Genomic DNA, 115343 nt, shown 5'->3' on the forward strand with positions numbered 1-115343 from the left:
TTTCCTGCTCAGGCACGCGCTCTACTTCATCATACTCGCGTTGCAGTTCGGCAGCATAGTGCTCGGCCTCCGTGCGGCCGGCTAAAAATCCCCCTAAACCCATAGCTATAGATCCTGCTACAATTTCGGCAATACCTGCTGTTATAACAATGCCTGACGAGTTTATCGCCCCGCTTAGTCCGGCAGCAAGGGCAAATGGTACCGTTAAGCCGTCGGACATGCCGATAACAATATCGCGGATGGTATCAGAGCTTTTTAGGTGCTGTTCGGGATGCATGATTAAATGTACAGCCATAACTTGTACTATCCACGCAAAAAGTACAATTTATTATCGGTCTGAATAGAGGGGGTTGATTGGGGCTTAAGTATCTAATATCTTACAAACCGAAATAGCCCTTTTGTTAACTAAAGGGCTATTTTTGTTTAACCTAATATATTTATATCCGTGCGTAAAATTTATTCCACTATCCTGTTTATTTTGGCAGCCGGCAGCATTGCCAGTGCGCAAAAAAAAGCCAATAACGTAAAAGCCGACACAACCAGTTTAAGTACGGTAACAGTAAAGGGTTATCTTTCAGATCAGCCCATGTTAAGTGTGCCAGCCTCGGTAAGTGTGATATCACCGGCGCAATTAAAGTTACAGCCCGATAACTCACTGGTATCAGTAATAAATACTGTTCCGGGTGTGCGTATGGAAGAGCGGTCGCCGGGCAGTTACCGGCTGTCTGTAAGAGGGAGTTTATTGCGGTCGCCGTTCGGCATACGCGATGTTAAAATTTATTTCGACGAGCTGCCGTTAACCGATGCAGGCGGCAATACCTATTTAAACGTTATCGATTTTAACAGCATACAAGGTATCGAGGTATTAAAAGGCCCCGATGGCAGTTTATTTGGCGCAAATTCGGGTGGGGTAGTTTTAATTAACCCGGTTAACCGTAATGATAATACCAACTTTATTACTGCAGGTTTTACAGGCGGCTCTTACGGATTGGCGCACGAAAACGTGGGTTTGCAACAGGTAAGCAACAACAACCAGTTCAATTTTAGCCAGGCTTACGAAACCTATCATGGCTATCGCGTACACAGCGATATGTACCGTCATTATTTCCAGGCAAGCGATAAGATCACTTATGGCGGCGTTAATTCGCTGAAGATATTAAGCTTTTATTCGGACCTTAAATATGAAACGCCTGGAGGCCTGACCCTGGCGCAATTAGCGATAGACCCAAGAGCTGCACGTCCATCAACCCCGGTAGTGCCGGGTGCTTTGGTGCAAAATGCCGGTATAGAAAATAAAATGACCTACGGCGGCGCGGTAAATGAGTGGCATATCACCCCTAACATCCGCAATGTATTTGCGGTGTACGGCGCTTATGTAAACTTTACCAATCCGTTCATTACCAATTACGAGCAGCGTTATGAGCGTACTTATGGCATGCGTACTTACTTTGAGTTTACCGGGACGCCTAAAAAGGATTTTAAATGGAAAGCTAACGTGGGCATGGAATGGGCGCAAACCAACGCCGACAATAACGATTACGGCAACCGCGCCGGCATACGCGACACCGCCCAAAATTTAGACAAGGTTAACACCGGCCAGCATTTCTTTTTCGCGCGGTATGAAGAAACTTTATATGACCGCCTGCATGTGGAGGCCGCGGCCAGTTTAAATTTTTATGGTTATAATTTTAAGAATGTTTACCCACGTAACCAAACGGCATTTACCAAACAAACATTTTCGCCCCAGGTAATGCCAAGGTTGGCGTTGTCTTACCAGGTTACCGGTAATTTTGTTTGGAGAGTATCTGCAAGCCGGGGGTATTCAACGCCAACATCGGCAGAAATCCGTCCATCGAACAATATCATCAACACCAGTTTAGGCGCGCAATATGGCTGGAGCTATGAAACAGGTTTCCGCTTGCGCAATAGTGATGAAACGATGTTGTTGGATGTATCGGCCTTTTATTTCCACTTAAACAATGCCATTGTACGCAGGCTTACTGCCGCGTCTACAGAATACTATACCAACTCAGGCGATATTAAACAGCCGGGCATAGAGCTTTATTTTACTGACTGGGTCATAAAACCAACCAACCAGGGCTTTATCCGTGGCTTACAAATAAGCGAATCATTAACCATCAGCAAATTTACTTTTGGCGATTACCGCGATGCCACTACCGGCTATGCAGGTAATGAGCTAACCGGTGTGCCGCGTAATGTAAGCGTTGCCAGTTTGCAGGTAAAGTTCCCGCAGTCATTATACCTGTACACCCAATACAATGCAACCGCACGCATCCCTTTAAATGAAGCCAATACCTTTTATGCGCCTAAATACAATTTAGTGCAGGCTAAAGCGGGCTGGCAACATCAATTGAGCAGTAAATCGCGATTAGAAATTTATGCGGGAGTTGATAACCTGCTTAACGAACAATATAATTTAGGCGCCGATCTTGATGCTGTAGGAAACCGTTTTTATAACCCATCGGCATTAAGAAATTACTATGCCGGCTTTAACGTGAAATTTTAATTTGGTTAGCAATAAGAGCACTCTTTTCTAAAACAGAACGCTCTTATTGCCGGGTCATTTTTTATACTGAAAAGTAAACGTGAGATCTTCGTGGTTATTATGGATGTGGAAAAAAAATTATTACACACTAAACTTTATCCACCCCTGCCCCTCATGCCCAAAAATAAATTGTTTGGGATAAATGATCTCGGACAGTAACTCTATTGAGTCAACAAAATTATCGGCCTCAGCATTATTAAAATATTGGCCGGCGTCGGCAATATAAAAACGATTGTTTTTTATGGCTTTCAAATCAGCAAAGCCGGGTAGTTGCAATAACTGGTCAATCTCAGTCATGCTTTGGGCAATGGTGTTGTTGCCGGGCATCAGCACAATTATATCCGGGTTAAGCTGCAGCATGGTTTCGGCAGTACCGCCGATGGCTGTGCCGCCGGCTATACTTAGGAGTTCGATTAAGTTATCATCGGCCAGTATAAGCGGATCTAAATTTATTATGCAGGCTACGGTTGGTTTTTGCTCTATAAACTTTAGTTTATGATGGATGATGTCAATGCGTTCCTGTTGTTCTTCTGTTAATTCCATGTGCGGGCACAAATTTAATAATATTAAAATAACACTAACTGCATATATTTACCGCGATGATACTGCTAACCTTTTTCCTGGGCGTTATAGCTAACTTTATCGGCTATATCCCGCCCGGAAACATCAACCTCACACTTGTACGCATCACCATAAACCGTGGCTTTAAACAGGCTATGCGATTTATTATTGCGTTTAGCTGCGCTGAATTTATCTTCACTTTCATCATTATGCATGGAGCTAAATGGCTGTCGGCACAAGTGCATTTAGATGTAGTGATTGATTGGGTGATGGTTGCCTTATTTTTAGTGTTAGGCACCATAACCTGGCTTAACCGAACCAAACCACCCGAAACCAAATACAGCGAACACGCCAGCATTAAATACGGCATCCTATTAGGTTTTGTTAACCCGATGCAGGTACCATTCTGGATGATATGTGGTACTTATCTGATAACACACGAATGGATCCTGGACGGCAATATAGCGCTGATCATATTTAGCATCGGATCGGCAGGCGGGTCGTTTTTATGTTTGTTTTTATACGCCAGGTTTGCACAATATATCCAAAGCAAATTCGCACTTAGCACCAGGGTAATTAACACGGCTATAGCTATTTTATTTTTCGGCTTAGCCGGATATCATGTGGTAAAGAGGGTTTATTTAGCGGTGAAGCCAAAGTATACGAATACCCTAAAACATTAATGTTTTTTCCACCTGGTGGCCGCTTTTTTATAACCCGCTGTTATCAACTCAACCATTTTTTTGTTATTAGGCGCGGTAGCTTTTACCAGCTTATCATAAGCTTCCTTTCTATAATATGGACTTTCATAATCGCAATAAAAAGCCCAAACAGAAATTGCGTCTGCTTTACTGCGAGTTTGCAGTTCTTTAATAAACTCTTTATTATAAGCAATGGCATAGTTGGTGGCGGCTCGTTGAAAAAGCGCAATAGCATCAGCAACCCAAACGCCATTAACAGAGACATCGATTATCTTTTTGGTTAACGCCTTATGGCTTACGCACCTTATCTCGAAAAACCGGGTGAAATAATAGGGAGGCACATAAGTTAACGTGCGTCCATAAGTGGTCTGCTCGGTCCAGCCATATAGCTTTTTAAGCTCTTTAAAGTTGGAAGGAAACTCATTAAAAAATGTTTTCTGATATGGAATAGTATCACTATGTAGGGTTACAAAACCTCTGCGATATGTTTCTTTATAAAAATCGACACTATGTTTTTGTGCCTGAGCGACACTTATCAGCAAAAAAAACAAAGCGCATAAAAAAATAGATCTTTTCATTAGTTAGTCTTAAATAAGGTTTTGTTATACAGCCGGGGTTTTACTTTTTAAGTTCCAAATCTTCTCGGCCTTTCTTCCAATCAACCAAAACGAGGCTGCCAGGATAGCAAAGAAAACCGTCTTGTTGGTATTGTCCCAAAAATATTCAAAATATTTGGTGTAGATAAAAATAATTAGAAATGTGATGCCAAATTCGCGCGAGATATCATCCTTATTTTTTAAACCAAACAGCAGGAAGCCACCCGCAACGCACATAGAAATAATGCCCCAATAAAATAAACTGATCTGCTTGATATGGTACCACCTGTCAAGGCTACCCAGGTTGCCAAATATGCTTAACAACCAAAGCGACATAAACAGGTACAACAACCCAACTACGTAAGTATGCTCGGCAAAGTAGCTAAACCATTTACGGTTGCGCAGCACCGCGCAGGCTGCAACCAACAAGCTACCGAATGCAACGAAACGAAGCGGGTAGTTCATTCCTAAAAAGTAATCCGTCCAATGGGTTTGGAAACCGGTTTCGGTACCAAACCAACTGCCTAATGATATCAGCGCGAAGATCCAGATCAACCGCGAGTTCATCCGCCAGCCTAAAAAGCCATACACAAAAACCGACAGCAGGAAAAGCAGCGAGTAATGGCCCGTCCCTCTGTCCAGCGTTTTGCCCAGGTAAGCTATGCAGCAGGCAGTAAACAGTATGCCGGTAAATATTACGGCTTCATTGCTGAAGATCTTTTCGGGATATAATCGTTCACGGCGACGCCCCCAGAAAAACAGGAAGGCCGCTAAAATAGCCGAACATATACTGATGATGATATCAGGCGTATAATACAAATGCTTAAGCCAGTTAACCACCACGTCGTTAACTATCAAAAAGGTAAATGATACCCCGCCACAGATCAGCGCTATCCAAAACGAATACTTGGCCAGCCGCATCCAGTCAAACCCCTTTACTTCATAAGAGCTGCGCAGGCTTTCGGCCTTTTCATTACTCAACAAACCTCCTTTTTCCCAATGGGTGATGGTTTTGTTCAGGAATTCGCTTTCGCTTTTATCGATGTTTAATTTAGTCATTGGTCATGTATCATTAGTCATTGGGGGTATTTTCAATAACTAATTCATAGGTATAACAAAACTATCAATTAAAGTTCCGCAATTAATAAAAAAATCACTAATGACCGATGACTACTGACCAATTAACTTTAAAACGTCTTCCTTATCCTTGGCTATTTGCACCTTTAATTCGTCCAGGCCATTAAATTTAACGTCGCCGCGGATAAAATGCAGGAACTCCATACGGATGGTTTCGTTGTAAATTTCTTTATCAAAATCAAACAGGTTAACTTCAATATTGCGATTCATGCCGTTAATGGTAGGGCGGCTGCCTATATAGGCCATGCCTTTATATTCAGTACCCGAGTGTTGTACTTTAACAGCGAAGATGCCATCGGCAGGGATAAGCTTATATCTTTCTTCGACCTGGATATTGGCAGTAGGGTAACCAATTTGGCGGCCTATCTGGTCGCCCCGGATAACCTTGCCGGTGATGAAGAACGGATAGCCCAAAAACTGGTTAGCCAGGTCAATATCGGCAACTAATAACGCTTCGCGGATCCGGGTAGAGCTTACCGCTACGTCATTAATATCCTGCTCGGGTATCTGAATTACCTCGTAACCATAAATTGGCGCCAGTTGGAGCAAATCGCTCAAGCCACCGCGGCGGTCCTTACCAAAACGATGGTCGTAACCTATCACAATTTTTTTGGTACCTATTTTACCAACCAGCACATCGCGGATATAATCCTCGGCGCTTTGGTTAGAGAAGTCTCTTGAAAACGGAGTGATGATTAAATGATCAACGCCTAATTGCTCCAGCAATGCAGCCTTTTCACTAATGGTGTTGATCAGTTTTATACTTTCATCCTCCGGGTGCAATATCATCCGGGGATGCGGAAAAAAAGTAAGGATAACCGTTTCGCCGCCCGTTGCATCGGCCAACTCCTTTATGCGCGATATGATTTTGCGGTGCCCCAGGTGTACACCATCAAATGTACCGATAGTTACAACGACATTTTTAACAGGCTTAAATTCATCAATATGATGGTAGATCTTCATTTGTTTGATTGCACAGATAGTTTTTCGATTACACCGATTTAATCACCTTATTCTCCTTGATTACTGCTACCAGGTCCATCACCTCCCATGCATCTTCCAATTTAAAGTTTCCGCTGCGGGTGCGGGTTAGTTTCGACAGGTAGGCCCCGTTGTTTAACGCCTTGCCAAAATCATGAACTAACGACCGGATATAAGTACCCTTGCTGCATACTACCCTAAAGTCAATCTCGGGCAATGCTATGCGGGTAATTTCAAACTTGGTTATGGTAACGCTGCGTAACCTTAGCTCCACTTCTTCGCCGCGGCGTGCTTTTTCATAAAGGCGCTCGCCATCAATTTTAATAGCCGAATGCGCGGGCGGGTATTGTTGTATGTCACCGGTAAATTGTTCACAGGCATTACGTATAGCCTCATCCGTAAGGTTGCTTGTGGTAAAAGTTTCTTCAACAGCGGTTTCCATATCGTATGATGCCGTAGTAGCACCCAGTATCATTGTACCCGTATATTCTTTTTCTTCGGCCTGGAACGTGTCTATCTGCTTGGTCATTTTACCGGTGCAGATAATTAGCAGGCCGGTAGCCAAAGGATCAAGCGTGCCGGCGTGCCCCACTTTTAACTTTAACGGTTTAAAAGAGTTACGCAGCTTGCCTACCACATCAAAACTTGTCCATTCATAGGGCTTATTAACCAGCAGCAGTTCGCCGGCGGCAAAATCAAATTCTTTGTTTGTTGGTATTGCGGTATCCAAGGTATTTATTTAAATATAGCGCAAAGGTAATAATTAGGTTTGGTATGTTTTGGGCGTTTCCCGCCGCTTGGCGGGCCGGGCTGTTCATTCATACGCCGTCAGGCCTTAAGCGCGGCCTGCACCATGCCCCTCGCAGCGGCCGGTATCCATTTCCATCCCATAACGCGTCATTGTCAATTATTTACACAATAAAAACAATAAATTAAATACCAATTGGTATATTTGTGGCGTGAATAAGGAATTATCAAAAGCAGAGCGCACCCGCCAGTTTATTATTGAGTCTACCGCGGTAGTATTTAATAAGAAGGGGTATGCGGGTACATCACTGGCCGACCTTACCGAGGCTACAGGCCTTACCAAAGGCAGCATATATGGTAATTTTGAAAACAAAGAAGAAGTAGCCCTGGCGGTGTTCGACTATAACTCCTGCCGCACAGCCGATATGATAGCCAAACGCGTAGCTCAGGCTGATACTTTTTATGATAAGCTAATGGTTTACACCAAAGTTTACAGCAGCGAAACCTTAGCCGCCCGGGGTGGCTGCCCTATCCTGAATACCGCGGTAGAGGCTGATGATACCAATGATCTTTTAAAAGGTAAAGCCGCCAAAGCTGTATTAAAATGGAAGAAGAATATCGCCGAACTTATAGAAGGCGGCATAGCAGCCGGCGAATTTAAAGCGGATGTTAACATCAATCAAACAGCTATAAGTATCGTCGCTTTAATTGAGGGGGGTATCATGATATCAAAAGTAACTAACAGCCACGCCAACCTGGAGAAGGTTTTAGGTACCGTTGAGTTATTGATCAACCAAATGAAGTCATAAAAAAATTTGACATAAAAAATACCGATTGGTATTTTTTATATTGTAGTATTGCATCGCTAAACACGTATCAAATAGTTAAAACATATAACAATAAATATACCGATTGGTATAAAATACAATGAGACCGTTAAAAAGACAAATACTGATAATAACCGTTATATGCGCCGCAATAATGGAGTTGATAGATACTTCTATCGTTAACGTAGCACTGTCATACATGAGCGGTAATCTGGGCTCGACCTTAGAGGATACAGCCTGGGTAATTACCTCCTACGCCATTGCGAATGTTATCATCATCCCCATGACCAGCTTTTTATCTGCTAAGCTGGGCCGTCGTAATTATTATATAGGGTCCATCATCCTGTTTACGCTTTGCTCGTTTTTATGCGGTAATGCTTCGGGAATCTCTGAGCTGGTGCTAATCAGGTTTTTACAGGGTTTAGGCGGCGGAGCGCTGTTATCCGTTTCGGCAGCTGTGGTGTACGAGCAATTTCCGAAGGAAAAACTGGGTATCGCCAGCGCGCTATTTGGGATAGGCGTATTTATAGGCCCAACAATAGGCCCTACCCTTGGCGGTTATATCACCGAAAACTTTTCGTGGCCGTGGATCTTTTACATCAATATCCCGTTAGGTGTAGCTGCGGCCACATCCTGCTATTTTTTACTGCCCGAGCCGGCTATCAAACCAAAAGCGGGCAGTATCGACTGGACGGGTATCATCCTGTTAACTATCGGCATAGGGTCCTTACAAACCGTGCTTGAACGGGGTCAAACCGAAGATTGGTTTGCAACCGGGTATATTACCGTACTTACCCTCATCGCCATACTTAGTTTAACCGCCTTTGTTTTTTGGGAACTCCACACGCCCAACCCGGTGGTCGATCTGCGTGTACTGAAAAGCAAATCGCTTAGCATTGCCGCCGTATTAACCTTTATAACCGGCATGGGCATGTTTACCTCTATATTTTTAACGCCGGTAATAGCGCAGCGGCTATTAGGCTTTACCCCTACCGAAACCGGCCTATTATTATTACCCGGCGCCATCATTGCCGTATTCGCGCTGATAGCTACGGGCAAAATGTTGCAAAGCGGGGTGTCGCCGGTGTTGGTGATATTTATTGGGTTCATCAGTTTTATATTCTTTAACTGGTCTATGTCGCAAATCACGCTGGAAACCTCAACATCGTACATCACCTACAGGTTAATATTTCGCGCACTGGGTATGGCTTTGCTAACGGTACCCTTGAGTTCGTTAGCCGTATCGTCGTTACCTGCAAAAGATATGCCGCAGGGCACCGCGCTAAATAATATGATGCGACAATTGGGCGGATCATTCGGGATCTCCATCATCACCACTTTTTCAACTCGCCGGACAGCATTCCACCGAACAGACTTGATTACCAATATCACCGATGGCAACCCACTGGTGACCCAACGGATCAACAATTTTACAAGTTATTTTCAAACAAAAGGCAGCGGACTGGCAGAGGCCCATCAAAAAGCGATAAAGATGATAGACCTGTCAGTAGTTAAGCAATCAACCTTATTAAGTTACCTGGACTCGTACCTGCTTATCGGCTTACTTTTCGCGCTGGCGCTGCCTTTATTATTACTGGTAATGAAACGTAAAACCGGCCCGGTAAAAATGGTATTGAACGATCATTAAAAAACAAATTTTCACAACATAATTTAATAATTAACAAAATGAATATTACAAACAAAACAGTGCTGGTAACCGGTGGGGGATCAGGCATAGGCTTAGCGATAGCCAAACAATTAAGTGCAAAAAATAACAAAGTAATTATTACCAGCCGCAATGCCGATAAGCTGCAAAAAGCAGCCGCAGGCCTAACCAATGTAACTACCATAGCTGCCGATGTAACTAATGCCGATGATGTAAAAAGGTTAGTAGCCACCGTCAAAGCAGATTTTTGCGGGTTGGATATCCTGATCAATAACGCCGGGCACACCTATGTTTACAACCTTACTGCAGAAGCCAACGCAGAACAAAAAAGCCGTGAAGAATTTGACACCAATTTCTTTTCGATAATAAGCCTTACTGAGCTATTCTTGCCAAGTTTATCCGCTTCGCCTGAAGCCGCTATTGTTAATGTTAGCTCGATATTGGCGTTGACACCGCGTAGTACCTTGCCAACTTATTCGGCAAGTAAAGCGGCTTTACATTCATATACCCAGGCGTTGCGTTTTGCATTAAAAGAAACCAATATTAAAGTATTTGAGTTAATGCCACCTTTGGTTAATACTGAATTTTCAAAAGAAATAGGCGGCGAAAACGGCATACCGCCAAGTGAAGTTGCTGATGGTTTAATCAGCGCTTTTGCGAATGATGAGTATGAGATCCATGTCGGTAACACAGCTCATGTATACAGCTTGTCGCCACCCGATGCTTTTAATATGGTTAATGCCGGATAAGGGCCTCACCCAAACCCTCTCCAAAGGAGAGGGCTTTAAATGTCGCTTTTAGATTTTTTTTCTACCTTCATTTTATAAAGAGTATAAAAAAAACCATGTTTGTCCAATATTTATAAGACGGATCGTCATTAGTTTTTTAACCATTAAACTCAAATAACATGAACGATTTCTTATTGATCTTTAGACGCGATGCCGGCTTTGATGCCCAGCTTACACCTGAACAAATGCAGGCAATTACCAAACCATGGCAAGATTGGATGGGTGGCCTTGCAGCTCAAAACAAACTGGCAAACAGCGGCGCACGCTTAGCTGTTGATGGCAAAATTGTAAAACCGGGCAATGTAATTACTAACGGCCCTTATGTTGAAGTTAAGGAAGCTGTAGGTGGTTTTATCATAATCCGCGCAGCATCGCTTGAAGAAGCTGCCGAACTATCAAAGGACTGCCCCATATTAGCCACAGGCGGCAATGTTGAAGTGCGCCAGATTATACCGATGCAATAATTTTATTTTAACATCCCCGGTAATACGGGGGTGTTTTGTTTTATGCAAAACGACCAGCTGTTACCCAATTTATATCGTACCGAATACCGCAAGATAGTTGCTGTACTTGCCCGGCTGTTTGGGTTTGAGCATATACAAATAGCCGAAGATATTGCCGGCGATACCTTCCTGCTGGCTACCGAAACCTGGGCAAAAAAGCTACCCGAAAACCCCGCTGCCTGGCTGTACACCGTTGCCAAAAACAAAGCTAAGGACCATTTAAAGCATAACGCCATCTTTACCCAAAAGGTAAGCCCGGCTATCCAGCATGAAAACGCGCAGGTTAGCGAATTAGAGATAGACCTGTCCGAAGAAAACATAAACGACAGCCAGCTGCAAATGATGTTTGCCATTTGCCAGCCCATTATCCCGGCCGAGGCGCAGATAGGCCTGGCGTTGCGGATACTTTGCGGTTTTGGTATTGATGAAATTGCCGATGCCTTCCTGTCAAACAAAGAAACCATTAACAAGCGGCTGTTTAGGGCGAAGGAGAAATTGCGCGAGGAGCATGTAAAAATTGAGTTCCCCAATGCTAACGAGATAAACAAGCGTTTGGAAACTGTGCTGCTTACTTTATACCTGTTGTTTAACGAGGGTTATTACTCCAGCAGCGGCAATATTAATTTACGCCGTGACCTTTGCCTGGAAGCAATGCGCCTAAACCATCTGCTGGTAAACAACAAAACTACCGACATCCCCGCTGTTAACGCGCTGTTTGCTTTAATGTGCTTCCACGCGTCGCGGTTTGATGCCCGAATGGATAAGGACGGCGAAATGATCATATATGATGAGCAAGACACTAGCCTCTGGAACGATGAACTGATATCAAGAGGAACCAACTACCTGATCCTTGCATCGCGCGGCGAACAGCTTAGCCGCTATCATTTAGAAGCGGCCATTGCCTACTGGCATACCAAAAAGGAAGACAGCGTCGAAAAATGGGAAAACATATTACAGCTTTATAATAAGCTATTGATCCTGGAGTATTCGCCCATGGCGGCACTCAATCGCACTTATGCTTTGGCTAAAGCCGGTGGTAAAGAAAAAGCGATTGTGGAAGCAGAGAAATTAACGCAACTACTGGATAATCATTTGTACCATTCATTGTTGGGATATTTATATACCGGGATTGATAAAGAAATAGCTTTGCAGCATTTACAGCGTGCTTTTAAACTGGCGAAGAATAAAGTGGAGAAGAATAGGATTGGAAAGAACATGAAGGAGCTTGATAAATAACCAGCCATTCTTTTTTATAATTTGCGCCTGTTTTAACTTATAGCTTGTATTCCTATTTTACCAATGAATAATAATGAACTGGCCACGAAGCCGCACTACCCTATATTAGACGGCCTGCGCGGTGTCGCAGCTATTATTGTTGTAACCTTCCACCTATGCGAGCCGTTAGCCACCGGTAATTTAGATAAACTTGTCAATCATGGCTACCTGGCTGTAGATTTTTTCTTTTTGTTGTCGGGTTTTGTTATGGGCTACGCGTATGACGACAGATGGAATAAAATGACGGTCGGCAATTTCTTCAAACGCCGTATCGAACGCCTTCAGCCCATGGTGATTTTGGGGATGACCCTCGGCGCTATCGGGTTCTATTTCACAGATTCTACGCTATGGCCGCTTATTCATACTGTTCCTGTATGGAAGATGCTGCTGGTGATGCTGATTGGCTATACTATCCTGCCCGTACCATTATCGCTTGATATCCGTGGCTGGGAGGAGATGCACCCCCTAAATAGCGTGGGATGGTCATTGTTCTTTGAGTATATCGCCAACATTCTTTATGCTCTCTGGATCAGGAAATGGTCTAAAACGGCATTAGGTATCCTGGTAGGCATTGCCGCTATCGCGCTTGCGCACCTGGCAATCACTAACGGCGACGTCAGTGGTGGCTGGACCTTGAATGTGTCACAGGTACGATTTGGTCTGACACGAACCTTATACTCTTTCTTTGCCGGTTTGTTACTATCGCGTATAGCAAAACCAACCCAAATTAAAAATGCCTTTTTATGGTGCACGCTTTTAATAGCTATCCTGCTTTATATGCCGCGCATTGGCGGTGCCGGGCATTTTTGGATGAACGGGATTTATGAGTCTGTTTGCATCATCATCGTTTTCCCGCTTATCGTATACCTTGGCGCCAGCGGCGTGCTGAAAACTCAAACAGAGAACAGGATATGTAAATTCCTGGGTGATATATCCTATCCGCTTTATATGGTGCACTATCCGCTGGTTTATTTTTACGTTGCCTGGATCAGCAACCATAAAGGCGTTACAATAGTACAGGCTTGGCCTTATGCGCTACTCATTTTAACAGGCGCTATCGGTTTGGCCTATGCCGCATTGAAATGGTATGATGAGCCGGCCAGGAAATGGTTGCGGAAAAAGCTTGCTTAGGGCCGTCCTCAATTATTCTGTTTGATATAAAGACTTTGCCTATTCATTCCCCCTTCAGGGGGTTAGGGGGCAAACAAGTAGCGCTCCTGATGGGCAGGAGCGCTTACTAACCAATTATAAACCAATATATATGAGAAATATATGCTTTTTTGAAATTCATCAAATCGGCACATTACGTTAATTCGATTTGTTGAAGAATGTTATACAAACGCTGTGCCTATTTTTAAATTGCCACTTATTGTACAAATAACACCTTTGTTACACACGCGTAAATACGCATAAAAAAAGCGACCGCTTTTAAAAGCAGTCGCCCTGTTAATATTCCGTTAAGTGTCTTAAACAGTGTGCAATGCGTTTCCTGTATAGTATAAAATAATGATCACTATCCCCGCTAAAATGCGGTAAATACCAAACAGCTTAAAGCCTTTTTGCTCTAAAAAAGTAATAAATGATTTTATGGCCAGTAACGCTACAACAAATGCTACAACGCTGCCTATCAATAAAAATTTAATATCCTGTTGTATGTCGGCTGCAGTCATGTTGCCGTGTTTGTAAAAATCGTAAAGGTCCTTTAGCGTTGCGCCAAACATGGTAGGCACGGCCAGGAAGAAAGAAAATTCGGCTGCTGCTTTGCGGCTTAACTTTTGGGTCATACCACCAACTATTGAAGCGCCTGAACGTGATACACCCGGCACCATAGCCAGGCATTGAAAGAAGCCTATTTTAAGCGCTGTGAGGTAACTAATATCTTTTTCGTCATCGATTGTCGGTTTGTTAAACCATTCGTCGACAAACAACAAAATAACCCCGCCTATTACAAAAGCAAAGGCTACTATCAATGGGCTCTCTAAAAGGATGTCTATTTTCTTTTTTAACAACAGGCCGAAGATAACAGCGGGTATTACGCCTATAATCAACTTCACATAAAAATCGATAGAGCGGAAAAAGCGTTTAAAGTATAATACCACTACCGCCAGGATAGCACCCAACTGGATAACGATCTCGAAAAGTTTTACAAATTCGTCTTTACCAATACCCATAAGGGCGCTGGCAACAACCAGGTGACCGGTTGATGATACGGGTAAAAACTCGGTAAGCCCTTCAATTATGGCAAGGACAATTACGTGAATAATATTCATGAGGAGGGGTAAGGTTGTTGTAAGGTTGGAAGATTGTAGGTTATGCTACCATGAACTATTATCTATTTAGTCTCCGGCTTTTTTAAGATGGCGTAAAAGCCAATGCCGAAACCTGCTAATACAACAATTGGTGCAATAACAATTTTAGTGGTGCTGTAAATATCAGTAGTACCCGACATTAAAAAGAAACCAAATGCCACAACAGCTATACTGATGATGAACCAGGTGTAGTTACTTTTATCGAATATAAATTTTACAGGTGTAGTGTTTGCCGCTGTTTTTGTTGTTTGTGTGGTCTTTGCCATCTGTTTAATTATTGAATGATTGAATTAGTGATTGAGTGAATAAAAGTTTGCCTTTTACCTTCTTCCCTTTCACCTTTTACCTATAAAGGTCATATATTTTTAAACGTAAAAATTTGTTTACTGCAAGATACGTACTAAAGGCTGATATAAATATACCCAAGCCTATTACCAGTAAAAACACTACGCCAAACTCGGCATTGTTTTGCAGGATAACCAAATCAGGGATCTGCAGGTTTGCCAGGTAAAGTGTGCCCACCAATATAATAACGGCTATCAGTCCGCCTAAAAGGCCATGCCAGATACCGTATAATAAAAACGGCTTGCGAATAAACCCTTTAGTTGCGCCCACCAACTGCATCGACTTAATTAAAAACCGTTGCGAGTATATAGCGAGGCGGATAGTATTATTAATTAAAGCTACCGATACCACTACAAATATGCCGGTAAAGGCCAGTATTACTAAGGTGATGGAAGTTAAATTTGCGTTCATCTGATCGACCAGTGATTGCTGGTATTTAACCTCTTTAACCAGTGGATTTTTTAGCAGCTGTGCTTTAAACTTGGTTATCTCGGCACTGTTGGCAAAGTCGGCATTCAGGTAAACATCTATCGATTGCGATAATGGATTATAGCCCAAAAACTTTACAAAGTCTTCGCCAAGGTCTTTTTGCAGGTTGCGGGCAGCCAGCTCTTTACTTACATATATAGCTTGTTTAACCGCCGGGTTATTCTCCAGTTGCGTTTGTAACTGGCGCACATCGGTTTCGTGGGCGGCATCGTCAACAAAAATATTAAGGACGATGTTTTCCTTAACGTAGCGCGAAAGGTTATTGGCATGTACCAATATTAACCCAAGCAAGCCAATCATCAGCAATACCATAGCAATGCCAAACACGGTTGATATGTATATTGTCTTTGTTTTATTTGCCGATTCGCTTACTTCAAATTCTTCCATAACCTGCTTATAGTTTCTGCGAAATTAAGAAACCCTGCCTAAAGGTAAAAGTTTATATTTTATTAATTAGGTTTTGTGGGCACTTTAACAAAATTTAACGCCTGCTGCGGTATAAACAAAATTGTTTAATGCCTGTTATTTGGGTATGACAAAGCCAGCAAACTCAACAGACAAAGCATCGCCAGCGGATACACCAACCCACAGGCCCAATGATAACGGTGGCAAAGCCAAAGTACGCAGTGAAGATAAACGCTATGATGCCGACCAGCCACACGGCGGCGATATAGCCAACAAACACGAAAGAGAAGAGCAGCCGGTTGATCCTGTAAAAACTCCACCCGCAGAGAAAGGCATGGATAAAGGACAAGTGCAGCCTGACTAATGACTATCTGGATATTCCGGTAGAATTAAACTGCAGATCATACAACTTGCGGTAATACCCATGATCTATACGCAGCAGTTCCTGGTGAGTACCCATTTCTTTTATTTCGCCATGATCAAGCACGATTATCTTATCTGCATTTTGTATGGTTGATAAGCGATGGGCTATAACAATAGCCGTACGGCCCTGCATCAGCTTATTAATAGCGTTTTGTATCAGGATCTCGGTCTCAGTATCAACGGATGATGTAGCCTCATCCAGCACTAATATCGCAGGGTTATAAACCAGCGCGCGGATAAAGGATATCAGCTGCGCCTGCCCTGCTGATAGCGTAGCACCGCGCTCCATTACATTATAATCATAACCACCGGGCAGGCGTTCAATAAACTCGTGCGCGCCCACATCCTTTGCTGCCGCGATGATCTGTTCCCGGGTTATCTGCTCATTATTCAGGCTGATGTTATTGGCAATGGTATCGGTAAACAAAAACACATCCTGTATCACCGTGGCAATCTGTGCGCGCAGGTAGTTAACATCATAGTCCATCAGGTTATGGCCGTCAACCTTTACCTCGCCCTTCCCTATCTCGTAAAACCGGTTTAAAATATTTATGGTTGATGATTTGCCCGCACCGGTAGCCCCAACCAACGCCAGTGTTTCGCCGGGTTTTATGTGGAAGTTGATATCCTTCAATACCCAGTTCTCATCATTATAAGCAAACCAGACATTTTTAAATTCTATCTCGCCGTCTAAGCGGGTTGGTTTTAGTGTGCCGGGGTTAATGGCAACTTCATCGGTATCCAAAACTTTAAAAATGCGGTCGGCGCCTACCATGCCCATTTGTAAGGTATTAAATTTATCGGCCAACTGGCGTATCGGCCTGAACAACATCGTGAGCAATAAAATAAACCCGGTAATTACGCCCGGCGTAACCCCTTTGCCTGATGCAGAAAGACTAACGATCTGCTCGTCGGACAAGATCCGTTTACAACCATACCAAACCAATAGCCCCATACAAATTGCGAACAGGACCTCAACCACGGGGAAGAAAATAGAGTAATACCAGTTAGAACGGATATTGGCATCGCGGTATTTTAAGTTAACGGCTTTAAACTTGCGCATCTCCTGCTCTTCGCGGGCGAAGTTTTGGATAATGCTGACGCCCGAAATATGCTCGGCCAAAAAAGTATTTAGTTGCGCCACCTGCGTACGCACTTCCTGGAATGATGATTTTATAGCTTCCTTAAAAACATAGGTTGCTGCCAGTAAAAACGGCATCGGTATCATGGTAATGAGCGCCAGTTTCCAATCCTGGTAAAGCATCAGCCCAATTACTGCAACTACCAGCAGCAAATCGCCAATGATAGAGATCAAGCCCTCCGAAAAAATATCAGCAATGGTTTCCAGGTCGGACACCGTGCGGGTGATCAGCATCCCGATAGGTGTACGGTCAAAATATTTTAACCTTAAGCTGGTAATATGATTAAAAACATCAATCCGCAGATCGCGGATAACCGATTGCCCAAGCGCGTTGGTTAAATAAGTTTGATAATACTGCGCTACTGTTTGAATAATAAGTATGCCTATCATCAACTCCACCATAAACAGCAGGCCGTTATAATCATTTAGCATGATATGCTCGTCAAGCGTTTTTTGGATCAGGATAGGTTGCAGCAGGGCGGTCACCGCCAAAAACACTGTTAAAAATGCCGATAGGTTAAACGTAGTATTATACGGTTTAACATAATGCATTACGCGTTTTAAGAGGCGCCAGTCGAAGGCTTTACCGGTAACTTTGTCCAATTATTGAATTATTGATTGAGTGAATTAGTGAATACAAAGGTAAATTTAATAAATCCGAAATCTAACATACGAAATCCAAAATATTATAAATACGGGTACTTCACCTCCGTTAAATACAATGCGCAAGCCGGTACAGATGCCCCGGCATTACTGCGGTTCTTGCTCTCAATAATATCGCGCACCGCTTCCGGTTGTATTTCCTTTCGGCCCACCATAATTAGTGTACCCACTATGGCACGCACCATGTTGCGCAAAAAGCGGTCGGCCGAGATGTGAAACACTATGCCATCATCTTCCCTTACCCACTCTGCACGGCTTATTTTGCAGTTATTGGTTTTAGTTTGGGTATTTGATTTACTGAAACAGCTAAAATCAGTGTATTCCATAATGATCCGGGCTGCCTCATTCATTAGCTTTAAATCGGGCACATCGCGCAGCAACCACGAGTAACCATGCTTAAAAGGATCTTTATTAAAATGGATATGATATTGGTAGGAACGCAGCGTAGCGTCAAACCGGGCGTGTGCCCCAGCATGAACCGGCAAAATATTCTTTATTGCGATATCATGCGGCAAAACAGAATTTAAACTCCTAACCAAATTCTTTAAGCCTGCTTCATCAAAAGCTCCTTCTTCAGGGGGCTTGGGGCTAAAATGCGCGAAAAAATCTTTAGCATGTACCCCGGTATCCGTACGGCCACAGCCTAAGGTCTCAATGGGCTCCCGCAAAACGGTCGACAGCGCCTTATCCAAGACCTCCTGCACAGCAACAGCGTTAGGTTGTGTTTGCCAGCCATGATAATTGGTACCATCGTAAGATAGTTGGATGAAATAGCGTTGGGTTGAAGTCACCGAGCAAAAATAGTGATTAGTTAATTAGTGATCAGAGATTAGTTAAACGATAACAAATCTCTAACCTCCAATCACTGATCAACTGATATACTCCTTATAAATGGCTTCAAATAAAATCTTATTCTCAACCGCGATATCAAAAGGCTGATCAAGGAAAGTATTGCTATAGCCTATCGCTTTGGCCAGATTCTTTAAAACTTTAAAATAGGTTATTTCAATACCTTCAATTATCTGCAGGTAAAAAAGTATGAACACATCCCGCTCAAGCGGTGTCTTGCCCGATTTAATAACCGACAAATAAGCTTCCAGCGTCATGGCTTTCATACCTAATACACTGGTTTTTTCAGGCCCTTTATGTATGGACAGGTAAATCGCGTCCATTTGCAGTATCTGGTTATTGGTATCGGTCTTTAGCTCTTCAATTGCTAATTTTAACTGCTGTAACGACGCAATTATTGCTATCTCGCCAAAAAAATCAAGCAAGTGTTGCTTGCCAAAATAAATGCTGTTTAAATGTTCAAGGAACATTTTTTTCAGAAGGTCATCCTCAAATTTTACATCCTTGGGTGTAAGTGCTGCTTCAGGGGTATCGGCCATAATTGTAATGATTTAAGCAGGTTAAAGCTACACTATTATTTACAAATAATAATTAATGTATCCTTTATATGACAATTTTGTCAATCGCTCAATTATATTTGCTGGATAATTTTTTTATAATCATGTTACAACGTATACAAAGTATATATTTATTAGCTGCGGGCCTGGTGCTGGCTGCCTTATTTGTGTTTCCGTTAGTTCATAATGTTTCTGTACATGGCAATGCCCTTACTATTATGGTTACCGGCGTTTACCAGGACGTTAACGGGGCATCAACCCATACCGTTTTTTTTATGGCGTTAACCATAGCTACCGTATTTGTGGCGCTGGCCCCACTGCCGGTTATTTTTATGTATAAGGATCGACGCAAGCAAATTAATTTATGCTACGGTTTAATGTTTTTGATCATAGCCTACAGCTATTGGGTATCGCAAACGGTAAAGGATGCCATTGCCGATGCTTATTTAAGCTTTAGTAATTATGGTATAGGTATTATATTGCTGTCCTTAAGCTTATTGCTGATTGTACTGGCGCAAAAATCAATACAGCGCGACGAAAAGCTGGTAAGATCTGCCGACAGGTTAAGATAACTATCATGAAAACCTGGGTTAAAATATTATTGTTTTGTGTGGTATGCACCACATTTATCGGCTGTGACAGGGTAACTAAGCAACTTGCTAAAGACCATTTAATGAATAACCCGCCAAAGTCTTACTTTCATAACACTTTTGTTTTAGAGTATGCCGAGAATACCGGTGCAGCGCTAAGCTTCGGCGATAATTTGCCGCAAGCTGCCAGTTTTTGGTTGTTGGCTATACTGCCGTTGTTTGTGATGATAGCATTGTTTATTTATGTAGTAAAGCAAATTAACAACTTTACCTGGTTCAAGCTATTCGGCCTTACTTTAATACTGGCCGGCGGCCTGGGAAACATTATCGACCGTATTATATATGACCGCCATGTAACGGACTTTATGAACCTGGGTATCGGCGACTTTCGCACCGGCATTTTTAATGTAGCCGACGTTTGTATAACGGCCGGGGTGATTGCCTTATTTATAGCTTATAACAGCAGGAACAAGGGGTTGATAAGGCCCGATAATGTGGAGGAGGCTTCATAGCATAATATTGATTTACTGTTATTTGCCTAAATAGCAGCCATTATTTATCAATATATTGGGTTCATTTAACAGGGTAAAGGGACAATCTTATAAATCAGATCTCGATTACACTTTGAAATGCCAAAAATTAACGCTACCTTTGCGCCCGATTTGGCGATGTAGCCAAGTCCGTTATTTAAATTCATGAACCCATTTATTAATCTGGGAATCCGTCATGATATTGTTAATGCCATCTCTGAGTTAGGGTTCGAAAACCCTACGCCAATCCAGGAACAGTCAATCCCGGTATTGTTAACAGGCAGCAACGATTTTGTCGGATTAGCCCAAACCGGGACCGGTAAGACTGCTGCCTTTGGCCTACCATTGTTAGAACTGTTGGATTTCGAAGAAAATCATCCACAGGCACTTGTTTTATGCCCTACACGCGAACTTTGTTTGCAAATTACTAACGACATTAAAAACTACTCCAAAAAAATGGGCAACGTGAACGTTGTTGCCGTTTATGGCGGAGCCAGTATTTCAGACCAATTACGCCAGATAAGACGCGGCGTACAAATTGTCGTTGCCACACCTGGCCGTATGCTTGATATCATCAACCGTAAGGCAATTGACTTTACAAAGGTGAAATTTGTAGTATTGGATGAAGCTGATGAAATGCTCAATATGGGCTTTCAGGAAGATATTGACAGTATCCTGTCTACCACACCGGACACTAAGAAAACCTGGTTGTTTTCTGCAACTATGCCGGCCGAAGTGCGCCGCATAGCTAAAAAGTACATGAATGAGCCGTTTGAGCTTACCATGGGTACTAAAAACACCGGCAACGCTAACATTGAGCATGAGTACTATGTAGTACGTGCCCGTGATAAGTATGCCGCATTTAAACGCATTGTTGATTTTAATCCTGACATTTTCGGTATCGTATTTTGCCGTACCAAAATTGAGACTCAGGATATTGCAGAAGCGTTAATGAAAGATGGCTACAACGCTGATTCATTACACGGTGACCTGTCACAACAACAACGCGATAAAGTTATGAAACGCTACCGCGAGCGTAATCTGCAGCTGTTAATTGCTACAGACGTTGCCGCACGAGGTATCGATGTTAACGACGTTACACACGTAATTAACTATTCATTACCTGATGAGGTTGAGAATTACACCCACCGTAGCGGACGTACTGCCCGTGCCGGTAAAACAGGTGTATCTATCTCTATCATCAACGCAAAAGAATTAGGTAAAATACGCCAGATTGAGCGTGGCTTAGGCAAAAAATTTGTTAAGGTTGAAATTCCTACAGGTTTTGATGTTTGCGAGAAACAATTATTCTCGATAGTACATACCATACATAATGTAGAGGTAAACGAGCAGCAAATTGAACAATATCTTCCACGTATAATGGACGAGTTTAAGGACCTGAGCAAAGAAGATTTCATTAAACGTTTTGCATCTATCGAGTTTAACCGCTTCCTGGATTATTACAAAAACGCACCTGACTTGAACGCTCCTGTTGAAGAAGGCCGTTTTGACCGCGAGCGTGGTGAGCGTGGTGAACGTGCTCCACGTGGCGAAGGTGGCAAATCAGAATACACCCGTTTATTTATAAACTTAGGCTCTGTTGATGAGTTTAACCGTGGCGATTTGCTGGGTTACATTTGCACCAATGGTAAAATAAGTGGCCGCACTGTAGGTAAAATAGACGTTAAAGGTGTTTACTCTTTCTTTGAAGTGCCAAATGCCGAAACAGAAACCGTAATGAACAACTTTAAAGGCGTTGAGTTTAAAGGCCGCGAAGTTAGGATTGAAGTATCAGGCGAAGGCACAAGCACTACCCGCAGTGGCGGTGGCGAGCGCCGCGAAGGCGGCTACCGTGGTGGCGAGCGCCGTGAAGGTGGCGGTGGCTACAACCGTAGTGGTGGTGGCGAGCGCAGAGAAGGCGGACACCGTGGAAGCGGTGCACCAAGCAAGGCGGGATTCCGCGATTTTTCAGGCAAAAGCCGCGAAGATCGCCCGGAACGTAAACGCAGATTTTAAGTTAATTAGTGATAGGAGATCAGAGATTAGGATACAATTAAACTAATCTCTGATCACTAACCTCCCATCACTTCAAGATAGTTTTTAGTTTTAGTTTAGTTAACAGAGCCTTTTCAATTGATTGAAAGGGCTTTTGTTTTTTGGTAAACGCAGAAATAAAAAGGGTTAGCTAATTAAAGATCTCAGCAATGATCTGCTTTGTCTTAAATTAACTAACCTTTAACTGGCATATTAAGATCGTTTTCAAAGATTAGCAATAGCATAATCATTATTCGTTAATTACTAATCTTTAACCGATGCGTAGCGCGCTTATTAATATCTTTAAAAGCAAACTACACATTAATAATCTTCAACCTATAATCTGTTTATTACGACATACTTACCAACAGTACAGCGGTAAGGATGTGAACGGCTATTAATATGTATTTCATTGTAGTACTTGTTGTATTAATACCCTTATGACTTCTTAGCGTTTATAAGGTTTAGTAGTCTTTAACTGCCATTTGCTTAAATATTTGTAATGGCCGCGTTTGTCTACATAATAGTAGCGCGAGTGTTTATCAATATAAACCAGTTCGCCTGTTGGTGCCCAGTGGCCATTGTATCTTTTACCCGTAATAGCCGCAGCTCCTTTAACAGAAACTTCAGACGTTTTATGACCTACGTCTTTAGCCGCTACTGCTGTTGCATGGCCTACATCTTCGGCAGCATGGCCTACTTTTTTGGTAACCGGTTCGTGGTGTTGAGCAAAGCTTTGGCTTGCCGCAAATATTCCGGCAGTAAGTAAAGCTATTTTGAATGTATTTTTCATGGGTTGTTGTGTTTGTTAACCTATCTATACAATATTGCTGCCAATTGCATTTGTTTGGCATAAATGCTTAATTTATGACATGTAGCGTAATATAGTTTCTGTTAAAGAAATAATTGCTGTACTGTTTTGTTAGCTGATGTAGGTTATTTAATGCATATAATCAAACATCTTATTAAATTTGCCAGCGATTATAAACTGCCGTGTTTGCAGATGGTTGATAAACAACTTATCCGGCCAAAAAACAATAAATTAGAAATCAAATCGGGTGTATTACAGGCACCAACAATAAACAATGGGAGAAAAAAATTGGTACGTTAAAAAAAGTAAAATCGTTTTGTTGGCCCTGGCTCTTCCGTTTTGTACTATCCAGCCGATACATGCAGTAAGTAAATTGGCTGAATTTAAAAGTGTTGTGCAACAAGATCCGGCCATTTTAAGTGCCAAAAAAATTAATGAGAGCACCATAGAGATATTGCTTGCCGATAAAAAACGAATGCTGATTGATTTTTATGGCGACAATATATTCAGGCTTTTTCAGGATAATTCTGGCGGTTCTTTCAGAGACCCGGAGGCGAAGCCCGAAGCCAAAATCCTGGTTGATAACCCCCGTCACCCGCTTTCATCATTAAATTTAAGTGATGTAAACAATCAAATTACTATCAAAAACAGGCGGATAACGATCCTGTTTGATAAGCAAACAACTCAATTTAAGGTACTGAATACTGCAACGCAAAGTACCGTATTAGAACTTATCAGGCCCATTAACTTTGACCCTAAACAGGTAACACTTAGCCTGAAAGAAAATGCTGATGAATATTTTTATGGCGGAGGGGTACAAAACGGCCATTTTTCTCATAAGGGAAGGATCATTTCCATTGATAATCAAAACAGTTGGACCGATGGCGGGGTGGCTTCTCCAACGCCTTATTATTGGTCTACCAGGGGGTATGGTTGTATGTGGTATACCTTTAAAAAAGGAAGGTATGATTTTGGCGCAAAAGAAAAAGGCACAGTAAAGCTATCGCATGATAGCCCTTATTTGGATGTGTTTTTTATGGTTGACCCAGATGCCGGAGCCTTATTAAACGATTTTTATCAATTAACGGGCAACCCGGTGCTGCTGCCTAAGTTTGGGTTTTACGAAGGGCACCTAAACGCGTATAACCGCGACTATTGGAAAGAAGATCCAAAAGGGATTTTGTTTGAAGACGGAAAAAGGTATAAAGAAAGTCAAAAAGATAACAGCGGGATTAAAGAGTCACTTAACGGAGAAAAAAACAATTATCAGTTTTCGGCACGCGCGGTGATAGATCGTTATAAAAGTAATGATATGCCTTTGGGCTGGATATTGCCAAATGATGGGTATGGTGCAGGCTATGGGCAGACAGAGACATTAGACGGCAATATCAAAAACCTGAAAGATTTTGGCGATTATGCACGTAAAAATGGGGTTGAAATAGGCTTATGGACACAATCAGACTTACATCCAAAACCTGAAGTAAGTGCGTTACTGCAAAGGGATATTGTTAAAGAAGTACACGACGCGGGGGTGCGTGTTTTGAAAACAGATGTAGCATGGGTGGGCGCAGGATATTCTTTCGGGTTAAATGGCGTAGCCGATGTAGCTCAAATCATACCCCAATACAGTAACAATAGCCGCCCTTTCACAATATCGTTAGATGGCTGGGCCGGGACACAACGTTATGCTGCAATTTGGTCGGGCGACCAAACCGGTGGCGTTTGGGAATACATTCGTTTTCATATACCCACCTATATCGGCTCGGGGTTATCCGGGCAACCCAATATCACCTCTGATATGGATGGCATTTTTGGTGGTAAAAATCCGATTATTAATATTCGCGATTTTCAATGGAAAACCTTTGGCCCTATGCAATTGAACATGGATGGTTGGGGATACGACCCCAAATATCCCCAGGCTTTGGGCGAACCGGCAGCTTCAATTAACCGTAATTACCTGAAGCTTAAATCTGCGCTTATACCTTACACCTACAGCATCGCAAAAACCGCGGTAACAGGCTTGCCTATTATAAGGGCTATGTTTTTACAGTATCCCAATCCTTACACTATGGGCCCGGCTACACAATATCAGTATCTATACGGGCCTGATTTTCTGATAGCGCCAATTTACCAGGCTACCCGGCCCGATACAGAGGGGAACGATATTAGAAACGGTATTTACCTGCCGGAAGGCTTATGGATCGATTATTTTTCGGGCGAAAGATATGAAGGCAATCGTATCATCAATAATTTTAATGCACCTATATGGAAATTGCCGGTGTTTGTTAAAAGCGGGGCCATTATCCCCATGACTAACCCTAATAATAATGTAGCGCAAATAAATAAAGGAAATCGTATATATGAAATTTATCCTTCGGGAAAAAGCTCATTTACAGAGTACGATGATGATGGTACAACAGAAGCCTACAAATTGGGTAAGGGAGTAACAACATTAATTACGTCTAACCTTGATCAACAAAATATACTACATCTGCTGGTGCAACCCACTAAGGGTAATTTTATCGGATTTGTGAAACAAAAATCGACCGAGTTTAGGATCAATGTTACCGAAAAACCAAAAATAATTTTAGCAAAGATAGGTGCTAAACCAATTAATTTACAGCAGGTTAACACCATGGCCGACTTTAACCGTAAAGCTAATGTTTACTATTATAACCTAGCTCCCAATTTTAATACTTTCGCTACAAAAGGAAGTATGTTTGAAAAACAGGTGCTGGCTAAAAACCCACAGTTGTTAATTAAATTGGAAGTTACTGATGTGAGCAGTAAAGCAGTATTGGTCACAATAGGTGGATTTAAGTTTGCCCCTGCCGATAAGTTCCATGTTTCTGGCGGAGCACTTTCTGCGCCATTAAATGCCGGAGTAAAGGCCGAAAGTAGCGAGGCATATACCCTGAAACCTACCTGGAGTAAAGTAAAAAACGCCGATTTTTATGAAATTGAATTTAACAGCATGCTTTATAGCACCATTAAAGATACAATGCTTTTGTTTGATGGACTTAAGGCCGAAACCAGTTATTCTTTTAAACTGCGGGCGGTAAATAAAGACGGGCAATCAGGTTGGGTAGAATTTAAAGCCACTACAAAAAACAATCCGCTGCAGTTTGCAATTGCAGGGATTGTTGGCAAAACCTCTGTACCAAACGAGGGCGGAACCGATGTGGATAAGCTATTTGATTTTGATGAGGACGACATGTGGCATACTAAATGGAGCACCAAAGCAGTTCCGTTTGATTTGATAATGGACCTAAAATCTATTAATCAGCTTGATAAGTTTCAATACCTGCCGCGTACTGGCAGAGGCAATGGCATATTACTAAAAGGAACCGTTTATTACAGTACTAACAAAGAAGACTGGAGCCAGGCAGGCAGCTTTGAGTGGGCAAATAATGATGCCGTTAAAGTATTCAATTTTGACAAACACCCTGCTATGCGTTATATTAAGCTAAGTGTTACCGATGGCGTAGGCGGGTTTGGGTCGGGCAGAGAATTGTATGTGTTTAAAGTGCCGGGTACAGAAAGCCTGTTCCCTGGCGATATAAATAATGACCATTTAATTGATAGAAACGATTTAATTTCGTACACCAATTATACCGGCTTACGTAAAGGTGATGCTGACTTTGAAGGTTATGTGAGCAATGGCGATATCAACAAAAACAATCTTATTGATGCCTTCGATATCTCGGTAGTGGCTACGCAATTAGAAGGCGGTATAGCTGGTAATGACGCTGAAAAGGTGGCAGGTAAGATTGAATTAAATACGTATAAGCAAAATTATGACCGGGGCGAAATAATTGACGTGTTGGTGAAAGGGGTAGACCTTAAATCAGTTAATGCCTTAAGTTTTGCCCTGCCTTATAACCAAAATGATTATGAATTTATAGCCGTGCAAACACAGGGCGTTAAGAATATGGAGAACCTGACGAATGACAGGCTTCACTCCAATGGCACCAAAGCACTGTACCCCACTTTCGTAAACATTGGAAAAAAAGCGGCGGTTGAAGGCGATGTTGATATGTTTGTTTTGAAATTTAAAGCTAAACGGAAAGTGAAGTTCGATCTTGAAGCCATTGATGGTTTTTTGGTTGATAAGGGCTTAAACACCGTTAGATTTTAATTGGTTTCTAAAACATAGAAGTCACCAAAACTACCATCTAAATTTTGTTATTTGATATTGCCTCGCTTAAATCTTTGCAAAGATCATTTTAAGTATTTAAGGAAATTAGCCTTGTAAATTGTAGAAGTTTTGCAAAAGGCTATTTCCAGCCAATCAGGCCGGTTTTAGGTTAACCCTTGCCATTGGCATTACCCCCTAATACCCGGAAAGCACCTTAAATTACTACCGGCAAAAGGGACAATGTCTGAAAAAAATTTGAAATACTACCAGTTAAAGGCCGAAGCCGGTGTGAATATAAACCGCTGCTAATTCAGCTTATCCGCCAACTGTTTCATCTCGAAAGCCGGCGAGCGTTTTTGATAAAGGATGTTATATACCGCTTCAACTATGGGCATATCTACGTTGTACTGCTTATTAACCTCGTGGAGGCAATTAACTGCATAGTAGCCCTCGGCAATCATATTCATCTCTAACTGGGCCGAGCGTACAGTGTAACCCTTGCCTATCATGTTACCAAAGGTACGGTTACGGCTAAACTGCGAGTAGGCCGTTACCAGCAAATCGCCCAGGTAGGCAGACTCTTTAATGTCGCGTGTTATGGGATGTACGGCATCCACAAATCGCATCAGCTCGCGGATGGCATTTGATATCAGCACCGCCTGGAAATTGTCGCCATAACCAACGCCGTGGCAAATACCGCCGGCAATGGCATAGATATTCTTCAACACCGCGGCATATTCGGTACCATAAATGTCGTCAGACACGATTGTTTTGATGTAACGGGTATTGAGCATACCCGCAAATTCGGCGGCCAGGGCGGGGTCGCCAGAGGCTATGGTTAAATAGGATAGTTTTTCAAGTGCCACCTCCTCGGCATGGCAGGGGCCGCTGATAACCGCTATGTCATCAAAGGAAACATTATACTGCTTGTTTAAAAACTCGCCTATTATCAGGTTCTCATCAGGTACTATGCCCTTAATAGCCGATACCAGTTTTTTACCGGCAAGGTCATCGGCGGTGATATCTGTCAGCGCTTCTTTGAGGAAAGCGGCCGGCACATTCAATAAAATAATATCGGCTTGCTGTACCAGTGATTTAAGATCTGTAGAGATATTAGCAGCAGGTACCTTTATTTCAACCGAGCTTAAGTAGTTAGGATTATGCCCAAATTGCTTCACATGATCTACCGCCTGGGCGTTACGCATCCACCAAAAAATTTCCTTCTCGGTGGTATTATCGGCCAGCATTTTAATATTTGCCGTTGCCCAGCTACCCCCACCAACAACCAGTATTTTGTTATTTTTACTTTGCATCCTGCCGGGTTTATATTGACGGGCCAAAGTTAATGAAAATGTGGAGATGTGCAGGCAGGTAACAAAAAAGGCCAACCTTGCGGTCAGCCTTTATATTATTAGTTGGATATTAATTATTTATTATCCTTTTCGCTGGTAAACAATTTTGATTTATCTACCTTCTCAACCTCGGCACCATCTTTTAAAGTTTTAGAAATAGCAGGATATGGTGCAGACACCACTTCATCACCTGCTTTAAGGCCGGTTAGCACCTGTATATACATATCATCCTGGATGCCGGTGGTAACCTGTATCTGTTTAACCTTACCGTTGTTATAAATAAATACATATTCTTTTGCCGGGGCGTTATTTGCTTTAACAACCTTACTGTCGTCCTTTTTAGGGGCTGTTGCATCTGCCTTTTTATCGTCGCGGGTAGTTACCGATTGGATAGGCACTGCCAGTGCGGTGGTATGGTTAGTTTTAATATCAACGGTAGCAGTCAATCCCGGGCGGAATGGTGACGGGTTAGCACCGGTTTTATTCAGCAGATCGGTGTACGATTTTGGGTCGATCCTAACTTTAACGGTAAAATTGGTAACCTGGTCGGCAGTGGTACCTACCACATTGGCCGAGCTGCCTATCTCTGTAACCACGCCATTAAATTTTTTACCTAAGAAGGCATCCACCTCAATTTTTGAGGAATCGCCAACGGTTATGCGGTTAATGTCATTTTCGTTAACATCAACATTTACGTCCATCTGGCTAAGATCAGATATGGTCATGATCTCTGTACCTGCAAATTGCGCGGTACCTAAAACACGTTCGCCTTTTTCTATGGATAGTTTAGAAACCACACCATCAACCGGCGAATAGATGGTTGTTTTGTACAAATTATCCTGGGCCTCTTTAACAGTAGCTGATGATTGGGCCAAACCATATGTAGAGCCAATTACATTTTGCTTGGCTGCTTCTAACGATGCTTTTGCACCTTCGTAGCTGGCTTTGGCATTGTCAAACTCGGCAGCGGTTAATACCTTTTTGTCAAACAGTTCTTTACTTCTTTTATAGATTGCAGATTGGTTGGCAAATGTAGCTTCGGATTGTTTCAACATTTGGCTTGAGTTACCTACGCTTGCTTTTTGCGAGTTGTACGATGCAACTGCACGCTCATAACCCGACTTTAAAATGTCCGGGCGTATTTTACAAAGCAGCTGTCCTTTTTTAACAACGTCGCCTTCTTTTATCGGCAGCTCAACAACCTCGCCTGATACTTCGGGGCTTATTTTCACCTCAACATGCGGTTTGATCTTACCACTTGCCGATACGGTTTCGTTTATCTCACGTATAGCAGCCTTGTCGGTAGCAACCTGTGTTTTATCAGATTTACCAATTACACCGGTTACCTTGCCAATTATCAGCAATACAGCCACTACGCCTAATCCAATTAGTATATATTTTGTAGTCTTTCCCATAATGTGTTCAGGATTTATTTATTTTAAAGTGTTATGGTTTTACCCAGGTAATAATCAATTATTTTGCTTCTAAAAACAACGCTGTAGCGTGCTTCTATCATGTCGTTTTGCGATTTATTAAAATTGGTAACCGCGGTATTATAATCAAGCGAGTTTACCAAACCCACATCATAACGCTGCTTGGTAACATTTAAAGCATCCTTGTTAGCTTCAAATGTTTGTGTTGCCGATAGGTATTGTTTCTCGGCGGCGTTTAAATCAAGTACTGCTTGTATAATGGTCTTGCTTAAATTGTTTTTTGCTATTTGAGTACTTAGCTGCGCGCCCTGCAAATTAAGTTCGGCCTTGCGCACTGTAGTGCGCGTGTTAAATTTATTAAAAATAGGGATCTGGATACTTAAGCCTATGTTTTGGTTAAAGTTATCATTGATCTGGCTAAACGCAGAATATGGCCCATAAATAGGTTGTTGGGAAGCCGTAACAACCGATTGGTTAGTGGCTTGAACTATACCTATTTGCTGGGTTACGGCAGTTGATCCGATAACCTTTTGGTTTAAACGATCTGAATAACTTGAAGCCAGCCCCCCGTATAAACTAACCGTAGGATAGTAATAACCTTTAGCCAGTTTAATAGCCTGCTGATACGTTTTTTGTTGTAGCTCGGCCAGGCGGATATCCGGGTTAACCGTTAAGGCTGTCTTTACAACCTCATTGGCATCATATATAGTTTGGATATCGGTAAGCTTGCTAATGTCGGGCCTTTCAACCTCAATAGGCGTATATGGGTTCATCTCCATATATTGCTTTAAAATCAACATAGAAAGATCAAGTTGATTTTGGGCGGTAGTTAAATTTAAATTAGCGGTTGATACCTGCGCCTTAGCTTGCGACAGGTCTGCCAGCGTTTGGTTACCTACTTTAAAGCTGATATCTGATTTGGATAATGTTTGGTTGGCGATATCTATTTGTTGTTTTGCGGCAGTAACTAAATCCTGGTTGGTTAATATTTGCAGGTAGGTGGTTACTACGCTTAGTATTAAATCGTTTTTAATTTTGGCTGTCTGCCCCTTGTTAACGTCAAGCAATAGCCTGTTTTGTATGATCTGGTTGCGTAACTGGCCGCCCTGGTAAACCGTTAATTGTAATTGCGCATTACCGTTTATGTTTAACGACGTGGATGAAGTATAAGTAAATGAACCAGCAACCTGGCTTCGGCCAAAATTATAACCGCCTTGGGTGCTGGCGTTTAAGCTTGGCAGTAAGTTGTTTTTAGATTGTTGCAGGTCTAATGTACCAATAGACTCGGTAACCTGCGCCTGTTTTATAGTCAAGTTATTTGCCAAAGTGCGGTCGACCGCCATTTGCAGGGTGATTTTTTCTTGCGCCTTTGCGGTAAAGCCTGTTAAAGCTATAACCAGCAAACTTAGAATGCTTACCCGTTTAAATATAAATTCTGTCATAAGGATATTCCTGTACAATTATTAGATTTAAGTATTAGCTATTATATTTGAAAACCCCAACCTATTTTCACAAATTGCTCAAATATAATATTTGTTAAATGTACCTGGTAAAAACTCCCTGGCTTCTTAAAAAGCTGTATCCCCAATTAACCTGGGATATAAACAAGGCTGACCGCTGCATTTATCTGACGTTTGACGATGGACCCATACCTATTGTTACACCTTTTGTATTAAATATTTTAAAGCAGTACCATGCCAAAGCCACTTTTTTTTGTATTGGCGACAACATACGCAAACATCCCGACATTTTTGAACAGATAAAAGCCGATGGCCATGCAGTAGGCAATCATACGTATAACCACCTAAAAGGTTGGAAAACCGATAATTTAACCTACCTGGATAATTTTTTACAGGCTGATGAATTAATTGGCAGCAACCTTTTCAGGCCGCCTTACGGGCGCATAACAAGATCGCAGGTAAAGCTGTTGAAAGAAGCCAGGCCTGATCTGAAATTCGTCATGTGGAACATTTTAAGCGGCGATTTTGATATGGACCTGTGGCCCGAAAGCTGCCTGGATAACGTGACGAAAAATACAACGGCCGGTGATATTGTACTTTTCCATGATAGCCTTAAAGCGTTTGACAGACTAGAGTTTGTTTTGCCCGAGGCGATGGAGTATTGGAGTAAGAAGGGGTATGAATTTAAGTCGATTATGTTTTAGTGTACTGTGCCAGGTACAGGTGTAACACTTGGCACAGCTGGTACACCTGGCACACTTACAAACGGTCCTACTTCCCGCCTGTTTTTACATACATCCAAACTATACCACCAATAACGGTAATAGCCAGCACGATCAACCCAATCCAGCCTGAGCGTTTATCCTGGCGGATCAACCAGATTAAAAATACCACAAGCGGTAATACAAAAATTGTCCAGAAGATGAGTGAAGGAGCGGTCATTTTAATTATTGAGTTATTGAATTAATGAGTTATTGAGTTTTTAATGTGAGATTATAAAATTAAATCGATAATTCATTAATTCTATAATTCATACTTTAAAAACTCATCCTTGCCAATGGCGTTATACTTTGTTCGGCAAATTCGCCTTTTAAATATTTATGGTAGCCGGCTATAGCAATCATGCCGGCATTGTCTGTACAATATTGCATTTCGGGTATAAAACAGTTCCAGCCGTTTTTATCGCCCATTGCCTGTAATCCCTGCCGTAGTCCTGTATTGGCCGATACGCCTCCGGCTAAAGCAATATCTTTTATACCATATTCATCGGCAGCTTTTTTTAGCTTATTAAGCAGTATGGTAACTATCCGCTTTTCAACCGACGCGCAAATATCATTTAAATTATCGGCAATAAAATTGGGGTTAAGCGCAACATTATCCCTTATAAAATAAAGGATGGATGTTTTTAAACCGCTAAAACTGAAATCAAATCCGGTGATCTGCGGCTCGGGGAACTTGTATTTATCAGGATCGCCCAAACGTGCATGCTTATCAATCAAAGGCCCGCCGGGATATGGCAGCCCCAATATCTTGCTGGTTTTATCCATTGCTTCGCCTGCAGCATCATCCAACGTTTGGCCCACTACTTTCATATCAAAATAATCTTTCACTAAAACTATCTGCGTATGCCCGCCCGATACGGTAAGACATAGAAACGGGAAAGATGGTTTGCGCTCGCCAATAAAATGGGCCAGCACATGCGCCTGCATGTGGTTTATTTCAATAATGGGGATGTTTTTTGCCAGTGCAAAAGCTTTGGCGAAGGAGACGCCAACTAATAATGACCCTAAAAGTCCGGGGCCGCGTGTAAAAGCTACCGCATCCACCGCATTTTTGCTTACTTTTGCTTTTATTAATGCCTGCTGTACAGCCGGAACAATATTTTGCTGATGAACCCTTGAGGCAAGCTCAGGGACGACACCGCCGTAAGCTTCGTGTATAGATTGGTTGGCAATAACGTTGCTTAATACAACACCATCAACACAAACCGAAGCAGAGGTATCATCACAAGAGGATTCGATGGCTAAAATTACAAGCGACATTAATTATTGAATTATTGAGTTACTGAATTATAAAATTAGGCGATGAATAAACTAATCGGCTATCGTGTAATCCAAGTAATTAAATACAGTTAAAAATTAAACTATTGGGTTTTACAATTGTTGAAATCGCGAATGGTAATGCTACATTCAATAAATCAATAATTCAGTAACCCAATATTAAATAGCAAAGTTATTAAAAAAGTACTAAAAATAGCCTTAAGCATTGTCTTGTTCCTGCTGTTAACAGTGAGCATACTGCTGCTGCTGTTTCAATATAAACCGGTACAAACCTGGGCCGCAAAAAAAGTAACGGCCTACTTATCACAAAAACTGGGTACCGAGGTTAATGTTAAAAGCCTGTACATTAAGCCGTTTTCGTCCGTAGTGCTGGAAGATTTTTATGTGCTTGACAAACAACGCGACACTTTAGTACATACCCCCAAACTTACTGTCGAACTTAATGGCTTCTCGCTTTTCAGTTCCATCAGCGATCGTAAACTTGACTTTAAACTGATACAGTTGGATAATGGCTCGGTTTATCTAAAGAAACTAAAAAGCGGGGTTACCAATCTTCAATTTGTATTGGATAGTTTAAAATCAAAAGACACCACTAAAACAGCGCCCGGCAAACCGTGGACGATGATCTTTGGGCGATCTGTAGTTAATAATTTCCATTTCCGTTATCATGACCTGAATAAGCACGATAAAGTAAACGGAATAAACTTTGCGGACCTTGATGTTTACAATTTAAGCGTTGCTGTAAACAATATGGACCTTAAACATCACACCTTTATGGGTGATGTACAGCATCTTACGCTGAAAGAAAAAGGCGGCTTTTATTTAAAAAACTATACCGCGCTTACTACAATTGATACCAATAGGATACTGGCACAGCATCTGTTGATCCAAACGCCAAAATCGATAATAAGAAATCGCCTTGACATAAAGTTTAAGAGCTTTGGTGATTTTAGCGATTTTGTAAACAAAGTACATATAGATGGCAGCCTCCACTCGTCGCATATCTCATCAACAGATATTGCTTATTTTACTACAGGGTTAGAGAAGATAAATTTTGAATTAGGGGTAGATGGCCGCATAACCGGCTTAGTAAACAATTTAAAAGCAAAAAGCCTTACAATTACCGCCGGCCAGGCCACCTTTATAAAAGGCGACTTTAACTTTAAGGGCCTGCCTGATTGGGATAAAACCTACCTCGACCTTAAATTTGACCAGTTAGCCACCAATAAAAAAGATCTTGATTATTTATACAGCCACTTCACCGGCGATCCGAAAGCTGTAGCCCCGGAAATTGTTGGCCGTTTTGGTAATGTAAACTTTACCGGTAAGTTTAAAGGATTGCAAAATAACTTTGCAGCATCGGGCACATTTAAAACCCAGTTGGGGCGGTTTGACCCGGATATCAAACTTAAAATAGACAAAGGCGGGGTGCCGGTTTATAACGGGACTGTTGATGCTTATAACTTTAACCTTGGTGTTTTAATAGGCGATAATACCATAGGCCGCACCACATTTAAGGCAGTTGTTAAAGGCAGGGGCGACGGACTTAAAAACCTGAATGAAAATGTAAGCGCCAATATAACCTACTTTAATTTTAAAAATTACGACTATAAAAACATAGCTGTAAATGGCACCTACGCCGGTAAAAAAATAAATGCCAAGCTAACCGTTAACGATAAAAATATAAAATTTGACGGTGTAGGCAGTCTTGATCTTAACCCCACTTTGCCGCTGTACAATTTTACAGCAAACGTACATGATGCTAACCTGCGTGCCCTTAAATTGATTAAGGATACCATCATTATAAGCGCACAGTTAAAAACAAAGTTCTCGGGCAACAGCCTTAAAAATTTCGAAGGGGACATATTACTGTCGCCTATACGGATAATTGACCCACGGAACAATTACCTGCTTGATTCTGTATATGTTTCGGCAACGGGTAAAGGCGATTCGCGACTGATTGCCTTACGGTCGGACGCGCTTGACGGGAGCATAAAGGGCAGTTATGACCTGGCGACATTGCCATCTTATTTCAAAACCATCGCTAAAAAATATATCCCGTCGTTAAAAACGGATATTACCCCGCCCAAGCCGCAAAATTTTGACCTTAACCTGAAGATTAAAAACCTTGATCCGCTTACCGCTATCTTCCTGCCCGATCTGAAGATCCCTGAACAGGGAACTTTCATAGGCAAGTTTAACTCGGTCGAAAAAACGGCCAGTATTAATGGGTATATCAAAACTATCAAGTATAAAAAAATAGTGTTCCATGATTTTATCCTGGACGAAAGCACCAGCGACGCTTTACTGGGCATCAACTTGTCGTTAAAGCGGATTGACCTTACCGATGAACTGTTCATTAAGAATATCGATATTACCAACTTTATAAGTAACGACAGCTTAAAGTTTAACATAAAACTGGCTGATAAAGACGCTACCAACCAGCTGGATCTTTACGGCTTAGTTCAATTTGGTACAGACACTACAGCTAAGCTTATGTTGCTGCCATCAGATATTATTATTGAGCACCAAAAATGGCACCTGCAGGAACAGGTAAGGATAAGATTGTTGGATGGGAAAACCCAGGTAGAAGGCTTCGAGCTTTCAAACGGCGAGCAAAGGGCCAGGATTGATGGATTTATATCAGACAATCCTGCCGACAAGTTAAAGCTGTCGTTTATCAAATTTAGCATGACTACGCTTAACGAGCTTACTAAAACCGCTGGTATAGACTTAAACGGAACGATGAGCGGTGATGTGCTATTTAGCGCGATCATGAAATCGCCGGGGATTGACGCGCATTTAAATATTGATTCATTTAAAATGAACAATACACTGGTGGGCAATATTAAAGTAGTATCCAACTTAGACAATGAACGCAGCCAGGCCAACGTAAACATAAACATACTTAACCGTGGCTTAGAAACACTAAATATTGGCGGTGCGTATTATTTAGGTAAGGGTAAAGAAGACAAGCTTGACTTTGATGTTAAAATGACTGAGACGGAGGCCATTATTTTCGAGCCTTTTATTAAGGACCTGGTATCTGACCTGAAAGGTACTATATCTACCGATCTGAAATTGACCGGCACATTAGCCAAACCGCAATTAAACGGAAGCCTCAGTTTAGTAAATACCGGTGTCACCGTAAATTATTTAAAAACGGCTTATACAGTTAATGATAAACTGAGTGTGACCAATAGCGTGGTCAATATCAGTAACATGACATTGAAGGATTTTCGCGGCGGCACGGGTATAGCAAATGGTAAGGTAGATCTTAATAATCTATCAAATCCTACAATAGATGTGGATCTTAAAGCCAATAACTTAATGGCGTTAAATACCAGCTTTAAAGATAACCACATATATTTTGGCACGGCTTATGCCTCGGGCGATTTTAAGTTTAACGGCCCTGTTGATAATATGAATATTAACATAACGGCTAGTACACAAGCCGGCACCGTATTTAATATCCCGCTTAATACTTCATCAACTGTAAGTGAATATGACTTTATAAAATTTGTGAGCCATAAAGATACGCTCGGATTAAAAGCAATAGAAAAAGTAAAGGCATTTAATGGCGTTACACTTAATTTTGATTTGACAGTTGATGAGAAGGCCATCGTAAAAATAACTACCGATTATGGCGTGCTACAGGGCAGCGGGCAGGCAAAAAACCTGAAGCTGCGTATAAACAGCCTGGGCGACTTTGATATGTTTGGCGAGTTTGTAATCACATCCGGAAAGTTTGATTTTACTGCTAAAAACTTCATCAGCAAAAACTTTACGGTTAACCAGGGCGGTAGCATCCGCTGGACAGGGAACCCTACCAATGCCGAGATCAACCTGAAAGCTACTTACGAAGTACGTACGGATATAGCGCCGTTATATACCGCAGCGGGCCTGCAATCGCCTAAAGGTAATGAGCAAATATTGGTGCAGGCAGAGTTATTGCTTACCAAATCGCTCTTAGCACCCGAAATTAATTTTGATTTTAATTTCCCTACAGACCCATCTGTTAAAGATGATCTGGGCACCTATCTTGCCGATCCTAATAACCGTAACCAGCAGGCATTAAGTGTTATTGTAAGGCGTAACTTTAACTCGGGCACCGGTAGTAATTTAACTAACCAGGTGGCAGCCACAGCTACCAGCGCCATAAGTGAGTTTGCTTTCAATAAAATAAACAGCCTGATAGCCCAATCAAACATTAAGTATTTTGATTTTAATATCCGCTCGTTTAATGATGCCAGCGCATCGGTAAAGCTTTTTAATGACCGGCTGGTATTTAACGGTAGCTTATTTAACAACAGCACCGGCAGCGCTAACCTGTTCAATAACTCAAACCTGCTAAATTCAAACTTTAACAATCTGACGAAGGATTTTGAAGCATCCTACTTTATCAGGCCAGATGGATCGCTTACGGCACGGTACTCTTACCGGGTGTTAAATACTACTACACTAAATTATATAGATCAGTTGTCGCCGCAATATGTAAACGGATTGGGCCTGGTGTATCAAACAGATTTTAACAGCTTTGGCGAGTTTATCAGGAATATATTTACCCGTCGCAGGCCAACTAATGTTGGTGTAGCGCCATTGCCTGCGCCAACAACTACGCCTTTATCAGGCGGTACACCAGTAGCCACACCGGTTACACCACCAAAGCAGCCAATTAAAAAAGAGGAAGACGATGAGAATTAATGATCGCGCATAATGGAATGATCCATTTTGTCGCGTTTGGTTTTCAGGTAAGCCTCGTTATGCGGGTTTGAAGCTATTTCTATCGGCACATTCTCTACCACTTCTAATCCGTAACCTATCAGCCCAGCTCTTTTCTTTGGGTTATTGCTCATTAAGCGCATTTTTGATATACCCAGGCTGCGCAATATCTGCGCGCCAATGCCGTAATCGCGCTCATCCATACCAAAACCTAATTGAATGTTGGCCTCAACCGTATCAAAACCATTATCCTGTAAATTATAAGCTTTTAATTTATTAACCAGGCCAATGCCCCTGCCCTCCTGGTTCATGTAAACAATGGCGCCTTTGCCTTCTTTGGCTATCATTTCCATTGATTTGTGCAGCTGTGGGCCGCAATCGCAGCGGCATGATCCAAATATATCGCCGGTAACGCACGAGCTGTGTACACGCACTAAAATAGGCTCGTCAGGCTCCCAGGTACCCTTTACCAAAGCGATGTGATTATCGCCTGTATTTAATTGGGTATAAGCTATCATTTCAAAATCGCCCCATTCGGTAGGCAGCCTTACAGCTACTTCCTTTTTAATCATGGTTTCGACATCTAAACGATAAGCTATCAGGTCTTTTATAGATACAATTTTAAGATCGTGTGTTTTGGCCAGCTCTAATAATTCGGGTAAGCGGGCCATGTCGCCATTGGCATCCATTATCTCACATATAACACCTGCTGGCTCTAATCCGGCAAGTACAGCAAGGTCAACCGTTGCTTCGGTATGCCCTGCGCGGCGCAGTACGCCTCCATTTTTCGCTATCAGCGGGAATATATGGCCCGGCCTTCCTAAAGCCTCGGGCTTAGTGGCCGGATCAATCAAAGCCATAATAGTTTTTGACCTGTCTGTAGCCGAAATACCGGTAGTACAACCTTCCAGCAGATCAACAGAAACTGTAAAGTTTGTTTCGTACGAGGTGGTGTTGTGGCTAACCATGGGCTCCAGCTCCAGCTCGGTAGCGCGTTGCTGGGTAATTGGCGCACAAACCAGGCCGCGGCCATGGTGCACCATAAAGTTTACAGCCTCGGGCGTAGCAAAACGTGCTGCGGTTAAAAAATCGCCTTCGTTCTCCCTATCCTCATCATCAACAACAATTATTATTTTACCGGCTTTTATAGCTTCTATGGCCTCTGGAATGGTGTTTAGCATCTTGTACTTTTGGTAGCTTATTATATGGATACGTACCATATAATAACAAAGTTAACGCATTATGCAAAAAAACAGGTCGGCAGTTTGTAAAGATTATTCCTCAACAGCCTGCCCGCTAAGATCTACCTTGCGTTTAAAGGCTGACATTATCCTGCCGAATACCGCGTTAAACACCCGTTTGTATATATCAGCGTCAAATATTACCGAATCATTTGCGGCTTTGTAAGATAAGAACAGCCCAATTGGTGTTAAAATCATAATAGCTATCCACATACCCAAAAATGCAGAGGCATCGCCGGCTTTAACCGCTTTTTCTCCTATGGTTGATATGATATGATAGATCAGGAAAAACACCACCGACACCACTACAGGCAAGCCTAACCCGCCTTTACGGATAATTGCACCCAGCGGTGCCCCAATTAAAAACAGCACCAGGCAAGCGGCTGATAATGTAAATTTCTTTTGGTACTCAACAGCTGCGCTATGTACGCTATATGACGCCTCTTTATACGTGTTAGCGCGCCGCTTTATCTCATCCTGTACAGAACGGGCCTCGCTTATCGCATTGGTTATATAGCTTAACTTTTGGCCATTGCTGCCAAAATCCATCACACCATGTTTATATTCTGCATGTGTTTTATCAACCATATCTTTCCGGCGGGGCATAGAAAAATATTTAATATAAGGGGTAAGCAGTTGATAATTAACCCGGCGTCCGCTATCAATTACATGATCAATTTTGTTCATGGTATCTTTTAACAACCGCCTGTTCATCATCTGGAAGGCGCGGCTAAAACCGCTTTCGTCCGTCCGTTTAAAGGCAAGCCCGGTAAGGTCTAATTTATATTGTGCCGTTTTAAAACGGAAACGCGTTAATATCTGTCGCGGGTTGGGGTTGAAATTACCCCCCCCCGGCTTTTCTTCATAACGGATGCCGTCTTCAAGATTTATCATCAGGAAGCGGTTATCGTTCGACCGGAACATATTACCTTTTTTTGCCTTTAACAGATAGCCCGGGGTTTCAAAATCGACGCTTTTTGCGTAAATGGTTACACCATGCAGCGTTTGTCCGTCAGGGTCTTTTTTATCCACACGAATAGTATACCCAGGGAAACTGTTGCTAAAAACTCCCTCGGGTAAAAAGTTGGCCGATTTTTGCTCGCGTGCATCCCATAGCAAGGAATAATATTTCAGGTTGGCTTTAGGCAGCATGTAATCCGAAAAGAAAAACGCCCCTATACTTAACACCAATACCGCTACAAACATAGGATACAGCGCACGAGTTAATGATATACCAGCAGATTTGATAGCCACCAGTTCATAATTTTCGCCCAGGCTGCCATAGGTCATTATGGAAGAAAGGAGTACCGAAAGCGGCAGCGCCATTTGCACATTAGTTGCCGATGCATATAACATCAATTCGGCAATAACGTACCATTCAAAACCCTTACCTATCAGGTCATCAATGTATTTCCACAGAAATAGCATCAGCAACACAAACATTACTATCACAAAGGTCACAATAAATGGCCTTATAAATGATTTTAGTAATAAAAGGTGGATCTTTTTCACGGCGCAAAATTAGGGAATTTTATCCCTTTATGCACCTAGAACGCTAATTAGGTACTGAATCTGATTGTCCCAGATTAATTTTCTTTCGCCAATGGTTTCTTCGGTGGCAAAATCGGTTACACTTAAAGCAACATCATTGGTTAATTCGTCCTGGATTATCTCCATTTCAAAATAGCATTGCGGCTCATCATCGTCCCACTTAAATTTTACCAGTTTGTTTTCTTTTATAGCTACTAATTTAGCCTTTTGCTGCTCGCCATCCCAGGTAAAAGTATAGATCTGGTCTCGCACACTCACATCATCAGCAAACCATTGGGTAAGCCCATTGGGCTCGTTAAGGAAAGTATATAGTATTCTTGGAGATGATTTTATTTCATACTCAATATTAAACTTCTTCTTCTCAGACATAAGGGGTTTATAATTCAGGCTTAAGCCACAATATTAACATTTTTTCTAAAGGAAACGAATTTATCCTATATTTGCAAACCTTTTTTAAGGGTAAGCCGATGGGGCAGCCCGATGGTGTTCTTTAAAAAAGCAAAACCATAGTCAGAACAAGTTCTGGCAAATATACCCGGCGGGGTAGCTCAGATGGTTAGAGCGTAGGATTCATAACCCTAAGGTCGGCAGTTCGATCCTGCTCCCCGCTACCAAACAGGCGAAAGCGGCAAAATCCAGATTTAATTCTGGTATGCCGCTTTTTTTATTACTCATAAGTTGCTGAAAATAAGTAACATACAAAAACAAAAAATTAATTCGCGGGGTTCGAACTTCTTCTTTTTTCTTACTAAAAGTAATGCCGTCTGGAAACACTAATGACTGAATCTTTTGCTTAACCACATAGTCGCTTAAAACCCACTTTTCAGCCATTTTTGAAGCTATTTCCAACGAAATATCGATGCAATCTCCAAGGTTCGAACTTTTTTTGGAGGCTTTTAAAATCTTACCTTCCAATTCGTCTTTTTCCAAAAGATATTTCTCAGAAAACTTGTTGTATAATTCACTATTAATTTCTTCTTCGATATAACGTTCTTCCAGGCGATTTATCTTTTTCATTAGCTCTTTATATTGATTGGCTAAAGAAACGTAAGCTTCTTCTTCACCTTTAAATAGTTGATTGAAAGTTGCTATAGCTTGTTGACGGATAAGCTGTAGAAAATCGTGATCTAAACTTAATGTAAAGTTATTTAGCAAATTATAAAAAGTCTCATTCAGAGATTTGGCATTCTTGTTGGTATTACAGCCGCGCGTTTTACACTTATAATAATGGATATTTTTTTTGCGCATAAGGTAGCCAGTAAGCGGCTTGCCGCATTCCGCACATTTTGTAAAACGCTTTAAAGGAATGGCTTCATTCTCTTCTTTTAAAGAATATCCATGAGCATTCTGATCTAAAATTCCGTTGACTTTCAAAAAGGTGGCTTTGGAAATCAATTTTTCCTGATTGCCCTCAACGATACGGCCTTCCAGCATATTATGGGCCATTAATCCGCAATAGAATGGATTTCTAAAAATTTCTGATATCCTTTGATGGTTTAATTTTAAACCTTTCTCCAGTAGCTTTCCGCGAATGGCTTCATTTGATAAGTTGTATTGTGATTTCCACTCGTAGGCCTGCCTCAAAAGTTTCCCCTTTTCGTTAACGACTATCTTACGAATACCATTACTGCGCACGATATCAAACCCAAGTGGTGGAGCAGTTGGCCAATCCCCCCTCAGCAGCATTTCTTTTATACCCGCTGTACATTTTTGTTTCCTGAGTTGATTATCAAACTCCCCAAATAAGAAAAGCATTTTTTGTTGCATCTGTCCCGATGCACTAGAGGTGTCAATAGGCTGGGTAACTGAAACTATTTCTATTCCTAACTTTCTGAGTTCGCCGCTTAACCAGATGGAGTTATCATTTCTGGAAAAACGCTCCAAACTGTAAACTAATATGTAAGATACTTTTTCCTTGGCCTTTTTTACAAATGCCAGCATCGCGATGAATTCCTTTCGCTCATCATTTTCGGCACTTTCATATGTTCCGCCAAATTGGGCTAATACTTTATATTTTAGTCTTTCGGCATATTGATTACATCCTTTCAGTTGTGTGCCCAAACTTAAATTATCAGCTTGCTCCCTGCTGCTTACTCTCGTATAAATTACACAGTTTGTACCACGTACTTTACTTGATGTTATTGTCCCTTTCGCAAATGTGTCAAATGGAGTTATTTCAATCATAAGTATGCGCGTTAAAAGATTAGAAAGAAGTTCAATTTACACATTTTCACCCGCTTCTCCAAGATTTTTACTCGAAATATTATTGCAATTGAAGGCAATTTCTGTAATCTTTTTGATGGTGATTATGATGTCCAAAATTTGGTTTTCAGAAAGTTTGGCGAATGCGGAATGGCGCTTAACTTCCTCAACGGTAAGATCTGTCTTACGTAAGACATCTAAGTCCTGAAATTTATTCACCTGTCTTTTAATTATTTTATATGGAGGTGTTGAGACTGTTGTCTTACACTATAATAGGAAGAGGCCCAAATAGACCGGGCATTCTTAAATTCATTAGCAAGTACGTGAAACGGCCTGCAAATTCACATCCCCTTGCCTTAAAGGATTATCGCATCAAGCGACTTCATTAACACAAAACTGGACTACTTTACTACGCTAATTTTCGCCCAACAGCAAAAATCCCATTAAAAACGCCTTTGATGCGATTTCAATGGGGACATCGGAATAATGAAAGGTTTTCCATTTTCCAGTATTGGTGCTGATGTTATTTCGAGCCATCAACAAAATTTCTTTCCAAGCGAGAAATAAAGTTCGTGTGGATAAATTCTTGTTTAGCAAACAAGTGTTTTTCATAACAAAAATAATTTGTAGGTGGGGACTTATATATAAAAGCACATATATCCTAAAAAAGACGCTTATCGGGTTTACCTGCCTCTCCTGCGGCCTTGATTTTTATCCTGGTTAGAATCAATGTGAGGATTAGTGGTATTGTTCCTGATGTTATTATAAATAAATTCAGGCTGGCTGGTTTCTGACATGTCGGTTCCAGCAAGATCAATATGCGGAACCACGCCTGATAATCGCTTTTCCGCCATTCGGCAGCCATTTATTGTTGAACGGGATCTTCCAAACGGACACGTATTTTTTAAGTCGATTATTTTCCCACTCATTTATCAGGGCTTTAAGGAAAAGGGCAGCAATGTATTCATCCTTAGTTTTATAGACCATTGTCTGAGTCCGGTAGTCCTGACCTAAAAGGTTGCCCATTTCTACAACCGACCGCTCATCCCAGGTTTGGAACTCGACTCTCGCAGCATCAAAATTTTTGTGTTCGGCTAATCGTATTATTACTTCGCCGGACAACAATGAGCCATAAAGTGCAATTAAATTCTCTTTTATGATATTGCCCGTTGAATTAAACAAGATCTCTTTTGAAATATCCATAACAGATTGATTGAGGCTGTTATTAGCCGAATAAAGGGAGATAAGTGTAAAAATAAAAGTCCCCAACACTCGCTGCCGGGGACTTTCAACCTAAACCTTATCACAAAAGCGGTAAAGAATATCCGCTCAGATGTTGCAAAATAGGAATAAATAATTTAAACCTGATTAATACGGTAAAATTTGGTGGCTCCCTTCTTGTTAGACTTATGGTAACGTAAATTTGCAATAACTATATGGGTAAATTGCTTATTTATGCCTGCCCCAACCTGCATCGGTCGTATGATCACAACCTTCGGAGCTAACAAACAGGGATTGAATCAAATAGCGATCAACGTCCAATGTTATGGAATAATAGTTTAAGCTGCCATCCATACGGCTTTGCAGCGAATGTAAATAATCCATGCGGCTATCGATTACGTAAAAACTTCCACACAAGGCGTCACAGTAAGGGCAAGCGGCTGCAAAATAGCTTCTTCTGACCGTGTTACTAAATTTATAACCTACCGTCGTTATATTAGCATCATCCTGTCGAAGGGTGACAACGAATTTCTCTATCAAATCTGCGCTTTTTCCTTTGACATGATCTAATGAAATCAGACTATGATAATATTGCCAGGTAGGGTTGTTCCAATTTTTTAGTTGGCGATTGGGAAAAACGATACCAGTCACTGTTTTGATTTTCCGCTGACACTTCCAACAGGTATCGCTCATGATCTCCAGATTAACTGGTTGAGATCCTATTTTAGGACCAACATAAGTAACCTTAGCATTCCAAATATTTGAAAGCCCAACATGGAGGTTTTCAAAATGAATACCATCGAAGGTTATTTTATATTTTTTTTCTCAGCAACAAGTTACCCAAATAAAATTGGGGCAGTGGATCAGCAATTTTTCCGAAATAAAAACACCTGTGTTGCCTAAACGCATTTCTTCAATTTCCTCGTTGATCACTATGAACAGTGTGCCTTCAGCAATGATATCATCCCTTAATATTAATAGTTTCTTTTCCAATCCTGCATTTAGTTCTAAAGAAAGAGGCCACACAAATAAGTTAACCTGCCTCGCCTTACTGTCTCTGAGCGCTAAAAAGGCAGGTCTGTTACCACATAATTCATATCCGTTTGGTTTTTCTTCCTGTACCTTTTGCCAGCTGTCAGGCAGGCTTTTTTGCAGTTCAACTGCTACGAAATCATAAAAATCATCCTTCATTAGTAAAAATTCTTTAGCAAAATGCAAATTCAAATTGTGGAAAAATGTATTGCAAATTCCTTTTATGGGTTTATTTATAATAAGAAAGTCCCAAGGTTTGCAGCCTCGGAACTTTCAATAATATATATACTAAATATCTTAAATTTAATATTGGCGATGAAACGCAGAATTACGCATATACTCATTAAACCAGCGCTGGTATTCCCGGTTGGCGTTTATTCTCCGATTGAGCACGGAACAGCGCCAGGCACACAATCCACAAGCTAAGAATGCTACAGACAAACAGGTAAGTGTTTCCTTCCTGATTTCAACCTTTTCGGCTGCCGTCATTTTATCCCTGGAATATTTCCTTCCAACAGCTCCAAAAAAGGCAAATGTCGAAATCAAACAGGCAAGCAATATGTTTCTTATAATGGCTTTCATGACTTAATTTGTTAATTAAAATCACTAATTAAATTAGTAATTTCCAAGTACTTACTTAATTTAATTCGTAAATATTATTGTTTTTTCGTGCTTCTAACACCCTATCCCGAATAGTATCCGTAATAGCAGATTCAGGGATTCCCTGCAATTGTATAACCGAATTTTCAGGGTCGGTGCTTTTTAAGGTCAGGTACATCAGTTTGAATATCTGTAGCATAAAAGATTGGGTGATAATGTAATCCTTCACCCTGAACATTTCCAGCTGATCGATACGCTTAAAGAAGATACCGCTCGTCATCCTGATATATTCATGGGTGATCAGGTATTGAAAACTACGGATGTATAATAACCTGTACCAGGCGAAAGCGCACACCACCAGGCTGAATAAAATAAAATACGGGGACAGCCACCAGGCCAGCAAAAGAAAGGTGATGGCCAGTATAATTAGCGGCAAGGCTTTCAGTAATGCGTACAGCATTGCCGGTCTTAATAGAATTTCATCGTTCTGCGTCATGTGTTAATTGATCTAAAAAAGTTAATGAATGAACCGGTTTACCTGTTCGAAACCGTGGGCGAATGCTAAAGGCTTCCTGAAAAGCGTGGAGCGAGATCTGTTCATTGTGAAAAACATGCAACAAGTTATCCCGGTAGATCATCACCTCATTTCCAGAATGAAATATTCTAATAGCGATATTTTTTATACCGGCCGTTAATTTAATATCGGTGATATGCCCAATGAGGTCTTTACCGAATACCAGGCTAAACCTCCTTCCTTGAAAATTCTGCCTGATCCAGTCCGCCTGCTCTATATAGAACCTGTTGCCAATAGCAATAAAAGCCAGTTGTTCCAGCCTGGGATACCTGTGCCTGTTTAGTGTGATAAAGGCCATCGCCTCCATTGCCGAATAAGTAATGATAACATGGCTTGCCTGCTGACTTCCAGCCACCCAAAGGTTTTGTGTGGAAGGAACCGTGTGAAAACCTTCGCCGTAATGTTCCTGCTGGTCGCCATAGTTAAAGGAAAGAGCGGCAGGGGGATTGAAAAAGGCTTGGATCTCCGAGGAAATGCCAAGCTTTGTTAAAATATCCATCAGTGTTACCTGCCTTTGCGAGTTTGAGATTGTTCAAACTGATGCGGCTTAAATCCATACTGGTTCTCAATATCCTTGAGCGCCTGGTAATAACCGGGGCTTAGCTTTTCAGCAGTTTTAGGCTCATGCTTTTTATTAAACATGGCGTTCAGTCCTTTATACACCATATAGGATAGCCCGCCATCGATCAAAATAGAGGCCACGAGCGCCAGTTTATTCGAGCGGATGCCATGGTGATCGGTGCCGGAGTAATTGAGTTTTGTACCATCGGTTAGCTGCACCTCTTTTCCTTTACGGTAATTTTCTTTTTGTGCAGGCGTCAGGAATTCATTATTCACCATATCCGGGACTAAGATCTTTTCGGTGTCCGAAACAATATATTCCTTTGTTTCCGGATCATATTCGACCAGCATCTCTTTTTTGGTGCCGTGATCATCAAGTGTTATCTTTAACAAACTGGCTACTTCGCCTTTTCGTAGCTGCGTGGCCTCTGTTTCATTCAAGAAATCTGGGGTTGGCGCTTTGCGGTATATCGGGTGAATAAGCAGATCCAGTTTGCCGTATTCATTGGGCTTCAGAGAGATCTTCGCGTTGATGGATTTGATCTTGATGTTATCGGTTTCCAGATCCCGCAATTCGAGTAATGAAGTCCGGCGACCTGAAAGCAAAGCTTTCAGGTCATCGACATTAAACAGGAGTTGACCGCCAGCGGCCAGCCCGATGGTTTCCAGATCCTTGATCGGGAGATCATCTTCATGAAAATTAACGAGGTTCATCTATCGTCCTATTTTATGGCTTTGTCCCTGCTCCTCGGCCTGCCCCTGTTCCTGTCCTTCTTCAAGTACCAGGTCCGGTTCTCGGGGATTGGCTTTTGCCTCCAACAGAGATTTATAGAGGCCAAAATCCGGTTTCAAAACCTTTCGGCTTCCATCGCCATCCTCTACCTTAATACTTTTGTCTTTACGGGTCTCCAAAACCTTGTACGTGGTATCCAAATAGGCGATCTCGTCACCTTTCTTGAAGGTTACCGCTTCCGGGGCCTGCTTTTGTTCCCGCTTCTGAGATACACCTAACAACAGGTTGGCAATTTTTTGCGCATCCCTGGATGCTTTAGCGATCTCAAACGGTTCATCTTTTAAGAGCTTGGCGAAATTGCTCATATAGGCAGCCTGCTGGCCGAAGTTATGGCCGATCTTTAATTCGCCGCCGATCAGGATACCTGCAATGGCCGACCGCATTTCTTCACGGGAATAATCCAAAGAAGCAAATTTGCCTTCCATCGGACGGTTCAGGCGGCTTTCGTGTCCCGACCAGTGTGCCAGTTGGTGTATGGCAGCCTGCAGGTATTTGGTTTCATTCTCAAATTGTTCGGGTTCCGGCAGAAAAATAGCATCCCGTTTTTTGTCATAATAGGCCTCCTGGCCGCCATGAATGATCACCGCCTTGCTATCTTCGATCAGTTTTGCTGCCCGCTCCAGCGGAGAAAGCGTTTGGCCCTCTTCCTGTTTCGCCAAATACTCCTGCAAGGGAACGATATCCTTCATTTGTTCCGCATTGAACAAAAAGGATTTGGCCTGCTGCGGCTTTTCAAACTCAACTGTTTTGGTCTGGGTGACGCCAGCATCATCTTTGATCACCTTACCTTCCGCCGTACGGATCGCTTGAATATCACTTGTTTTTGGAAACTCGATCAACGTACCTTTTTCTCCTTCCTTTACCCAGTTACCGGCATACCGGGCAGCATCAGCTGACATCCAGCGCGGGTCATCGTGACGCTGCATACCGAGGACCAGGGCATTCATGGCGCTATATCCTTTTCCGGTGGTGGGATTGATCGGTTTAACGAAGGCGGGCATACCATTTTCTTTAACCGGTTTTTGAAACAGGGAATTTCCCTCTTTGATCTCCGCTATCAGCTTATTCGCAAGCTGAATGGGAAGTGCTTTGAAATTTTTGTCGTTCATTTTCTTGTTTTTTTAGCAGTTCATATAAAAATTTAATTGGATTGATGTATTTGTGTTTGTAGCAAATGCTGAAGTGCAAATGCTCGCCGGTAACTCTTCCAGATGAACCGGAGATGGCGATAGCTTCACCGGCTGCCACATGGTCTTGAGGCCTAACCAATAGCGCGCTGAGGTGACCATAAACTGATTCCAGTTCACCGCCATGATACAGGCGAATGTTAATACCGAGCTTACGATCATAGCCGACAGATCTTACTTCGCCATCAAGGATGGCAAATACGGTATCATGGCGAGCTTTAAAGTCAACACCGGCATGCATGGCATATTTGCCCGTAATGGGATGAATGCGGTAACCGAAATCAGAATTTATTACCAGGTGTTTAAGGGGGAGGCAGACCAGGCAAAAGCTGATCAGTATTTTCATCGGCCATAGGATTTGGCTAATTCCTGTTTAGGCGTTTGACTGATAGCATCCAATACCCGTTCCTGTACACCAGGATGGTCATTGGCAATGGCCAAAGCTGAATATAAGGCCTGTGATGTACCCCTGTCCTGTAACAGCATAATTTTATACATGGCCTTAAAATCATCAAGGGGCATAGCCGAGCCGTTGTTGGTCAGGTCATCAAAGACCTGTTGCTTATCTTTAAGCATCATGACCTGCCGCGCAGGATAAAAGGCTTCGCCTCCTTCGGGAAACCGTACATAGTTTTCAGTTTCTGAGCGGGCATAAGTCAGGACACCGATCTGCCCTTTTTTTTGACCGGTATCATTTTCAAGATCCGGCTGCACCAAAACAAGCGTTCCGGCTAAAGTTTGATTTTCCATAATATTTAATTTTTAAGATTTTATCTTCCTATTTTTCGCTTGTGATCGGGATCGATAACCTCATTCAACCGAATGGTAGCCAGCCGATGGAGTTCGGGGTCGTCCTGCAAAAAGGTAAAGGCGCTTTTCAGGTCGCTATACGATCCCGATGCTCGAAGCAAGGCAAGGGATCGCAGATTTTTAATGACGTGGTCCCCAAAAACAGCCTGATGAGTATCAGCCAATTCATTAATTTCCTCCGCATTTTTAAGCACAAATAAGGTTTTGGAACTAAAAGAGTCTACTTCCTCATCCTCGAATCTTACCCAAATGTTGTCGTTTGGAAGGTCTGTAAATTCGATGATGCCGATTTTACCGGCATAGTCAGATATCCACAGTACCGGGCTAATCATGACCGTTAAGCCTATAGTATCTTCGTCTTTCATGATGATCCTTTAAAATTATTTACCTTCCCCGTTTATAGCTCTGGTCGAGGCCGAGGGTTTCCTCCAGTGATACCATCGCCGATGCGATCACATCCGGGTTCCTTTGCGCGATCTCCATCGCCGTCCGTTGTTGCTTTGTCGTGCCGTAATCCAATAAGAGGGCGATGTTTTTCAGGTCCTTGAATGTCGACGGGGCCAGTTTCATGACATCCTGCTTCAGGTTTTGATAGATCTGATCGGAGGGCTTGAACAGCAATAAGGCATCGGCAGCATATAAGCCAACCTCCTTGTCATCAAAGCCAACATAAAATTCATCGCTATTAAGGATAGCTGCAGTTATCAAACCGATTTGCCCCTGCTTGGCCACAGGGTCATCTTTCAATTGCGGATGCACCAGAACAAAATCCGGTAGTTGCACCTGGTTGTTGTTTTCGCTCATTTCTTCATTGTTGCTTTAACGGGTATGTTTGGCGAAGCTGGCCTGAAGGCCAACACCATTTCTTGTATCTCCTGGCTGATATGGTCAAAGTTCTGGCGGAGTTTTTCGTCCAGTTTCCCGCCGAAATCATAAAAGGCGGGTAAAGGTTTATAACCCTTTTCTTCGCGCCTGATGGCTTCCATATCCAGATTGATCCGGCAGTTAACTGCGGATGTTTCAAACTGTCCCGTAAATTTCTCCTGTGCATCAGCGGCGATCACACCAACCATTTCGCCCGAATTAAGCGAAGCTATTTTACCTGCGGGAATGAGTGCTTCCAGCTTTTCGTTCAGCGATGTAGATGTTTTATTGCGGTCGATGGATAAGCTTTCACCCATCTGTTTGGATTTACCAAATAGCCGTTCCAGCCATTCCAACGTATCCTTATTCCTGACAGAGCCGGATATCACGGTGCCGACAACCGCCGTGATGGTTGCAGCGGTATCTTTCCCGTACTGTTGGTTAAATTGCGGCAATTCCTGCAATCCCATCAATACTGCCACCTTGTTAGACCTTGCCGTAGCTATTAAATTTTCTACCCGGTGGACAAATAAGGTCGGCACCTCATCCACGATCAGCGCGGAAGGCAGATTGCCTTTGGTGTTGATCAGTTTGGTCAGGCGGTTGATAATGATGGAATAACAGGCCGAGTTGATGTTTTGGGTGTTGGGGTCGTTGGCTAATACCAACATTCCAGGGTTTTCCTTAGCAGATATCTTCAGATCGAAATCATTGCCTGAAAAAACCCAGTACGTTTCTTTTGTCGCCAATCGGCTGATAAATACCTTCAATGTACCGATCTGCCCCTCTAACTGGTCAAACGCTTTGGCATGGTAGGCCGTCTCTTGCAAACCCAACGACAGCTCCGGGATTGATTTTAGCTGCGCTTTTTACCCGTTTCGACTGAAAAAATTATTGATTTAATTAAAAAATGCCATTGGAGCCATAGGCAATCAGTGTTTCAAAAGACATGGAGAAAGGAACTCAAGCTTTGAGATATGTGACGGCTCAAAAGAAAATAAATGGTGTTAAAAAGGGAGGTGGTGTGGGGGGAAGCATCAGGGATTGGAAGCGTATCCTTCGATAGAAGATATAGCGGAAAGCCCGCCCGAAGGGGATGCCATGAGAAAAAAAGCAGGATGCTATTTGGTATTCCGAGGCATTAGCCATAACATTATCAAAAAGGTGTGTTAAGCGTGCCGGGTAGTGTTTAGCTAAATTGGAGAATATTGGTTATATTGATCAGAACTATATTGGTTGGTAGCTTATCCTTTTTTTTGCAATTTTGTAATACAAAGTCCATTAAAATGTCGGGAACCAACAAATTACCACTCAATTTATATGCCGAAGCTTTTGGTCAGTATGCGATGGTACAGCCAAATACTTTTGATATCAGGTCAAAGGACGGCCAAATGCTTGTACAGTTTGGAGGTAATGTTTACCAGGTATCTCATTTCAACGATCTAATGGCGACCTATAAAAGCTATTTCGACATCGATCATAGTTTGATCTATATTGAACTACCGGCTGCAATCTGGAACATTTTTGTAGCCGAAAAAATTGTGATCGACCCGGATAATTTTATCATCGACCTGTACCGCGCCTGGGAAATGATATGGGACAAACAGCTGGCCATTTATGATAATCCGCAAAAATATGATTATGACAAGCAACAATCGTATGCGGATTTCAAACACCTGACCTATGAAATCCATAAGCATCGCTGGGAAGAAGTATTCGATATTGCTCAGATTGATCCAGTTATACTTTTTCCGGCCCTTGCAATGGCAATCAAAGGTCAATATAGGAATGAACTGGTATTTTATAGGGAATGCGTTTCGCTAATGACAAGTGAGTACCATGATCAAATTGGCAACGGGTTTGTTTTCGAGCAGGTTAATCTGCTTCAAACGGATGATAAGAGGGAAATATTTTTTATTTACAGCGTAGACGAGCAGTTTATAACAGTTTAATCTTTGCAGTCGTTATTCAAGATGGGAATCATAGAATGGCTTTTTTTGTTAATTATCATCATATTTGGTTACAAACAATACCAAAAACAGGAATACTGGCTTGACCGGAAAATTGCCGGATTGATCAGACTGATCAAATCAAAGTTATCCTAAAAGATTGCTTTAAGGATCTTAAAAAATAAAATTGTAAATTAACTTATAAGTGAATATCTTTGCATTAGAAGTTTGGGATGATGAAGGAAAAAAGTGTACGTTTTATACGATACGCTGGGAAGATGCAGCGGACAATGAAACTGACAAGTTCTTTAATAAGTATGATGCTATCCTGGAATTGAAACTGGCTACACAGCAGCTGTTGAGTTTTGTGCTGGATAGCGTAGGTGATGACCACGGGGCGATTGACGCTTTGTTCAACCGTCCGGAGAATGAGGTTACGGGTTTGCCGAATACCGGCAAGGTAAAAATACAGCAATTACTATTTGCTTATCCCAACTTTCCGCTCCGTCTTTACGCTTTGAGGGTCAACAACCGTAATGATATCGTGGTACTGTTCAATGGCGGCATAAAATCTGCATGGACAAACCAGGAAAGCAAGGACATCCATTTTAAATGGATAGAAGCCTGCCGGTTTGCAAAACGCATAGAAGAAGCGTTAAGGGATGGTGAAATCATCATAGATGGAGATAACAGGCGGATGCTGTCCGCAGCTAAAGACGTAGAAATACTATTATAAATTGCAAGCTAATGAGAAGTAAAGTTGCACAAAGGATACAGGATGAAACGCCAGAAGAGGTGCGCATTTTTGTACGGCAGTATACCGATATCGTAGTCAGGATCAATGAACTGCTCCAGGAAAAGGGTTACACACAAAAAGACCTGGCAGTAAAAATGAATAAAAAGCCTTCCGAGATCAATAAGTGGCTGAAAGGGAACCATAACCTGACCCTTAAAACACTGGCTAAACTAGAAGCAGAACTGGGCGCACCGTTGATCTATACATCGCGTGAACTTTCCCACGTTTAATACCGACATTTTTTTTATATAAATGATATGATGCAGGAAGTTTTTAATGAACATTACCTTATCGGTAATGACACGTTCAAAGTAGTATTTCTAATCAAAGAAGGAGATAAACTGGATGGCGGCATGATGCCCTATCATGTTTTTGAAATTCAAAAGTTACCGGAAAGCGTGAAGTACCTGTTCCATAAAGGAGAAGTTGGAATTGGCGGAAAATATGGTTTGATAAAGGTCGACCCCAAACAGGAACTTACTTGGTCAGCGGATGTACACAGGGAACTCATCAATAAGATCTCTAATCAGAAAATTCCATCCAGTTTCTACATAAGACCCGAATTACAGTCCCGTTTTATAGATTAATGAATAATTTAAATTATTCAGTTCAAAAACGCAGGTTATGCCCCAAGCAGCTGAGTCAAAGCAATATCTGTCACCGCTAAAAACTATGGTTTTAATTTTTTACTTTTGCAGCGTGAAAATTCTTTGCCTGATATTATCCATTTACGTGGTGCTTCTTTCTTTGAAGCCGTGTTGTGCGGATAAGGACTGCCAGGCGATGAATTTGCAAAAAGTCAATTCCGAAAAGCAATCCCATAAAAAGGAGTGTACCGGCTGTTCCCCTTTTTTTACATGCGGCTCTTGTGTCGGCTTCATTATCAGCAAACCATTCCTCTTTACTTCCTCCCTAATAAAGGATAATCCAATAAAAAGTTACATCCCCTACGAGCAGCCCGCTACAAAAGAAATCACGCTTACTATCTGGCAACCGCCCAAAATAGGTTAATTACATTCCTCGTATTTTTTTTGAACAAGAAGGCTAAGGCCATCCTGTCTTATTTGTAATTAACTAAAATTTCATGTTTGATAGAATCATAGCGTTCTCCATTGGGAACAAACTGGTTATCGGTGCATTAATGCTATTGCTGATTGGCGTAGGTATTTACTCTGTAACTCAACTACCCATTGATGCTCAGCCTGACATTACCAATAACCAGGTACAGATCATTACCCAAGCCCCTAATTTGGGTGCGCAGGAAGTGGAGCAATTTATTACTTCCCCAATAGAGCTGTCCCTCGCCAATATCCCTAAGATCATTGAAAAAAGGTCTATTTCCCGTTCCGGGTTATCGGTGATAACCATAGTATTTGAGGACGATGCGGATATTTATTGGGCAAGGCAGCAAATCAGTGAACAATTGAAAGAAGCCGAATCGCATATCCCGGAAGGTTCAGGCACCCCCGAACTGGCACCGATCACCACCGGATTAGGGGAAATTTACCAGTATGTAATCCATACCAAACCCGGTTATGAAAACAAATATACGCCAACAGATTTGCGCACGATACAGGACTGGATCGTTAAAAGACAGCTTACGGGAACACCCGGTATTGCAGAAGTGAGCGGATGGGGAGGTTATATCAAACAATACGAGATTGCCGTTAATGATGAAAAGCTGAACAGCTTAAATATTACCATAGCGGATATTTACACTTCCTTAAAAAAGAACAACCAGAATACCGGAGGCTCTTATATCGAACAAAAAAGCAATGCCTATTTTATTCGTGGCCTCGGCCAGGTAACTTCGTTATCCGACATCGAGCAGATCGTTGTTAAAAACAACGGAAATGCGCCGGTATTAATTCGTGACGTTGCTTCGGTGCAATTTGGAGGGGCGACCCGTTATGGTGCCGTGATCAGGAACGGAACGGGTGAAGTTGTTGCCGGAGTTGTCCTGATGCTGAAAGGTGAAAACTTCAGTCAGGTTATTAAAAATGTTAAAACCCGGATGGCGCAAATACAAAAGTCATTGCCGGAAGGCGTAGTTATTGAGCCATTTATTAACCGGACGGAACTGGTTGGCAGGGCGATTGGTACGGTAGAAACCAACCTGATTGAAGGGGGCTTGATCGTCATCTTTGTTTTGGTGCTGTTGCTGGGTAATTGGCGGGCGGGATTAGTGGTCGCTTCGGTCATCCCGTTGGCTATGCTGTTTGCTATTACTCTGATGCGTTTATTTGGTGTTTCGGGTAATTTAATGAGCCTGGGCGCAATCGATTTTGGGTTGATCGTTGACGGCGCGGTCATTATAGTGGAAGCCATTGTGCACCGTATTTCGGGGAGCGGACTCTTTCACAATACCGAAGAACTTAGTAAACAGCAGATGGACGAAGAAGTTTATCAGGCTTCATCGAAGATCAGGGATAGCGCCGCTTTTGGTGAAATTATTATTTTGATCGTTTATCTGCCAATTCTTGCGCTTGCTGGCATTGAAGGTAAAATGTTCAAGCCAATGGCCGAAACGGTAGCATTTGCCATATTGGGGGCGTTCCTATTGTCTTTTACCTATGTGCCTATGATCAGCGCGTTGGTACTAAGCAAAAAAACGGTACACAAACGGAATATCTCTGACCGTATCATATCGTTTCTCCAAAAACTTTATACGCCCGTTCTCCGGTTGGTGCTCAAAGCAAAGGTACTTACGGTAGTAATCTCCATCGTGTTGCTTGCTTTTTCACTTTGGGTTTTCTCCGGTTTAGGCGGTGAATTTATTCCAACCCTCGAAGAAGGCGATTTGACCGTAGAAATCAGTATGATGCAGGGGACATCGCTTACCCAGGTCATTGAAACCTTTGGCAAAGCCGAAAAGTTATTAAAAAGCCAATTTCCGGAAATTAAGCAGGTCGTAACACGGATCGGGAGTGCTGAAATACCTACAGACCCCATGCCTTTAGAAAAAGCGGATATGATGTTGGCCATGAAACCAAAAGAACAATGGACGAGCGCGACAAGCCGGAAGGAGATCATGGAGAAGATGGAAACCGCGCTTAAAAATATTCCCGGCATCCAGGTAGAAATTACCCAGCCGATGCAAATGCGCTTCAATGAACTGATGACCGGTATCCGCCAGGACGTGGCCATCAAAATATTTGGTGAAGACCTGAACGTTTTAGCTGTGCAGGCTGACAAAGTTGCAGACCTGATCAAAAACGTCAAAGGCGTAACCGCCATTAACGTGGAAAAAGTAACGGGCCTTCCTCAAATCGTGGTCGCTTATGACCGGCAAAAGATTGCGCAATACGGTTTAAATATAGAGGATATCAATATGGTTTTAAGTACCGCATTCGCCGGACGGGTTGCCGGTGTGGTGTACGAGGGCGATAAACGTTTTGATATGGTGATCCGTTTAAAGCAGCAATCGCGTGAAAATATCAGCAACATTGAAAGCCTGTATATAGAGCTTCCATCGGGTAGCCGGGTCCCCTTGAGCCAGGTTGCTAAGGTGGAACTTAAAGAAGCACCCGGCCAAATCAGCCGGGAAGACGGCAAACGCCGTATTTATGTGGGGTTTAATGTTAAAGACCGCGATGTAGAAAGTACAGTAACTGAAATTCAGCAAATTTTATCACAAAAGCTAAAATTGCTTCCCGGTTATTATACCACTTACGGAGGGCAGTTCCAAAACCTACAGGAAGCAAAAAAACGCCTTTCTGTCGCAGTGCCTATAGCATTATTGCTTATCCTGATTCTTTTATATTTTACCTTTCGCTCCTTCAAACAAACCTTACTGATCTTCTCAGCTGTACCTTTATCTGCCATCGGCGGTATTTTCGCCTTATGGCTACGGGACATGCCTTTCAGCATATCAGCGGGTGTCGGTTTTATCGCCTTATTCGGGGTGGCTGTTTTAAATGGCATCGTGCTGATCGGGTATTTTAACCAGCTTAAAAGCGAGGGCATTACTAATATTTATGAAAGGGTGAAAAAAGGAACGGAAGTCCGGTTAAGGCCTGTTATCATGACCGCTTCGGTAGCTTCATTGGGTTTTCTACCGATGGCGCTCTCTACTCATGCGGGGTCGGAAGTACAAAGGCCGCTGGCGACTGTAGTCATCGGGGGTTTGTTATCTGCAGCGCTGTTAACACTTTTGGTACTGCCGGTATTGTATATACTTTTTTCTGCTAAAGACGACGACACCGCTAATAAACGTAAACTTGCGTTAAATAAAATCACTATAATTTTATTAATGATAAGCGCAGGCTTATTCAGCCAGAACACAGCTAAAGCGCAGGCAACAAAACCGCTGACTTTAGACGAATGTATCGCGGTAGCCTTAAAGAACAATCCACAGGCCATCAGGTCAGGTCTGGAAATTGAGCAAAGCAAGGCCTTACAAGGTACAGGCTTTGACCCGGCTAAAACAAACCTGACGCTCACGCAGGACCCCACATCAGGCGGTAATATTGATAACAGTATCGGCATATCACAAAACTTCAGTTTCCCATCCGTATATACCGCACAAAAAAATGTATTGAAACAGCAAACAGTGGTTAGCGAACGGGCAAAAAGGATAACGCAAAATGATTTGATCAGGGATGTCAAAATCGCATATAGCGATTTGGTTTACGGGCAGGAAAAAGTAAAGCGGTTAAACAGCCAAGATAGTCTGTATAAAGAGTTTGTAGACAGGGCGACCCTGCGCTACAAGACCGGGGAAACTTCCTATCTGGAAGAGTTATCAGCTATAAATTCTTTTAAAGAGATCGAGGTAAAAAAACAGCAGGCCGAAGCAGATGTAGAAATTTACCGACAAGAACTACAGGCCTTATTAAATACGACAAGCCCTTTAAGTATCGCAGATAGCAGGCTTAATAAATTGCCCTTTGTCATACCATTAGATACCGCAGCTACAATGCAAAACCCGCAAAATGGTTTTTATAAGGAAAGGATTGCTTTATCGGATGCGCAGGTTAATGTGGAAAATAAGAAACTGCTGCCTGATCTGACCTTAGGCTACAGTAACCAATTACTGATCAAGTCTTTTAATCCGGCAGGTATTCAACGTGATTATTTTCCTGGTACCCGTATTGCAGGTTTTCAGGTAGGGGTCGGTGTCCCGTTGTTTTTCGGGGCACAAAAGTCCCGTATTCAGGCAGCCAAGTTTAACCGGCAGATCGCGCAGGCTGATTTTAACCAGGCCGGTATCCAATTAAAGAAACAGTATAATCAGCAATTGCAGGAATACCTGAAATTCAGTAAAGCGGTCGCCTACTATGAAAGTTCCGGGCTTGATCAGGCCAGCGAACAAACACGAATCGCTCAGTTCGCTTACAGCAAAGGAGAGATCGGCTATGTAGAATTTATTCAAAACACCACGCAGGCCAATACTATCAGGCTGCAATATCTGGAGACGCTCCGGGACTATAACCGAACCATTACTAAGTTAACTTACCTAACAGGAGGAAAATAAGGATGATCCATCAAATATATAATATTAAAACCTGCTATCTTTTATTGGTCTTTGGGCTATTATTGATTACGGCATGTAGTCAGACAAAAAAGGATAATACCCAGGACACCAAATCAGAAACAGCAAAACGCGTTGACGGTATTCCATTAACCGAAAGCCAAATGAAAGCGGTAGGTATAACATTAGGTACCATTGAAGAAAAAAACCTCAAAGCCATTGTAAAAGCCAACGGCCAATTGGAAGTACCGCCTCAAAATAAAGCTGAGGTAACGCTTTTAACCGGCGGTATTGTAAAAAATATAACAGTCCTTGAAGGTTCGGTTGCGCGGAAAGGCCAGGTATTGGCTACCATCGAAAATGCCCAACTGGTGCAGCTTCAACAGGATTACCTGACGGCTAAAAGCAGCCTGGGATATGCTAAACAGGAGTATAACCGCCAAATGGAACTAAAGGCACAAAATGCAGGGACAGGAAAAATTTATCAGCAAGCTGAGGCCAACTATACAGCCGAACAGGCAAAGACGGCCTCTATTGCACGACAGTTAAGACAATTAGGCATCCACCCGGAAAATGTGGACGAGGGACATATCAGCAATCAAATAGCAATAACCGCACCCATCAGTGGAACGATTGGTAAAATCAATATAGAGACAGGCTCCTTTGCCGAACCCTCAAAACCATTAATGAATATTGTCGATAATTCAAAAGTACATTGCGACCTGCTGGTTTATGAAAAAGACCTGTTTAAAGTCCATAAAGGGCAGTCGGTTAGCTTTATGCTGACCAATCAGGATAACCGGGAAATCACCGGGAAAATTTACGGCATCAATCAATCCTTTGAAAATGAAAGCAAGGGCATTATCCTGCATGCCATTATCCAAAACCCCTCAAAATATAACCTGATAGAAGGTATGTATGTGTCAGCTTCCATCGATGTAGGCAACCAAATGGTGACCGCTGTACCGACTGATGCCATAATCAAAGTAGGCGGTAAGGAATACATTTATTACCTTAAAAAAATCATTGCACCTCAAAAAGCTGAAGAAAAGAAAGGGGATAAAGACGGCGATAAAGATGGAGATAAGTCATTCGGTAAAACTTATTTGTTTGATAAGGCAGAAATCGTTTCCGGCGTTTCAGACCTGGGTTATACGGAAATTAAATTGATAGAAGAACTGCCGGCAAAAACACAAATCGTGATCAAAGGTGCTTTTTATATCCTGTCTTCCGTATCAGGGAGTAAAGATTCGGATTAAATTTTTACGATGAATAAGAGCGTTTTTAAAATTCCTAAAATGGATTGTTCTGCGGAAGAACAATTGATTAAAATGAAGCTGGAAGGTATCAGTTCTATCAAACAAATGGATTTTGATATACCAGGCAGATCATTGACCATTTTTCACGAAGCGGGTGGCAGTTCAATTGAATACTCTTTAGCCGAATTAAAATTAGGAGCCAAATTATCTTCAACCGGGCCAGTCAATGATTTTCAGGCTAAAGAAAAAGACAAGGGAGAACGGAAATTATTAATAATTGTATTCCTCATTAATGCTGGTTTATTCTTTTTTGAAATGTTGTTCGGCTTTCTGTCCCATTCTATGGGATTGGTGGCAGATTCCCTTGATATGCTGGCGGACGCTTTTGTGTTTGGGCTAAGCCTAATGGTAATTGGAGCGGCATTGGCAAAAAAACAACGGGTAGCCATATTTAGTGGTTACTTTCAACTGATTTTAGCCCTGTTAGGTTTTGCCGAAGTGATTAGACGGTTTATCGGTCATGAGACCCTGCCGGATTTTATGACGATGATCATTGTGTCGGGAATTGCCTTCGCTGGTAATGTTACGACATTGCTCCTGCTCAAAAAGCAAAATAGCCAGGAAGTGCATATTAAAGCCAGCTGGATTTTTACCTCTAATGACCTGCTTGCGAATTTAGGGACACTGATCGCAGGGATCATTATTCATTTCACTAAGTCCAGCCTGCCGGATCTGATTTTTGGAACGGTGATATTTTTTATGGTGATGAAAGGCGCATTGAGAATTTTAAGCCTGTCTAAAAATTAACAGAACAAAAATATCCTTGTTTATTGCAAAGGGTATCTCAGTTCATAATTATCAGTCCTGCGTAATCATTTCATGGTGGGCATGGCAAGCCTCAGCACATTCAATACAAAAGGCGGCACAGTCTTTGCAATGTTTTGCTTCATGTTTACTGCACTCATCTGCACACATGCGGCAAATCTCCTCACAAATTAATAAAAACTGGTGACCTATATCTGAGCCCCTTTTTAATAGGCGGGCGGCCTGAAAACATAGATCCGAGCAATCGCGGTCTAAACTGATACAACGTGCCATCATTTTTACATCTTCTTCTCCCAGACAGGCCGTTGCACAATTTTCGCAAGTTAAGGCGCAATCCAATAATTTTTGAATGAGCACCTGGTGGTTATGGTTTTCCATTGGTAAGTTTTCTTTAGTGAACAGAACAAAAGTCTTTAAGTTTCAATTAGAACAAAAAAAGCCGGAGAGTGATCCCCGGCTTAACTATTTTATGCATTTACATAGCACATTTGGTTTTGCATTCGCCCGATGCCTTGCAGCTTTTACTGCAATAATCCAGGCAATTTGGTTTGGTGCAGGACTTCATGCATTTGCTGCAATGTATTTTATTGTTGCAGCAAGGGCTTTGGGCATAGGTAAATGATATAGCTGATAATAAGATCACCATAGTGATCATGATAAAACGTTTCATGATTTGTTGATTAAATGTTTAATAATTAATGAATAAAACAATAGCCTGTTACAGGCAGGTATTTCATTATTAAACTTTGGGCGGATGCCAGCCTACAGGCGAATAGTTAGACAGCTGACCTGCCTGATATGTAAAAAATCGGCGGTTATTAAGTAAAGTAGTTTTCGGACAAACGGATAACGGCTGTACGATTACAAATCCGCAAAGACTACAAGATAGCATCATATTACAAATCCCTTTTTCGCAGCCTTTTTGACTGTTGCCTTTTTGTTCTTGACAGTATTTCGCATGTTTCCAACAGCAATTATCCCTTTGCATAGTATTATCCATCTCTGCAAAGAAGGACAGGAATATGATACAGGATAACAGGAAAATGGCTAAAAATTTCATGAATTTGAACTGGTTTTACAAGACGAATATATGCCGGATGCGATGTATATTTTTATATTTTACCGTTTGATTTTTACATTATTTTGTATCGCTTTACACTTGATGTAATTTACGTTTTATTTTATTTCTATCAAAATCCTGTAAATTATTAACGGAATCATGTAACAGTAAATGTTCCCTGCCGGGGTAAATTTGTATGGTTAAATACTGAATGGCTATGCAAGAAACACTAACACTTACTTTCCCTATTACCGGCATGACCTGCGCCGGCTGCGCTGCAAGCGTAGAATCAATGATCGGCGCACAAAAGGGTGTAGATAAAGCAGAAGTGAATTATGCCAGCCAGGCCGTTAAAGTTACCTTTCACCCCGATCTGATACAACCTGCCAATTTCCAAAAAGCGGTACAATCCATAGGATATGACCTGATCTTAGATACGGAGAACGGGAAGGCATTGCAAGAGGAGGTGCAGCAAAGCAATTACCTATTATTGAAAACTAAAATTACTTGGTCCGGTATTTTGACAGCCCCTATTCTGCTGATAGGTATGTTCTGGATGGAATTACCCTATGCCAATTATATCATGATGGCATTAACCGCCCCGGTCTTGTTTTTATTTGGCCGTAACTTTTTCATCGGTGCCTGGAAACAGGCTGGTCATGGAAAGGCTAATATGGATACCCTCGTTGCGCTATCGACCGGTATCGCTTTTTTATTCAGTGTATTTAATACGGTAGATCCCGGATTTTGGTATAGCAAAGGCTTGCATCCACATGTATACTTTGAGGCCGCTGCCGTGGTCATCGTTTTTATTATGCTTGGGAAGTTGCTGGAAGAACGGGCGAAATCCAACACTTCTTCGGCAATCAAAAAACTGATCGGCTTACAACCTAAAACGGTACTGTTAATTACTACGGAAGGCGAAAAGGAGATTGCTATTTCAGAGGTTCAGATCGGTGATCAGATATTAGTACGTTCTGGAGAAAAGATCCCGGTAGACGGTATCCTCTACGAGGGCAATTCGTTCGTAGATGAAAGTATGATCTCCGGTGAGCCGGTCGCTGTAGAAAAGAAAGCTGGCAGTCCCGTTTTTGCAGGCACCATCAATCAAAAAGGCAGTTTTCGTTTTACAGCCGAGAAAGTCGGTGGTGGGACATTGCTGGCACAGATCATCCAAATGGTGCAGGATGCCCAGGGATCAAAAGCACCTGTACAAAAACTGGTGGATAAAATAGCAGGCATATTTGTTCCGGTAGTCATAGGTATTGCCATAGTAACTTTTGCGATCTGGCAAATATTCGGCGGTCAATATGCCTTCACACATGGAATGCTCGCCATGGTTACCGTACTGGTAATTGCCTGCCCCTGTGCTTTAGGTTTGGCAACGCCGACAGCTATTATGGTTGGTATGGGGAAGGGCGCTGAAAACGGTATCTTGATCAAAGACGCCGAGGCACTGGAATTAGGGCATAAAGTAAACGCCATTATCTTAGATAAAACAGGGACGATCACTGAAGGTAAACCTGTAGTGACTGATCTGTTTTGGTCGAAAAGCATCGCAGACAAGGATACTTTTAATGCAATATTCGCGGAAATGGAAAAGCAATCTGAACACCCTTTGGCGGATGCCATTGTCGCTTATCTGCAAAAAGGCATCAGCATACCTTTGCGTATCTCCGGCTTCGAAAGTTTAACAGGACTTGGTTTAGAGGCTAAATATGAGGGAAACCTTTACCAGGCAGGCAGCCATAAATTGGTTGACGAAAGGAAATTAAGAATACCTGCCGACTTGCAAACTCGTATCGAAGGATTGCTGGCAGAGGCCAAAACGGTGATCTATTTTGGTAACCAAAAAGAAGTGCTGGCCGTTGCAGCGATCACGGACAGAATTAAAGAAAACTCAACTAAGGCGGTAACGGCATTAAAAAGCCAGGGTATTGAAGTATATATGCTGACCGGCGATAATAGCGTAACCGCCGCCGCTATCGCTAAGCAAGCGGGAATAGACCATTACCAGGCAGATGTACTACCATCCGGGAAAGCTGATTTTGTAAAAGCATTGCAGGCAAAAGGTAAAATGGTTGCCATGATCGGCGATGGGATAAATGACAGCCAGGCATTGGCCCAGGCAGATGTTTCTATCGCGATGGGGAAAGGTTCTGATATTGCTATGGATGTAGCTAAGATCACTTTAGTATCGTCTGACTTATTACAGGTGCCTAAAGCCTTAAAGCTTTCTAAACTAACGGTTCAAACCATCAGGCAAAACCTTTTTTGGGCATTCATTTATAACCTGATCGGTATTCCTTTGGCGGCTGGCATCCTTTATCCTGTCAACGGTTTTTTATTGAACCCGATGATCGCGGGAGCGGCGATGGCTTTAAGTTCGGTTTCGGTGGTCAGCAACAGCTTACGACTGAAACTCGCAAAACTCAATTAATACATTTAAAATAATTCAAAAATAGAAATCATGGAAACTTTAAAATTCAAAACAAATATTAACTGCGGCGGCTGCATAGCTAACGTTACCCCGACTTTAAACAACTTAAAAGGTGTTAAACATTGGGAAGTAAATACGGCTGATCCCAATAAAATCTTATCTATCGAGGCTGAAGACGGCCTGACAACTGTGGATGTGATAAACACACTTAAAAACAAAGGGTATAACGCTCAAGCCGTTTAAGTTAAAAACAACAAAGCCTGATAAATCAGGCTTTGTTGTTTTATGGAAGGGCAATAATTACATTTTCATTGTTGAATCGCTTTTCATCTTCATGCTCTTCATCTTCATTCCCTTTATCACTTTGCCGTTCATGTCAACACAATAGCCGTTTTTCATCATCATGGTTTTGCCGTTTTTCATCTTAACCATGCCGCTGAACATCACCATAGTACCGTTCTTCATGGTCATGTCTTTATCCATAGCCATCATTTTACCGTCGTGCATCATCATCATTTTGCCGTCTTTCATCATACAGCCATCTTTCATTTTCATACTGCTTGTTTGTGCCATGGCACTAAAACTTAAAACAATAGCAGTTAGAGCAATCAATACTTTTTTCATCTTCTCTGATCTTTAATTATGGTGTCATCATACTACAAACAGACCATGTTAAAGTTTCAGTTATAATTTATAAGTTTTTAATTATCAATATTTTATGCCGTTACAAAATTAGCGGCTGCAATTGTGATCAACGTCACCTTTTGGCCTGACAATGGTCATGCCATGGCCGTTATATCCAGGCTACCTTTATCAAAATAACATAGCACTTAAAAAAACAGATCATGATGTATAACAACGGTTTTGGCGGAATGAACATGATATGGTGGTTCCTTTGGTTCGTAATGATATTTTGGATTTTCGCTACCCCTTATGATATCCCCGGACAGCGAAAAAGGAAAAACTCATCGCTCGATCTGTTGCAGAGGCGTTTTGCTTCTGGTGAGATCACAAAAGAGGAATACCAGGATCACAAGGAAATTTTAGAAAGCACTTCACTCAAATAAAACAACTTAATAAATTTTAAGATCATGAAAAAAATATGGCTGTTATCTGTTTTAATATTAACGGTTTGCACACTGTTCTCCGTTAATTCATTTGCCCAAAAGAAAAAGGATTCAACCAAGTACACATTTATTTCTATTGATGGTAAAGGAGGCATCCATAACCATGCCGGCACCAAACTGGGTTATATTACCAAAGACAACGTTGTCAAAAATAACCAGGGAGAGACCCTATATTCTATTGACAAAGGCGGTGCAGTGGTCGATGCCAAAGGCCATAAACTTGGTTTTGCTAAAAATAACGGAGATTATGTTAACAATGCCGGCGAAACCGTACTCCAACTCAAAAACACCCAGGAGGAAGAATGCGCGATCTTAGACCCGGAAGGACATAGCTGGGGATATGTTCACAGGAACTACAAACTGCACGCCTGTGCCGCCCATTGCTTTTTTCTACAACAGGCAAAGGATAAAGCGGCACAAGATAAAAAGGTCGATTAACAGTCGCAATTCACCAGGCCAAATTGAAAATAAACAAATATCTTTATACCGTGAAAAAAATCACCATAGTGCTATTAACTGCTTTTTACCTGCTCTCCGCTACCGGAGTGTCTGCAAGTAGTTATTATTGCTGTGGTTTTTTAAGTTCAACGACTTTTTCAATCGGTGAAATTCAGGAGCCGAACACTAAAGTGGCGGCTAAAACTAATGATTGCTGCAAAACCATTAAACATTCTTTTAAGGTAAAGGACAATCATTATGGGCCAGGTTTTTCAACAATTGTAATCCATTTTGTCCCGGTAATCTTACCTTTTTCTTCATTGGAACCCATAGAGGGAACTTTTGAAAAGTCTTATACCGTCCTTGACAACCACGCACCACCTTTCGGGCAGCATACCTCTATTTATACCTTATACTGCTCTTACCTGATTTGAGCTGTTGGCTGCTTTTCATAGCAGCATCCCTTTAAAATCATTTAATTAAGCATAATACTATGATGTATTATCCAGTGATTTCATTTATCCATTTTTTAAATTTTAATAAAAAACGATTAAAATGATTGAAAAGTTGGTCAGTCTGTCGCTTCATACAGTCAATATCTTGATCGGAAATTCTGTGATAAATTAACAAAATTCTATAAAAACTGTAGTTAAAAAATAGTATATCTTTGTATTTAATGAAGAAAGCGGCAATTTTAAGTATAGCGGCATTTTACCTGTTACTGACGACGGGTATGTATGTCTGTATACTGCATTGTACCGCCGAATACTTTGTTCAGCCTAAAATAGCGATGCATGACGATTGTGATGAAGCGCACGAAGGTAAAGAACATAAGCCTTGTAAAGATAAAGATGGCTGTGATTGCTGTAAAAAACATGGCACTTATGTCGTCAAAGAAAATATAAAACCTGCTGCCGACTTCCAATCTTTGCAATTTGCAGTTACAATAGATTATCCGGTAATATTAAACTTTATCCCGGAATACCCTACCACAGCTACCTTGGCATGGCAGGACAGCAACGCGCCGCCGTGGAAGTCCGGTAAAGCTATATCCATTCAATTCCGTTCCCTCCAGATCTGATTCAGGCAACCCTGCGCACCCTGCGTATGGGCATTTCTTTGTTTATTTTTTAACAAAAGCTTGAATCAATAATGATACTTCATATTAAAAATATGGTATGCGACCGTTGCTTGATGGTGGTGCGTCAGCAATTAGAAAATTTGCATTTCCAGGTTACAGACCTTGTTTTGGGGAAGGCAACCATTGATCCTGATCCAGACGAAAGCCATCTGCTGGAAATTGGTTCCTCTTTAAAGCTGATGGGCTTTGAGCTGATCGACAGCGAAAAGCAGCAGATCGTTGAACGTATAAAGAACCTGGTTATTCAGCAAGTCCATTATACCGACTTGTCAAAAAGCCACATCAATTTTTCAGACCTGCTTTCTTCCCAGCTTTTTAAAGACTATGCTTACCTGAGCCGTTTATTCTCTGAATATGAAGACATCACTATCGAGAAATTCATCATCCAGCAAAAAGTTGAAAAGGTAAAAGAACTGCTCGAATACGGGCAAGCCAACCTTAACGAGATCGCTTTTCAAATGGGCTATAGTAGCAGTGCGCATTTATCCGCGCAGTTTAAAAATGTGACCGGCCTGACACCTAGCCAATATAAAACCGGTGAAAAAAATGAACGCAAATCCTTAGACAAAATTTAAAAAATAAAATATCATGAAAATCTTAAAAACTGTTTTATTATCGTTAACCCTATTAGTTGTATTTGCATCAGCTAAAGCACAGGAAGTTACCGTCAGCACATCGGTAAACAATGTCATTACTGCCTACCTGGGTGTTAAAAATGCCCTGATCGCCGGTAATAACGATATGGCAAAAAGTAGTGCCAAGGAATTATTGACCGCAATTAGCACAGTGCCTGCTAAGCATTTCACCCCTGAACAAAATACGCTTTGGGCAGCATACACAGATAAGCTTCAATTTGACAGCAGGCACATCAGTGAATCTGCCGCAATAGATCATCAACGGGAGCACTTTGCCAGTCTTTCTAAAAACATGTTTGAACTGGTTAAAGGTTTAAAACTGAATGCCACTACTTTATATGAACAATATTGCCCGATGAAAAAAGCGACCTGGTTAAGCGAAACGGCAGCTATTAAGAATCCTTACTACGGCAGCCAAATGTTAACTTGCGGTAAGACTACCGAAACGCTGAATAAATAATTCAATATCAACAAAATCCGCTGTGATGATTTTTTAATCATCATAGCTTCATAAACAAATTAAATACATCATGAAAAATCTAATTATAATGTGCATGTTGTCTATCGCATCATTTGCGATCTTAGCCTGTAATAATACCAGCAAATCATCAACCACGAATACGGATACAACAGGAATAATAAATCCGTCTTCCGCAGCTATGTCAACTACTGCAAAAGGCGGCGTTGATCCCAAAACTACCGCTTCTGTAAAGGAAATGGTCGGAAATTATTTGCAGTTAAAAAACGCACTGACCAAAGATAATAGCAGCGATGCGGCTACCGCTGGAAAGGCCCTATCAACAGGTTTTGCAAAACTTGATCAATCTTTATTAACAACTACGCAGAAGAAATCCTTTACTGACATCGCCGATGATGCAAAAGAAATGGCCGGGCATATTGGGATGAGTGGTGGTAAACTACCACATCAACGGGAGCATTTTGATATGTTAAGCAAGGATATGTATGACCTGGTTAAACTATTCGGCGCAGCACAACCTTTGTTTGTAGATCATTGCCCGATGTACAATGATAAAAAGGGTGCCGTCTGGTTAAGTGAAACCAAAGAGATCAAAAACCCCTACATGGGTTCAGGTATGTCAACATGTGGTACCATCCAGGAAGAATTAAAATAGCCGTTATGAAACGTGTAATTAAGATTTCGCTAACTGTTGTAGTTGCGCTATTTATCATTATTCAGTTTATCCCCCGCGATCATAATGAAAGCGAAGCTATGCCGGCAAATGATATCAGCAAGCTATATGCGGTTCCGGTAAACGTTGGTGCCATTCTTAAAACATCATGTTATGACTGCCATAGCAATCATACCGAATATCCGCTGTATTCCTGGCTCCAGCCAATCAGGTTCATGATGGACAGGCACGTCAGCAAGGGGAAGGATGAACTGAATTTTAATGAGTTTGGGACCTATTCTTCCAGGAAACAAAGAAGTAAATTAAGGGCTATCGGTGAAAGCCTGGAAGAAGGCTCGATGCCATTATCTTCCTATACCCTCATTCACAGGAATGCTATTCTTTCAACAAAAGATAAAGCAACACTGATGAATTGGGTTAAACAGAACAACGATAGCCCCTTACTAAAAAATTAAAGATGAAAAAAATACTATTCGTGGCGATGATGCTTTGCTTAAAGCAGTTCGCGTTCGCACAAAACGATATGCAAAATATGGCTGGCATGCAAAAAAAACAACCAGTCACCTATACTTGCCCAATGCACCCGGAAATCCATTCGACCAAGCCTGGTAATTGCCCTAAATGCGGTATGAAACTGGTTAAAGAAAAACCGAAAGCTATCGTGAAAAAGGCCGCAGGTATGCCAGCGAAGGCAACCGGAAAAAAAGACGACATGGGTGGAATGAAGATGGACGGGATGAAAATGGATCAGAAAAAGTCACTCAATAATAAGCCGGATGGTATGCAAATGCCCAAAGATGCTGGTAAAAAACCGGATGATATGGGCGGTATGAAAATTCCGGATGACAAAAGCAAGGCACAGCCTGTAACTTATACTTGTGTGATGCACCCGGAAATACATTCGGATAAACCGGGGAATTGCCCTAAATGCGGCATGAAACTGATTCCGGAAAAGCCCAAAACTACTCCTGAAAAACCTGCGGGTATGAACATGCCGATGAAAGACCCGGCAGGTAAAATGGATGATATGGGCGGCATAAAAATGGACGGGATAAAAATGGGCGGCATGGAAATGAGTAACAAAGCAAATGCTGACGAAATGAAAATGGCTAAAGCAAGCTTAGGCCCTATAAAGACCATTACAAACAATGTGCCGCCGCACGCTGTTCGGTATGATCTTTACATCGCAGATACTATCGTCAACTTTGCAGGTAAGCCAAAAAGGGCAATTGCGGTGAATGGTAGCATTCCCATGCCGACGCTGACTTTTACCGAAGGAGATACGGCTGAGATATATGTGCATAATAAATTAAAAGAAGAAACATCCCTGCACTGGCATGGGCTTTATTTACCCAACCGTTATGACGGCGTACCTAATCTCACACAGATGCCGATCATGCCGGGTGAAACCCATTTATATAAGTTCCCGATCAAACAGCATGGCACCCACTGGTACCATAGCCATACGGGCTTACAGGAGCAGATCGGTATGTATGGTGCCTTTATTATGAACAAGCGGAAAGAGTGGAATATCCCGACCTTACCGGTGGTTTTAAGCGAATGGACAAACATGAACCCCAAAGAGGTTGACCGCAGTTTACATGCAGCATCCGATTGGTTTGCGATACAAAAAGGCACTACGCAAAGTTATTGGGAGGCGATCAGATCAGGTCATTTTAAAACCAAAGTAGCAAATGAGTGGAAGCGAATGAATGCGATGGATGTGAGCGATGTTTACTATGATAAATTTCTGATCAATGGCAAAGACCAAAACGAGCAGCCCCAATATAAAGCCGGGGATAAGGTAAGGCTGCGTATCGCCAATGGCGGTGCTACCTCCTACTTCTGGCTCAAATATGCCGGTGGTAAAGTTACCGTGGTAGCTTCTGATGGTAATGACGTCGAGCCGGTTGAAGTGGACAGGCTGACCATCGCACCCTCTGAAACCTATGATGTAGTAGTTACCATTCCGGAAAGTAAAAGTTACGAGTTTTTGGTTACACCTGAAGACCGCACCAAATCAGCTTCGCTTTGGCTGGGCAAAGGGCAAAAGGTTTATGCAGAAAAAATGCCGAAACTGAAATACTTCGCCGGGATGAAGATGATGAACGACATGATGGACATGAACGGGAACATGGTACAAATGGAAGGCATGAAAATGCAAAACCAAACCATGGACATGAATACCGTCATGTATCCTGAAATAACAGGTACGGACAAACCACAAGCAGACGATAAAAAAGACGCTATGCCGGGTATGCAGATGCCGAACGATAAAAGTATGGCTGGTATGAATATGGCATCGGACAATTCAGATATTGTGACCCTTAACTATGGGATGCTTCGCGACCCGAATAACACCACATTACCCAAAGGCCCGATGAGGGAACTTAAATTTGATCTGACCGGCAATATGAACCGTTATGTATGGACGATGGATAACAAAACCGTGTCTGAATCGGATAGGATATTGATCAAAAAAGGTGAAAATCTAAGGATCATTCTATACAACAACAGTATGATGCGCCACCCGATGCACCTTCATGGACATGATTTCAGGATAATCAACGGGCAGGGAGAAAACGCGCCGATGAAAAATGTGGTGGATATTATGCCCATGGAACGGGATACGATAGAGTTTAACGCGTCTGAACCTGGCGGCGATTGGTTCTTTCATTGCCATATTTTATACCACATGATGAGTGGTATGGGCAGAATATTCAGTTATGAAAACTCACCGCCTAACCCGGAAATACCTAATCATAAGCTTGCGCGAAAGATGTTAAACATGGACGACCAGATGCCGCATTTCATGGGCAAACTTGGATTGGAAAGTAACGGAAGCGATGCCCAATTTATGCTCTCCAACACCCGTTGGAAAGCCAGTACGATGTGGCATTTAGGTACCGATGCGACGATGGGTTATGAAAGTGAAACAATGGTCGGCCGTTATATCGGTCGTAACCAGTGGTTATATCCTTATATCGGCTTTGACTATCATTATAAAAAGTTCAATCCCAACGAAAAGAACATTTTTGGCAGTGACTATAAAAACATGTTCGGCCAGGTGAGTAACAAAGACAACAGGCATACCGTAGTGGCTGGTGTGGCTTATACGCTACCTATGTTGTTTGTCGCCGATGCGCGTATCGATGGAGATGGGAAGTTGCGTTTTCAGTTAGGACGGGATGATATTCCCATTTCCAGCCGTATGCGCTTTAATATTATGGTGAATACCGATAAAGAATATGCAGCAGGACTTCGGTATATCGTTACCAAATACTTTTCGCTATCCACGCATTACGATAGTGATATGGGCTTAGGTGGCGGTTTAACGCTAACATATTAGAAAAGTGATCAATGGGATGGCTCAACTTAAAATTGAAGATATTTTTTAAAATCCTCGTTTAAACATTACCTTTAGAAGGTATTATTTGTGTCTTTAATGAAAAAGATTTGTGCATTTTGCTTGACTGCATTCTACCTGTTATTGGCATCAGGTGGCTATGAATGCGTTTTGCACTGCACGGCTGAATACCTCTTTACTGACAAGATTGAAGTCTTTGTAAGTAAAGATACTGATACAAACAACAAAAAGGGGGAGGCTACGGAGGACGATGATAAATGCGGTGCGGACTGTACCTGCTGTTATCATCATGGCACATACGTAGTCAGGGAAAATATCAATGCGGTCGTTGGCTTCCAATTATCAGCAATACATATTTCACTGGTTCCTTTTGTAGCAGACAAGGTTTATTTCATACCTCAAATAGTTAATAACTCCATAAGCTGGCCCAGGGCAACCGGGCCTCCATTTATTTCCGGAACTGCCATTTATCTTGCCAACCAAACTTTTCTAATCTGATTGATCGTTGCCGTCACTCTGGCGGCCTGATAGCTTACTATCTGTAAATGTTCAAAAGATATGGCCCACTTTATGAATTTAAGGTTTAATTCTGGCATTCTATAGTAGGCCAAACGACCCTGGTGCTAGTTTCAAATTTTGTATTTGTGAACTAAGTCAGGATTCCAACTATTTTGCTTCGTTTTCAGAAGTGGGGATTCCCCTGCCTTAAATGCTATTTGCCAAATTTCGTCCCTTTTTTATTGTCTACCCGGCCCACTGGCTGGGTTTAATTACGCAATTAATAACTAATAATCAACATTACACAAATGTTATATTCTATAAATGTGCCGCTGAAAACTGCTACGGGCAGTGTGCGGTCCTTTGACCTGATACCTGAACTTGTACCCGGCATCAATGGTCGTCAATCCATTACAGGCGTATTCACAATTGTCAAAAAACATAATGACGAAAGCATTGATCACATGTCTGTCGAAAAGGCATATGGCAAGCTTATTTTTATTAACGAAAATTTTTTTGAGTGGAAGTACGAGGGGAACATGCTTAACCAACTTGAGGTGCATCAGCTTGTAGACCATGTTCAAAACCATGCGGAGGAAATCCTGAAAAACATCGACAATATTCCTGACCAATTCTCCCCTGGTTTTGATAGCATTGAAAATTTCCCTCATATAGATGAGGATTTGCTTGATGATCCCGAGGTCAAACGCCTGCTGGCTATTTCGCCATATTTTCTATATGGTTCTAAAGACGACTTGGTAGCAATTGTAAAGAATTTCGGACACTACGACATCCTGATCAACGACGACCTCACGGCAAAGCTGGACAAGGACGAAAATGATGGATGGCAGATTACATGGGGAGTCCTTAATTGTCCGGGACTGTTTGATGAAATCGTCAGGAGAATAGAGGCAATTAACAACTTAGGTTGATTTTACAGCGCGCCAGATCGTAAAAAAGTATCAGTACAGCGATTGTTGACTCGCAAGTACTGTATCAAAATTATACTGGACAGGTAACGAACACTGCAATTATTTTCATTTATTATGCTGAGGCCAAAACAACCAAAAGAAAAAAATCCAATGAACGACTTTAAGGTTGTCCACTTAGATCTACCTTATATGATTAAAATGTAAAATAGTTTCCAAATTTATACCTTAATAAAATGAAAGCACTCCTCTTTATGCTATTAGTCATGATGATACTTACGTTAAGTTCACTGTCCGGTAATAGGACTTCAATCGGTCAGGGACAGCAACCACAGGTTAGTGTTGATAATAAAGGAACTATAAGAGTTGTATTTGGATCAGGTGATCAAATCTTTTGCGCTACATCCATCGACCATAGTGCTTCTTTCGGAAAGCCGGTATTGGTTGCTAACGTTCCTGAGATGCACCTGGGCATGTCCCGGCGGCCGCAATTAGCCAGTTCTAAAAACTATTCGGTGATCTCGGCTATAGATAAAGCGGAGCAATCAGGCGAGATATTCGTTGATGCGGGTCTTGACAGCTCTGAATATTGATCGTAACAGTTTTAACGAGCATGAAGAACATTATAAATCGTTGCAAAAATATATTCATGCGGTTTTGGATAAGGTATTTGATGAAACAAATAAGGCCGCTATTCAAAAAAGAGAGGTTGTTAAAGAAACGAAGCTTTCGACTCAAAGTAAAAAAATAAAATTAAAAGCTATGAAACTTATTTAATTTTTGGCATTCTAGTTTGTTTTTTGCTAAAACCTGGCGTTAATTTTACTAAGTCATATTTTAACTTAATAAACATATTGGTTAATATTGAACATTGACCTAAAATCCCAGCAGAAATAATGATTTAATAGAGGTGACCTGGATAATGCCAAATACCTTATTGTTCTGTAGGGTTAACCGGCATCCGAAAACAGCATAGACCATCTTTCCAAGGATGAGAACCTATATATTATATTTTAGAGGCGTAATCTGTTAATTATAATCAATGCCCGCTTTCCAGACCGCGATTAATGAGAGCGAATCTGATATATTTTGAGTTGGGTCGCCTTTCACTAATAAGAGGTCTGCTCTATTCCCGACAGATATCATCCCCCGGTCGTGCAATCCGAATCTCCTGGCCGGTACTGATGTCGCCGCCCTCAACGCTTCCACCGGAGATAAGCCGGCTTCTACAAACAGCTGCATTTCATGATGTACACTTACACCATGAGCAAGGCCGCCTAATCTGGGTACAGGAAGAGATACATCTGTCCCAATCAAAAGATCAACGCCAGCGTTGTGAAGATCAATCAGATTTTTAAAACTGTCCTGCAAATCACCTTCAGGAAAGGTATGAAAACAAGAACACATAGTGGTTACCCAAGCCTGATCCAACTTATTAATAACGCGCTCGTCATGAGCAATATGACAGGCGTTCTTGCCGATTATAGAGGAATTTAAAACCAGGCAAGGTGTAACAAAAACCCCACTTGTAGCGATCGCGGTAATTAAATCCGGCGTCCACTGCGGCCGGTCAATGAAAAGATGTGCCAATCCATCCATCCCTATTTCGATAGCTATTTTGGTTGTTTCAGCAGTTAATACATGGGCGATAGCCATTTTATTTAACCGATGCGCTTCATCTACCGCGGCCTTCATTACCTCCGTGCTAATCATTGGCAAGCCCGGTGCGTTCAGTATCGTTCCCTCCTCGATCATCACCTTAAAATAATCAGCACCGTTATCCACCTGTCTGTTTACAAACAGCAGTGCGCCTGTTATCGTTGTCACATCCGGTCCATCCTCTTCATTTTCATTTGGTGCCTGCAATAATTCCAGGAAGTCACTTTTATCTTCCTCGCTCATGTGTTCCATCTTTTTTAAGATAAAATCCGGTATGCCCTGTTCATCAGGAAGCAATTCATCCGGATGACCGCCGGGGGCAGAAAGTCCGAGACCTGCCGAACGTACGTCCGCAATGTCATCAATTCCTTTCAATTGCAGTTCCCGGCCTTTTTTGGTAAGACCACCTGCCATTTCTAATTCGGTGGTTACCCCAAAACGTAAAGCTTCTCTTAAACCGTCAACAGACGTATGAACATGGGAATCGATAAGGCCGGGCAGTAAAGTTGCGCCTTCGCCATCTATTATTTTGGCATTGTCAGGAATAGCTCCGCCGATAGCAATGATAATACCATTTTCGAAAACCACCGTCTCCTTACCAATATTATTAACGCCATTGAAAACATTGGCGTTAATAATTGCTGTTTTTGCACTTTTCCGTTGCATCATCAAATTTGATTAATGACACAAAAATAGGATTACGGTAAAACAGATAATTGTATAAATCGGTCGTTTTCGTTTTTAGCCAGTTCTCCAGGCGGCACGCCGGAAAACTTCCTGACGTCCTTTATAAAATGGGCCTGGTCCGTAAAATTTGATTCAGGATATAGCTTACCTAGTCTTATTTGCCTAAACGAACTTTTAAAGCGGATGATCTTGCAATAAGATTTTAAAGAAATGCCAAACCGATCATTGAAATACCGGTTGATCTGACGGCTGGACCAGTTTACCTGCCTGGAAAGCTCTTTAACGGTTAGCGTGCCGCCTGATGAATAGATCAATCGAAACAGGTTTATCTTTCGGTTGTCGATATGAGGTTTTATTAAGCTAATTAAGTGGTCAGAAACTCTTTTACATATAGTATCGAAACTATTCAGATCATGACGTGATAACCCCCAAAAATCGACCGGAAGTACGAGTGCGGTGTTCAACAGCGATGACACTTTAATGTCTAATAAATATTCCAGCGCAGGCAGTCTAAAACTAATTGAGAAAATGACAGTACCGGGAAGTAGTATCGATCTGATTGGCTCATTTTCCAATCCATTCAGTATAACATGATATGGTGTGCTGTCGGAATAGGAAAAGGAGATATCAACGCGACTATCCGGAATAATCATTACTTCTCTTTCTTCAGCAAAATTTTCCAAAATCCAGAAACTTTCAACAAAATCGTCAAGTTTAGAAACAGGTTTAAGTTCTCTGTATCGAAAATTCTTCATTTTTTTTAAATAACTATCAAAAGTAATGAAAAAGGGGCCTAAACATAAAGGTAAGATATTATGCCTGCTAAGACTGTTATTCAGACAGGCATTGGACCTTTAGAAACACGACCTCCATATCATTCTATTCTTGTCGACAGCTTGTCGATAGTTTCCTAGGGGCTTGGTGATCATCATTATCGAATTGTATACGAGCACGTCAATGAACAAATTGTGACATCATTGTCAGAAAATAATTTTACAGATCAGCTTAGCATTGAATTTAAAAGCGTCCTGCACCTATAGTTGATTTGAACTTCTTTTAGAGCTTCGTCTTTGCTGTCTGGGAATTTTAGTAATAGCGCACCCACATCAGCCAGGTGGCCTGCAGGCAAGCCACAGATACCCCTGGAGGAACCTGTGACTGAAATAACTTTACCGGATATTGCATTAATAATATTGCTGTGATTTTTCAAGTAAAGAAATAATGCCTTGACCGATGTCAATTAAACTTGGCAACATTTCAGGATCCAACTATAAAGTTCGTTCTGATGATGTTATCTCTTTATCACTGATGCAGCCGAATCGTTTGATGATAATACCAGCCTGGTCAAATTCAAGTTGCTCGTTACCGTAGCTATGGAACCATTGACCATTTTGATCCTGCCATTCTTCCTGAAAGCGTATGGCATTTCTGTTTTCTTTAGCGCCCCACACTTCTTTTTTAACTTTGTAATTATGCTGTTCGGCAAATTTCTTGGCCAGGTATTCTGTCACTGCTGCACGTCCATTAAGGAAAGTAACTTTATCTGAAAATTCAACATTTTCTGAATATAACAACCCTATTTGACCAGCATCGCGAGTATTCCACTCATTTTCATTAATCTGTAATTTTGCTGCTGCTGTTTCTCCGCTAAAGGGAGGTATCAATTCTTCATTTTTCATTCTCTTAATTTAAATGGTTCATTCATAATGTTAATAGTAAACAGAAGTGTTAGTTGCGCACTTAAGTTTAACTATGCAAATGTCCCTTTATATGGCATAGAATCACATGGACAAATGGTGTATAGACATGGATAAATACTATACCTTATTTTAATCAAGCAGAATTTGGATCTACTAACCAAATTAATCAGGTAGAACAGCTGATGGATGACTGCAAACAAAACTTAAATGTAAATTACCAGAGTCTTTGGGCCGATTAATTTCATTAAAGTCTGATGAAGGCAACGCTTTAACTATCAAGGAAGTTAGTAGGGTGCAACTAATATTTTCATGCATTTGCCTGATCGAAACCAACGGTGTCCCTGAAAAATTGAGGAGATATGGCCACTTTGCTTTTAAAAAAACGACTAAAGTAAAATTCGTCATTAAATCCGAGTTCATAAGCTATTGCTTTAATCGGTTGAGCGGTAAGATATAACTCCCTTTTTGCTTCGGTAATGATGCGGTCAGCTATTAAAGTAGATAAGGTTTTATTAAATCGAGTTTTACAGATTCTGTTAAGGGCGGCAGTAGAAATATTTAACTTACACGCATAGTCTCTTGGGCTATGCAGTGTTCTGAAATGATTTTCAATAGCTTCTTTTAAAGCGTCTAAAATTGTGGGTTCATCATTTATAGAATTATCATTGGGGCCGCGCTTCTTGATTTTAATTCTGGATGCATTAATTAAGAGTATTTTCAAATAAGCTATCAATACCTCCGGTTCCGGTTTGTCCGGACGTTCCATTTCAGATTGGAGGCCATACATTAAAGTCAATATTGATAGCGCCTCCGGATCTGTTAATTGGATAACCGGTGATTCAAAAATATTATTAAATAATACGCCATTACAGGAAACCTTGTTGCGGTGTTTGTGAAGGCAAAAAAACTCAGGATGAAAATTAATCATCAACCCCCTGAATTCTCTTTCACTTTCTATTCTGAATGGTTGGTAAAGTGAAAAACATACTAAACTGTTTTTATTAAAGCTGTATTCAGAGACATCAGCCTTCAATTTTCCGTGGCCTTCCAAAACCAGAATAACCGAAAAGTAATTGAACGAATTTAGTTTTTTAAAATATTCATCAGTTTCAAAGGGATGGACTTTAAATGCCAGCGATTTACTCTGGGGATTTAGCAATTCTAAAACGCTGTCAGCTTTTACCAATGTCATAATATAAGATTAAGAGTTACAAGAAGCTAAAAGTAATCCCTTTCAATCAATTAAATGACTGCCTGAATTCCCCTGGAGAAGATTTAGTTTTCGCCTTAAACAGTTTACTGAATGACTGGGGATGTTCGAAGCCTAGCTGATAGGCAATCTCGTTGATGGACAAACTTGTCATTAACAGTTTTTCTTTTGCCAGTTCAATTAATTTGTCATGAATGAATTGCTGAGTACTTTGCCCAGACAACATTTTCAATAAGCGGCTCAGATAATTTGGCGAAATATTCAATGCATCAGCAATGTAGAAGACAGTCGGCAAGCCATTTTCAATCAGCGAACCATTTTCAAAATAAGTTTTCAGCAAAACTTCCAGTCGGTTAAGGATGCGGTGACCGGTTATTTTTCGGGTAATAAATTGCCGCTGATAAAAACGGTCAGAATAAGTAAGCAGCAATTCAATTTGTGCTGTAATCACATCCTGACTTAAATTGTCTATACGGGAATGGTATTCCTCTGCAATGTTTTGAAATATTCCGGTAACCATGAATTCTTCTTTTTCCGATAGGTGAAGGGCCTCATTAATACGGTAATCGAAGTATTCATACTTCTTGATTTTGTTAACCAGAGATGTACTCCAAAGAAACTCAGGATGAACAAGTAATAGCCAACCTGTATGCTTAAAATCATCTGCTGTAGTAGAATCGAAAGAAAGTAATTGCCTAGGTGACATAAAATGCATGACGCCTTCATCAAAATCAAAATCCTGCTGCCCATATTTCATTTTTGCGCTAAAGTTCTTCTTCAAGGCAATGGTGTAAAAATCCAATATGATATTTAGCTGTCCTTTATCAGGAATACGCTGAATATCTTCAAATTTGATCACACTTACTAAAGGGTGTTCTGGTTTGGGTAACTCATTGAAACGATGATATTCAGCAATGGTTTTGATATGATGTGGCGGCGTTACAATCATGTTACTAAATTGAATATTGCAGGTTAAATAAAATCTTTAATCCTTCTTTTAGCGAAGCTGGTTTACGTCCAAGTATAATTTCCAGGTCTTTGCTGACCTTGGATTCCTGACCGTTTTTAATGTCGGTCATAAAACCAAGACTCATATTAGCTACAAAATCTGGTAATCCTCTTTCCATAGCTACTTGCAAGAAAACATCCGGGTCAACCGGCATATAAATTACACTTTTACCGGATAGTTCACTAAGTGCCGCGGCAACATCATAAAACGAATAGGTTTCAGAATTTGTAAAGTCATAAATGCGGTTATCGCAGTCATAGTTGGCTAAGACATTGCCAATAGCTTCTCCCATATCGCTTCTGAGCGCATATGATGCCATACCATCTCCGGCCGGCTGATTAATGCCGGTATCAAGTACATCTTTACCCAAAAGTAATACCATAGCATCCATATATAAAATATTGCGGAAAAGGATATAGTTTAACCCGCTATTCTTTATATAATCTTCTGTTTCAAAGTGCCGCTTCATCAGTTGGTTGGCTAAGGTGTTTCTGTCTTTTAGACATCGTCCGGTATACGCGATACATTTTACTCCGGCCTTTTTAGCGGCATCTACTACATTTTGGTGTTGCTCAAGGCCATTCTGGGCTCTTCCACCAGAAATTAAAAGCACTTTTCCGATGCCCGCCATCGCATTATGGAGTGAGGCGATATCATCATAGTCACCTAAACGCAACTCGACGCCTTTTTCCTTCAAATCAGCGGCTTTGTTCTCATCACGTGTAAGCGCAACCACCTGATTAGCGGGTATAGTTTTGAGTAATGATTCAATTACTGCTCTCCCAAGATTTCCGGTTGCTCCCGTTATTAATATTTTTTCCATTTTACCTTTTTTAGTTTAGCGAAATTCTATTATTAGGAAATGCAAAATGTATCCAAATCTATCTTTATAGCGTTCAAATATGACATTTATAATTAACGGCTATAAGTACGATTGATATCGATCTTTCATTATTCGTCTTATAGGTTGCGCTGAAGATTTGCCTTTTAGGAGCTCGGAATTGATCACAATAGTTCAAAAATATTCTTCTTATTAACGCTGTAATATCTTCAATTAGATGCAAAACATAACTAATTCTTTGCAAATGCTATAACCAGATGCCATAAGAAAAATCGTTTAATGTGTTTATTGCTCGTCAGCACTATTCACCCAGCCCTGCACCGTTGCCGGTGGTGGACCCATGCCCGCAAAGATAGAAAACATAAACCAGGGTGCGGATAACAGTAATGCGGTAACAACCAGTTGCCTACCAGGTTGGCTATGCGCCCAAAGCCGCTGCGCGCCCAGCTGGTATGCAGCTATGATCATTATGCAGACATTCAGCACCCAAACGGGCAAGAATATTTTATAACTTACCGGCCCAATACCGAAACCAACCGCCGCGGCTATTACAGGAACAAGCCACAGATAGACGAGGTACAGTTTCTGTTTAGTGGTAATAGTTTGATTAAGCATATTTTCTATTTTATCCCTTTTTCCAACTTGGCGTTTTGCCCTGCAAGGATTTTCCAAACGCCGGCGCGCTTTACTAAGACAATCACTCTGCGAAACTCAAACGTTTGGCCGGGAAAACGTTCGTCGCCATCTAAACCCGTGCGAACGTGTGAGATGGCAACGTCGGGATGCGTATAGGTAATATCTTCCACCGCGCGGGTATAATAATGGGTATCCCTAAAATAGGTGGAATGTACCTGCTGATAGTGGAATTGGATATCCTCCCGGCCTTTATAGTAAGCACCAAACCAATTTACCCATGTGGCATCAACGGCATAGTTATCAGCAAGGCCTTTGGGATCGTGCCGGTTCCAGGCAGCTTCATAATTTTTAATGAGCTGCCTGATCGCTGTATTTTCTTTTGCGGTGTCTATCTGCTGGCTGTGGGCATTTAACCCACACATCCAGATCAGACTAATAATAATTAAGGTATAATTGCTGATTTTCATAATGTTTTATTAATAGGTGATTATTATATCTAACGTGTTGTGCGATTAATAAAAGTAAAAGAAAAAAGTTGTGCATTACATTGATAATCAATATATTAAAGAATATTTAACTCCAATTAAATGTTTCTTTATGCACAACCTTTCGAGCAATTTCTACTTATTTTTGGACATTACCAAATCTGTTTTTAAATCCTCTATTAATTCTGAAGATGCCTTTAAGTTCTATCCAAGGAAACCTAAGTTATCTGATTGTCAAATCATTGCATTATCAATTACTGCCGAATCTATTGGTATTGATTCTGAAAATTACCTTTTCGGCAAGCTTAAAAAAGATTACAAGGATGATTTCCCTAACCTCATTCACCGGTGCAATTTTAACCGGCGAAGAAAACTTCTTGCACCCTATCTCAAACAATTAAACCAGTTGCTTGCTGATGAGATGAATGCAGGTGAAAATGTTTTTATAGTTGATTCCATCCCAGTCCCTGTTTGCAAGATCGCCCGTGAAAAATCATCCAAGGTTTGCAGAGAAAACTTTGAAACAGCCCCCGATAAAGGATATTCGGCGGTGAACAAAGCCTGGTACTTTGGTTATAAATTACACTTGGTAACATCTGTGAAAGGTGTCTTTCATTCAATGGACCTCAGCAAGGCAAGTATACATGATATTCACTATCTTAACGATATAAAGTATTCCGGATTAAATAATTGCACACTTATCGGAGATAAAGGATACCTATCTAAAACTCAACAATCAGACCTTTTTAATACCGTAAAGATTGAGCTAAAAACACCTATGCGTAATAATCAGCAAAATAAAGAACAATTTGAACCTATATTCAGACGGTTCAGAAAACGTATCGAAACATTGTTCGCTCAACTCTGCGACCAGTTTATGCTCAAAAGGAATTACGCAAAATCCATTGCCGGCTTATCAGTAAGAATATTAACTAAATTTACTGCCATAACTTGTTTGCAATTCATTAACTTAAATAATAACAAACCGCTAAATCATCTTAAATATGCTTTGGCTTTTTAATCGCACAACACGTTTTACTAATTAAAATCCATTTACTTTATAATTATGTATAAAGCTAGTACTGTTTAACCGACTATGTTTATAAGATTGCCTTCTGTGTGAACATTATTAGTTGGCTAAATCACGACAATGGCAAAAGTTATTGCTTCAGTAGAAAATCATTGTAGTTTAATTTTTATGGCTCAATTTAATTCGTTTTTATAGTTACAGGATTATGCTTTACGGCCTCCGGATCTATAACTGTATTTTGTCCAGCAGCAAGTAACCCAGGTTGTTCAACGGGTTTTTTTTGCTGAGTTCGACTGCGCCAAATTTGGAAAAATAGACAGCACGGGAATCAGGAAAATGTTTCACATTCAAAATTTCCTCATTAAAGTTGTTCCTTGGGTATTTTTTGATAATGTTAATCTTTTCGGGCATCGGGATACAGGTATGACCATTCCCGAACAGATCCATTTATGCACCACTTTAACAAGAAACCCTTCCCAATTATCTTTTTTACTTACGATAGGATTTAAATGCATGGCAATTGCGTCAAATACAGCAATTGACTTTGGTTCTTTCCAACCATTACTTTCTACAAAATTTTTGGCGTCTGCTGCACTAGTAACTGCGAAACAACAGGTTTCCATCTTGTCATGATTTTTGGTGCTAATCCCGAATCATGTAATAAACCCGCAACATATAAAAACTCCGAATCAGGACTTTGACCATGATATTGGCTAAGCAACTCGCCCCACAAATACGTTCTGATACAATGGTTAAGTAAAGGTTTACTATACATACTTCGGGCTTGTTCCAAGGCCGATTTAGCAATAGCGGAGTCGGGAATACTGATTTTTCTATAATCAACTCTGGCCAATTTATTGTTGTTGATCCCGGACCTATTGGCTCCCTGGTTTAGAATATCTAATAATTGCGAAGCCACTAACTGCCCAAGTAACAACGCCTTTTCTTTAAAATTGAGAGATGTATCTGTATTATTAGCCCACGCATAAGTGCCTACTTTATATCTTTTCATGTTTTTGAGTTTAAAATACTACGAAATAAATTCGTTTATCAATTCGGCAAGCTTTTCCGGTTTTTGCAGCATACTCAGGTGGCCAACACCGCTAACAATAACCATCTTGGATGTGGAAATGAACGCATGCACTTCGGCTTCTAAACGTTCAGGGGTATCTACCATATCATTTTCACCTGCAATGATCAAGGTAGGAACTGTAATCTGATCAACGCCTTCCGAAACATCTTCCCGCAAAGCAATATCAGTCCAGCCCAAACGCGAATTTTCTGTATGGCTTTGTATTCCTGAAATAAGTTCTTCCCTCAATTCTGGTTTGATATCACCTGCTTTAAAAACATGGTCAATTGTATCATTAATTCCTTCAAGGGTGGTGTACGCATTTTTCATACCCTTGGCCATTAACTCCGGTAAAATGGTGGGCCCGGATGGTGAGGGCGCAACTAATATCAGTTTTATTAAGCCGGCCGGCTTTTGTGCAGCAATATACTGCGCTACCTTTCCACCCATTGAATGGCCCACAAGAATATAATGCTTCAGGTTAAAATTATTTATAAGGGCCGTAGTATCAGCGGCAAGCGATTCGATACTGTAACCCTCGTCAGGTTTGTCCGATTTTCCCCATCCGCGGCTATCATAGCTGATGCATTTGAATTTTTCTTTCAAAACAGTAGTTACACCGTTCCATGTAGCTGATGAGCCACCCCAGAAATGAAGGAATACTAAGGTAGGTTGTCCTGTACCTTCAACCTTTACAAATAGATTGATATTATTTACTTTGTAAAACATTTATATGAATTAAAAAATGATTTTTTTTCATTGGCTAAATTGCCCATTTATAGCTTTGTTGATTAAATGGAGCATCAAACCGGCAAAAATGCTGCAAGCCTGATGCTTCGTATTTTAGTTTTCCAATGATTCGGCGGCTTCCAAAATCAGGGCAGATACTTCGGCACTTTGTGATGCCATTGAAGCATGTCCGGTGTCAAGACGAAGGGTTTTAACCGCTTTAATTCGTTCGGCAAACCAAGCCTGTGTTTCAGGCTGAATCATCTTATCGTTGTTGGAAACCTGGTACCAGCTGGGTTTAATTTTCCAAGCAGGTGCACCAGAAAAAGGTGCACCGAAGGCTGCGCCGTTAATTGGCTTTTGAGAAGTCGCCATTACCACGGCATCATCATCGGTTACGCCTTCGGCGAATACCTGTGCGTATTTAGAATAGTCAAGGTAAAGATAACCCGATGGTCCGGGCGCAACGGCGGTTGCTCCCTCTGTTGCAGGGCGGAGTTGTAATAAACCACCTGCGGCTTCATTTTCATCCGGGGCAAATGCTGCGATGTAAACCAACCCTTTTACGTTAGGGTGATTGCCCGCACCGCTGATAACCATGCCGCCATACGAATGGCCTACCAATAATGTCGGGCCATCCAGTGCAGCCACCATATCGCTGGTACGCTGTATATCTTCATTTAACGCAGATAGCGGCAATTGCATAGCCCTTACTTGGTATCCTTTCGCTGCCAGTGCAGGGATAACATATTTCCAATGTGATCCGTCGCCGAACGCGCCATGAACAAGTACGATGTTGATTTTTGTTTTCATTTTTCTATTGATTTGATGAAACAAAAATCGTACTAACAGCTAAGCTGAAAAAGGTAAGTATCGTCCGAAAGATGGTAAAATTAAGCCGTGGTTGTAAACAAAAGAAAGGTGTTTCTGAAAACTGCGGGGGTTTGACCCGAATGCTTTTTAAAAAACTTGTTAAAATTGGTTGTTTCGTCAAAGCCGAGATAAAGGCTGATCGTTTTGATAGGAATCTCCGTATGCACCAGCAGGCGTTTAGCTTCCAACTGCACACGTTCATCAATCAATTGTTTAGGCGTTTTACCCAGCATTAAATGCGTTATATTATTGAGAACCTTGGTCGAAATAAACAGTTTGTCTGCATAAAAGCTAAGTCCTTTTTCGTTCCTGAAATGCTCTTCGAGCAGGTTATTAAAATTAATTAAGGATTCAAAATTCGCACCCTCCATCCTGATACCTTTTCCTTGTTTTAGTTTTTCTCTTTCTGCCCGAAGCAAAAAGCTGTGCAAGTATTTTCGTAACAAAGCCGCATGGAACGGATCAAACGGATGTTGCTCCTCAGTCTGCATCCATTGCCATAAGGTGCGTAATTCCTGAGTTAGAACAATAGGGATCGGGGCTTCGTCACCTACGAAACTATTGAACAGCTGGCTACTTCGCAGGAAACGGTAATCATGTTCATTTTCGCAAAAAAAAGTATCGGTGAAAAGCAATGTACTCGATTGGAAAGTGTTTTGCAGATCAAAAAACTGTACGGCATCTTTGCGGACAAATAGAAAAGAATCGACAGGCGGCTTAACTGGGTGGAAATCAACGGTGTGAACCGGATTACCGTTTTTAAACCACAATATCAGGTAAAAAGAAGCCCGATGAGGTCTGCGCAAGTTTGGCTTGGTCCGTGCATAATGATCATCTATAGCAATAAACTCAAACCCTAAAGAAATATCCTCCTTAAAATCCAATTGCAGTATATTTTGTTTAGCCATCACTATGACGAATATACAAAATCAACTCTGTTTGTCCCTCCTGCAGAAATCGCGATGATTAAAAAGCGTTGCTTTGCTATCATTTAATTACGCTGGTTGGATGTTTTTTTGTAAAACCCATTGTATTTAAATCAAACCCAAGTGCCTACCAATTTGTCGCCAGCACTTTGCGCAAAAAGAGCAGCAGAACTGAACAATAAAGCTAAAAACAAAACAGTCTTCTTTCATATTATTTATTGGATTAGTTTTAATGATTAATAGACTTATTATTGCCCCTTGATCGTACTTAATTTAATCTTGTCCAGTTAGTTGTCATTCCCAACGCATAAAACTTCCAGTAACCCCTTATTTTTAGTTTACCATCTTTCACTTTCATTTGGCAGTTATAACTCTTTCCACTTCGCGCATCGTACAATTTGCCACCTGTGTATTCTCCATCGTGATAGGTTAGATCTGATAAGATCGTTGTATTTAACAGCGTATGGTTGCGAAGGTTAACGTCAGGGTTTTTTTCATCCTTAGTAAGTGTCTTTCCATCAGCTTGATAAATTTTATTACCCCAGCCCGCCAAGAGCTTGCCATAATATTTTCCCCCTGATTTGTAAATTTCTACTTTAGAATCTTTGCGTTCACTTTGCCAGATACCGATTACGCGATCAGTTTCCGGAGTTTGTAGGTTTGAAATAGTTGCCATAAGTAATTGTACAAGTGATATTAAACTTAAGATTTTCATCGCCGTATATTTTATAAGTCAGTTATTAATGTATGGAGTAAATTGTCATTTTGCAATTAATAACGCAGTCGCATGCTATTTTACTTAAATAATTATCAACCCACCTTTTAGATTTTAGACGGGCTTAATTGCGTTTTTTTATTTGAGCTGCCAGCTCAGTTGGTCTAATTCCAAACAGTTTTTTGAATGCAAATGAAAAGTGCGATAAGTCTTCAAAGCCCAGGTCAAGGTAAATATCAGAAGCTTTTTTATTATTCCTTTCTATCATAAAATATGCTTCTTGCAACCGCTTATTGATTAGCCAGTGACTTGGTGTGTCGTTAAAAATTGTTTTAAAGTCCCTTTTGAAGGCTGATAAACTACGGCCTGTCAAACTTGCAAAACGCTCCAGGCGCACATTGAATTTAAAATGGCGATTCATAAATGCCTCGAGGTTGATTTTTTCAGGGCTGCCATAATCGAAAAATATTCCTGCAAGTTCTGGTTGATTATTTAACAGGATGATTAGAATTTCTTCGTATTTCAAATCTTCAAATGCATCTTCTAATTTTCCCGAACCTTCACGATATATCTCCAGTGAACGAATAAATTCAGGAATGCGTTTAGTCGCGTTAATTTTTATAAAAGTGTTTGCCGAATAAAAATCCGTTCGCTCTGATTTATGCTTATTCTGGAAACTCCTTAAAAAACCTTCTTCGAAACAGAAGATTATCTTTTCAAATTCGGAGCCGATATTTAGGCTACGGTATCGTGCCAGGCGGTTTTTTCGGGCAATACAATATTCGCCTGCTTTGAAAGTATAAGTCTTATTGCCATCATAACATTCCACCGCTCCTTTGGTAACATACAGGAAGATATGATCCGGGATGAATTGTTCCTGCGAAATCACAGGCTCATTAACGGATAAATTTATTCGCACTGCGTTCATTTAATCAATCCAAATTTTACCATACTTTCTACCGATGCCAAAATAGCTGCCTCATTGTTAGCGATAGGCTTCCAACCTAAAACTTTTTTCGCCTTGGCATTGCTTACCCTTCGGTTGATCTTTAAAAGCGCAGCTGCCTGTTTCGCCTGTGGGTTGAATAAAGACGCAATGCTCAATATCCAATTCGGTAAGGTTTTCGACGCTACTTTCGCAGACACACCGGGCATTTTAATTTTTAGCAATTTAGCAATTTCAGGCATTGATATTTCCCCATCTGCTGATGCGATAAAACGTTGTCCGTTTGCATCAGGGTTGGTCATTGCTCGAATATGCAGATCTGCCACATCCCGGATATCAACGATATTTAAGGGGATATTGGGAATGGCTTTCATCGAGCCATCTAATAGAAATTTAAGGATGCCCAGGCTCGGTGATTTTACAGGCCCTAATAAGGGACCGAAAATAGCTACCGGGTTGATGACGGCCAACTCCAAACTGCCGCCTTCTTTTTTAATAAAATCCCAGGCTGCGCGTTCCGCCAGCCCTTTTGATTTTTCATAGGAAGATAAGCCTTTTTCAGCTGGGTCTGTCCAGTTTGCCTCTGTTGTCTCCGTGTCCCGATTTTTATTGCTAAAACCAACCGCGCCAAAGCTGGATGTTAGTATAACTCTTTTAATACCTGCATTTCGCGCAGCTTTCAACACCCGCAGTACGCCATCTACAGCAGGACCGATCATTTCATTTTCGTCTTGTGGTTGATCCGCGTGCGTTGGAGAGGCCACATGCAAAACATATTTACAATCATTCATGGCCTGATCCCAGTTATTGTCCTTTGTAAGGTCAGTTTCAATAAATTCCAAATTTTCAAAAGAAGTTACTCCACCAGTTGTAAGCATTTCGATGACATCTTCCTTTTTATTGAGAGAGCGAAGGGTAGTCTTAACTTTGTAGCCTTTCAGTAATAACTGAAGAATACAATTTACACCAACTGAGCCAGATCCGCCGGTTACTAAAACTATTTCTGAATTTTCCATATTTAAAAATTATTAAACAAAGATGCCTGTTAAATAAAGATTTAGTTAGTTTAAAAAGTCCAAATTTACTGGCTTGAGAAGTCCAATGTAAAAAACAAGCATGGTCAAAAAGAGATAACGATTTATTCAACTTAAGATCTCGCTTATCCATTTTTATTCTTTCGATAAGTGGCCCCTATAGAATATTTTGTTTACTTGCAATAATTCCATATGATTATCGCTTAATTGGCTAGGTCTTAAATGATGAGCGGATATTATATTTGCTTTGGGTACTTTTATAGCATGGGCTTTTTAGAACTTTATTATTCGTACATTATCATTTAAAACAGAGCGCAAGTTTAGGGCATGAAAAAAACAGATGCAGATGAATTATTTATAGCCAACTGGATATCCAGTTTGGGGATTAATAAATAGAATGAAATCTGGATATTTTAATCGCTTTTTCTTAAATTATTAGACAAATCGAGGTTCCTGTTGGAACCATATCGATATATTCAACGTCTTGATCAACCGAAAGCTGTATGCAGAAAGCCAAAAAATAATCGCTAAAACTATGGGGCTCAGAAATTAGTTTTAAATATAATCCCCCTGTTGTATTCTATACAGCTCTTTTTTCTCACTGTCTAATTTCCGAATTACAACGAAATCGAATTAATAAAGTGTGATCTGGAATTATATAATACCTATAATACTGGTTCAAATTCGAAAGGTTTGATTGATACAAATATGCTAAGATGAACCAAGTGACGATGCCTGTCAGTTCTAACTTAAATCCAAAGTCTTCCGCTAGAATAGGTTTTCGCCTTCCCGCCGATCAATACTCTTGAATCCCGATTTTCACAAAGTAATTCGCCCGAACGCTCAGAAATTTGTTTTGCGCTCATTTTTTTTCGTTTCAGCACCTCACTCCAATATGGGATAAGTGAACAATGAGCTGATCCCGTGACGGGATCCTCGAGTATTGATGACTGCGGAGTAAAGTAACGAGAAACAAAATCGCAGAGATCACCTTTTGCTGTAACCACAACACCACCAGGATCAAGGTTTATCCTGTCAAAAAGCTGCCGGTCAATTTTTAAATTTCTGATTTCATCTTCGTTTTTATAAACTAAGATATAATCTCTGGACTTTAACACTGTTGAGGGCTGAATGCTAAGGGCTTCACTAATTATTTCTGGCAGGGAATGTGCAATTGGTTTTCTAGATGGAAAATCCAGCCAATACAAATCACCATCAACACTAACACTTAACGCTCCACTAAGAGTATCAAAAAAAAATTTATCAACTTCCTGTTTTAAAATAGTATTTAGGACATGCGCAACTGCAAGCGTGGCATGTCCGCAAAGATCCATTTCTATTTCAGGAGTGAACCAACGAAGGTGTATATTCCCGCTTCCTTGGACAAAAAACGCAGTCTCAGCAACGGCGTTTTCCCTAGCTATCTTTAATAATAGGTCATTTGGCAACCATTTTGTAAGTGGAACAACGCATGCAGGATTTCCGTGAAAAATTGTATCGGTAAAACTATTGATTTGAAAAAGGTCAAATTGCATGTAACAAAGATAAAATTAATATCAAAACTACACCCGCTCTCTTACATTTTCAAATCCGACTTATATCGATAGTAGACAGAAACTTAAAAGGTATAAAAAGGGGGGAAAGTTATCATTAAAAATCTTTCCCTTTTATTTGCTCATAGAGTAATCAAACCCACGACACTGAAGTGATTTCAAAATCTAAATTTAATTCATAGTCGACTCCGTTATCGCCTCAAAATACTCTAATGCCAACAGTTTCTATTGCTTTTCGTTGCAAACAAAAGAAGTCCGGACATGCCAAATAAGTTCAATAGTGGCTCATAACATTTACAAACTCAAATATTGAGCTTCCCCTTAGTTTAGCAGGGCTAAATTAAATCAAGGGCTTTTAAAATTTCAAACAAATGGTTGGAAAAAAGTCCAATAGAGTTTAGGTATTCTCTAATTTAGGGAGAAATTTAAAACAGAACGCAATTTTTAGAAAACATTTTAGATATAAAATTGATCCAGATTTATTTTCGCGCTTAAAATGCAAATGCAAACACTATTTTGACGAAGTGACTTGTAGTTACACTTTTTGCTTAGAAAAAAGTATTAAAGACTTAGAAAAAAATGCATTTGAATTACACTTAATATTGTTTGATTTAAACCATTTATCAAAGCAGCTTACAGCTAACTTCGTGATTTAAAATTTTGTTAGGCAAGTTTTGAGTGGTAAAGTTGTGCTGATAATAGGTGCGTCCAAAGGTATCGGCGCAGCAACAGCGCTGGAAATGGTAAAGAACGGTGCCTCTGTAATCGTTAACTATAATGGAAGTAAATAGGCAGCGCGGTTGGAAGTTGACAAAATTAAGGCTTCAGGAGGTCATGCGGTTGCAGTTCAGGCAGATATAAGTGATGAACAAAATGTAGCGCGGCTGTTTAATAACGCAATTGCAGAATATGGCAAGGTTGACCTGCTGGTGAATAATGCAGGAATTATCTTCACTAAGCCAATCGAACAGGTTTCTACTAAAAAATTCGACAAAATGTTCAATGTAAATGTTAAGGGTGTGTTCAATACCCTTCATCAGGCTTCAACCCGCTTGGCGGACAATGGAAGCATAATTAATTTATCGTCAACGGTAACCCGAACAATTTCCCCCGGTTATGGACCGTATTATGCTACTAAAGGAGCCGTAGAACGGCTAACGCGTGTTTTTGCCAAGGAAATAGGCAGCCGCGGGATTAACTGCAATGCAGTAACACCGGGACCGACAGAAACCGATTTGTTTTTGGAAGGTAAGTCCCAACAGGACATTGATAGGCTAGCTGCGAGCAATGCCTTTAACCGCCTGGGACGGCCGGAAGATATAGCCAGGGTGATTGTCTACCTTGCCAGCGATGCATCGAAATGGATTTCGGGCCAAATTATTGGCGCCAATGGGGCCATGGCTTAACTACATGGTATACAATTGTTAATTTGCATTATGGAAAAATCAGAATCTCTCGAAGCATTTTATCGTCAAAAAATGGGTATTCTTCCCAGCGACATTTTTCGTAAGACGGGGCATTTCAACGTATTTACCATGGAAGACTATGCGGGTGAACAGCCGGCGTATCCCATGCCTTATAGCCGCAAGGATTACTATAAAATTGCGCTGATCGATGGTGCGCACCAGGTAGAGTATGCAGACCACACTTACCAGGTAAAGAAGAACATGCTGATGTTTGCAAACCCACAAATTCCTTACAACTGGACGCCTGTTTCGGCTAAACCTACAGGCGCTTTTTGTGTATTTACAGAAGATTATATGAAGGGCTTTGGTAATATCAGAGAATATCCGCTCTACCAACCGGGTGGCACACCGATACTTGACATTACAGATGAAGAAGTAATTCAAGTCATGAACTTGTTTAGCAAAATGTTTAGGGAAATCGCTTCTGAATACACTTACAAATATGATGTTCTTCGGAACATGGTATTCGAAATGATCCATGCTGCCCTTAAACTTCGCCCGGCACTTATTGTAGCTGAAACAAATGCCTCTAACGCGGGTCACCGGATTGCATCACTGTTTCACGAACTGGTCGAACGCCAGTTTCCTATTGAATCGTCAGTTCAACAGATACGATTAAAAACACCTGCAGAATTTGCAGACCAGCTTAATGTGCATATCAATCACCTTAACAGGGTACTAAAAGAAGTCACAGGTAAAACTACCTCTCAATTGATTGCCGAACGGATAGGATCGGAAGCCAGGGCCTTACTGAAGCATACCAACTGGAACATTTCTGAAATTGCCTGGTGCCTGGGATTTGAGGACACCTCGAATTTTGTGAAATTTTTTAAAAAAAGCAGCACAACCACCCCACATCAATTCCGTATTTAGGGACATTGGTTAAAATAGCTCATCTTGTTTGATTAACACCATTTTCGGTTTGATTCATCCTTCCGGCGCATTTTAAGTTCCATTAATTTTGTTATTGTAAAAAACAAAGTAATAATGGAGGCATATATTTTAGAAAACAACGGTGGTATCGAAAAGTTAAAAAAAGTCACTTTAACTAAACCCGGTATCAAACCAAATGAGGTCCTGATCAAAACTAAAGCGATTGGTATCAATCCAATTGACATTCAGGTTCGAAACTCTAAAGACATATTAGGCATGATTACCCAGGGTAATATTCCTCAAGAGGTAATCTTAGGTTGGGATATTGCAGGTGTCGTTGAAGAAGCCGGCGAAGATGTTGATGACTTCAAAATTGGAGATGAAGTTTACGGCCTTATCAACATGCCTGGATTGGGTAAAACCTACGCTACCTATGTAGCGGCTGACGCCAGTCAGCTAATGCTCAAACCCTCAGGTTTAAATTTTACCGCTGCTGGCGCAACGCCGATGGCTGCGATGACCGCATGGCAAGCTGTAGTGACGCTTGGACAAATAAAGAAAGGTGATAAAGTGTTGGTACATGCCGCATCGGGTGGTGTAGGGCATTTCGCTGTACAAATTGCTAAATACATGGGCGCCCATGTAATTGGTACCGGCTCTGCCAAAAATGAACATTTTATTCGCGACTTAGGGGTAGATGAATTTATTGATTATACAGCAAAACCCTTTGAGCAGCAAACCCAGGAAATGGATGTGGTAATTGACGCGATTAATTCCGTCGAACATATCCTGCAATCCATCAGTGTTATTAAAAAGGGCGGTCGTTTAGTTTACCTCCAACCGCATTTTCAAAGTGCAATTGAAGCCCAGTTACAGGCAGCAGAAGTTTTCGGACATGGGGTGTTTGTTTATTCATCACGAGAGGTGCTTGGCAAAATAAGCCAGCTTATCAGTGAAGGCTACGTTGTTCCTAAAGTGACTCAAATATTCACCTTCGATGAATTACCTCAAGCGCAAGCAGCGGTAGAAACTGGAAGGGCAACCGGCAAGGTGGCTGTATCCGTAAACTAAACAACATTTAATAATAACCATTTTCAATTCATTACAATATGAAAAACGATCAGAAATCAGACGGCTTGGTAAAAGCCCTTACACCAGGAGAAATTGCTACGGTAAGCGCTTTTTACGGTCTATTCAATAACAGGGACTACAGTATTGCTGACGATATATTTGCGCCGGATTGGCAGGATATCCCACTCGCGCCGGGTCAGCAAGCCGGACCTGAAGGATTTGTGCTTTTAGTAAAAGGATTTACCCAGGCATTTCCAGATATAACCATTAATATTCACGAAATATTCGGTACCCATGAGCGTGCGGGTGTAAGGGCAGAGATGTGTTTTACCCACAGCAGCGAGTTTATGGGTATTGCGCCAACAAATAAAAGGTTGACCATTGCCCTACATGAGTTTCATCATCTCCAGGACGGCAAGGTGACCAAAACCTGGCACCTGGAAGACTGGCTGACGATGCTGTTACAAACCGGTGCATGGCCGGCAAAAGCGGAATAACTTTAAAAAGTTTAATTGTATGTATCCGGAATTAAAAGGAAAAGTGGCGCTTATTACCGGCGCGTCAAAAGGTATAGGCCGAGGAATTGCAGAAAAGCTGGCTTTGGAAGGAATGCAGTTGATATTGAATTATAGTTCGGACGAAACGGCAGCCCGGGAAACTGCCGATTTGATGGAAGGTTATGGCGTTTCTTATCAGATGATCAAAGCTGACGTATCCAAGCCAGAAGCTATTACCGATCTTTTTCAGCAAGCACTCGCGCTTTATGGCTATATTGACATTGTGATAGCCAATGCAGGTATTGAATTAGTAGATAAGCCCTTTATTGAATATACGGTGCAGGATTTTGATAAAGTGTTCGATCTGAATGTCAAAGGAACTTTTTTTGTGATGCAGGAAGCAGCAAAACACGTGGCGGACGGCGGCAGGATCATCCTGATCTCATCCACGCAAAGTTTGAATGCTGAAACGGGTGCCGCTGTATATGCCGCCAGCAAAACAGCCGGTAAGAAGTTTGTAGATATCCTAAGCAAAGAATTAGGGCCGCGCGGCATTACTGTTAATTCGGTGATGCCCGGGGTTATCGACCAGGCTGGGATAATTACAGGGCTTCCCGAAGAATTTAAACAATTGGTTAGAAATAGCTCACCTTTTGGCCGCTTAGGAACGGTGCAGGATATAGGCAAAGTTGTAGCCTTCATGACTTCGGATGAAGCTGCCTATATCAACGGAGATCATATTAAAGCAAATGGCGGATCAAGTTTTTAAAGTTAAATCACGAAGATAAAGTGGATTCTGAATTCGGGGAAGATAGGAATTCCTATAACATTAGATTGAATTACCCAAAGCTAACTATTATCAAACTTTGGGTAATTCATTTCCTTAAATATTAAACATTTGACTATGCCTCTTTTTAAAATTTCATTCATTCTGATGCTTTTCGGAAACCTGCAAGGTTTCGCACGACCACATCAGCAGCAAAAAATAATTATCAGCCCATAGAAAATACAATTGCACGAGCTGCAATTAAGGCCTTGCAAGAGGCGGATGTATCGAAATGGAAGTCGCTTTTTATTGTCGGTGCAAAGTTATAGGATGATGGCAGCCCCCGTGACTTTCAGGATTTTAGTACAAAAGCGATTGGCCACGAGTATTTTCTTTCCCTTGATAAATTTGAAAATTAAGGTACTACGGTATATGGACACTTCCACACCGAGAAATACGGCGATTTTAAAGCACGTTTTAATTTTCACATTAATACAGCAGGTAAGATTGCCGACTCGAAATTTCACAGGTAAAGTACTAAAGCGATGAAAAAGATTTACCAATACTGTCTGGTTCTCTCCTCTATGGAAAATCAACTTAAAAAAATTTTAGTTGTCATAAAAAACCATGATGATAACTTTGAGATTGTACAACTCATCGAAAAAAAACAAATTTTTGATGTACCAGAGTAGGCTCAGGCCTTTGCCATTGGGCTGAAACTGCTCAGCGAAGAAGTGATTATGAAGCGAAATGAACAGTTATTTTCAAACTTATTTACGGCGTTGTCTGGATTCATACAACAGCTTAAGCAATATTAAAAATAGTAATTTAATGATTCGGGGGGTGCATGATGTATCGTAATAATAGGAATTTTCAAAAATGAAATATCTGCGTACAGGCTGAACAAGTTATGCTAGTTCCAGGTATGACGTCCTCCTAGCTATTACTTAACGGGTTATTTAATATTTTTCGACGAATCACCAGTTTTACCTTTGAATGCACATCAACCTACCCTGAATCGCATTCGTCGGCTGATTAGGCCTATTGAGGGTCGATTAAGTATTAGCGGTCGAAATCAAAAAAAACAGTCTCCATAACTGCTTTTATTTGCGGCATGAAATCTATTTTTTTAATAATAATAACACTTACTGCCTTCAGCACAATATCTCCGGCACAGTCGTTAAGCAGCGGAAAAATAACCGGATTTATAGTTGATTCTTTAAGCGCTACACCGATACCCAGTGCAACAGTAGGCATTTATAGGACGGGTGATATGAGGCTAATTGCCGGAGCAAATACAGCTATCGCTGGAACTTTTGTTATTGCGAATTTACCCGCAGGTTCTTTTCGAGCCGTAGTCAGCATTTTAGGTTATAACAGTAAAACAATCGAGCTGATCAATTTAACCGAAAATGCAACAGTATCGTTAGGGACAATCCGCCTCAAGGCAGTTAATACCACTTTGAGCGAGGTCACCATAGTTGCCAAGCTTCCGGTAATTGAAACCAGGATAGATAAGCTAATTTATAATGCGGCGGCGGACGTTACCTCGCAGGGCGGGACAGCACTGGACGCACTCAAAAAGGCACCAATGGTCGCAGTAGATATCGACGGGAATGTAGAATTACAGGGAAACGGGAATATCAGGTTCCTTATCAATGGCAAACCGTCTACCGTATTGGGAAAAAGTATCACGGATGCACTGCAGGGTATCCCTGCCAGCGACATCAAAAATATAGAGATCATTACCAGTCCCGGGGCAAAATACGACGCGGCAGGTACAGCCGGCATAATCAACATCGTGATGAAAGAAAATAAATTGCGCGGCGTTGGCGGAAGTATAAATACATCAGCCGGCACCAGGATTGAAACGATCGCAGCAAACGTCGGAGCCCGGTGGAAAAATGTCGGAGTAAATGCGTTTGTTAACGGGACTTATAAACCTTCAGCGGCAGTCATCAATACTTCAGACCGGCATTCTTTTAATCCGAGCAAAGATACGATAACCGAATTTTTTCAGCAAAGGAGGAGCCCGATCAGACGAGACAGTTATAACATTGGACTTAGCTTCGATTGGTCTCCATCGCCAAAAAATTTGTTTACGGGAAGTATTAGTCAAAGTAAGTTTTCATTTCATGGAACAGGTATTACACCTGGGTTTGAGCACACCTATCTTTCCTCAGGTGCATTATTATCGACTATTTTAAGTACCAGGTACACCACCGGTGTTTCTATTCAAAAAACAGTGGATGTCAACTTATCCTATAAAAGAAAATTTGTTAAAGACGGACATGAACTTGAATTTTCTTATACATCCAGTTCAGGTATGCCATACGATTATTCAGCACAGCTTACCACCTACCCTGACGGGCAATTGAGCGCATTAGGATTAACAGCCATTGTTCCAGGCCGGAATAAAGAACAAGATATTGCGCTTGATTATTCGTTACCAATAAGTAGTGGGTATTCATTGGAAACGGGTGTAAAGGCCGTATTAGAAAATATTTTCAGTAAAGTAACTACGGACAGTTTAAGCAAAGCCGGAACTTATGTGACTGATGCAGGAGCAACCTATCGCTTTAATTTTCGACGGAATATTTACGCAGCCTATTTTTCGGGTTCCTTTTCATTGTTTAAAGATTTTATCAACGGAAAGGCAGGGTTAAGATATGAAACTACCTACAATAGCTCAGATTTTGCGGGCCCGGCAATTCCCAAAGATCAAATCCTGGCACCATCGGTATTGATACAACACAAAATTCGGGAAGGGCAGTCTATGATATTGTCATATACTTACCGCATTGAAAGGCCGGATTACGAAGACCTCAACCCTTTCGTTAACATTATCGATCCGCACAATTTATCTGAAGGTAACCCGCTGTTGAAAACAGAAAAAGGGCATCAGTATAAACTGGCATTTAATGATGCGATAGGAAATTCGGCCAATCTCTCCGTTAGTGTTTACTATAACTATAACAAAGATGACTTGCAACCTTTTATTACTTATTACCCAACGATTATCGTTAACGGTAATAACTACACTGGTGTTTCGCTTTCTAAGCCGGAAAATATAGGTTCACAAGTCGCTTACGGCGCGAATGCTAACGGCTCCTGGTCGATTGGTAGGCTGGATTTACGTAGCGACCTGATGATTAGGTATCTGTCAAACCGGGTTCAGGGGTTCGCCGATGTTAACGGTGTTTCTTACCGGCTAAACCTGAATGCGGACTACAGTATCGGAACGAATTGGATAGCAGAGGGATTTATTAATTACGATTCCAAAAGAACCAATTTTCAAAATACGAGGCCGGGATTCCTGGTCTATACTTTAGCCCTAAAAAAGCAGCTTTTCGCCAAAAAAGTAAATATTGGAATCACTGCCACCGACCCGTTCAATAAATATACTAATCAGCAATCTTCTGCTTACGGTTCGAATTTCTACCAGACGGTTTTCAGGCAGGAACCGAACCGTTCGTTTGGGATCTTTTTAAGTTATAAATTTGGAAATACTACCATAAAAAAAGAAAAAGGTACAGATGTGGCGAGCGGTTCAAACTGATAAACTTTATGAGCTTGTTCTTACAGACTAACATAAAACCCTAAGGTTAAAGCACACCCAAAACAAACTTTAGAAGAGATCAGCTAATTATATCTGTAGATAAAAATACGCAATAGTTCTTACCATAGCTTATTGATGTTAAATCATAAGATCATAGTTAATTCCAACTCTTCCCGGTGCGTCGGGGGGAGTTTTGAAGGTGTAGTTTCGCCACTTCCATTCAAAAAAGTAACCTGAGAAATCGTTGATGTTAATAAATATTAAACGAGGCACAGCGGTCAGGGTACATTTAACTCAGTTTTGGTTGAAGTTATCGACCAAGGCCGAGATAATTACAGGGCTTCACAAAGTCTTTATGAGAGTAGCATACCATTGGCTATATCGGAACAGTGCAGAACATAAGCAAAGGTGTTGCCTTATGGAGTAGGATGAAGCTACCTGTATCAATGAAGGCTATATTAGGGGCGGCGGATCTGTTTTAAAGCAAATCACAAAACACCAAGCATCTCGTCTAAAGATATATTGTAAATCTATTTACTAAAGTTGTTAAATAATTTGCAGTCTTATAGGAAGAAGACGTATAGAAGAAAAGCCTTCAAAATCAGCGACTTTGAAGGCTTCCAATTACCATAAACCTTAATTCTCCTGATTATGGCTAGCACAATAAATTGATAGCGGATTATTGGTTTAAAATCCAAAGATAAATTCATCTTTGTATCTTTTACCATGGACAGCTTGCCGGTTCAGGAAAATATTCTTCACTAATAAATTTTCCTGTCGGTCCATCCCGACCAATTAGAGCGTACTTTGCAATACGTTCCCCTGCTTCCTGTACCGTACTGGTACCTTGATGACCGGTAAAATCGGTTTTTGTATATCCAGGACAAACCATGTTGACTTTAAATGGCAGGTCACGCAGCTCGTAAGCAAGATTAACTGTATACATGTTAAGCGCCGCTTTACTCGATTGATATACCGCCATGTGGTAACTGCCGGCTGGGTCGGCTGCCAGTGAAAGCGAACCCATTGCAGAGCTAACATTTACAATGCGTGGCTCCGGTGATTTTTTTAATAGATCAATAAAAGCCTGTGTAACGCTCACCACGCCAAACACATTGGTTTCATAAACTGTCCTGAATTGTTCAAGTGTTGCATCGAGCGCTGATTGTGGAAATCCTCCCGAAATACCCGCATTATTGATCAGTACGTCCAGGATTTCCGTTTTTTTACTTATTTCAGCGAGAGCATCATTAATCGATTCTTGATCAATAACATCTAATTTTATAGCCTCGACATTTTCGATTCCGCTTGCTTTAAGCTTTTCAATTGCTGCCAAACCGCTTTTCAGGTTACGGCACCCTAAATAAACAAAGAATCCGTTTTGTGCAAGTTGCGTGACTGTTTCTAAGCCAATACCTTTGTTGGCTCCTGTTATTAATGCTTTTTTCATCTGGTAATAGTTTTAAACCTATGGAAACAAATATAGCTGACTGAAGATCATGCGAGGTGGACAAATCATTATAGTTACTGGACTAATCGTGATGATTCGCTAAAAAAGCGCTGATGCTCATACCTGTACGCTTTTTGAATAGCCGTGAAAAATAATCAGGGTCATTAAACCCCAATTCGTAAGCCAGTTGTTTTACAGAAAGTGTGGAATACTGCAACTTCCGTTGCGCTTCCATCATAAGGCGATTGGTCATCCATTCCTTTGGTGAAACGCCTGAAAATTCCTTTACAACACCATAAAGGCTGCTCGTCGTCATAGCCAATTTCGCTGCAATAGTGTGTACATCATATTGCTCAGTCAGATGCGTTTCCACAGCAAGTTTAAAAGCAATGTATTTGGATAATTTAGGATTTGATAGGTTATTACTGTTACGCTGCTCAAAGTAAGCATTGTTAAATTCGGTTAAAAGCGTATTTAAATACGCTAAAATAATTTCCGTATTCTTTGGCTTTCCCGTAGCATGAAGCAGATTAAATAAGTTGAAGCAAACTGACTTAACACGTTCTTTCGCGTCCGGAGTGAACGTGATCGTATTTGAATTTAACGGATTTAAAAGGAATGAAAATGAATTTGGGAGCAACGCCAAAGTATTTTCATCAAAGGCAACTTTATAATTTAGGGTGTGACTATTTTTAAGAGGATTTGAAAATATTTGATTGGGCAAACCAAAAACCAATTGGCTATCTGAGATAGTAATGTCCTGTAGATCTATTTTATAAGTTTCTATTCCATGGTCCAAAAAAATAAAACAATAATGGGCTAGCTTATGTGGCCTAAGCAGTTTCTCTAAAACATCTTGCGGTATATCAATTTTGCAGTTTTCATTTACCATGATCTCCAGTCTATCGTGGTGCTTTATTTTGTTCAGTAATCCTTTAATTTCCTGCATACCCGTCATTTTACCTTAGCAAAGATGAGAAAAAAAGCATGGATTCAGGATTCATGAATTGATCATTCCTTTTAAGTTAGTTAAATTATTTTTTTCAGGTACTGTCGGATACTTCAGTTATTCAATTAAAAAAGTATTCATTTGCAATGTAACTTCGACCTGTTTTTATTCTAAGTTCGAGAAATGTATTACGGCAGGTTTGGATATGATCGATCAAATGAAAGATATTGAAGCAATAGTTATCGATGATAACGACCGGCTTTACACTTCAAAAAATATTAACCTTTCTTAACCCATGTACCAATGCTCGACATCAAAGGACTTTAACTGAAGCTACTGACTAGGATACCATACTTATTAGCCGCATAAGTTAAGTTGCCGTCTGCCGCCGTACCGAAATATCAATTAAGACTATAAAGAACAGGTTTCATTAGAATTTCCATTCCTTATTGCGAAATGCACACAGCGATATCTTTTTTCCCACGGCAAAGCTTAAATTACGAAGTGCTCCGTAGAAACGAGAAAGCTACATTCATGTAGATCGAGAAATTTTGCTTCGTCTGGCCGTATCACTTCCATGTATAGGTCACTTGTAAAAACCTTTCCAATAGATTCCACATCGTCAAACCACAACTCGGTAATTCCGTCGAAAGCGGGTGGTGGTAATCCGGGAATAGCGGCTGGAACAGGGTGGCATTGGACATATTTGCGAACGTGTTGCTTAACTTCCGGAAGGGTTTTAAATAAAGGTGCATGGTTATTTTGATGATAGGCTATAAAGTCTTCCTGACTCATATCCTTTTTCCTGCTGAGCAGAATGGTAAATTTGATCATTCACAAAGATCGCTGCACTCTTTTGATAATAGCATTGACTTGGGTTAAGATCGTTTATTTATTGATAAACGCTTCCGGAGCCGGCTCAATGATTCGGGTTTAATTCCCAGATAAGACGCGATATGAAATTGAGACACCTGGCTGAACAGCTCTGGCCTGGTTTGCATTAAATGAAGATAACGCTTTTCAGGCGACAAAAACTGTAACATTTCAATTCGTTCGTTCAATTGCTGGTAAACCCTTTCGGCAATTAACCTGCCAAACTTCTCCCAGGAAATGGATTGCAGGTAAAGCTGTTGTACATCCTCGTAACGAAAAGCCATCAACTCAGAATCTTCCATTGCCTGCCAATAATAGCGGGACTGCTGCTGACTTAAAAAACTTTGAAAATCGACCAGGAAATTGTTTTTCGTCGTAAATCTGCAATTGATTTCATTCCCCTCCAAGTCAACATAATACATTCTAAATATGCCCCTTGTCAAAAAATAGACATATTTACACACCTGCCCTTGCTGTAATAACCAAGATTTTTTAGGAACAGCAATACAATTAATCAAAGGAACAATTCGTTCTAAGTCTTGATCCGGCATAGGCAAAATGCTATTAATTACCGCTTTTAGATGATCCATTGTTTATTATTATGAGTATAACACGTAGCGCGACAGATTAATAAATATAAACACTTGAGTTATCTAAATACAGATTAATTATAAAAAAACGCCAAAAATACTTTCCGGAGTATAAACTAAATAAGTTATTCAGCGGATCTTATGCAAATGCCAGCGGGCCATGATTTCAAGCAGATGTAAAGGGATAATAAGAGCTTTAGAAATTGGAACAGCATAATCTATTATCACCTCTGATTATAGAAAATAACAGTTAAGAATTTGATCTTGTTAAGTGCTCTTAAGTCGCCCAAGTGTTAATTTATTAAAAAGGAATTAGTTACGGCCTGGCAACGCTTTTACCTCCAAATTATCCATAGTAGCAATGGCGTTATAAACCCGTAAACCAATATTACCCGTTTTATACTCATCATCCGTTGCGGTTATCAGCGGTTTATCCGTACCGTTTAAAAATACCTCAAATTGGTTTCCAACAGCTTTTATCTTTACTTTGTAGGTGTCTTTGATTTTTAGGGGATATTTAGTTGTCGCAATTTCTATCCATTTATTATTGCTTGATTTACCCAGGGTGACAGACCCTGTTTCGACGTTTATGCCTACGTAGTAGCCTTCATATGCATCTGCACCAATAGCGGGCTTGGCAACACGGAACATCAGACCCGCATCGCCAGCGGTATTTACAGCAACATCGGCAGTGTAAATAAAGTTCCTAAATTGGGTGCCTGTGGCAATAATTTTAGGTCCGTTAGTGCCCGATAGGCCATTATCGTTAGCGCCGGTATGGATAGCATTGTCTTTATAGAACCAGCCGTTTCCGTAATTGATCAGGCCAGTGGCGGTGTTGTAGTCAAAAGTTTGTTTGTAGGCTGTGGTATTATAAGCAGGTTTACCAATTATGGGGATGATACTTACCCGCAAGCTTTCAGATCCATAAGGTACCAGTGTGATCTGCTCGGTTGGTTCGGTAGAAGCTACGGGGCTATAAGGAACATCGAACGCGGCAGTATGATTATTATCTATAGTCCAGGCTGGTATTTGTTTGGCACTAACCTTTAATTGTACGGGTACTTCTCCCTGTACAAAAGGGTTATCAGGCATGGCGCTCTTAACTACCGTAATGTTTTTGGCGAGAGTGTTAGCATCTAATACTAAACCATAATTCCAGGCTGACGCCGGGGTGATCTCGGTCTCATAAAAACCTTTTACGGGATATTCCCTCACGTTCTTTACCGACTCCTTAATTTTTATCGCATACACCAGCGGGCCGCGTTCTACACTTACCGCATTGCTTACCTGTGGCTTTACCACTACTTGCATCGGGAAATTTAAGGTGATTTTATCGCCAGATTTCCAAGTGCGTTTTAAAGTTAGGATCTTTCCGGCTACAACACCCGTTAGTTGCTTTCCGTTTAATTTCACTTCAGGCTTGGCGCACCATGACGGAATGCGCAGTTTTAATCCAAAAGAGGCAACTTTGGTTAAGGTAAAATTCAGATCGATCTGCTCGTCGAACGGATAATTAGTCACCTCATCAATTTTTACCGGTATATTTTGAGCTACTATGGCATTCACTTCCATAGGCGCGTAGGCGTTAACAGCAAGGCCGCCATCCGGCGTTGCTACCCAGCTATTCTTAACAAAATAAGGCCAGCCCATGTGCATGTTATACCTGCAGCAAGGGAAACCAGAGAAAGGGCTGGGTACAATACCGTTGCCATAATCCTGGTTAAAGCCATGGCTGCCCGGCAGGTTTTGTACCTGGTTAGGCAGGGTATAATACGTATGGTTTTTAAGATCATTGCTAAATTGAGCGGGTAGTGTATTAAAAGCTAGTTTCTCTAACTGATCGCCTATGGAGGAATTAATGTGGATGATCCTGGCACCGGTCTCCAGACTTTGCATCCACTCCACCACAGCACAGGTTTCTACACCCTCAACCGTATTATGGCCCGACATAAATTCTGTACCCGAACCAATGCCGGTAGGCTGCCCGTTATCATCCAAAATATGTTTGATGCCGTTCTGCATCGCATCCGTATAATAGGGCGATGGATCAACCTGTGAATATACCGCAGGAAACTTTAACGCTTCCGAAACATTCACCATGTGCTTAGGCTGGTAATCAGGGCCGTAGAATTGAAACTGATTTTGATTAAAGATATCGGCCCATGGATAAGCCTGTTGTTTCAGCTTATTCACCAAATCAAGCAAGTAAGCGTCGCCGGTTTTGTTATACACCCAAAGTGCTATCTCCATATTATCGCCGGCACGAGATTTACCCCATTCTTTAAGCGGATCCTTATCCAGATTATTTAGTTCATATTTAAAATATTTTGACAGAAAAGGTATTACCCGTTTGTCATTGGTGGCCTCATAATAACTTTGCAGGGCATACATAAAAGGCATGCGCGGCCACCAGTCCTTCATTTTAGGCGGACCAAATAACCCATTTTCTTGTTGATGGTTAAGGGTATAATCTATCCATTTCCTTGCTTTAGCTTTCAGTTCGATATCATCTAACGTATATGCTAACGCCACTAATCCCTTTACGTAATAAGGAACTTTTTCCCAACTATTACCTGTACCGCCGAGCCAGTCGGAATTTGAGCCTAGGTTATCGTCTTCAGCATATAGTTCTTCTGCATGGCCGGTAAAGCCGTCTTTTTGCAGTTCCAGTTGTTTTAGCAACCATCCTTTTGCCTTTATATTACCCAACGGCAATTGCGCGTACACATCCTGCTTAAGCGGCACACGGTTAAACGTGTAAGGCGATTGACCTTTTTGAGCAAATGCCGCACTCACCAATAACCCGTAGTAAATAGGAAATAAACAGTAAAATTTCATTAAAATCTTATCTTTAAAGTAGTAAATATATAAAAACATCGCCATTTAGCCAATGCCGATGTAGTAACCCTTTGTGGTCGTCAATAGCGCTGAAACTTCTAACTGTTTTCAGGGGCTATTTTTGGATGATTTGGTTTATGCCCACATCAATGACCTGGTCGCCGTACTCCTGGTGCCCATGAACAGAAATCTGGTTTCGCCCACCCGTTATGATCGATTCTTTTGCCGCTACTGAAATCGGTACGATTACGTACCCTTTTGATGCACCACTTAAAGACGCGGCTAATATGCCGTTTATGTAGATTTCGCAACCGTCGTCATTATAGACAGTGAATTGGAGTTTCTCCCTTTTAACAACCGCCCCCACATCAAAGTTCCGCCGTAACCAAATATCAGAGGTCATCCATTTGGTCCCAATGATGGCACCAGGCGCGCCGGCCGACCCAAAACTACCAGGTGCAGCTTTCCATTTACTATCGTCGAAGTCACGGGCGTACCAGCCGTCACCGGGCTTTTCCAGCGAATATTTCCAAACCATCGGTTTACTGATCGAGGCGGGTAATACGGATTCCAAAAATATTTTGCCGTTGATCGCTTTTTGATTGGAAGCCCTAATTTTGACGGGATCGCCTTTAACAACCGCGCGATCATAAGTCAGCAATCCGTTAAGTTCTCCCTCCACATCTGTGATCTCGGTATAAACAGCAGCACTAAGCCCATTGTTGGTTTTGTATATGGCGAGATCAGTTGAGAATTCATCATATAGATCAGTATATTTCTTTTCATTATCAATCATTACGTAAGTGTTACCAGACTGCCAGATATGACCCGGAAAGATAAAACCTATGCCGCCATATTCGCCACACGCCAATGTTTGGCTGGTACTTACAGGCACACCCGGTGCCGGATAATTATGAATATCCAGCACATCCCCCACACCAAAGTGATCCCAGCCGCTACCCTGGTTGATCAAACGCGTGGGGTCCAGCTTACGTACCTGATCGACATATCCCGCAGTATTGTGCTGCCCCTGTGCTTCATTAAAAATCACCCAACTGACAATAGAAGGTGAATTCCAATGCGTTTTAACTAAAGTTTCCAGTTGGAAACGAAAAGCAGCAGTGTCTACCGGAGGGGGTGTTCGACTGGTATAAGTATTGGCTGACGGCATATCCTGCCAAACTAATAGGCCCAATTTATCGGCCCAATAGTACCAACGGTAAGATTCTACTTTGATATGTTTTCGCACCATGTTAAAACCAAACTTTTTGATCATTTCCAGATCGTATTTCAACGCTGCATCAGTGGGTGCCGTATATCCCCCGTCGGGCCAAAATCCCTGGTCTAAAGGCCCCACCTGAAAAAGAAACTTATTGTTAAGGAACATTTTTTTATAGCCCCCTTCTTCGCCAACGCTGATTTTGCGCATACCGAAATAGCTCTTGACTTCATCAATATTTTTTGTTGCTTTTTTCACATCCACTACCAAATCATATAAAAATGGACTATCCGGCGACCATAATTTTGCGTGTTTGACCGGGATGTTAATTTCCACATTGGTCATGCCATTCATCTTTTTGATCGTCGTCGAGCCATCTTTCACCGTCACAACAACCGGAACACCGCCAGCATTGGTATTAACTGTGATTTTAACGAAAGAGCGATCTATGTCCGGTACAATTTTAATATCGTTGATATGAATTACCGGGACAGGTTCTAGCCAAACGGTTTGCCAAATACCCGTAACTGAGGTATAGGTAATGCCGCCAGGCCTAAGCGTTTGTTTGCCGCGGGGGAAACCGCCATTATCCGTCGGATCGTAAACCCTAACGGTAATATCTTGCTCCCCTGAACTTTTTAATGCGGTCGATATATCGTAACTGAAAGGGTCATAGCCGCCTGCATGTTTACCCAAACTTTTACCGTTTACAAACACTTCAGCTTCATAATCTACTGCACCAAAGTGAATTAAGACTTTCTTTGTTTTCCAAATCGCAGGAATTATAAATTTCCGGCGGTACCAGATCGCTTCATGATGCTCCATTACACCCGAAAGCGCTGACTCGACAGGAAAAGGCACCAATATCGTACCCGACAGTTTCCCATTTGGCAGGGGCTCATTTTTGTCAGTAGCGGGTTGGTACTGCCACAATCCGTTAAGATTCAACCATTTTTCGCGAACCAGTTGCGGCCGGGGATATTCAGGTAATACGCTTGCTGGGTTAACGTCTTTAGCAAATTTACTCATCAGGGCAGCTTGCTTTGGCTGCCATTGTTGAGCAAATAACATTGTAGGTAGGCAGATAATAGCCGCTATTAGTAGTCTTTTTAAATTCATAGCTCAATTGGTCAGATCGTTCAAACTTCAAAGAAACCAAAAAAATATTAGATTGAGAGCTATCAAGGCAATTCCTTTATAAGGTTTGATAAATCCGAAGAAATTTCCAACGCCGTTCTCTTTCTCGCATCGGAGATTTAGCTATGACCTGCCTGCAAGCTTCCTTATTGGAAGCATTTACGGTTTATTAAATTTAAAGCGCGGTCAGTTTGCTTGATATATTTTGCTCAACCTACAAGTCAAAGGACTATCTTTATATTGGCTAATTTTTTCAGTGAATCATCTATTAACAAAATAGTATTATAATTCTATATACCGTTACAAATGGTTTAAAACGTTTTTCCAGAATGCCATTCTTTTGTTTCCCAACGCTGCAATTTAAGATTGTTAATGATTTCGTCGGATTATCGAGTTCTTAAACCTCCATACTGTTGCTTTCGGCTAAAACAAACATAGGTTTGAATAAACTTATTAAGCTATTTCAAGCGAATTTTGTCCCATCAAATTAAACACAGTCATGAAACTAAAAAACAGCACTATTCTTATTACCGGTGGAAGCAGCGGAATTGGCCTGGAACTCATCAAACAACTTAATGAAGAAGGAGTTAATACAATTATCACAACAGGTAGAGATGCTTCCCGTCTCGAACAGGCAAAGAGCCAATTTCCGCAGCTGCATACGTTTCAGAGTGACGTCAGCGATACGCTTGCTATTTCGCAGTTGTATAGGGATATCATCAAGCAATTTCCGCAGCTTAATATTATCATTAATAATGCGGGAGTTATGAGGGACCTTGATTTGTTAACAACAAAGCTGGACGCTAATGAAATAACAGCAGAGATCGACATAAATCTCTCCGGGAGCATTAAGATGGTACAAACATTTCTGCCGCACCTTGTTAATCAGAAAGAGGCGGCAATCATCAACGTTTCATCCGGATTGGCCTTTGTTCCATTCCCTGCCTCTCCTGTTTACAGCGCAGCTAAAGCGGGTCTTCATGCATACACCCGTATCTTACGGATACAGTTAAAACAAACGAATATTAAGGTGTTTGAATTGGCTCCACCCAGCACAGAAACACCATTGTTAGATGCCTTTACCGGTTTGGTAGATAGTAGCCAAAATATGGCGGTCGACAAAATGGTCAATATCGCTATTAAAGGAATTTTGAATGATACTATGGAGATTAAACCTGGGGCATCTAAAATTCTTAAACTAATGAGCAGATTGGCGCCAGAGTTCATCCTGAATTTTTTGGACAAGACCTTGCAAAAAGCAAGAGCGAAAAAAGTACATTCGTAATATGACCAGTATTGTACCACTTCGAGTTCGAACGATTACCGAATTTCACAGGATCACTAAACTCTCCGGGCCGCTGCATCCGTTGATCAGCTTAATCGATATTTCAGAAATTCTTATGCAAGAGCAGCCAAATGGCGTCAGTGCCGTATTTGATTTTTATTCAATTTCAGTAAAGCGTGGCTTAAACTATAAAATGATATACGGACAGCAACCTTATGATTTTGATGAGGGCATCATGTATTTCCTCGCGCCCGGACAAGTGCTCCGAATAGAAGCTGAAAATAATTCAGTATCGCAACCATCCGGCTGGCTGCTGTTAATCCATCCTGATTTTTTGAGACATACTACCTTATCAAAGCATATCAGGCAATATGGCTATTTCGGGTATTCGGCAAACGAAGCACTTTTTCTGTCGGACAGAGAGGAAAAAAGGGTCAATGATATTATTGATCATATCCGGCAGGAGTGTTTGGCCTTTACTGATCAGTTCTCTCAACCTATTATAATCGCTCACCTGGAAGCATTGCTTGGCAACGCTGACCGTTTTTATCACCGGCAGTTTATCACCCGTAACGTAAGCAGTCACCGTATTATCAATAAACTGGAAACCTTATTAGAGGACTATTTCCTTAGTGAAAAACATTTAAAGCTGGGGATACCAAGTGTAATTTACGTTGCACAAAAGCTTAATGTCTCTCCTAATTATCTTAGCGGGCTGCTAAAAACACTTACCGGATTAAATACACAGCAACATATCCATGAAAAACTGGTGGAAGCTGCAAAGCAAAAACTGTCGACCACTGATTTGACAGTTAGCGAAATCGCCTTCGGTTTAGGCTTTGAACATTTGCCCTCTTTTAGTAAAATGTTTAAACAGAAAACCGGTAAGTCACCGGTTGCATTTAGGCAGAGTTTTCATAATTGACGTTTATCAAAGCGGTTAATATAATAAAACACAATAAGTTTTAGGGCTTGACAGTCTCAGAAAATCTGCAAATAATCAAATTCAACTTGCCGTAAAGCTTAAGCTACTGACCAACAATACACTGAAAGGTGGTTGGGTAATTTTTTTTACATTGTTTGTTACAAGCTTTCACTAACTCGCTGAAGCCTAAAATTTCCATGGGACTATTGACAAGTTGAATTATCATTCAGCTGACTATTTAAATTATGTTAAATCGGTGAAGCCATATTTAAGATCTTTCCTATTTATCGCCTATTCAAAATTTTTAAAAAGCAAATACGATCGGGGGTAACCAGAAGGTATCTGCTTTTTTAGGCTTATCTTTAATCAAAAATTAATCTATCACTATGCTATCAATTGCCCTGTCCAAAGCATGTTCTTTTATTACAGGTATTTTCAACCCTTCAGCACGGAATACCACTAAATCGGTCATTCCTAAAAAACCCAGAAAAGCTTTGAGATAGGGAGCTACAAAATCGTTGGCTTTGCCAGGCCCTTCTGAGTAAACACCGCCGGATGACATCGCTACATAAACTTTTTTACCAGTTACCAAACCAATCGGACCGTTTTCGCTATAACCGAACGTAACACCAGCTCTGGTAATATGATCGATCCAGGCTTTTAAAGCAGTGTGGATTGTGAAATTGTAAAGCGGTGCGCCGATAACGATAATATCAGCCGCTAATAGTTGTTTTACGGCGGAATCTGAGTACCGAAGAGATTCTTTTTCTTTAGCCGTCAGCTGATCTCCTGGAGTAAACATGGATCGTAGAATATCAGGATTTAAATGTGGTATTTCAAGATCAACTAAGTTGACTTCTTCAACTGTGCTGTCCGGATACTTTTCTTTTGCTTTTTCTACGATAGCATTGCCCAGCTTGATACTATAAGACTGACTACCCTGAATGCTTGAGGTTAAATAAAGGATTCGTTTCATAAAAAATTCTATTTTTTGTAAGTTTATCTAGTTAGAAATCTAAATTTCAAAGTTAGGCGTTTTAACTTTCCATAAGTGAGTACTTACCGAAAGGAAAGCGGTTACTTTTAGGAAAGTGCTTATCTTTGAAAATGAATACAGCCGAAATTCTTAATAAAAAAGAGTGCGAGAGTTCGCTAAAGAATGTTTTAGATGCATTATATGTGCTCAATGGCCGCTGGAAACTACCTGTCGTTTTAAGCATTGTACAAAAACCAAAACGCTTCAACGAAATTCAGACCGAAGTCGGAGGGATATCGCCCAAGGTATTAGCCAATGAGCTAAGGAATCTTGAACAGAATGAATTCATTAAAAGAAATGTATATGCCACAACACCTGTGACTATTATTTATGAAGCGACTGAATACAGCCTGACTTTGAAGAATGTGTTACAGGAGCTTGATGTATGGGGAAAACAGCATCGGGACAGGATCAAGCAGACCATGCGTAGTTAAATGGGGTTGGCATGAAAAGCAGGTGATAGGCGAATGTGCAGGTTTTAACGACCGCAGTAATCGATGCAATTCAGAAATTGATTGAATAATATGTGGCGCTCTTCTTTTTTTTTCATTACCGAGAGACCGAAAACAACATGAAATGATGTCTTAGAAATTTTCTGATTGCTTTTATTTAATTATTCACGTTAAATTCAACCTTCTTGAAACTTCTTTAACATAGGTGCTACCTATTGGGATTATTTCTCCCCCCATACTTATTTCTGCTGCAGAGTAGGATGTTATATGTGTCAATGAAATAATGAATGAACGGTGTATCCGTATAAATTGAGTGGCAGCTAGCTTTTCTTCAAAATACGTCATCGTCCTGTACGTCATGATTTTTGTATCTAACGTATGGATTTTTACATAGTCTTTTAATCCTTCTATATAAATGATATCCTTTAGCGCGATCCTCACCATCCTTTTATCTGACTTAACATATATAAAAGCATCATTAAATTGCGATGGTTCTTTTTCAAAATCTTGTATACGTTTGTAATTCGGATTGTTCCGCGTTTCAAACTTATCTATAGCTTTTAACAAGCGTTCAAAAGTTACCGGCTTAAGCAGATAATCAATTACATCCAGCTCATAACCCTCGATAGCGTATTCCGGATAAGCTGTAGTAATAATTACTGCGGGTGGATTTTTGATTGTCCGGAGCAATTCGATACCTGTTAATTTAGGCATTTGGATATCCAAAAAAAGAAGGTCCACATTTTTACTTTTTATAACCTCGTAAACTTCCAGTCCGTTTGCACAGGTGGCCAGGATATTAATGTTCTCTAAAGCAGATAGATGATTTAGAATAACATCGCGCGCTAAAACCTCGTCATCGGCTACTACACAATTTATCTTCGTCATAAGTCTATTTTTAATTCAACCGCAAATATTTCAGCAGCCTGTTCAATATGAAGGTCGTAACCTCCAGAATAAATCAACTCAAGCCTACGTTTGACATTATTTAAGCCAATACCCCCTTCTTCCTTTTTATTGGATACGATAGAACAACTATTTTCTACTTTTAGAAAAAGCCTGTTACCTACAACCTGCAAATCAACGGTTATCCAACCAGAATTATCCCCAATGCCATGTTTGAAGGCATTTTCAATAAATGGCAGCAGCAACAAGGGTGAAATCATTTTATCATCTATATCCCCGGAGTGTTGAAAAGATAAATCCAGCCTATCCGTAAATCTCATATGTTCAATAGCGATATAATTTTCAAGATGAACAATTTCATCTTTTAGGTGGACTTGGTTAGCACTGGCATCGTAAAGAATGTACCGCATCAGGTCCGATAATCGCACGACCATATCCGATGCTTTTTTTGAAATGGGAAGTGTTAGTGAATAAAGGCTGTTAAGTGTATTAAAAAAGAAATGAGGGTTGATCTGCGCCTTAAGAACATTCATTTCAGCTGTAAACTTTTCCTTCTCTATCTCTCTCAATTTCTTCTCATTTTGAGAAGAATCCCTCATTAAAATCAGAACAAGTGTTACCAATAACAACGGAAAGTTAGCAATAGAGTCTTCGATGATCCGCGTGAATATCCAAAACTGTGTTGGTTCTCTACTGTTGGGGTCAAGAAAACGCTCACGTGGGAGCCATACAGACCAGGAGAAGAAACGGTCTATTAAGCCGCCACTAACAAGGAGCAATATGACCCAGGCTATATATTGTAAGTATTTGTGACTTTTATAAAACACAGGCAGTAGCAAGTACATATTGACATAAACAATTATCATAGATACAGGCAATTCATTCAAGGTAGATAGCTGAAAGTCGAAGCCCCAGGAATCCCGGTGCCTGCCACCATCGTCGATAGCAACGTACAAAAAGTAAGCTACCCAAAATAATAGGTGCCAACCCGCGGTTACATAAGTCTTCTTGCTGTACATTTTACAAATTTGCATATAAATACTAATCACGTTTTCATTTTTCGACGTAAACGGTAAATAATGCCGTTAATAGAAAAAATATTCGGGCGTCTACAATCCTCTTCCATATCAAAACGATTGACCTACGTCGACACTATACTAAACTTGTACTCTTTAACTTCACAATGAATGATCGTTTAGCGGATGGTTTGCGTTGTTGATTAGCCCGTGATTAATTTCTAGACATACATTTATAAATGATTAATTGTTGACTAAATCTATCAAAAGAGCCTTATTTATTAGCGGAGCGGAAGCTTTTCGCAGTTTGATTTTTATACTTTTTAAATATTTTGTTCAAGTGGCTTTCATCGGTAAACTGCAATTCATTGGCTATTTCAGAGATTGATAGGTCACTGTATAATAACCGGCTAGCGGCCAGGTTTATTTTATACTGATTGATATAATGCTTTAATGTGATTCCTGTTTGCTGCTTAAAATAACGATTCATATGGTCAGGCGTTTTGTGAAAGTTAAAGGCCAAATTTTCAATTTTAAGCAGCTCTTTATGATAAATATGCTGCTGAATATACCCGGTGATCCCGTGTACCCGGTTTTGTGTTTTGGTGCCATTGATCAGCCCTGAACTTTCCTGGCTGATGAATCTTGCGGTTAGCTGAAGTGGTAAGAATACGATGTTTAGCTACCTCTCCCTGGATAACGCTATGCAAGGAATAGAAAGTGTTTTGCTTATCGCCGGTACTGATGAAGATAACCGAATAAGGCAACATCAGAAGTTAGAGAAAATCAAAGAATTGCAAGGCAAAGGCGAATTTGTAGCGATGACTGGTGATGGCGTTAACGATTCGCCTGCACTTGCCCAGGTAGACATTGGAATAGCAGTGGGTTCAGGAAGCGATATCGCGGCAGAAACAGCAGGAATAGTTTTAGTGAACAATAATCCA

General features: G+C 41.1%; 114 protein-coding genes, 1 tRNA gene and 2 pseudogenes (2 of these 117 cut by a window edge). 51 read left to right on the forward strand and 66 right to left on the reverse strand.

All coding sequences use genetic code 11. From position 1 onward, the window contains the following. Window positions 1-295, reverse strand: the 5' end (the start) of a protein-coding gene (locus ABIB50_RS15700; RefSeq protein WP_429381105.1) for a VIT1/CCC1 transporter family protein. It extends 413 nt beyond the left edge of the window; 295 of the gene's 708 nt are visible here — the first part of the coding sequence; it begins with the start codon at window positions 293-295; its stop codon lies off the left edge, out of view. 291 nt (window positions 296-586) lie between these two features. Between ABIB50_RS15700 and ABIB50_RS15705 the strand changes: the two genes are divergently transcribed. Then, the gene (locus tag ABIB50_RS15705; protein WP_429381537.1) at window positions 587-2527 is read left to right on the forward strand and encodes a TonB-dependent receptor; all 1941 of its coding nucleotides are present in this window, start codon (window positions 587-589) and stop codon (window positions 2525-2527) included. 120 nt (window positions 2528-2647) lie between these two features. On the opposite strand, the gene ABIB50_RS15710 is transcribed toward ABIB50_RS15705, so the two are convergent. Next, on the reverse strand, window positions 2648-3109 hold the full coding sequence (locus ABIB50_RS15710) for an ABC transporter substrate-binding protein (protein WP_429381107.1): 462 nt from the start codon (window positions 3107-3109) through the stop codon (window positions 2648-2650). A gap of 56 nt (window positions 3110-3165) precedes the next feature. On the opposite strand from ABIB50_RS15710, the gene ABIB50_RS15715 reads away from it, so the two are divergent. Then, on the forward strand, window positions 3166-3810 hold the full coding sequence (locus tag ABIB50_RS15715; RefSeq protein ID WP_429381109.1) for a LysE family translocator: 645 nt from the start codon (window positions 3166-3168) through the stop codon (window positions 3808-3810). Here ABIB50_RS15715 and ABIB50_RS15720 read toward each other — a convergent pair. From ABIB50_RS15720 to truB, 4 genes are all read right to left on the reverse strand, one after another. Continuing rightward, window positions 3807-4406, reverse strand: coding sequence for a hypothetical protein (locus ABIB50_RS15720; protein WP_429381111.1), 600 nt, complete (start codon window positions 4404-4406; stop codon window positions 3807-3809). The two genes, ABIB50_RS15715 and ABIB50_RS15720, sit on opposite strands and share 4 nt — an antisense overlap. Before the next feature lie 24 nt (window positions 4407-4430). Continuing rightward, the gene (locus ABIB50_RS15725) at window positions 4431-5483 is read right to left on the reverse strand and encodes a DUF2157 domain-containing protein (protein ID WP_429381112.1); all 1053 of its coding nucleotides are present in this window, start codon (window positions 5481-5483) and stop codon (window positions 4431-4433) included. 111 nt (window positions 5484-5594) lie between these two features. Then, complete coding sequence (locus ABIB50_RS15730; protein ID WP_429381114.1) at window positions 5595-6524, reverse strand: bifunctional riboflavin kinase/FAD synthetase; 930 nt, start codon at window positions 6522-6524, stop codon at window positions 5595-5597. Between the two features lie 28 nt (window positions 6525-6552). Beyond that, window positions 6553-7272 carry a tRNA pseudouridine(55) synthase TruB gene (gene truB / locus ABIB50_RS15735; protein WP_429381116.1) on the reverse strand — a complete coding sequence of 240 codons (720 nt, stop codon included), beginning with the start codon at window positions 7270-7272 and terminating at the stop codon, window positions 6553-6555. Between the two features lie 229 nt (window positions 7273-7501). Here truB and ABIB50_RS15740 point away from each other — a divergent pair, with 229 nt between their 5' ends. The 6 genes from ABIB50_RS15740 to ABIB50_RS15765 all read left to right on the forward strand — a co-directional run bounded on the left by ABIB50_RS15740 (window position 7502) and on the right by ABIB50_RS15765 (window position 13479). Continuing rightward, window positions 7502-8098, forward strand: coding sequence for a TetR/AcrR family transcriptional regulator (locus tag ABIB50_RS15740; protein ID WP_429381118.1), 597 nt, complete (start codon window positions 7502-7504; stop codon window positions 8096-8098). A gap of 118 nt (window positions 8099-8216) precedes the next feature. Then, window positions 8217-9764 (forward strand): DHA2 family efflux MFS transporter permease subunit, encoded by a 1548-nt coding sequence (locus tag ABIB50_RS15745; RefSeq protein WP_429381120.1) that lies wholly within the window; start codon window positions 8217-8219, stop codon window positions 9762-9764. Between the two features lie 38 nt (window positions 9765-9802). Beyond that, a complete protein-coding gene (locus tag ABIB50_RS15750) occupies window positions 9803-10531 on the forward strand; it encodes an SDR family oxidoreductase (protein WP_429381122.1) in 729 nt (242 codons plus the stop codon). A 158-nt stretch (window positions 10532-10689) separates the two neighbouring features. Beyond that, window positions 10690-11034 carry a YciI family protein gene (locus ABIB50_RS15755; protein WP_429381124.1) on the forward strand — a complete coding sequence of 115 codons (345 nt, stop codon included), beginning with the start codon at window positions 10690-10692 and terminating at the stop codon, window positions 11032-11034. A gap of 42 nt (window positions 11035-11076) precedes the next feature. After that, entirely contained in the window at window positions 11077-12309 is a 1233-nt protein-coding gene (locus tag ABIB50_RS15760) for an RNA polymerase sigma factor (protein ID WP_429381126.1), read from the forward strand. A gap of 63 nt (window positions 12310-12372) precedes the next feature. Beyond that, window positions 12373-13479 carry an acyltransferase family protein gene (locus tag ABIB50_RS15765; protein ID WP_429381128.1) on the forward strand — a complete coding sequence of 369 codons (1107 nt, stop codon included), beginning with the start codon at window positions 12373-12375 and terminating at the stop codon, window positions 13477-13479. A gap of 335 nt (window positions 13480-13814) precedes the next feature. On the opposite strand, the gene ABIB50_RS15770 is transcribed toward ABIB50_RS15765, so the two are convergent. From ABIB50_RS15770 to ABIB50_RS15780, 3 genes are all read right to left on the reverse strand, one after another. Next, a complete protein-coding gene (locus ABIB50_RS15770) occupies window positions 13815-14618 on the reverse strand; it encodes an undecaprenyl-diphosphate phosphatase (protein ID WP_429381130.1) in 804 nt (267 codons plus the stop codon). Window positions 14619-14680: 62 nt separating this feature from the next. After that, window positions 14681-14923, reverse strand: coding sequence for a DUF3098 domain-containing protein (locus ABIB50_RS15775; RefSeq protein ID WP_429381132.1), 243 nt, complete (start codon window positions 14921-14923; stop codon window positions 14681-14683). 76 nt (window positions 14924-14999) lie between these two features. After that, window positions 15000-15878, reverse strand: coding sequence for a cell division protein FtsX (locus ABIB50_RS15780; RefSeq protein ID WP_429381134.1), 879 nt, complete (start codon window positions 15876-15878; stop codon window positions 15000-15002). Between the two features lie 145 nt (window positions 15879-16023). On the opposite strand from ABIB50_RS15780, the gene ABIB50_RS15785 reads away from it, so the two are divergent. Continuing rightward, window positions 16024-16260 (forward strand): hypothetical protein, encoded by a 237-nt coding sequence (locus tag ABIB50_RS15785; RefSeq protein WP_429381136.1) that lies wholly within the window; start codon window positions 16024-16026, stop codon window positions 16258-16260. A 3-nt stretch (window positions 16261-16263) separates the two neighbouring features. Here the strand turns inward: ABIB50_RS15785 and ABIB50_RS15790 are convergent, their stop codons facing one another. From ABIB50_RS15790 to ABIB50_RS15800, 3 genes are all read right to left on the reverse strand, one after another. Beyond that, a complete protein-coding gene (locus tag ABIB50_RS15790; RefSeq protein WP_429381539.1) occupies window positions 16264-18012 on the reverse strand; it encodes an ABC transporter ATP-binding protein in 1749 nt (582 codons plus the stop codon). A 134-nt stretch (window positions 18013-18146) separates the two neighbouring features. Continuing rightward, on the reverse strand, window positions 18147-18914 hold the full coding sequence (gene truA, locus ABIB50_RS15795; protein WP_429381138.1) for a tRNA pseudouridine(38-40) synthase TruA: 768 nt from the start codon (window positions 18912-18914) through the stop codon (window positions 18147-18149). 78 nt (window positions 18915-18992) lie between these two features. After that, window positions 18993-19511: a DUF892 family protein gene (locus ABIB50_RS15800; RefSeq protein ID WP_429381140.1), complete on the reverse strand. Its 519-nt coding sequence runs from the start codon at window positions 19509-19511 to the stop codon at window positions 18993-18995. Window positions 19512-19633: 122 nt separating this feature from the next. Between ABIB50_RS15800 and ABIB50_RS15805 the strand changes: the two genes are divergently transcribed. From ABIB50_RS15805 to ABIB50_RS15815, 3 genes are all read left to right on the forward strand, one after another. Further along, window positions 19634-20101, forward strand: a complete 468-nt coding sequence (locus ABIB50_RS15805) for a DUF4293 family protein (protein WP_429381142.1) — start codon at window positions 19634-19636, stop codon at window positions 20099-20101. A gap of 5 nt (window positions 20102-20106) precedes the next feature. Further along, window positions 20107-20631 (forward strand): signal peptidase II, encoded by a 525-nt coding sequence (gene lspA, locus ABIB50_RS15810; RefSeq protein WP_429381144.1) that lies wholly within the window; start codon window positions 20107-20109, stop codon window positions 20629-20631. A 183-nt stretch (window positions 20632-20814) separates the two neighbouring features. Further along, window positions 20815-22665 (forward strand): DEAD/DEAH box helicase, encoded by a 1851-nt coding sequence (locus ABIB50_RS15815; RefSeq protein WP_429381146.1) that lies wholly within the window; start codon window positions 20815-20817, stop codon window positions 22663-22665. Window positions 22666-23131: 466 nt separating this feature from the next. On the opposite strand, the gene ABIB50_RS15820 is transcribed toward ABIB50_RS15815, so the two are convergent. After that, window positions 23132-23476, reverse strand: coding sequence for a hypothetical protein (locus ABIB50_RS15820; RefSeq protein WP_429381148.1), 345 nt, complete (start codon window positions 23474-23476; stop codon window positions 23132-23134). 292 nt (window positions 23477-23768) lie between these two features. Between ABIB50_RS15820 and ABIB50_RS15825 the strand changes: the two genes are divergently transcribed. Then, window positions 23769-27632, forward strand: a complete 3864-nt coding sequence (locus ABIB50_RS15825) for a TIM-barrel domain-containing protein (RefSeq protein WP_429381150.1) — start codon at window positions 23769-23771, stop codon at window positions 27630-27632. A 305-nt stretch (window positions 27633-27937) separates the two neighbouring features. On the opposite strand, the gene ABIB50_RS15830 is transcribed toward ABIB50_RS15825, so the two are convergent. From ABIB50_RS15830 to ABIB50_RS15840, 3 genes are all read right to left on the reverse strand, one after another. Continuing rightward, complete coding sequence (locus tag ABIB50_RS15830) at window positions 27938-28945, reverse strand: NAD(P)H-dependent glycerol-3-phosphate dehydrogenase (RefSeq protein ID WP_429381152.1); 1008 nt, start codon at window positions 28943-28945, stop codon at window positions 27938-27940. Between the two features lie 113 nt (window positions 28946-29058). Further along, window positions 29059-30399: an efflux RND transporter periplasmic adaptor subunit gene (locus tag ABIB50_RS15835; RefSeq protein ID WP_429381154.1), complete on the reverse strand. Its 1341-nt coding sequence runs from the start codon at window positions 30397-30399 to the stop codon at window positions 29059-29061. Between the two features lie 23 nt (window positions 30400-30422). Continuing rightward, window positions 30423-31859: a TolC family protein gene (locus ABIB50_RS15840; RefSeq protein ID WP_429381156.1), complete on the reverse strand. Its 1437-nt coding sequence runs from the start codon at window positions 31857-31859 to the stop codon at window positions 30423-30425. 98 nt (window positions 31860-31957) lie between these two features. Here ABIB50_RS15840 and ABIB50_RS15845 point away from each other — a divergent pair, with 98 nt between their 5' ends. Beyond that, window positions 31958-32581, forward strand: a complete 624-nt coding sequence (locus ABIB50_RS15845; protein WP_429381158.1) for a polysaccharide deacetylase family protein — start codon at window positions 31958-31960, stop codon at window positions 32579-32581. A 67-nt stretch (window positions 32582-32648) separates the two neighbouring features. On the opposite strand, the gene ABIB50_RS15850 is transcribed toward ABIB50_RS15845, so the two are convergent. Then, the gene (locus ABIB50_RS15850; protein ID WP_429381160.1) at window positions 32649-32819 is read right to left on the reverse strand and encodes a hypothetical protein; all 171 of its coding nucleotides are present in this window, start codon (window positions 32817-32819) and stop codon (window positions 32649-32651) included. Window positions 32820-32914: 95 nt separating this feature from the next. Further along, window positions 32915-33919, reverse strand: a complete 1005-nt coding sequence (gene tsaD / locus ABIB50_RS15855) for a tRNA (adenosine(37)-N6)-threonylcarbamoyltransferase complex transferase subunit TsaD (RefSeq protein ID WP_429381162.1) — start codon at window positions 33917-33919, stop codon at window positions 32915-32917. A gap of 246 nt (window positions 33920-34165) precedes the next feature. On the opposite strand from tsaD, the gene ABIB50_RS15860 reads away from it, so the two are divergent. Continuing rightward, window positions 34166-38641 carry a translocation/assembly module TamB domain-containing protein gene (locus ABIB50_RS15860; protein WP_429381164.1) on the forward strand — a complete coding sequence of 1492 codons (4476 nt, stop codon included), beginning with the start codon at window positions 34166-34168 and terminating at the stop codon, window positions 38639-38641. Here ABIB50_RS15860 and ABIB50_RS15865 read toward each other — a convergent pair. The 3 genes from ABIB50_RS15865 to ABIB50_RS15875 form a co-directional block, all read right to left on the reverse strand. Next, a complete protein-coding gene (locus ABIB50_RS15865; protein ID WP_429381541.1) occupies window positions 38638-39840 on the reverse strand; it encodes a bifunctional 3,4-dihydroxy-2-butanone-4-phosphate synthase/GTP cyclohydrolase II in 1203 nt (400 codons plus the stop codon). The genes ABIB50_RS15860 and ABIB50_RS15865 overlap by 4 nt on opposite strands. A 93-nt stretch (window positions 39841-39933) precedes the next feature. After that, a complete protein-coding gene (locus ABIB50_RS15870; protein WP_429381166.1) occupies window positions 39934-41412 on the reverse strand; it encodes an LptF/LptG family permease in 1479 nt (492 codons plus the stop codon). A gap of 27 nt (window positions 41413-41439) precedes the next feature. Then, window positions 41440-41820: an START-like domain-containing protein gene (locus tag ABIB50_RS15875; protein WP_429381168.1), complete on the reverse strand. Its 381-nt coding sequence runs from the start codon at window positions 41818-41820 to the stop codon at window positions 41440-41442. 168 nt (window positions 41821-41988) lie between these two features. On the opposite strand from ABIB50_RS15875, the gene ABIB50_RS15880 reads away from it, so the two are divergent. Further along, a tRNA-Met gene (locus tag ABIB50_RS15880) sits at window positions 41989-42065 on the forward strand. On the opposite strand, the gene ABIB50_RS15885 is transcribed toward ABIB50_RS15880, so the two are convergent. The 15 genes from ABIB50_RS15885 to ABIB50_RS15955 form a co-directional block, all read right to left on the reverse strand. Beyond that, window positions 42022-43635, reverse strand: a complete 1614-nt coding sequence (locus ABIB50_RS15885) for a recombinase family protein (protein WP_429381543.1) — start codon at window positions 43633-43635, stop codon at window positions 42022-42024. The genes ABIB50_RS15880 and ABIB50_RS15885 overlap by 44 nt on opposite strands. 36 nt (window positions 43636-43671) lie before the next feature. Beyond that, a complete protein-coding gene (locus tag ABIB50_RS15890) occupies window positions 43672-43872 on the reverse strand; it encodes a hypothetical protein (RefSeq protein ID WP_348082211.1) in 201 nt (66 codons plus the stop codon). Between the two features lie 594 nt (window positions 43873-44466). Next, on the reverse strand, window positions 44467-44856 hold the full coding sequence (locus ABIB50_RS15895; protein ID WP_348082212.1) for a hypothetical protein: 390 nt from the start codon (window positions 44854-44856) through the stop codon (window positions 44467-44469). Between the two features lie 246 nt (window positions 44857-45102). Further along, entirely contained in the window at window positions 45103-45567 is a 465-nt protein-coding gene (locus tag ABIB50_RS15900) for a hypothetical protein (protein ID WP_429381171.1), read from the reverse strand. Between the two features lie 132 nt (window positions 45568-45699). Continuing rightward, window positions 45700-46065: a hypothetical protein gene (locus ABIB50_RS15905; RefSeq protein ID WP_429381173.1), complete on the reverse strand. Its 366-nt coding sequence runs from the start codon at window positions 46063-46065 to the stop codon at window positions 45700-45702. A gap of 144 nt (window positions 46066-46209) precedes the next feature. After that, window positions 46210-46488: a hypothetical protein gene (locus tag ABIB50_RS15910; RefSeq protein WP_348082214.1), complete on the reverse strand. Its 279-nt coding sequence runs from the start codon at window positions 46486-46488 to the stop codon at window positions 46210-46212. 55 nt (window positions 46489-46543) lie between these two features. Then, entirely contained in the window at window positions 46544-47002 is a 459-nt protein-coding gene (locus ABIB50_RS15915; protein ID WP_348082215.1) for a PH domain-containing protein, read from the reverse strand. Then, window positions 46986-47579, reverse strand: coding sequence for a hypothetical protein (locus tag ABIB50_RS15920; RefSeq protein ID WP_348082216.1), 594 nt, complete (start codon window positions 47577-47579; stop codon window positions 46986-46988). Before ABIB50_RS15920 ends, ABIB50_RS15915 begins: the two co-directional genes overlap by 17 nt. A 5-nt stretch (window positions 47580-47584) precedes the next feature. Continuing rightward, window positions 47585-48355, reverse strand: a complete 771-nt coding sequence (locus ABIB50_RS15925) for a DUF4099 domain-containing protein (RefSeq protein ID WP_429381176.1) — start codon at window positions 48353-48355, stop codon at window positions 47585-47587. Continuing rightward, complete coding sequence (locus ABIB50_RS15930; RefSeq protein WP_429381178.1) at window positions 48356-49543, reverse strand: zincin-like metallopeptidase domain-containing protein; 1188 nt, start codon at window positions 49541-49543, stop codon at window positions 48356-48358. Then, complete coding sequence (locus ABIB50_RS15935) at window positions 49497-49967, reverse strand: M23 family metallopeptidase (RefSeq protein ID WP_348082797.1); 471 nt, start codon at window positions 49965-49967, stop codon at window positions 49497-49499. Before ABIB50_RS15935 ends, ABIB50_RS15930 begins: the two co-directional genes overlap by 47 nt. After that, complete coding sequence (locus ABIB50_RS15940) at window positions 49964-50371, reverse strand: hypothetical protein (RefSeq protein WP_348082796.1); 408 nt, start codon at window positions 50369-50371, stop codon at window positions 49964-49966. Before ABIB50_RS15940 ends, ABIB50_RS15935 begins: the two co-directional genes overlap by 4 nt. A gap of 20 nt (window positions 50372-50391) precedes the next feature. Beyond that, window positions 50392-50796 (reverse strand): hypothetical protein, encoded by a 405-nt coding sequence (locus ABIB50_RS15945; RefSeq protein ID WP_348082795.1) that lies wholly within the window; start codon window positions 50794-50796, stop codon window positions 50392-50394. 19 nt (window positions 50797-50815) lie between these two features. Next, window positions 50816-51235: a hypothetical protein gene (locus tag ABIB50_RS15950; protein WP_348082794.1), complete on the reverse strand. Its 420-nt coding sequence runs from the start codon at window positions 51233-51235 to the stop codon at window positions 50816-50818. Next, on the reverse strand, window positions 51232-52131 hold the full coding sequence (locus ABIB50_RS15955; protein WP_429381181.1) for a type IV secretory system conjugative DNA transfer family protein: 900 nt from the start codon (window positions 52129-52131) through the stop codon (window positions 51232-51234). Before ABIB50_RS15955 ends, ABIB50_RS15950 begins: the two co-directional genes overlap by 4 nt. Before the next feature lie 450 nt (window positions 52132-52581). Here ABIB50_RS15955 and ABIB50_RS15960 point away from each other — a divergent pair, with 450 nt between their 5' ends. From ABIB50_RS15960 to ABIB50_RS15995, 8 genes are all read left to right on the forward strand, one after another. Continuing rightward, window positions 52582-53247, forward strand: coding sequence for a hypothetical protein (locus ABIB50_RS15960; protein WP_348082739.1), 666 nt, complete (start codon window positions 52582-52584; stop codon window positions 53245-53247). A gap of 202 nt (window positions 53248-53449) precedes the next feature. Next, the gene (locus ABIB50_RS15965; RefSeq protein ID WP_429381183.1) at window positions 53450-53980 is read left to right on the forward strand and encodes a hypothetical protein; all 531 of its coding nucleotides are present in this window, start codon (window positions 53450-53452) and stop codon (window positions 53978-53980) included. Window positions 53981-53991: 11 nt separating this feature from the next. Beyond that, window positions 53992-54270, forward strand: coding sequence for a helix-turn-helix domain-containing protein (locus ABIB50_RS15970; RefSeq protein ID WP_348080991.1), 279 nt, complete (start codon window positions 53992-53994; stop codon window positions 54268-54270). Window positions 54271-54297: 27 nt separating this feature from the next. After that, on the forward strand, window positions 54298-54627 hold the full coding sequence (locus ABIB50_RS15975; protein ID WP_429381185.1) for a hypothetical protein: 330 nt from the start codon (window positions 54298-54300) through the stop codon (window positions 54625-54627). 85 nt (window positions 54628-54712) lie between these two features. Continuing rightward, window positions 54713-55051 (forward strand): DUF6660 family protein, encoded by a 339-nt coding sequence (locus ABIB50_RS15980; RefSeq protein ID WP_429381544.1) that lies wholly within the window; start codon window positions 54713-54715, stop codon window positions 55049-55051. A gap of 73 nt (window positions 55052-55124) precedes the next feature. After that, on the forward strand, window positions 55125-59516 hold the full coding sequence (locus ABIB50_RS15985) for a CusA/CzcA family heavy metal efflux RND transporter (protein ID WP_429381187.1): 4392 nt from the start codon (window positions 55125-55127) through the stop codon (window positions 59514-59516). A gap of 2 nt (window positions 59517-59518) precedes the next feature. Next, window positions 59519-60772, forward strand: coding sequence for an efflux RND transporter periplasmic adaptor subunit (locus tag ABIB50_RS15990; RefSeq protein WP_429381189.1), 1254 nt, complete (start codon window positions 59519-59521; stop codon window positions 60770-60772). 9 nt (window positions 60773-60781) lie between these two features. Then, a complete protein-coding gene (locus ABIB50_RS15995; protein WP_429381191.1) occupies window positions 60782-61579 on the forward strand; it encodes a cation transporter in 798 nt (265 codons plus the stop codon). A gap of 51 nt (window positions 61580-61630) precedes the next feature. Here ABIB50_RS15995 and ABIB50_RS16000 read toward each other — a convergent pair whose 3' ends face one another. Next, window positions 61631-61975: a four-helix bundle copper-binding protein gene (locus tag ABIB50_RS16000; protein ID WP_429381193.1), complete on the reverse strand. Its 345-nt coding sequence runs from the start codon at window positions 61973-61975 to the stop codon at window positions 61631-61633. Window positions 61976-62072: 97 nt separating this feature from the next. Continuing rightward, window positions 62073-62267, reverse strand: a complete 195-nt coding sequence (locus ABIB50_RS16005; RefSeq protein ID WP_429381195.1) for a hypothetical protein — start codon at window positions 62265-62267, stop codon at window positions 62073-62075. Window positions 62268-62874: 607 nt separating this feature from the next. On the opposite strand from ABIB50_RS16005, the gene ABIB50_RS16010 reads away from it, so the two are divergent. Then, window positions 62875-65097, forward strand: coding sequence for a heavy metal translocating P-type ATPase (locus tag ABIB50_RS16010; RefSeq protein ID WP_429381197.1), 2223 nt, complete (start codon window positions 62875-62877; stop codon window positions 65095-65097). 30 nt (window positions 65098-65127) lie between these two features. Further along, window positions 65128-65340, forward strand: coding sequence for a heavy-metal-associated domain-containing protein (locus ABIB50_RS16015; protein WP_354432369.1), 213 nt, complete (start codon window positions 65128-65130; stop codon window positions 65338-65340). 57 nt (window positions 65341-65397) lie between these two features. Here the strand turns inward: ABIB50_RS16015 and ABIB50_RS16020 are convergent, their stop codons facing one another. Then, the gene (locus ABIB50_RS16020) at window positions 65398-65721 is read right to left on the reverse strand and encodes a DUF6799 domain-containing protein (protein ID WP_429381200.1); all 324 of its coding nucleotides are present in this window, start codon (window positions 65719-65721) and stop codon (window positions 65398-65400) included. 221 nt (window positions 65722-65942) lie between these two features. On the opposite strand from ABIB50_RS16020, the gene ABIB50_RS16025 reads away from it, so the two are divergent. The 12 genes from ABIB50_RS16025 (at window position 65943) to ABIB50_RS16080 (ending at window position 74976) form a co-directional block, all read left to right on the forward strand. Next, window positions 65943-66164, forward strand: coding sequence for an SHOCT domain-containing protein (locus ABIB50_RS16025; protein WP_354432371.1), 222 nt, complete (start codon window positions 65943-65945; stop codon window positions 66162-66164). A 24-nt stretch (window positions 66165-66188) separates the two neighbouring features. Beyond that, entirely contained in the window at window positions 66189-66662 is a 474-nt protein-coding gene (locus ABIB50_RS16030; protein WP_429381202.1) for a 5-fold beta-flower protein, read from the forward strand. Between the two features lie 50 nt (window positions 66663-66712). Further along, window positions 66713-67096, forward strand: coding sequence for an HYC_CC_PP family protein (locus ABIB50_RS16035; RefSeq protein ID WP_429381204.1), 384 nt, complete (start codon window positions 66713-66715; stop codon window positions 67094-67096). Window positions 67097-67338: 242 nt separating this feature from the next. Then, entirely contained in the window at window positions 67339-67743 is a 405-nt protein-coding gene (locus ABIB50_RS16040; RefSeq protein WP_429381205.1) for a hypothetical protein, read from the forward strand. 71 nt (window positions 67744-67814) lie between these two features. Continuing rightward, window positions 67815-68378 (forward strand): helix-turn-helix domain-containing protein, encoded by a 564-nt coding sequence (locus ABIB50_RS16045; protein WP_354432391.1) that lies wholly within the window; start codon window positions 67815-67817, stop codon window positions 68376-68378. Window positions 68379-68391: 13 nt separating this feature from the next. Next, window positions 68392-68898 carry a DUF3347 domain-containing protein gene (locus tag ABIB50_RS16050; RefSeq protein WP_429381207.1) on the forward strand — a complete coding sequence of 169 codons (507 nt, stop codon included), beginning with the start codon at window positions 68392-68394 and terminating at the stop codon, window positions 68896-68898. 70 nt (window positions 68899-68968) lie between these two features. Then, window positions 68969-69571: a DUF3347 domain-containing protein gene (locus ABIB50_RS16055; protein WP_429381209.1), complete on the forward strand. Its 603-nt coding sequence runs from the start codon at window positions 68969-68971 to the stop codon at window positions 69569-69571. Window positions 69572-69576: 5 nt separating this feature from the next. Further along, window positions 69577-70044, forward strand: coding sequence for a heme-binding domain-containing protein (locus ABIB50_RS16060; protein WP_429381211.1), 468 nt, complete (start codon window positions 69577-69579; stop codon window positions 70042-70044). A 2-nt stretch (window positions 70045-70046) separates the two neighbouring features. Continuing rightward, window positions 70047-72938 carry a multicopper oxidase domain-containing protein gene (locus ABIB50_RS16065; RefSeq protein WP_429381213.1) on the forward strand — a complete coding sequence of 964 codons (2892 nt, stop codon included), beginning with the start codon at window positions 70047-70049 and terminating at the stop codon, window positions 72936-72938. A 96-nt stretch (window positions 72939-73034) separates the two neighbouring features. Continuing rightward, window positions 73035-73454 (forward strand): hypothetical protein, encoded by a 420-nt coding sequence (locus ABIB50_RS16070; protein WP_429381215.1) that lies wholly within the window; start codon window positions 73035-73037, stop codon window positions 73452-73454. A 308-nt stretch (window positions 73455-73762) separates the two neighbouring features. Continuing rightward, window positions 73763-74386, forward strand: coding sequence for a hypothetical protein (locus ABIB50_RS16075; protein WP_429381217.1), 624 nt, complete (start codon window positions 73763-73765; stop codon window positions 74384-74386). 233 nt (window positions 74387-74619) lie between these two features. Further along, window positions 74620-74976 (forward strand): hypothetical protein, encoded by a 357-nt coding sequence (locus ABIB50_RS16080; RefSeq protein ID WP_429381219.1) that lies wholly within the window; start codon window positions 74620-74622, stop codon window positions 74974-74976. A 436-nt stretch (window positions 74977-75412) separates the two neighbouring features. Here ABIB50_RS16080 and ABIB50_RS16085 read toward each other — a convergent pair whose 3' ends face one another. The 8 genes from ABIB50_RS16085 to ABIB50_RS16120 form a co-directional block, all read right to left on the reverse strand. After that, window positions 75413-76711, reverse strand: coding sequence for an amidohydrolase family protein (locus tag ABIB50_RS16085; RefSeq protein ID WP_429381221.1), 1299 nt, complete (start codon window positions 76709-76711; stop codon window positions 75413-75415). Window positions 76712-76740: 29 nt separating this feature from the next. Beyond that, on the reverse strand, window positions 76741-77484 hold the full coding sequence (locus ABIB50_RS16090; RefSeq protein ID WP_429381223.1) for a helix-turn-helix domain-containing protein: 744 nt from the start codon (window positions 77482-77484) through the stop codon (window positions 76741-76743). Window positions 77485-77997: 513 nt separating this feature from the next. Further along, the gene (locus tag ABIB50_RS16095; protein ID WP_429381225.1) at window positions 77998-78408 is read right to left on the reverse strand and encodes a DUF1348 family protein; all 411 of its coding nucleotides are present in this window, start codon (window positions 78406-78408) and stop codon (window positions 77998-78000) included. 328 nt (window positions 78409-78736) lie between these two features. Beyond that, entirely contained in the window at window positions 78737-79615 is an 879-nt protein-coding gene (locus tag ABIB50_RS16100; protein ID WP_429381227.1) for a helix-turn-helix domain-containing protein, read from the reverse strand. A gap of 52 nt (window positions 79616-79667) precedes the next feature. Next, window positions 79668-80588, reverse strand: a complete 921-nt coding sequence (locus ABIB50_RS16105; protein WP_429381229.1) for a helix-turn-helix domain-containing protein — start codon at window positions 80586-80588, stop codon at window positions 79668-79670. A 4-nt stretch (window positions 80589-80592) separates the two neighbouring features. Further along, on the reverse strand, window positions 80593-81471 hold the full coding sequence (locus tag ABIB50_RS16110) for an SDR family oxidoreductase (protein ID WP_429381231.1): 879 nt from the start codon (window positions 81469-81471) through the stop codon (window positions 80593-80595). A 303-nt stretch (window positions 81472-81774) separates the two neighbouring features. Then, window positions 81775-82104 (reverse strand): hypothetical protein, encoded by a 330-nt coding sequence (locus ABIB50_RS16115; protein ID WP_429381233.1) that lies wholly within the window; start codon window positions 82102-82104, stop codon window positions 81775-81777. Window positions 82105-82109: 5 nt separating this feature from the next. Then, window positions 82110-82592, reverse strand: coding sequence for an SgcJ/EcaC family oxidoreductase (locus tag ABIB50_RS16120; protein ID WP_429381235.1), 483 nt, complete (start codon window positions 82590-82592; stop codon window positions 82110-82112). 130 nt (window positions 82593-82722) lie between these two features. On the opposite strand from ABIB50_RS16120, the gene ABIB50_RS16125 reads away from it, so the two are divergent. Then, window positions 82723-83631, forward strand: coding sequence for an IS982 family transposase (locus tag ABIB50_RS16125; RefSeq protein WP_429381237.1), 909 nt, complete (start codon window positions 82723-82725; stop codon window positions 83629-83631). 577 nt (window positions 83632-84208) lie between these two features. Here ABIB50_RS16125 and ABIB50_RS16130 read toward each other — a convergent pair. The 8 genes from ABIB50_RS16130 to ABIB50_RS16165 all read right to left on the reverse strand — a co-directional run bounded on the left by ABIB50_RS16130 (window position 84209) and on the right by ABIB50_RS16165 (window position 91470). Then, the gene (locus ABIB50_RS16130; protein ID WP_429381239.1) at window positions 84209-84652 is read right to left on the reverse strand and encodes a hypothetical protein; all 444 of its coding nucleotides are present in this window, start codon (window positions 84650-84652) and stop codon (window positions 84209-84211) included. 18 nt (window positions 84653-84670) lie between these two features. Next, window positions 84671-85441: an alpha/beta fold hydrolase gene (locus tag ABIB50_RS16135; protein ID WP_429381241.1), complete on the reverse strand. Its 771-nt coding sequence runs from the start codon at window positions 85439-85441 to the stop codon at window positions 84671-84673. A gap of 114 nt (window positions 85442-85555) precedes the next feature. Beyond that, on the reverse strand, window positions 85556-86254 hold the full coding sequence (locus ABIB50_RS16140) for an alpha/beta fold hydrolase (RefSeq protein WP_429381243.1): 699 nt from the start codon (window positions 86252-86254) through the stop codon (window positions 85556-85558). An 80-nt stretch (window positions 86255-86334) separates the two neighbouring features. Further along, window positions 86335-87222 (reverse strand): helix-turn-helix domain-containing protein, encoded by an 888-nt coding sequence (locus ABIB50_RS16145; RefSeq protein WP_429381245.1) that lies wholly within the window; start codon window positions 87220-87222, stop codon window positions 86335-86337. Between the two features lie 286 nt (window positions 87223-87508). Continuing rightward, window positions 87509-87955: a DUF2147 domain-containing protein gene (locus tag ABIB50_RS16150; protein WP_429381247.1), complete on the reverse strand. Its 447-nt coding sequence runs from the start codon at window positions 87953-87955 to the stop codon at window positions 87509-87511. A 124-nt stretch (window positions 87956-88079) separates the two neighbouring features. Next, on the reverse strand, window positions 88080-88883 hold the full coding sequence (locus ABIB50_RS16155; RefSeq protein WP_429381249.1) for a helix-turn-helix domain-containing protein: 804 nt from the start codon (window positions 88881-88883) through the stop codon (window positions 88080-88082). After that, window positions 88880-89917: an SDR family oxidoreductase gene (locus ABIB50_RS16160; RefSeq protein ID WP_429381251.1), complete on the reverse strand. Its 1038-nt coding sequence runs from the start codon at window positions 89915-89917 to the stop codon at window positions 88880-88882. Before ABIB50_RS16160 ends, ABIB50_RS16155 begins: the two co-directional genes overlap by 4 nt. Before the next feature lie 767 nt (window positions 89918-90684). Beyond that, window positions 90685-91470: a PhzF family phenazine biosynthesis protein gene (locus ABIB50_RS16165; RefSeq protein ID WP_354432516.1), complete on the reverse strand. Its 786-nt coding sequence runs from the start codon at window positions 91468-91470 to the stop codon at window positions 90685-90687. Window positions 91471-92177: 707 nt separating this feature from the next. Here ABIB50_RS16165 and ABIB50_RS16170 point away from each other — a divergent pair. From ABIB50_RS16170 to ABIB50_RS16200, 7 genes and pseudogenes are all read left to right on the forward strand, one after another. Next, window positions 92178-92894 (forward strand): annotated as a pseudogene (locus ABIB50_RS16170) (SDR family oxidoreductase). A 30-nt stretch (window positions 92895-92924) separates the two neighbouring features. After that, entirely contained in the window at window positions 92925-93827 is a 903-nt protein-coding gene (locus ABIB50_RS16175; RefSeq protein ID WP_429381254.1) for a helix-turn-helix domain-containing protein, read from the forward strand. Between the two features lie 114 nt (window positions 93828-93941). After that, complete coding sequence (locus ABIB50_RS16180; RefSeq protein ID WP_429381256.1) at window positions 93942-94898, forward strand: NADP-dependent oxidoreductase; 957 nt, start codon at window positions 93942-93944, stop codon at window positions 94896-94898. Between the two features lie 38 nt (window positions 94899-94936). Continuing rightward, window positions 94937-95395, forward strand: a complete 459-nt coding sequence (locus ABIB50_RS16185; protein WP_429381258.1) for an ester cyclase — start codon at window positions 94937-94939, stop codon at window positions 95393-95395. A 19-nt stretch (window positions 95396-95414) separates the two neighbouring features. Continuing rightward, window positions 95415-96164 carry an SDR family oxidoreductase gene (locus ABIB50_RS16190; protein ID WP_429381260.1) on the forward strand — a complete coding sequence of 250 codons (750 nt, stop codon included), beginning with the start codon at window positions 95415-95417 and terminating at the stop codon, window positions 96162-96164. A 542-nt stretch (window positions 96165-96706) separates the two neighbouring features. Beyond that, window positions 96707-96853 (forward strand): hypothetical protein, encoded by a 147-nt coding sequence (locus tag ABIB50_RS16195; protein WP_429381262.1) that lies wholly within the window; start codon window positions 96707-96709, stop codon window positions 96851-96853. 15 nt (window positions 96854-96868) lie between these two features. Next, window positions 96869-96979 (forward strand): DUF3861 family protein, encoded by a 111-nt coding sequence (locus ABIB50_RS16200; protein ID WP_429381546.1) that lies wholly within the window; start codon window positions 96869-96871, stop codon window positions 96977-96979. 244 nt (window positions 96980-97223) lie between these two features. Here ABIB50_RS16200 and ABIB50_RS16205 read toward each other — a convergent pair whose 3' ends face one another. After that, complete coding sequence (locus tag ABIB50_RS16205) at window positions 97224-97418, reverse strand: hypothetical protein (RefSeq protein WP_429381552.1); 195 nt, start codon at window positions 97416-97418, stop codon at window positions 97224-97226. On the opposite strand from ABIB50_RS16205, the gene ABIB50_RS16210 reads away from it, so the two are divergent. Next, entirely contained in the window at window positions 97417-99720 is a 2304-nt protein-coding gene (locus ABIB50_RS16210; protein ID WP_429381548.1) for an outer membrane beta-barrel protein, read from the forward strand. The two genes, ABIB50_RS16205 and ABIB50_RS16210, sit on opposite strands and share 2 nt — an antisense overlap. A gap of 721 nt (window positions 99721-100441) precedes the next feature. Here ABIB50_RS16210 and ABIB50_RS16215 read toward each other — a convergent pair. The 6 genes from ABIB50_RS16215 to ABIB50_RS16240 all read right to left on the reverse strand — a co-directional run bounded on the left by ABIB50_RS16215 (window position 100442) and on the right by ABIB50_RS16240 (window position 108713). Then, the gene (locus tag ABIB50_RS16215) at window positions 100442-101170 is read right to left on the reverse strand and encodes an SDR family oxidoreductase (RefSeq protein ID WP_429381264.1); all 729 of its coding nucleotides are present in this window, start codon (window positions 101168-101170) and stop codon (window positions 100442-100444) included. 82 nt (window positions 101171-101252) lie between these two features. Further along, entirely contained in the window at window positions 101253-102119 is an 867-nt protein-coding gene (locus ABIB50_RS16220; RefSeq protein ID WP_429381266.1) for a helix-turn-helix domain-containing protein, read from the reverse strand. Between the two features lie 492 nt (window positions 102120-102611). Then, window positions 102612-102953, reverse strand: coding sequence for an EthD domain-containing protein (locus ABIB50_RS16225; protein ID WP_354432525.1), 342 nt, complete (start codon window positions 102951-102953; stop codon window positions 102612-102614). A 44-nt stretch (window positions 102954-102997) separates the two neighbouring features. Beyond that, window positions 102998-103582, reverse strand: coding sequence for a Crp/Fnr family transcriptional regulator (locus tag ABIB50_RS16230; RefSeq protein WP_429381268.1), 585 nt, complete (start codon window positions 103580-103582; stop codon window positions 102998-103000). 312 nt (window positions 103583-103894) lie between these two features. After that, window positions 103895-106423, reverse strand: coding sequence for a beta-L-arabinofuranosidase domain-containing protein (locus ABIB50_RS16235; protein WP_429381270.1), 2529 nt, complete (start codon window positions 106421-106423; stop codon window positions 103895-103897). A gap of 115 nt (window positions 106424-106538) precedes the next feature. Then, on the reverse strand, window positions 106539-108713 hold the full coding sequence (locus ABIB50_RS16240; RefSeq protein WP_429381272.1) for a glycoside hydrolase family 2 protein: 2175 nt from the start codon (window positions 108711-108713) through the stop codon (window positions 106539-106541). A gap of 565 nt (window positions 108714-109278) precedes the next feature. Between ABIB50_RS16240 and ABIB50_RS16245 the strand changes: the two genes are divergently transcribed. Next, the gene (locus ABIB50_RS16245; RefSeq protein WP_429381274.1) at window positions 109279-110064 is read left to right on the forward strand and encodes an SDR family oxidoreductase; all 786 of its coding nucleotides are present in this window, start codon (window positions 109279-109281) and stop codon (window positions 110062-110064) included. A gap of 115 nt (window positions 110065-110179) precedes the next feature. Then, window positions 110180-110989: a helix-turn-helix domain-containing protein gene (locus ABIB50_RS16250; RefSeq protein WP_429381275.1), complete on the forward strand. Its 810-nt coding sequence runs from the start codon at window positions 110180-110182 to the stop codon at window positions 110987-110989. Window positions 110990-111362: 373 nt separating this feature from the next. Here the strand turns inward: ABIB50_RS16250 and ABIB50_RS16255 are convergent, their stop codons facing one another. Continuing rightward, window positions 111363-111965: an FMN-dependent NADH-azoreductase gene (locus tag ABIB50_RS16255; RefSeq protein ID WP_429381276.1), complete on the reverse strand. Its 603-nt coding sequence runs from the start codon at window positions 111963-111965 to the stop codon at window positions 111363-111365. A 131-nt stretch (window positions 111966-112096) separates the two neighbouring features. Between ABIB50_RS16255 and ABIB50_RS16260 the strand changes: the two genes are divergently transcribed. Next, the gene (locus tag ABIB50_RS16260; RefSeq protein WP_429381277.1) at window positions 112097-112459 is read left to right on the forward strand and encodes a winged helix-turn-helix transcriptional regulator; all 363 of its coding nucleotides are present in this window, start codon (window positions 112097-112099) and stop codon (window positions 112457-112459) included. Window positions 112460-112642: 183 nt separating this feature from the next. Here the strand turns inward: ABIB50_RS16260 and ABIB50_RS16265 are convergent, their stop codons facing one another. From ABIB50_RS16265 to ABIB50_RS16275, 3 genes are all read right to left on the reverse strand, one after another. After that, complete coding sequence (locus tag ABIB50_RS16265; RefSeq protein ID WP_429381278.1) at window positions 112643-113365, reverse strand: LytR/AlgR family response regulator transcription factor; 723 nt, start codon at window positions 113363-113365, stop codon at window positions 112643-112645. Then, window positions 113362-114402: a sensor histidine kinase gene (locus ABIB50_RS16270; protein WP_429381280.1), complete on the reverse strand. Its 1041-nt coding sequence runs from the start codon at window positions 114400-114402 to the stop codon at window positions 113362-113364. Before ABIB50_RS16270 ends, ABIB50_RS16265 begins: the two co-directional genes overlap by 4 nt. Before the next feature lie 271 nt (window positions 114403-114673). After that, a complete protein-coding gene (locus ABIB50_RS16275; RefSeq protein WP_429381282.1) occupies window positions 114674-114922 on the reverse strand; it encodes a helix-turn-helix domain-containing protein in 249 nt (82 codons plus the stop codon). Window positions 114923-115166: 244 nt separating this feature from the next. Here ABIB50_RS16275 and ABIB50_RS16280 point away from each other — a divergent pair. Then, window positions 115167-115343: pseudogene (locus ABIB50_RS16280) on the forward strand (HAD hydrolase family protein); its annotated part runs 182 nt beyond the window's last position; the annotation flags it as partial.

Source organism: Mucilaginibacter sp. UYCu711, from assembly GCF_050433825.1.
Taxonomy (GTDB): Bacteria; Bacteroidota; Bacteroidia; order Sphingobacteriales; family Sphingobacteriaceae; genus Mucilaginibacter.

Coding starts and splice junctions, on each gene's coding strand:
- ABIB50_RS15705 (WP_429381537.1), top strand. CDS start 587: ATGTTAAGTGTGCCAGCCTCGGTAAGTGTGATATCACCGGCGCAATTA.
- ABIB50_RS15710 (WP_429381107.1), bottom strand. CDS start 3,109: ATGGAATTAACAGAAGAACAACAGGAACGCATTGACATCATCCATCAT.
- ABIB50_RS15715 (WP_429381109.1), top strand. CDS start 3,166: ATGATACTGCTAACCTTTTTCCTGGGCGTTATAGCTAACTTTATCGGC.
- ABIB50_RS15720 (WP_429381111.1), bottom strand. CDS start 4,406: ATGAAAAGATCTATTTTTTTATGCGCTTTGTTTTTTTTGCTGATAAGT.
- ABIB50_RS15725 (WP_429381112.1), bottom strand. CDS start 5,483: ATGACTAAATTAAACATCGATAAAAGCGAAAGCGAATTCCTGAACAAA.
- ABIB50_RS15730 (WP_429381114.1), bottom strand. CDS start 6,524: ATGAAGATCTACCATCATATTGATGAATTTAAGCCTGTTAAAAATGTC.
- ABIB50_RS15745 (WP_429381120.1), top strand. CDS start 8,217: ATGAGACCGTTAAAAAGACAAATACTGATAATAACCGTTATATGCGCC.
- ABIB50_RS15750 (WP_429381122.1), top strand. CDS start 9,803: ATGAATATTACAAACAAAACAGTGCTGGTAACCGGTGGGGGATCAGGC.
- ABIB50_RS15755 (WP_429381124.1), top strand. CDS start 10,690: ATGAACGATTTCTTATTGATCTTTAGACGCGATGCCGGCTTTGATGCC.
- ABIB50_RS15760 (WP_429381126.1), top strand. CDS start 11,077: ATGCAAAACGACCAGCTGTTACCCAATTTATATCGTACCGAATACCGC.
- ABIB50_RS15765 (WP_429381128.1), top strand. CDS start 12,373: ATGAATAATAATGAACTGGCCACGAAGCCGCACTACCCTATATTAGAC.
- ABIB50_RS15770 (WP_429381130.1), bottom strand. CDS start 14,618: ATGAATATTATTCACGTAATTGTCCTTGCCATAATTGAAGGGCTTACC.
- ABIB50_RS15775 (WP_429381132.1), bottom strand. CDS start 14,923: ATGGCAAAGACCACACAAACAACAAAAACAGCGGCAAACACTACACCT.
- ABIB50_RS15780 (WP_429381134.1), bottom strand. CDS start 15,878: ATGGAAGAATTTGAAGTAAGCGAATCGGCAAATAAAACAAAGACAATA.
- ABIB50_RS15785 (WP_429381136.1), top strand. CDS start 16,024: ATGACAAAGCCAGCAAACTCAACAGACAAAGCATCGCCAGCGGATACA.
- ABIB50_RS15790 (WP_429381539.1), bottom strand. CDS start 18,012: ATGCATTATGTTAAACCGTATAATACTACGTTTAACCTATCGGCATTT.
- ABIB50_RS15800 (WP_429381140.1), bottom strand. CDS start 19,511: ATGGCCGATACCCCTGAAGCAGCACTTACACCCAAGGATGTAAAATTT.
- ABIB50_RS15805 (WP_429381142.1), top strand. CDS start 19,634: ATGTTACAACGTATACAAAGTATATATTTATTAGCTGCGGGCCTGGTG.
- lspA (WP_429381144.1), top strand. CDS start 20,107: ATGAAAACCTGGGTTAAAATATTATTGTTTTGTGTGGTATGCACCACA.
- ABIB50_RS15815 (WP_429381146.1), top strand. CDS start 20,815: ATGAACCCATTTATTAATCTGGGAATCCGTCATGATATTGTTAATGCC.
- ABIB50_RS15820 (WP_429381148.1), bottom strand. CDS start 23,476: ATGAAAAATACATTCAAAATAGCTTTACTTACTGCCGGAATATTTGCG.
- ABIB50_RS15825 (WP_429381150.1), top strand. CDS start 23,769: ATGGGAGAAAAAAATTGGTACGTTAAAAAAAGTAAAATCGTTTTGTTG.
- ABIB50_RS15830 (WP_429381152.1), bottom strand. CDS start 28,945: ATGCAAAGTAAAAATAACAAAATACTGGTTGTTGGTGGGGGTAGCTGG.
- ABIB50_RS15835 (WP_429381154.1), bottom strand. CDS start 30,399: ATGGGAAAGACTACAAAATATATACTAATTGGATTAGGCGTAGTGGCT.
- ABIB50_RS15840 (WP_429381156.1), bottom strand. CDS start 31,859: ATGACAGAATTTATATTTAAACGGGTAAGCATTCTAAGTTTGCTGGTT.
- ABIB50_RS15845 (WP_429381158.1), top strand. CDS start 31,958: ATGTACCTGGTAAAAACTCCCTGGCTTCTTAAAAAGCTGTATCCCCAA.
- ABIB50_RS15850 (WP_429381160.1), bottom strand. CDS start 32,819: ATGACCGCTCCTTCACTCATCTTCTGGACAATTTTTGTATTACCGCTT.
- tsaD (WP_429381162.1), bottom strand. CDS start 33,919: ATGTCGCTTGTAATTTTAGCCATCGAATCCTCTTGTGATGATACCTCT.
- ABIB50_RS15865 (WP_429381541.1), bottom strand. CDS start 39,840: ATGCTAAACACCATTCCAGAGGCCATAGAAGCTATAAAAGCCGGTAAA.
- ABIB50_RS15875 (WP_429381168.1), bottom strand. CDS start 41,820: ATGTCTGAGAAGAAGAAGTTTAATATTGAGTATGAAATAAAATCATCT.
- ABIB50_RS15885 (WP_429381543.1), bottom strand. CDS start 43,635: ATGATTGAAATAACTCCATTTGACACATTTGCGAAAGGGACAATAACA.
- ABIB50_RS15895 (WP_348082212.1), bottom strand. CDS start 44,856: ATGGATATTTCAAAAGAGATCTTGTTTAATTCAACGGGCAATATCATA.
- ABIB50_RS15900 (WP_429381171.1), bottom strand. CDS start 45,567: ATGAGCGATACCTGTTGGAAGTGTCAGCGGAAAATCAAAACAGTGACT.
- ABIB50_RS15905 (WP_429381173.1), bottom strand. CDS start 46,065: ATGAAGGATGATTTTTATGATTTCGTAGCAGTTGAACTGCAAAAAAGC.
- ABIB50_RS15910 (WP_348082214.1), bottom strand. CDS start 46,488: ATGAAAGCCATTATAAGAAACATATTGCTTGCCTGTTTGATTTCGACA.
- ABIB50_RS15915 (WP_348082215.1), bottom strand. CDS start 47,002: ATGACGCAGAACGATGAAATTCTATTAAGACCGGCAATGCTGTACGCA.
- ABIB50_RS15920 (WP_348082216.1), bottom strand. CDS start 47,579: ATGGATATTTTAACAAAGCTTGGCATTTCCTCGGAGATCCAAGCCTTT.
- ABIB50_RS15925 (WP_429381176.1), bottom strand. CDS start 48,355: ATGAACCTCGTTAATTTTCATGAAGATGATCTCCCGATCAAGGATCTG.
- ABIB50_RS15930 (WP_429381178.1), bottom strand. CDS start 49,543: ATGAACGACAAAAATTTCAAAGCACTTCCCATTCAGCTTGCGAATAAG.
- ABIB50_RS15935 (WP_348082797.1), bottom strand. CDS start 49,967: ATGAAAATACTGATCAGCTTTTGCCTGGTCTGCCTCCCCCTTAAACAC.
- ABIB50_RS15940 (WP_348082796.1), bottom strand. CDS start 50,371: ATGGAAAATCAAACTTTAGCCGGAACGCTTGTTTTGGTGCAGCCGGAT.
- ABIB50_RS15945 (WP_348082795.1), bottom strand. CDS start 50,796: ATGAAAGACGAAGATACTATAGGCTTAACGGTCATGATTAGCCCGGTA.
- ABIB50_RS15950 (WP_348082794.1), bottom strand. CDS start 51,235: ATGAGCGAAAACAACAACCAGGTGCAACTACCGGATTTTGTTCTGGTG.
- ABIB50_RS15960 (WP_348082739.1), top strand. CDS start 52,582: ATGTCGGGAACCAACAAATTACCACTCAATTTATATGCCGAAGCTTTT.
- ABIB50_RS15970 (WP_348080991.1), top strand. CDS start 53,992: ATGAGAAGTAAAGTTGCACAAAGGATACAGGATGAAACGCCAGAAGAG.
- ABIB50_RS15975 (WP_429381185.1), top strand. CDS start 54,298: ATGATGCAGGAAGTTTTTAATGAACATTACCTTATCGGTAATGACACG.
- ABIB50_RS15980 (WP_429381544.1), top strand. CDS start 54,713: ATGGTTTTAATTTTTTACTTTTGCAGCGTGAAAATTCTTTGCCTGATA.
- ABIB50_RS15985 (WP_429381187.1), top strand. CDS start 55,125: ATGTTTGATAGAATCATAGCGTTCTCCATTGGGAACAAACTGGTTATC.
- ABIB50_RS15990 (WP_429381189.1), top strand. CDS start 59,519: ATGATCCATCAAATATATAATATTAAAACCTGCTATCTTTTATTGGTC.
- ABIB50_RS15995 (WP_429381191.1), top strand. CDS start 60,782: ATGAATAAGAGCGTTTTTAAAATTCCTAAAATGGATTGTTCTGCGGAA.
- ABIB50_RS16000 (WP_429381193.1), bottom strand. CDS start 61,975: ATGGAAAACCATAACCACCAGGTGCTCATTCAAAAATTATTGGATTGC.
- ABIB50_RS16005 (WP_429381195.1), bottom strand. CDS start 62,267: ATGAAACGTTTTATCATGATCACTATGGTGATCTTATTATCAGCTATA.
- ABIB50_RS16010 (WP_429381197.1), top strand. CDS start 62,875: ATGCAAGAAACACTAACACTTACTTTCCCTATTACCGGCATGACCTGC.
- ABIB50_RS16015 (WP_354432369.1), top strand. CDS start 65,128: ATGGAAACTTTAAAATTCAAAACAAATATTAACTGCGGCGGCTGCATA.
- ABIB50_RS16020 (WP_429381200.1), bottom strand. CDS start 65,721: ATGAAAAAAGTATTGATTGCTCTAACTGCTATTGTTTTAAGTTTTAGT.
- ABIB50_RS16025 (WP_354432371.1), top strand. CDS start 65,943: ATGATGTATAACAACGGTTTTGGCGGAATGAACATGATATGGTGGTTC.
- ABIB50_RS16030 (WP_429381202.1), top strand. CDS start 66,189: ATGAAAAAAATATGGCTGTTATCTGTTTTAATATTAACGGTTTGCACA.
- ABIB50_RS16040 (WP_429381205.1), top strand. CDS start 67,339: ATGAAGAAAGCGGCAATTTTAAGTATAGCGGCATTTTACCTGTTACTG.
- ABIB50_RS16045 (WP_354432391.1), top strand. CDS start 67,815: ATGATACTTCATATTAAAAATATGGTATGCGACCGTTGCTTGATGGTG.
- ABIB50_RS16050 (WP_429381207.1), top strand. CDS start 68,392: ATGAAAATCTTAAAAACTGTTTTATTATCGTTAACCCTATTAGTTGTA.
- ABIB50_RS16055 (WP_429381209.1), top strand. CDS start 68,969: ATGAAAAATCTAATTATAATGTGCATGTTGTCTATCGCATCATTTGCG.
- ABIB50_RS16060 (WP_429381211.1), top strand. CDS start 69,577: ATGAAACGTGTAATTAAGATTTCGCTAACTGTTGTAGTTGCGCTATTT.
- ABIB50_RS16065 (WP_429381213.1), top strand. CDS start 70,047: ATGAAAAAAATACTATTCGTGGCGATGATGCTTTGCTTAAAGCAGTTC.
- ABIB50_RS16070 (WP_429381215.1), top strand. CDS start 73,035: ATGAAAAAGATTTGTGCATTTTGCTTGACTGCATTCTACCTGTTATTG.
- ABIB50_RS16075 (WP_429381217.1), top strand. CDS start 73,763: ATGTTATATTCTATAAATGTGCCGCTGAAAACTGCTACGGGCAGTGTG.
- ABIB50_RS16080 (WP_429381219.1), top strand. CDS start 74,620: ATGAAAGCACTCCTCTTTATGCTATTAGTCATGATGATACTTACGTTA.
- ABIB50_RS16085 (WP_429381221.1), bottom strand. CDS start 76,711: ATGATGCAACGGAAAAGTGCAAAAACAGCAATTATTAACGCCAATGTT.
- ABIB50_RS16090 (WP_429381223.1), bottom strand. CDS start 77,484: ATGAAGAATTTTCGATACAGAGAACTTAAACCTGTTTCTAAACTTGAC.
- ABIB50_RS16095 (WP_429381225.1), bottom strand. CDS start 78,408: ATGAAAAATGAAGAATTGATACCTCCCTTTAGCGGAGAAACAGCAGCA.
- ABIB50_RS16105 (WP_429381229.1), bottom strand. CDS start 80,588: ATGATTGTAACGCCGCCACATCATATCAAAACCATTGCTGAATATCAT.
- ABIB50_RS16110 (WP_429381231.1), bottom strand. CDS start 81,471: ATGGAAAAAATATTAATAACGGGAGCAACCGGAAATCTTGGGAGAGCA.
- ABIB50_RS16115 (WP_429381233.1), bottom strand. CDS start 82,104: ATGCTTAATCAAACTATTACCACTAAACAGAAACTGTACCTCGTCTAT.
- ABIB50_RS16120 (WP_429381235.1), bottom strand. CDS start 82,592: ATGAAAATCAGCAATTATACCTTAATTATTATTAGTCTGATCTGGATG.
- ABIB50_RS16125 (WP_429381237.1), top strand. CDS start 82,723: ATGCACAACCTTTCGAGCAATTTCTACTTATTTTTGGACATTACCAAA.
- ABIB50_RS16130 (WP_429381239.1), bottom strand. CDS start 84,652: ATGAAAAGATATAAAGTAGGCACTTATGCGTGGGCTAATAATACAGAT.
- ABIB50_RS16135 (WP_429381241.1), bottom strand. CDS start 85,441: ATGTTTTACAAAGTAAATAATATCAATCTATTTGTAAAGGTTGAAGGT.
- ABIB50_RS16140 (WP_429381243.1), bottom strand. CDS start 86,254: ATGAAAACAAAAATCAACATCGTACTTGTTCATGGCGCGTTCGGCGAC.
- ABIB50_RS16145 (WP_429381245.1), bottom strand. CDS start 87,222: ATGGCTAAACAAAATATACTGCAATTGGATTTTAAGGAGGATATTTCT.
- ABIB50_RS16150 (WP_429381247.1), bottom strand. CDS start 87,955: ATGAAAATCTTAAGTTTAATATCACTTGTACAATTACTTATGGCAACT.
- ABIB50_RS16155 (WP_429381249.1), bottom strand. CDS start 88,883: ATGAACGCAGTGCGAATAAATTTATCCGTTAATGAGCCTGTGATTTCG.
- ABIB50_RS16160 (WP_429381251.1), bottom strand. CDS start 89,917: ATGGAAAATTCAGAAATAGTTTTAGTAACCGGCGGATCTGGCTCAGTT.
- ABIB50_RS16165 (WP_354432516.1), bottom strand. CDS start 91,470: ATGCAATTTGACCTTTTTCAAATCAATAGTTTTACCGATACAATTTTT.
- ABIB50_RS16175 (WP_429381254.1), top strand. CDS start 92,925: ATGGAAAAATCAGAATCTCTCGAAGCATTTTATCGTCAAAAAATGGGT.
- ABIB50_RS16180 (WP_429381256.1), top strand. CDS start 93,942: ATGGAGGCATATATTTTAGAAAACAACGGTGGTATCGAAAAGTTAAAA.
- ABIB50_RS16185 (WP_429381258.1), top strand. CDS start 94,937: ATGAAAAACGATCAGAAATCAGACGGCTTGGTAAAAGCCCTTACACCA.
- ABIB50_RS16190 (WP_429381260.1), top strand. CDS start 95,415: ATGTATCCGGAATTAAAAGGAAAAGTGGCGCTTATTACCGGCGCGTCA.
- ABIB50_RS16195 (WP_429381262.1), top strand. CDS start 96,707: ATGAAAAAGATTTACCAATACTGTCTGGTTCTCTCCTCTATGGAAAAT.
- ABIB50_RS16205 (WP_429381552.1), bottom strand. CDS start 97,418: ATGCCTACTGTTGCACTGGGTATCGGTGTAGCGCTTAAAGAATCAACT.
- ABIB50_RS16215 (WP_429381264.1), bottom strand. CDS start 101,170: ATGAAAAAAGCATTAATAACAGGAGCCAACAAAGGTATTGGCTTAGAA.
- ABIB50_RS16220 (WP_429381266.1), bottom strand. CDS start 102,119: ATGCAGGAAATTAAAGGATTACTGAACAAAATAAAGCACCACGATAGA.
- ABIB50_RS16225 (WP_354432525.1), bottom strand. CDS start 102,953: ATGATCAAATTTACCATTCTGCTCAGCAGGAAAAAGGATATGAGTCAG.
- ABIB50_RS16230 (WP_429381268.1), bottom strand. CDS start 103,582: ATGGATCATCTAAAAGCGGTAATTAATAGCATTTTGCCTATGCCGGAT.
- ABIB50_RS16235 (WP_429381270.1), bottom strand. CDS start 106,423: ATGAAATTTTACTGTTTATTTCCTATTTACTACGGGTTATTGGTGAGT.
- ABIB50_RS16240 (WP_429381272.1), bottom strand. CDS start 108,713: ATGTTATTTGCTCAACAATGGCAGCCAAAGCAAGCTGCCCTGATGAGT.
- ABIB50_RS16245 (WP_429381274.1), top strand. CDS start 109,279: ATGAAACTAAAAAACAGCACTATTCTTATTACCGGTGGAAGCAGCGGA.
- ABIB50_RS16250 (WP_429381275.1), top strand. CDS start 110,180: ATGCAAGAGCAGCCAAATGGCGTCAGTGCCGTATTTGATTTTTATTCA.
- ABIB50_RS16255 (WP_429381276.1), bottom strand. CDS start 111,965: ATGAAACGAATCCTTTATTTAACCTCAAGCATTCAGGGTAGTCAGTCT.
- ABIB50_RS16260 (WP_429381277.1), top strand. CDS start 112,097: ATGAATACAGCCGAAATTCTTAATAAAAAAGAGTGCGAGAGTTCGCTA.
- ABIB50_RS16265 (WP_429381278.1), bottom strand. CDS start 113,365: ATGACGAAGATAAATTGTGTAGTAGCCGATGACGAGGTTTTAGCGCGC.
- ABIB50_RS16270 (WP_429381280.1), bottom strand. CDS start 114,402: ATGTACAGCAAGAAGACTTATGTAACCGCGGGTTGGCACCTATTATTT.